The sequence below is a fragment of the Mesorhizobium sp. BR115XR7A genome (assembly GCF_020165315.1).
Lineage (GTDB): Bacteria > Pseudomonadota > Alphaproteobacteria > Rhizobiales > Rhizobiaceae > Mesorhizobium > Mesorhizobium australicum.
This window is the reverse complement of sequence record NZ_JAIUHW010000013.1, coordinates 56,438-171,780: the sequence shown is the minus strand read 5'-3', so window position 1 is coordinate 171,780 and position 115,343 is coordinate 56,438. Positions and strand designations below refer to the sequence as shown.

At 61.1% G+C, this 115,343-nt stretch carries 97 protein-coding genes, 1 tRNA gene and 3 pseudogenes (1 of these 101 cut by a window edge); 57 read left to right on the top strand and 44 right to left on the bottom strand.

Going from position 1 to position 115,343, the window contains the following annotated elements; all coding sequences use genetic code 11:
- The 21 genes from LB557_RS25475 to rfbD all read left to right on the top strand — a co-directional run.
- Positions 1–1,261 carry the 3' portion of a nucleotide sugar dehydrogenase gene (locus LB557_RS25475; RefSeq protein ID WP_224643868.1) on the top strand. It extends 14 nt beyond the left edge of the window, so the window shows 1,261 of its 1,275 coding nt (coding positions 15–1,275); the start codon falls outside the window, past its left edge; it ends in the stop codon at positions 1,259–1,261.
- A complete protein-coding gene (locus LB557_RS25470) occupies positions 1,261–2,286 on the top strand; it encodes an NAD-dependent epimerase (RefSeq protein WP_224713121.1) in 1,026 nt (341 codons plus the stop codon). Before LB557_RS25475 ends, LB557_RS25470 begins: the two co-directional genes overlap by 1 nt.
- Before the next feature lie 83 nt (positions 2,287–2,369).
- Entirely contained in the window at positions 2,370–3,065 is a 696-nt protein-coding gene (locus LB557_RS25465) for a class I SAM-dependent methyltransferase (protein ID WP_224713120.1), read from the top strand.
- Positions 3,066–3,177: 112 nt separating this feature from the next.
- Complete coding sequence (locus tag LB557_RS25460) at positions 3,178–4,347, top strand: glycosyltransferase (RefSeq protein WP_224643577.1); 1,170 nt, start codon at positions 3,178–3,180, stop codon at positions 4,345–4,347.
- On the top strand, positions 4,280–5,479 hold the full coding sequence (locus tag LB557_RS25455; protein ID WP_318013369.1) for a glycosyltransferase: 1,200 nt from the start codon (positions 4,280–4,282) through the stop codon (positions 5,477–5,479). Before LB557_RS25460 ends, LB557_RS25455 begins: the two co-directional genes overlap by 68 nt.
- A gap of 73 nt (positions 5,480–5,552) precedes the next feature.
- The gene (locus LB557_RS25450; protein ID WP_140663246.1) at positions 5,553–6,365 is read left to right on the top strand and encodes a class I SAM-dependent methyltransferase; all 813 of its coding nucleotides are present in this window, start codon (positions 5,553–5,555) and stop codon (positions 6,363–6,365) included.
- A gap of 129 nt (positions 6,366–6,494) precedes the next feature.
- A complete protein-coding gene (locus LB557_RS25445) occupies positions 6,495–7,739 on the top strand; it encodes a hypothetical protein (protein WP_224643576.1) in 1,245 nt (414 codons plus the stop codon).
- Entirely contained in the window at positions 7,663–9,078 is a 1,416-nt protein-coding gene (locus LB557_RS25440) for a lipopolysaccharide biosynthesis protein (protein WP_318013368.1), read from the top strand. Before LB557_RS25445 ends, LB557_RS25440 begins: the two co-directional genes overlap by 77 nt.
- Before the next feature lie 47 nt (positions 9,079–9,125).
- Positions 9,126–10,205, top strand: a complete 1,080-nt coding sequence (locus LB557_RS25435) for a glycosyltransferase family 4 protein (RefSeq protein WP_224643575.1) — start codon at positions 9,126–9,128, stop codon at positions 10,203–10,205.
- Positions 10,206–10,239: 34 nt separating this feature from the next.
- The gene (locus LB557_RS31780; RefSeq protein WP_224643574.1) at positions 10,240–11,367 is read left to right on the top strand and encodes a glycosyltransferase family 4 protein; all 1,128 of its coding nucleotides are present in this window, start codon (positions 10,240–10,242) and stop codon (positions 11,365–11,367) included.
- A gap of 426 nt (positions 11,368–11,793) precedes the next feature.
- Positions 11,794–12,282, top strand: a complete 489-nt coding sequence (locus LB557_RS25425; RefSeq protein WP_015318732.1) for a hypothetical protein — start codon at positions 11,794–11,796, stop codon at positions 12,280–12,282.
- 196 nt (positions 12,283–12,478) lie between these two features.
- Complete coding sequence (locus LB557_RS25420; RefSeq protein ID WP_224683664.1) at positions 12,479–12,913, top strand: hypothetical protein; 435 nt, start codon at positions 12,479–12,481, stop codon at positions 12,911–12,913.
- A gap of 125 nt (positions 12,914–13,038) precedes the next feature.
- Positions 13,039–13,851, top strand: coding sequence for a tyrosine-protein phosphatase (locus tag LB557_RS25415; RefSeq protein ID WP_224643572.1), 813 nt, complete (start codon positions 13,039–13,041; stop codon positions 13,849–13,851).
- On the top strand, positions 13,848–14,621 hold the full coding sequence (locus tag LB557_RS25410) for a polysaccharide biosynthesis/export family protein (protein WP_140618675.1): 774 nt from the start codon (positions 13,848–13,850) through the stop codon (positions 14,619–14,621). Before LB557_RS25415 ends, LB557_RS25410 begins: the two co-directional genes overlap by 4 nt.
- A gap of 44 nt (positions 14,622–14,665) precedes the next feature.
- On the top strand, positions 14,666–17,041 hold the full coding sequence (locus LB557_RS25405; protein WP_224643571.1) for a GumC family protein: 2,376 nt from the start codon (positions 14,666–14,668) through the stop codon (positions 17,039–17,041).
- A complete protein-coding gene (locus tag LB557_RS25400) occupies positions 16,929–18,188 on the top strand; it encodes a hypothetical protein (protein WP_224643570.1) in 1,260 nt (419 codons plus the stop codon). Before LB557_RS25405 ends, LB557_RS25400 begins: the two co-directional genes overlap by 113 nt.
- Before the next feature lie 65 nt (positions 18,189–18,253).
- A complete protein-coding gene (locus LB557_RS25395; protein ID WP_224713119.1) occupies positions 18,254–19,525 on the top strand; it encodes an O-antigen ligase family protein in 1,272 nt (423 codons plus the stop codon).
- 152 nt (positions 19,526–19,677) lie between these two features.
- Positions 19,678–20,559, top strand: a complete 882-nt coding sequence (gene rfbA / locus LB557_RS25390; RefSeq protein WP_015318725.1) for a glucose-1-phosphate thymidylyltransferase RfbA — start codon at positions 19,678–19,680, stop codon at positions 20,557–20,559.
- Positions 20,560–21,114, top strand: coding sequence for a dTDP-4-dehydrorhamnose 3,5-epimerase (rfbC, locus tag LB557_RS25385; protein WP_015318724.1), 555 nt, complete (start codon positions 20,560–20,562; stop codon positions 21,112–21,114).
- A 25-nt stretch (positions 21,115–21,139) separates the two neighbouring features.
- Entirely contained in the window at positions 21,140–22,210 is a 1,071-nt protein-coding gene (rfbB, locus tag LB557_RS25380; protein ID WP_140717770.1) for a dTDP-glucose 4,6-dehydratase, read from the top strand.
- Entirely contained in the window at positions 22,207–23,106 is a 900-nt protein-coding gene (gene rfbD, locus LB557_RS25375; RefSeq protein ID WP_224643568.1) for a dTDP-4-dehydrorhamnose reductase, read from the top strand. The genes rfbB and rfbD overlap by 4 nt, the downstream gene beginning before the upstream one ends.
- A gap of 51 nt (positions 23,107–23,157) precedes the next feature.
- Here rfbD and LB557_RS25370 read toward each other — a convergent pair whose 3' ends face one another.
- The 13 genes from LB557_RS25370 to LB557_RS25310 all read right to left on the bottom strand — a co-directional run bounded on the left by LB557_RS25370 (position 23,158) and on the right by LB557_RS25310 (position 40,090).
- Positions 23,158–24,276, bottom strand: a complete 1,119-nt coding sequence (locus LB557_RS25370; protein WP_224643567.1) for a glycosyltransferase — start codon at positions 24,274–24,276, stop codon at positions 23,158–23,160.
- 125 nt (positions 24,277–24,401) lie between these two features.
- The gene (locus LB557_RS25365; protein ID WP_224643566.1) at positions 24,402–25,175 is read right to left on the bottom strand and encodes a class I SAM-dependent methyltransferase; all 774 of its coding nucleotides are present in this window, start codon (positions 25,173–25,175) and stop codon (positions 24,402–24,404) included.
- A gap of 190 nt (positions 25,176–25,365) precedes the next feature.
- Positions 25,366–26,115 carry a glycosyltransferase family 2 protein gene (locus tag LB557_RS25360; protein ID WP_224643565.1) on the bottom strand — a complete coding sequence of 250 codons (750 nt, stop codon included), beginning with the start codon at positions 26,113–26,115 and terminating at the stop codon, positions 25,366–25,368.
- Positions 26,115–27,050, bottom strand: a complete 936-nt coding sequence (locus tag LB557_RS25355; protein ID WP_224643564.1) for a GDP-L-fucose synthase family protein — start codon at positions 27,048–27,050, stop codon at positions 26,115–26,117. Before LB557_RS25355 ends, LB557_RS25360 begins: the two co-directional genes overlap by 1 nt.
- Before the next feature lie 16 nt (positions 27,051–27,066).
- Positions 27,067–28,149, bottom strand: coding sequence for a GDP-mannose 4,6-dehydratase (gene gmd, locus LB557_RS25350; protein WP_224643563.1), 1,083 nt, complete (start codon positions 28,147–28,149; stop codon positions 27,067–27,069).
- Positions 28,146–29,081, bottom strand: coding sequence for a glycosyltransferase family 2 protein (locus LB557_RS25345; protein WP_224643562.1), 936 nt, complete (start codon positions 29,079–29,081; stop codon positions 28,146–28,148). Before LB557_RS25345 ends, gmd begins: the two co-directional genes overlap by 4 nt.
- A complete protein-coding gene (locus tag LB557_RS25340; RefSeq protein ID WP_224643561.1) occupies positions 29,078–30,325 on the bottom strand; it encodes an ABC transporter ATP-binding protein in 1,248 nt (415 codons plus the stop codon). The genes LB557_RS25345 and LB557_RS25340 overlap by 4 nt, the downstream gene beginning before the upstream one ends.
- Complete coding sequence (locus tag LB557_RS25335) at positions 30,325–31,143, bottom strand: ABC transporter permease (protein ID WP_224643560.1); 819 nt, start codon at positions 31,141–31,143, stop codon at positions 30,325–30,327. The genes LB557_RS25340 and LB557_RS25335 overlap by 1 nt, the downstream gene beginning before the upstream one ends.
- A 104-nt stretch (positions 31,144–31,247) precedes the next feature.
- Complete coding sequence (locus LB557_RS25330; protein WP_224643559.1) at positions 31,248–32,255, bottom strand: GDP-mannose 4,6-dehydratase; 1,008 nt, start codon at positions 32,253–32,255, stop codon at positions 31,248–31,250.
- Positions 32,255–35,536 (bottom strand): glycosyltransferase, encoded by a 3,282-nt coding sequence (locus tag LB557_RS25325; protein ID WP_224643558.1) that lies wholly within the window; start codon positions 35,534–35,536, stop codon positions 32,255–32,257. Before LB557_RS25325 ends, LB557_RS25330 begins: the two co-directional genes overlap by 1 nt.
- On the bottom strand, positions 35,533–37,095 hold the full coding sequence (locus tag LB557_RS25320; protein WP_224643557.1) for a sulfotransferase family protein: 1,563 nt from the start codon (positions 37,093–37,095) through the stop codon (positions 35,533–35,535). Before LB557_RS25320 ends, LB557_RS25325 begins: the two co-directional genes overlap by 4 nt.
- A 149-nt stretch (positions 37,096–37,244) precedes the next feature.
- Positions 37,245–38,660 carry a mannose-1-phosphate guanylyltransferase/mannose-6-phosphate isomerase gene (locus LB557_RS25315; protein ID WP_224643556.1) on the bottom strand — a complete coding sequence of 472 codons (1,416 nt, stop codon included), beginning with the start codon at positions 38,658–38,660 and terminating at the stop codon, positions 37,245–37,247.
- Positions 38,660–40,090, bottom strand: a complete 1,431-nt coding sequence (locus tag LB557_RS25310; protein ID WP_224643555.1) for a phosphomannomutase — start codon at positions 40,088–40,090, stop codon at positions 38,660–38,662. Before LB557_RS25310 ends, LB557_RS25315 begins: the two co-directional genes overlap by 1 nt.
- A gap of 462 nt (positions 40,091–40,552) precedes the next feature.
- Here LB557_RS25310 and LB557_RS25305 point away from each other — a divergent pair, with 462 nt between their 5' ends.
- The 3 genes from LB557_RS25305 to LB557_RS25295 all read left to right on the top strand — a co-directional run bounded on the left by LB557_RS25305 (position 40,553) and on the right by LB557_RS25295 (position 43,509).
- The gene (locus LB557_RS25305; RefSeq protein WP_041163495.1) at positions 40,553–42,541 is read left to right on the top strand and encodes a UDP-N-acetylglucosamine 4,6-dehydratase; all 1,989 of its coding nucleotides are present in this window, start codon (positions 40,553–40,555) and stop codon (positions 42,539–42,541) included.
- A 22-nt stretch (positions 42,542–42,563) separates the two neighbouring features.
- Positions 42,564–42,851, top strand: coding sequence for a hypothetical protein (locus tag LB557_RS25300; RefSeq protein ID WP_023771497.1), 288 nt, complete (start codon positions 42,564–42,566; stop codon positions 42,849–42,851).
- A 118-nt stretch (positions 42,852–42,969) separates the two neighbouring features.
- The gene (locus LB557_RS25295) at positions 42,970–43,509 is read left to right on the top strand and encodes a sugar transferase (protein ID WP_015318705.1); all 540 of its coding nucleotides are present in this window, start codon (positions 42,970–42,972) and stop codon (positions 43,507–43,509) included.
- A 41-nt stretch (positions 43,510–43,550) separates the two neighbouring features.
- Here the strand turns inward: LB557_RS25295 and LB557_RS25290 are convergent, their stop codons facing one another.
- Both LB557_RS25290 and LB557_RS25285 read right to left on the bottom strand, forming a co-directional pair.
- On the bottom strand, positions 43,551–44,498 hold the full coding sequence (locus LB557_RS25290; RefSeq protein WP_015318704.1) for an NAD-dependent epimerase/dehydratase family protein: 948 nt from the start codon (positions 44,496–44,498) through the stop codon (positions 43,551–43,553).
- Positions 44,499–44,515: 17 nt separating this feature from the next.
- Positions 44,516–45,883, bottom strand: coding sequence for an O-antigen ligase family protein (locus tag LB557_RS25285; protein WP_224644330.1), 1,368 nt, complete (start codon positions 45,881–45,883; stop codon positions 44,516–44,518).
- Between the two features lie 468 nt (positions 45,884–46,351).
- Between LB557_RS25285 and cysD the strand changes: the two genes are divergently transcribed.
- Genes cysD through LB557_RS25265 form a run of 4 tightly spaced genes read left to right on the top strand, consistent with a single transcriptional unit; the run spans position 46,352 to position 51,328 of the window.
- Positions 46,352–47,257: a sulfate adenylyltransferase subunit CysD gene (cysD, locus tag LB557_RS25280; RefSeq protein WP_015318702.1), complete on the top strand. Its 906-nt coding sequence runs from the start codon at positions 46,352–46,354 to the stop codon at positions 47,255–47,257.
- Positions 47,258–47,259: 2 nt separating this feature from the next.
- The gene (gene cysN, locus LB557_RS25275; protein ID WP_224644274.1) at positions 47,260–49,197 is read left to right on the top strand and encodes a sulfate adenylyltransferase subunit CysN; all 1,938 of its coding nucleotides are present in this window, start codon (positions 47,260–47,262) and stop codon (positions 49,195–49,197) included.
- 10 nt (positions 49,198–49,207) lie between these two features.
- Positions 49,208–50,011 (top strand): 3'(2'),5'-bisphosphate nucleotidase CysQ, encoded by an 804-nt coding sequence (gene cysQ / locus LB557_RS25270; RefSeq protein ID WP_224644279.1) that lies wholly within the window; start codon positions 49,208–49,210, stop codon positions 50,009–50,011.
- Positions 50,012–50,065: 54 nt separating this feature from the next.
- A complete protein-coding gene (locus LB557_RS25265) occupies positions 50,066–51,328 on the top strand; it encodes an O-antigen ligase family protein (RefSeq protein WP_224644275.1) in 1,263 nt (420 codons plus the stop codon).
- Between the two features lie 74 nt (positions 51,329–51,402).
- Here LB557_RS25265 and LB557_RS25260 read toward each other — a convergent pair whose 3' ends face one another.
- The 4 genes from LB557_RS25260 to LB557_RS25245 form a co-directional block, all read right to left on the bottom strand.
- Positions 51,403–52,545, bottom strand: a complete 1,143-nt coding sequence (locus LB557_RS25260) for a DegT/DnrJ/EryC1/StrS family aminotransferase (protein ID WP_224644276.1) — start codon at positions 52,543–52,545, stop codon at positions 51,403–51,405.
- A 231-nt stretch (positions 52,546–52,776) separates the two neighbouring features.
- Positions 52,777–53,700, bottom strand: a complete 924-nt coding sequence (locus LB557_RS25255) for a carbohydrate kinase family protein (protein ID WP_015318697.1) — start codon at positions 53,698–53,700, stop codon at positions 52,777–52,779.
- Complete coding sequence (locus tag LB557_RS25250) at positions 53,697–54,143, bottom strand: RbsD/FucU family protein (protein WP_015318696.1); 447 nt, start codon at positions 54,141–54,143, stop codon at positions 53,697–53,699. The genes LB557_RS25255 and LB557_RS25250 overlap by 4 nt, the downstream gene beginning before the upstream one ends.
- A gap of 1 nt (position 54,144) precedes the next feature.
- Positions 54,145–55,371 carry an ROK family protein gene (locus LB557_RS25245; protein WP_224644277.1) on the bottom strand — a complete coding sequence of 409 codons (1,227 nt, stop codon included), beginning with the start codon at positions 55,369–55,371 and terminating at the stop codon, positions 54,145–54,147.
- A 267-nt stretch (positions 55,372–55,638) separates the two neighbouring features.
- On the opposite strand from LB557_RS25245, the gene LB557_RS25240 reads away from it, so the two are divergent.
- The 10 genes from LB557_RS25240 to LB557_RS25195 all read left to right on the top strand — a co-directional run bounded on the left by LB557_RS25240 (position 55,639) and on the right by LB557_RS25195 (position 71,641).
- Positions 55,639–56,616: a sugar ABC transporter substrate-binding protein gene (locus LB557_RS25240; protein ID WP_411969383.1), complete on the top strand. Its 978-nt coding sequence runs from the start codon at positions 55,639–55,641 to the stop codon at positions 56,614–56,616.
- Positions 56,617–56,774: 158 nt separating this feature from the next.
- Positions 56,775–57,836: an ABC transporter permease gene (locus tag LB557_RS25235; protein ID WP_015318693.1), complete on the top strand. Its 1,062-nt coding sequence runs from the start codon at positions 56,775–56,777 to the stop codon at positions 57,834–57,836.
- Positions 57,833–58,615 carry an ATP-binding cassette domain-containing protein gene (locus LB557_RS25230; protein WP_015318692.1) on the top strand — a complete coding sequence of 261 codons (783 nt, stop codon included), beginning with the start codon at positions 57,833–57,835 and terminating at the stop codon, positions 58,613–58,615. The genes LB557_RS25235 and LB557_RS25230 overlap by 4 nt, the downstream gene beginning before the upstream one ends.
- 133 nt (positions 58,616–58,748) lie before the next feature.
- Positions 58,749–61,211 (top strand): glycogen/starch/alpha-glucan phosphorylase, encoded by a 2,463-nt coding sequence (locus tag LB557_RS25225; protein ID WP_224641822.1) that lies wholly within the window; start codon positions 58,749–58,751, stop codon positions 61,209–61,211.
- Between the two features lie 71 nt (positions 61,212–61,282).
- Entirely contained in the window at positions 61,283–63,496 is a 2,214-nt protein-coding gene (gene glgB, locus LB557_RS25220; RefSeq protein WP_224641823.1) for a 1,4-alpha-glucan branching protein GlgB, read from the top strand.
- Positions 63,497–63,547: 51 nt separating this feature from the next.
- Positions 63,548–64,813, top strand: coding sequence for a glucose-1-phosphate adenylyltransferase (glgC, locus tag LB557_RS25215; RefSeq protein ID WP_015318689.1), 1,266 nt, complete (start codon positions 63,548–63,550; stop codon positions 64,811–64,813).
- Between the two features lie 102 nt (positions 64,814–64,915).
- On the top strand, positions 64,916–66,361 hold the full coding sequence (gene glgA / locus LB557_RS25210) for a glycogen synthase GlgA (protein WP_140726612.1): 1,446 nt from the start codon (positions 64,916–64,918) through the stop codon (positions 66,359–66,361).
- A gap of 3 nt (positions 66,362–66,364) precedes the next feature.
- Positions 66,365–67,993, top strand: a complete 1,629-nt coding sequence (locus LB557_RS25205) for an alpha-D-glucose phosphate-specific phosphoglucomutase (RefSeq protein WP_224587686.1) — start codon at positions 66,365–66,367, stop codon at positions 67,991–67,993.
- A gap of 16 nt (positions 67,994–68,009) precedes the next feature.
- Positions 68,010–70,007, top strand: coding sequence for a glycogen debranching protein GlgX (gene glgX, locus LB557_RS25200; protein ID WP_224641824.1), 1,998 nt, complete (start codon positions 68,010–68,012; stop codon positions 70,005–70,007).
- Positions 70,007–71,641 (top strand): alpha-glucosidase family protein, encoded by a 1,635-nt coding sequence (locus tag LB557_RS25195; RefSeq protein WP_224641825.1) that lies wholly within the window; start codon positions 70,007–70,009, stop codon positions 71,639–71,641. Before glgX ends, LB557_RS25195 begins: the two co-directional genes overlap by 1 nt.
- 28 nt (positions 71,642–71,669) lie before the next feature.
- Here the strand turns inward: LB557_RS25195 and LB557_RS25190 are convergent, their stop codons facing one another.
- Entirely contained in the window at positions 71,670–73,424 is a 1,755-nt protein-coding gene (locus LB557_RS25190; protein ID WP_224587690.1) for a TadG family pilus assembly protein, read from the bottom strand.
- On the bottom strand, positions 73,425–73,871 hold the full coding sequence (locus LB557_RS25185; protein ID WP_140618623.1) for a TadE/TadG family type IV pilus assembly protein: 447 nt from the start codon (positions 73,869–73,871) through the stop codon (positions 73,425–73,427).
- Positions 73,872–73,979: 108 nt separating this feature from the next.
- Here LB557_RS25185 and LB557_RS25180 point away from each other — a divergent pair.
- The 4 genes and pseudogenes from LB557_RS25180 to LB557_RS25165 all read left to right on the top strand — a co-directional run.
- Positions 73,980–75,494: pseudogene (locus LB557_RS25180) on the top strand (peptide ABC transporter substrate-binding protein); the annotation flags it as partial.
- A 418-nt stretch (positions 75,495–75,912) separates the two neighbouring features.
- Positions 75,913–76,836, top strand: coding sequence for an ABC transporter permease subunit (locus LB557_RS25175; protein WP_015318681.1), 924 nt, complete (start codon positions 75,913–75,915; stop codon positions 76,834–76,836).
- Complete coding sequence (locus tag LB557_RS25170) at positions 76,829–77,950, top strand: ABC transporter permease (RefSeq protein ID WP_140717821.1); 1,122 nt, start codon at positions 76,829–76,831, stop codon at positions 77,948–77,950. Before LB557_RS25175 ends, LB557_RS25170 begins: the two co-directional genes overlap by 8 nt.
- A gap of 17 nt (positions 77,951–77,967) precedes the next feature.
- Positions 77,968–79,587, top strand: coding sequence for an ABC transporter ATP-binding protein (locus LB557_RS25165; RefSeq protein WP_224525909.1), 1,620 nt, complete (start codon positions 77,968–77,970; stop codon positions 79,585–79,587).
- A gap of 39 nt (positions 79,588–79,626) precedes the next feature.
- Here the strand turns inward: LB557_RS25165 and LB557_RS25160 are convergent, their stop codons facing one another.
- From LB557_RS25160 to LB557_RS25140, 5 genes are all read right to left on the bottom strand, one after another.
- Positions 79,627–79,962, bottom strand: a complete 336-nt coding sequence (locus LB557_RS25160; RefSeq protein ID WP_224641827.1) for a hypothetical protein — start codon at positions 79,960–79,962, stop codon at positions 79,627–79,629.
- A gap of 145 nt (positions 79,963–80,107) precedes the next feature.
- Positions 80,108–80,545 (bottom strand): hypothetical protein, encoded by a 438-nt coding sequence (locus tag LB557_RS25155; protein ID WP_224641828.1) that lies wholly within the window; start codon positions 80,543–80,545, stop codon positions 80,108–80,110.
- 2 nt (positions 80,546–80,547) lie between these two features.
- Positions 80,548–80,763 (bottom strand): hypothetical protein, encoded by a 216-nt coding sequence (locus LB557_RS25150; protein ID WP_015318676.1) that lies wholly within the window; start codon positions 80,761–80,763, stop codon positions 80,548–80,550.
- A 568-nt stretch (positions 80,764–81,331) separates the two neighbouring features.
- Positions 81,332–81,616: a hypothetical protein gene (locus LB557_RS25145; protein ID WP_140618613.1), complete on the bottom strand. Its 285-nt coding sequence runs from the start codon at positions 81,614–81,616 to the stop codon at positions 81,332–81,334.
- A 640-nt stretch (positions 81,617–82,256) separates the two neighbouring features.
- Positions 82,257–82,333 (bottom strand) — tRNA-Pro (locus LB557_RS25140).
- A gap of 199 nt (positions 82,334–82,532) precedes the next feature.
- On the opposite strand from LB557_RS25140, the pseudogene LB557_RS25135 reads away from it, so the two are divergent.
- Both LB557_RS25135 and LB557_RS25130 read left to right on the top strand, forming a co-directional pair.
- Positions 82,533–82,865: pseudogene (locus tag LB557_RS25135) on the top strand (phosphomannomutase/phosphoglucomutase); the annotation flags it as partial.
- A gap of 32 nt (positions 82,866–82,897) precedes the next feature.
- Positions 82,898–83,329, top strand: a pseudogene (locus tag LB557_RS25130) (AGE family epimerase/isomerase); the annotation flags it as partial.
- 6 nt (positions 83,330–83,335) lie between these two features.
- Here the strand turns inward: LB557_RS25130 and betB are convergent.
- The 5 genes from betB to betI all read right to left on the bottom strand — a co-directional run bounded on the left by betB (position 83,336) and on the right by betI (position 89,643).
- The gene (gene betB, locus LB557_RS25125; protein WP_224641830.1) at positions 83,336–84,799 is read right to left on the bottom strand and encodes a betaine-aldehyde dehydrogenase; all 1,464 of its coding nucleotides are present in this window, start codon (positions 84,797–84,799) and stop codon (positions 83,336–83,338) included.
- 81 nt (positions 84,800–84,880) lie between these two features.
- Entirely contained in the window at positions 84,881–86,533 is a 1,653-nt protein-coding gene (gene betA, locus LB557_RS25120; RefSeq protein WP_224641832.1) for a choline dehydrogenase, read from the bottom strand.
- Positions 86,526–87,530: a threonine/serine dehydratase gene (locus LB557_RS25115; protein ID WP_224641834.1), complete on the bottom strand. Its 1,005-nt coding sequence runs from the start codon at positions 87,528–87,530 to the stop codon at positions 86,526–86,528. The genes betA and LB557_RS25115 overlap by 8 nt, the downstream gene beginning before the upstream one ends.
- Positions 87,527–89,056, bottom strand: a complete 1,530-nt coding sequence (gene betC, locus LB557_RS25110; protein ID WP_224641836.1) for a choline-sulfatase — start codon at positions 89,054–89,056, stop codon at positions 87,527–87,529. Before betC ends, LB557_RS25115 begins: the two co-directional genes overlap by 4 nt.
- Complete coding sequence (betI, locus tag LB557_RS25105; RefSeq protein ID WP_015318667.1) at positions 89,053–89,643, bottom strand: choline-responsive transcriptional repressor BetI; 591 nt, start codon at positions 89,641–89,643, stop codon at positions 89,053–89,055. Before betI ends, betC begins: the two co-directional genes overlap by 4 nt.
- A gap of 194 nt (positions 89,644–89,837) precedes the next feature.
- Between betI and LB557_RS25100 the strand changes: the two genes are divergently transcribed.
- Together LB557_RS25100 and LB557_RS25095 are read left to right on the top strand one after the other, a co-directional pair.
- The gene (locus LB557_RS25100) at positions 89,838–91,004 is read left to right on the top strand and encodes an acetyl-CoA acetyltransferase (protein ID WP_224641838.1); all 1,167 of its coding nucleotides are present in this window, start codon (positions 89,838–89,840) and stop codon (positions 91,002–91,004) included.
- A 27-nt stretch (positions 91,005–91,031) separates the two neighbouring features.
- Positions 91,032–92,036: an asparaginase gene (locus LB557_RS25095; RefSeq protein WP_224641840.1), complete on the top strand. Its 1,005-nt coding sequence runs from the start codon at positions 91,032–91,034 to the stop codon at positions 92,034–92,036.
- 9 nt (positions 92,037–92,045) lie between these two features.
- Here LB557_RS25095 and LB557_RS25090 read toward each other — a convergent pair whose 3' ends face one another.
- Positions 92,046–93,422 carry a TIGR03808 family TAT-translocated repetitive protein gene (locus LB557_RS25090; protein WP_224641842.1) on the bottom strand — a complete coding sequence of 459 codons (1,377 nt, stop codon included), beginning with the start codon at positions 93,420–93,422 and terminating at the stop codon, positions 92,046–92,048.
- A gap of 117 nt (positions 93,423–93,539) precedes the next feature.
- Between LB557_RS25090 and greA the strand changes: the two genes are divergently transcribed.
- Positions 93,540–94,013, top strand: coding sequence for a transcription elongation factor GreA (gene greA, locus LB557_RS25085; protein WP_015318663.1), 474 nt, complete (start codon positions 93,540–93,542; stop codon positions 94,011–94,013).
- On the opposite strand, the gene LB557_RS25080 is transcribed toward greA, so the two are convergent.
- From LB557_RS25080 to LB557_RS25065, 4 genes are all read right to left on the bottom strand, one after another.
- Positions 94,010–94,396 carry a type II toxin-antitoxin system death-on-curing family toxin gene (locus tag LB557_RS25080; protein WP_015318662.1) on the bottom strand — a complete coding sequence of 129 codons (387 nt, stop codon included), beginning with the start codon at positions 94,394–94,396 and terminating at the stop codon, positions 94,010–94,012. The two genes, greA and LB557_RS25080, sit on opposite strands and share 4 nt — an antisense overlap.
- On the bottom strand, positions 94,393–94,623 hold the full coding sequence (locus tag LB557_RS25075) for an AbrB/MazE/SpoVT family DNA-binding domain-containing protein (protein WP_015318661.1): 231 nt from the start codon (positions 94,621–94,623) through the stop codon (positions 94,393–94,395). The genes LB557_RS25080 and LB557_RS25075 overlap by 4 nt, the downstream gene beginning before the upstream one ends.
- A gap of 74 nt (positions 94,624–94,697) precedes the next feature.
- Positions 94,698–96,818, bottom strand: a complete 2,121-nt coding sequence (scpA, locus tag LB557_RS25070) for a methylmalonyl-CoA mutase (RefSeq protein WP_041163493.1) — start codon at positions 96,816–96,818, stop codon at positions 94,698–94,700.
- The gene (locus LB557_RS25065; protein WP_015318659.1) at positions 96,815–98,257 is read right to left on the bottom strand and encodes a methylmalonyl-CoA mutase subunit beta; all 1,443 of its coding nucleotides are present in this window, start codon (positions 98,255–98,257) and stop codon (positions 96,815–96,817) included. The genes scpA and LB557_RS25065 overlap by 4 nt, the downstream gene beginning before the upstream one ends.
- Positions 98,258–98,598: 341 nt before the next feature.
- On the opposite strand from LB557_RS25065, the gene LB557_RS25060 reads away from it, so the two are divergent.
- Positions 98,599–100,146 (top strand): helicase HerA-like C-terminal domain-containing protein, encoded by a 1,548-nt coding sequence (locus tag LB557_RS25060; RefSeq protein WP_224641843.1) that lies wholly within the window; start codon positions 98,599–98,601, stop codon positions 100,144–100,146.
- Between the two features lie 70 nt (positions 100,147–100,216).
- On the opposite strand, the gene LB557_RS25055 is transcribed toward LB557_RS25060, so the two are convergent.
- Both LB557_RS25055 and LB557_RS25050 read right to left on the bottom strand, forming a co-directional pair.
- Positions 100,217–101,044, bottom strand: coding sequence for a L,D-transpeptidase (locus tag LB557_RS25055; protein WP_015318657.1), 828 nt, complete (start codon positions 101,042–101,044; stop codon positions 100,217–100,219).
- Positions 101,045–101,216: 172 nt separating this feature from the next.
- Positions 101,217–101,879 carry a haloacid dehalogenase type II gene (locus tag LB557_RS25050; protein WP_140618589.1) on the bottom strand — a complete coding sequence of 221 codons (663 nt, stop codon included), beginning with the start codon at positions 101,877–101,879 and terminating at the stop codon, positions 101,217–101,219.
- 155 nt (positions 101,880–102,034) lie between these two features.
- Here LB557_RS25050 and LB557_RS25045 point away from each other — a divergent pair, with 155 nt between their 5' ends.
- The 4 genes from LB557_RS25045 (at position 102,035) to LB557_RS25030 (ending at position 105,226) form a co-directional block, all read left to right on the top strand.
- On the top strand, positions 102,035–102,901 hold the full coding sequence (locus LB557_RS25045; protein ID WP_224641845.1) for a branched-chain amino acid aminotransferase: 867 nt from the start codon (positions 102,035–102,037) through the stop codon (positions 102,899–102,901).
- 167 nt (positions 102,902–103,068) lie between these two features.
- Complete coding sequence (locus LB557_RS25040) at positions 103,069–103,671, top strand: superoxide dismutase (RefSeq protein WP_015318654.1); 603 nt, start codon at positions 103,069–103,071, stop codon at positions 103,669–103,671.
- Positions 103,672–103,828: 157 nt separating this feature from the next.
- Complete coding sequence (locus LB557_RS25035) at positions 103,829–104,266, top strand: c-type cytochrome (RefSeq protein WP_015318653.1); 438 nt, start codon at positions 103,829–103,831, stop codon at positions 104,264–104,266.
- A 9-nt stretch (positions 104,267–104,275) separates the two neighbouring features.
- Entirely contained in the window at positions 104,276–105,226 is a 951-nt protein-coding gene (locus LB557_RS25030) for a cytochrome c (protein ID WP_140618581.1), read from the top strand.
- Here LB557_RS25030 and LB557_RS25025 read toward each other — a convergent pair.
- From LB557_RS25025 to LB557_RS25015, 3 genes are all read right to left on the bottom strand, one after another.
- Positions 105,223–105,624: an SET domain-containing protein gene (locus LB557_RS25025; protein ID WP_015318651.1), complete on the bottom strand. Its 402-nt coding sequence runs from the start codon at positions 105,622–105,624 to the stop codon at positions 105,223–105,225. The genes LB557_RS25030 and LB557_RS25025 overlap by 4 nt on opposite strands.
- Before the next feature lie 150 nt (positions 105,625–105,774).
- Complete coding sequence (locus tag LB557_RS25020) at positions 105,775–106,401, bottom strand: LysE family translocator (RefSeq protein ID WP_140618579.1); 627 nt, start codon at positions 106,399–106,401, stop codon at positions 105,775–105,777.
- A 19-nt stretch (positions 106,402–106,420) separates the two neighbouring features.
- Positions 106,421–108,520 carry a S9 family peptidase gene (locus tag LB557_RS25015; RefSeq protein WP_224641847.1) on the bottom strand — a complete coding sequence of 700 codons (2,100 nt, stop codon included), beginning with the start codon at positions 108,518–108,520 and terminating at the stop codon, positions 106,421–106,423.
- 113 nt (positions 108,521–108,633) lie between these two features.
- Here LB557_RS25015 and LB557_RS25010 point away from each other — a divergent pair, with 113 nt between their 5' ends.
- Positions 108,634–109,002, top strand: coding sequence for an SH3 domain-containing protein (locus tag LB557_RS25010; protein WP_140717854.1), 369 nt, complete (start codon positions 108,634–108,636; stop codon positions 109,000–109,002).
- Between the two features lie 450 nt (positions 109,003–109,452).
- The gene (locus LB557_RS25005; protein WP_015318648.1) at positions 109,453–109,881 is read left to right on the top strand and encodes a MucR family transcriptional regulator; all 429 of its coding nucleotides are present in this window, start codon (positions 109,453–109,455) and stop codon (positions 109,879–109,881) included.
- An 86-nt stretch (positions 109,882–109,967) separates the two neighbouring features.
- Here LB557_RS25005 and LB557_RS25000 read toward each other — a convergent pair whose 3' ends face one another.
- Positions 109,968–110,396, bottom strand: coding sequence for a SufE family protein (locus LB557_RS25000; protein ID WP_015318647.1), 429 nt, complete (start codon positions 110,394–110,396; stop codon positions 109,968–109,970).
- Positions 110,397–110,496: 100 nt separating this feature from the next.
- On the bottom strand, positions 110,497–110,844 hold the full coding sequence (locus LB557_RS24995; RefSeq protein WP_015318646.1) for a DUF5330 domain-containing protein: 348 nt from the start codon (positions 110,842–110,844) through the stop codon (positions 110,497–110,499).
- A 533-nt stretch (positions 110,845–111,377) separates the two neighbouring features.
- On the opposite strand from LB557_RS24995, the gene LB557_RS24990 reads away from it, so the two are divergent.
- From LB557_RS24990 to LB557_RS24980, 3 genes are all read left to right on the top strand, one after another.
- Positions 111,378–113,129 (top strand): sensor histidine kinase, encoded by a 1,752-nt coding sequence (locus LB557_RS24990; protein WP_140726664.1) that lies wholly within the window; start codon positions 111,378–111,380, stop codon positions 113,127–113,129.
- Positions 113,104–113,886, top strand: a complete 783-nt coding sequence (locus LB557_RS24985) for a peptidoglycan-binding protein (RefSeq protein ID WP_140788184.1) — start codon at positions 113,104–113,106, stop codon at positions 113,884–113,886. Before LB557_RS24990 ends, LB557_RS24985 begins: the two co-directional genes overlap by 26 nt.
- 71 nt (positions 113,887–113,957) lie before the next feature.
- Positions 113,958–114,305 (top strand): DUF1491 family protein, encoded by a 348-nt coding sequence (locus LB557_RS24980; RefSeq protein WP_224525857.1) that lies wholly within the window; start codon positions 113,958–113,960, stop codon positions 114,303–114,305.
- Here the strand turns inward: LB557_RS24980 and LB557_RS24975 are convergent.
- Positions 114,283–115,308, bottom strand: a complete 1,026-nt coding sequence (locus tag LB557_RS24975) for a hypothetical protein (RefSeq protein ID WP_224641850.1) — start codon at positions 115,306–115,308, stop codon at positions 114,283–114,285. The two genes, LB557_RS24980 and LB557_RS24975, sit on opposite strands and share 23 nt — an antisense overlap.
- Positions 115,309–115,343 lie beyond the last annotated feature (35 nt).

Sequence of the window (115,343 nt, the reverse complement as noted above, 5' to 3'; positions counted from 1 at the left end):
AAGGAAAATAGCTGTCATCGGACTTGGCTATGTCGGTCTGCCGCTGGCTGTGGCCTTCGGGGCGACCAGGGATGTGATCGGCTTCGACATCAACCCGTCGCGCGTGGAGGCACTGAAGCGCGGCGAGGACCATACGTTAGAAGTCAGCGAGGAGGAAATCGCCGCCGCCAGAGGGCTGAAGTTCACCAGCGAGAAAGCCGATCTGCACGACTGCGGAATTTTCATCGTTACCGTGCCCACGCCGATCGACCGGGCCAACAGGCCGGACCTGAAGCCTCTCGTCATGGCGTCGACGACGGTCGGCGAGGTCATATCCCCGGGCGCGGTGGTGATCTTTGAATCCACCGTCTATCCCGGCTGCACGCAGGAAGTCTGCGCACCGCTGATCGAGAAACATTCCGGGCTGCGTTACAACAGCGATTTCTTCCTCGGCTACAGTCCAGAGCGCATCAACCCCGGCGATCGCGAGCACCGGCTGCAGACGATCGTCAAGGTCACCAGCGGTTCCACGCCAGAGGCGGCGGAGGCCATCGACGCGCTCTATGCCTCGATCGTGCCGGCGGGTACGCATCGTGCCTCCAGCATTGCCGTGGCCGAGGCCGCCAAGGTCATCGAGAACACGCAGCGCGACTTGAACATCGCCCTGATGAACGAGCTGTCGCTGATCTTCGGCAAGCTGGGCATCGACACGTCGGAGGTGCTGGAGGCGGCCGGCAGCAAATGGAATTTCCTGCGCTTCACGCCGGGCCTCGTCGGCGGGCACTGCATCGGCGTCGATCCTTATTATCTCACCCACAAGGCCCAGGAACTCGGCTATCATCCCGAGGTGATTCTTGCCGGGCGCCGCATCAATGACGGCATGGGCCAGCATGCGGCGGACCAGACGGCCCGCCTGATGATGCGCAAGGGCATACCTGTCGTTGGCAGCCGGATTCTGGTCATGGGTGCGGCCTTCAAGGAAAACTGTCCGGACTTGCGGAATTCCAAGGTCGTCGACGTCGTCGCGCAACTGAGGCAGTACAATGCCGGCATCGATATCTGGGACCCTTGGGTCGACGCGCAGGAATGCGCACGCGCTTTCGGCACGGCGAGCGTGAAGGAGATGCCCGCCGCGCGCTATGACGGCGTCATCGTCGCTGTCGGACACGCGCAGTTCCGCAGCTTGGGCGTTGCGGGGCTGAAGTCGCTTTGCAAGGACCCCAGTGTAATCTACGACATCAAGGGGCTGTTCCCTAGGGACGTTACGGACGGGCGCTTCTGATGAAGGTATTGGTCACCGGCGCTGCCGGCTTCATAGGCTATCATGTCGCCAGGCGGCTCCTGGAGCGCGGTGACGAGGTTATCGGCATTGACAGCATCAACGATTACTACGACCCGCAAATCAAGCAGGCGCGGCTGCGGCTCCTGGACGAGGCGAGCCGCAAGACCAATGCCGGCTATCATTTCATCCATGGCGATCTCGCCGACAGGGGCGTGGTCGACGGCTGCTTTGCCGACCATGCCTTCGACCGGGTGATCCATCTCGCCGCCCAGGCCGGCGTGCGCTACAGCCTGGAAAATCCGCGCGCCTATGTCGAGAGCAACATCATCGCCTACACCAACATGCTCGAGGCCTGCCGCGGCAGCCGTGTCGGGCACCTGACCTATGCCAGCACCTCGAGCGTCTACGGTGCCAACACCGACATGCCGTTTTCCGAGCATCGGCCGGCCGACCATCCGCTGCAGTTCTACGCCGCCACCAAGCGCGCCAACGAACTGATGGCGCACAGCTACAGCCACCTGTTTGGCCTGCCGACCACGGGGCTGCGCTTCTTCACCGTGTACGGCCCCTGGGGACGCCCTGACATGGCGCTGTTCCTGTTCACCAGGAGCATCCTGGCCGGTGAACCGATCAAGCTGTTCAACAACGGCAACCACACGCGCGACTTCACCTATGTCGAGGACATCGCCGAGGGCGTGATCCGTGCCAGCGACAGCCCCGCCGCGGCCAACCCGGCCTGGGATTCCGGCCGTCCGGATCCGGCGACCAGCAGCGCGCCCTGGCGCATCTTCAACATCGGCAACAACAATCCGGTGAAGCTGACCGCCTATGTCGAGGCGCTGGAAAACGCGCTCGGCCGCAAGGCGGTGATCGAGCTGCTGCCGCTGCAGGCCGGCGACGTGCCCGACACCTTCGCCGACACTTCGGCGCTGCAGGCGGCGGTCGGCTATCGTCCCCGCACCTCCGTCACCGAGGGGGTGGGGCGGTTCGTCGAGTGGTACCAGGATTATTTTGGGCGGGGATAGCGCGAACCGATAAGGAGGCAGTGTCGTTGCTGAGGGGGTTTGTACGCGCGAACGTGGCGGTCTCTGAATATCTTGACAGGGCTTTGCCGCCACGCCTTCGCGCGGACGGCAATAGCACGTTTGCGACCGAAATCGCGCCGGCGCTGCTGTCTCCGGACACATTGGTCTACGATCTGGGTGGAGGCGCAAGACCGCTCGTCAGCCTGCCGCAGAAGCGGTGCCTCGGGCTCGTCGTGGTCGGGCTTGATCTCGCTGCCGAGGAACTGTCCAAGGCCCCCGATGGACTCTATGACGAGCAGATCGAGGCGGACCTTACCGTGTTCAAGGGAAGGCAGGACGCTGATCTGGTCATATGCCAGGCGACCCTGGAACATGTTTACGACGGAGAGGGCGCGCTTCGCGGCATCGCCAGTTGCGTCAAGCCGGGCGGTTTGGTTGCCATTTTCTCGCCGTCACGCAATGCCGTTTTCGCCAGGTTGAACCTGATTTTGCCAGAGAGGATCAAGCGGCGGCTGCTGTTTGCCATCTATCCCGACAAAGGCAGGGGTCATGACGGATTTCCGGCTTTCTATGACAAATGCCTGCCAAGCGAAGTGGAAAGGATCGCGGCGCAAAATGGGCTGGAGCTTGTCCAGCGGCGCCTGTTCTGGAGAAGTTCATACTTCTATTCCTTCGTGCCGGCTTTCCTAGCCTGGCGCCTCTGGCTTGGCATCGCCGCTCTCTTGCTCGGCAAGGATGCGGCGGAGACCTATGCCTATGTCTTTCGGCGAAAACAGTGATCCGTCGAAGATATTCTCCGCCGGTCCTGGCCCGTTTCCGGTTGCGCCTGCTTTCCAACGGGAGAGCTAGAGCCGAACGAGGCGGTATGGCGGCGACCGGGCTTCGAACCGGATGAAGCGAACGAGGAAAGATAGAAAGTCGCCGGGCGGTCCGGATGCCCGGATCGCCGTCTTCATCCCCTCGCTGCGGGCAGGTGGCACCGAGCGCGCGATGCTTACCCTGGCCCGGGAATTCGATCGGCGTGGGCTGGTAACGGATCTCGTACTTGGATGTGCGATAGGTGAATATCTTCCCCTGGTTCCCGACACGATAAGGATAGTGGATCTGCAGGCGTCTCGCATGCTGTTTTCCCTGTCCGGCCTTATTCGCTACGTCAAGGCGGAGCAGCCGCGGGTGATGCTGGCGGCGCTGCCTCACGCGAACATCCTGGCAATAGTGTCGTCCTTCCTGTCACGGCAAGGGGTGCGTACGGTCATATCCGAGAGAAGCAACCTGTCCAGGACCCTTGCGGATACGAAACTGATCCGTGAGAGATTTCTGCCGTTCCTCATGCGAATGACATACGGTTATGCTGACAGGATAATAGCCGTCTCACATGGCGTTGCGGACGATCTGATCAGGCGCATCGGGCTCGACCCGAATTCTGTCGAAGCGATCCACAACCCGTTGGATATAGAACACATTCAGGCACAGGCCAGCGCGCCCATCGATCATCCGTTCGCGGACGAGGACGGCAGGTCCCTGCTGGTCGCCGTCGGTCGCCTCGATTTCGCAAAGGACCATGCCACTCTGATTAGCAGCTTTTCACAGGTCGTAAGGAAACGACCCGTCAAACTGGCGATTGTGGGGGAAGGGCCGCTGCGCGCGTCGCTGCAGACGATGATCGATGAACTCGAGTTGCGTTCCTCGGTCGCCCTGGTCGGCTTTTCGAAAAATCCGTATCCGTGGATGCACCGCGCCGCGCTGTTTCTCCATTCGTCGCGAAGGGAGGGCTTTCCCAATACGATTATCGAAGCCATGGCCTGCGGAGCCAGGGTGGTGAGCACGAATTGCGAAAGCGGCCCAGCGGAAATCCTGGAGGACGGCAAATGGGGGCGGCTTGTCGCGGTGGGCGACGTGCAAGCCTTCGCGGCCGCGATATTGGCCGGCCTCGATGACATCAGCCCACCCGATGTCAGACGTCGAGCCCAGGATTTCAGTGTCGAAAAAGTAGCTGACGCGTATCTGCTCGCGATGGGTATGGGCCTGGCGAGCGCCACCCGAAAGGAGCTCCCGGATTAAAGTCCTGCATGTCATCACCGGGCTGCACAATGGCGGTGCTGAGGCGGCTTTGTTCCGTCTCTGCATGGCCGAGCACACTCATTCGCACGCAGTGGTCTCGCTTTCAGACGAAGGAAAATATGGCCCGCTGCTTCGGGAGGCGGGGGTGCCCCTGACCTGTCTGTCGATGCCGAAGGGAAGGCTAAGCCTCGGCGGGCTCGCGGCATTTCGGCGTGTCTTGTCAGCCCATCCGCCTGATATCGTCCAGTGCTGGATGTACCACGCAAATCTGGTTGGAGGCGTCCTGTCTCGGCTTGCGGGTATCCGGCTGGTGGTTTGGGGAATGCACAATTCCGGTCTGGATCCGCTTGTCGCCCCCTTGGCCACGCGGATGGCGGACCGGGCCTGCGCGCTGATATCCCGGGTGGTCCCGACCCAGATCGTGAGCTGTTCGCAACAGGCGTCACGGCGCCATATGAGTGCGGGTTACTCGGCTTCGAACTGGACGATAATTCCGAACGGTTATGATCTGGCTGTCTTCGAGCCGGATGAGAGGGCGCGCAGTCGGCTGCGTCGGGCCTGGTCGATAGATGAAGGCCAATTCGTCATCGGAAGCGTCGCCCGCTGGCATCCCGACAAGGATCACAGGAATCTCGCCGCTGCCTTGGCCAAGCTGTCCGCGCGCGCCGAGTTCCCTTTCAAATGTATTCTCGCCGGCCCCGGAATCTCTCCTGAAAATACCGACCTTGCCGGACTGCTGGACCGTTACGGCGTTCGCGACAAGGTGATGCTGCTTGGTCCGAGCGACGGTGTTGCCGCTCTCATGAGTGCGTTCGACATCCATGTCCTTGCCTCGAGGCGCGAGGCATTCCCTAACGTTGTCGCCGAAGCCATGGCGTGCGGTACGCCTTGCGTAGCGACGGATGTCGGCGATATCGGCATGATTGTCGGCAACACCGGATGTGTTGTTCCGAGCCAGGATCCCGACGCGCTTTCTCGCGCCATTACAAACATGGCTCTGGAAAACCGTGACTCGCCATCCTGGGAGACAAGACAGCAGGCATGCCGCAACCGCGTCGCGTCCGATTTTTCAGTTGAGCGGATGGCAAGGGCATACAGCGCGCTATGGGAAAGATTGTCTGCCAAGGGCTAGCGCACGGAAACGACCAGGAACAGACAATTATATGTTAAGCTCGCGAGTCATCAGGCAGACGGTGGGGATTGTCATGTTGGAAACCGACAAGCTGTTCGCGGGCTCAATTCCGGAAAACTACGACCGCTACATGGTGCCTTTGATCTTTGAGCCGTTCGCTGCGGATATCGCGCGGCGAGCAGCGGCCCTATCGCCCGGCGCGGTCCTGGAAATCGCCGCGGGCACCGGGGTCGTCACCCGCGCATTGGCGCCAAGACTGTCGCCCGACGCAAGCTATGTCGTGACCGACCTAAACCAGCCGATGCTCGACTACGCTGCTTCGCGACAAACTCCTGATAGCCGCATCGAGTGGCGCCAAGCGGATGCGATGGCGCTGCCATTTGAAGATGCGGCCTTCGATCTTGTCTGTTGTCAGTTCGGTGCGATGTTCTTTCCGAACCGCACGTCTGCTTATCGCGAAGCCAGGCGGGTCCTGAAGCCCGGCGGACGGTTTTTGTTCAATGTATGGGATCGCATCGAGGAGAATGTGTTCGCCGATGACGTGACCAACGCTCTGGCACGGATCTTTCCCGACGATCCCCCGCGCTTCCTGGCACGCACGCCGCACGGCTATCACGACAAGGTGCTGATCCGTCGCGACCTAGAGGATGCAGGCTTCTCTCGAGTGGTGATCGAGACGAGAGCCGAACAGAGCCGCGCATCCTCGCCACGCCTTCCGGCCGTTGCCTACTGTCAAGGCACTGTTCTTCGCACCGAAATCGAGGCCAGGGAAGCTGGAAAACTGGACGCTGCAACCGATTACGCGGCATCCGCCATCGCAGACCGACACGGCAGCGGTGAAGTCGCCGCCAAAATTCAGGCCCATGTAATCATGGCCGAGGTCTAGGTGTCGGCAGGCCCGTTCCGCACGACATGTCGCCCGCCGTACCGCACTCGGATGGCATTCGGAGGGCCGCAGACACCAGCCGGATTTGTGAGCCGCCGGGCGTGAGGATATTGGGAGCTAGGCAATAGGGTGAAGGCGCGGGACGTCAGAAGAGATTACCTGGTTTCACCCTTTGCGCTTACGCCGCAAATGCTTTTGCTTATATCGAGCCTACTTTATTTTGTTCCATTTCTTGCCGGCGGCTTTCAGTACGTTGACGTTGGCGGAAGGAAGTATGATTTTACATATGATTTGGGCACGGGGTATGCCATCGCCGTTTCCATGGTTTGCATCGCCGCGGCGATGGTTGGCTTCGTTCCGAGACGCCAGAGTTTCGAAATTGAGGGAGATAGCCAAGGAGAGTCGTTGATAATAATCGCGATGGTCATTATTTTCGGCGGAATTTCGATTGCGAACCCGGCACTTTTCTCCGCGTCTAAGGCGGATGTTTTATCGTCAACTGGTCGGTTTCAGTATATATTTTACAACGCCTGTATCATCGGCGTGGTCTTTGGGGCTCTGGCCGGGTGGAGGAAATCCAAGCTTGTTATGGCCCTGAGCTGCCTAGGATTAATTTTAACGCTCTATATTGGGCATAGATCCTCGGTTGCGATAACTATCCTATCTTTACTGTATCTAAGATACAGGAATGTTCCGTTGATGATGATAAGAAAACGGTATGTCATCGGCGGATTTTCAGCGTTCTTTTTTCTGGCAGTGTACAAGTCTGTCTACTCCGCGGTGAAGGCGGGGAATTTCGAGCTTGTCGGCCAAAAAATAAAATTCGACCAGTTGTCAGATTCCACCCTTGTCGGGTTGGAGCAGTTCGTGACATTGGCTCATTTGGACCTTATCGTAAAATATAACTACACCTTGCCTTGTTCCAATCTCTGGTTGGTGCCACTTTCTTTCATTCCATTTTCGGATGCGGTCTTCGGCAAGGATGGCTGTACTTACAACGAGCAGGTCCAGCCGCTGCTTTTTCCGGGCTACAGTGGCGGTGTGGCGGCAAATATCTGGGCGGAGTTCTATGCAAATTTCGGATACGCCGGATTTCCGCTGCTCGTCATTATTCTTTCCCTGGTCTGTGTCGCCATCGAGGCAATAATCCGCAACGTGCGCAGCGCGACGCTCAAGTCTGGTCTGATCGTGGCGATCATCCACCTCACATTCTACATCCAGCGCAAGGAACTGCTCGGCGCGTTCATCTCCGCCAAGCGGGTCATCCTTGTGTCGCTTTTCATATTCGGGCTGGTGTATGTCCATCGAAAGTGCTTCCCGCAAGCGCCTGCGATGGAAGCGGGAGTGCGGGGCCTGCGCCGGGACCATGGCTGAGGACATGACGGCGATAGCCAAACCTTCTGGATGGATACGCGCGCGCAGGGTCGCTCGGGACGTCACCATGACCACATCCTCAAGTGGAGTGGCGGCTTTGTGTTCCGTCATCGCGTTGGCGCTCAATGCACGCTCGCTCGGCCCCGGAGATTTTGGCACCCTCGCCGTAATCCAGGCCTATGTCACGTTCATCTCCGGCCTCGCTACGTTTGAGAGTTGGCAGCCTGTCATCAGGCTGTCCGCCAGGTCCCGCTCGCGCCTTGGCCGGGCAGCTTCATGCGGGATCGCGCTCGACGTTTCGGCGGCCGTTGTCGCCACTGCGGTGGCGGTTGGTGGGGTCCTGCTGTTTGGGGAGTCGATCGGCGTATCCCACCAGGATCGGCTTCTGGCGCTGATCTATAGTCTCACCTTGCTGGCCAGCCTCGCGGGCACCCCCAAAGGCGTGCTTCGCCTGAATGGGCGGTACGACGTCATTGCCGGCAATCAACTCGCCCAGGGGGCTGCCGTGGTTGTTGCCTCGCTCGTCCTTTGGGCCATCGAAGCGCCTCTGATCGCCTATGTGGCTGTGTTGGCGGCGATCGGTGCGCTCTACAATCTGGCGCTGTTCGTCCGGCTGCTTGTCTATGCCCGACGCGAGAACATCAAACTATTCAATCCGCTTCGTTCCCGTTCCAGGCGGCGTTTCTTTTGGACATTCCTTGTCATGGCCACCGGGACCAGTGTGCTGTCGACCCTGGTGAGTGCTAGACGACATGTAGCCTTGTTCCTTGTCGCCGGTCTTTTAGGAGATGTTGCCGCCGGCGCCTATTCCGTGGCGTCGCGTCTGGCGACGATGATGTCCCGGCTGACTGGGCCCTTGAACCAGGTGATCTTTCCCGAACTCGCGAGACTGTCCAACGAAGAATCTCCGTCCCGCCTAAACAGGCTGAACGCCCGCATCACGATGGTCTCGGCATGTGTCGCCGCGGGCATGGCGGCGGGCGGTGTCGTGCTGCAAAAATTCATCGTGGTTCTGGCCGCCGGTTCGGCCTATGCCGATGCCTCGCTGCTTTTCGCTATCTTGTTCGCGGCCGAGTGTCTCGGCCTGGCCGGAATGCATTTCAATCCTTTGATCCAGGTTCTGGCCGGAACAAAACCGCTTCTCAAGATCATGGCGTCGGCATTCATCGTCTACCTGCCGCTTTCGTTCGTCCTGTCGGGCTGGATCGGAATTCCGGGTATCGCCTGGGCCGGTCTGATCGCATCGGCGCTGGTCTACACGGCAATGATGGTGGTTTCGCAATTATTGCTGAAAAAGCAGATCCGAATCACGGAAAATATCCCAGGTCTGACAGCTTGAGATACTTGTTTTGCCTACCAAGATACCACACCAATGTTGTGCCTTGGGTGCGCATACTGACCTCGGCCGGGCATCATGTTGCAATCGACGTCGTCGAAACAGGGGCAACGGAGAATTACACACTTGTTTCTCCCAATGTAGTGGCACCATCGGCGCTGTCACGAAGAGTTATGCACATGGGTCCGAGCGATATCCCAAACTCACCCTTTTCCTTTCCCGGTCTTGTTTCCTACTGGAGACATCTTCGGGTCGAGAATCCCGATGTGGTGATCGTGCGCGGCGTGACGCGATGGTTCTGCAGGGTCGCCGCGTTGTGTGCGATTTTGCAAGGCCGCAAGCTGGTTATCTACGATCAGGAGGATGTCAGGCCTCAGGCATGGAGCGGCACATGGATCCGCAGAGCTGTCTTTCGGCAACTCGGGATTGCGCACTTCACGTCACGGCTCCCGTCGAATCCTGGCTCCGTCGGTGCGGGAGGCGCCATGCCCCTGCCATTCGGAAATCCCTTCGAGCCGATCCGGATCGGAGCGCTGCGAGGCAGGCCGTTGCATTCGCCGCCCCGAATCCTGATGGTGGCAAAATACCGGGAGCGAAAGGGGCACAGTTTGCTTCTGAGGGCACTGGCGGTGATCTCGGCGTCCACACCATTCTCCATAACGTTGTGCGGCGAGGAGGCGACGCATTCCGACGCGGCTTTTTGTGAGGCCTTGCGGCAAGAGGCCCAAGCGCTTGGACTGGCGGACAGACTTCGGTTTCAAAACAACATAGCTCATGACAGGATGATCTCGATCTATGCCAGCCATGATCTCTTGATATTGCCCTCGCGTACGGAACCTGCCGCGGTATCTCCCGTCGAGGCCGCCTGGGCGGGATGTGCCGTATTGATGTCGCGCGACAGCGGCACGAGGCATTACCTCCCTGCGGGGTCCGGGTTCGACTTTGACCCAGACGACCCGCAAGACATCGCTCGCGCGGTTGCCGGGCTTATTGCCCGGCCCGAGGACCTGCGGCTTGCAAGGGATGCATGTTTCATGCGCATTTCTTCAGTTGCCGATGATGACGTGATCTTGCGGTTGTTCGAGACTTTTGGGACTGGAACCGTGCGGACGCGCGCGTCGATGAGCTGAAGGACATCCGGAGGGGCGGGGAGTGGGGTCCGAGGTGGGAAGGAAGATTGTCATCTCGATCAACACGTCCTGGAACGTGGTCAATTTCCGCAAGGGCCTGATCGAGGCGTTGCGGCGGCGCGGCTATGATGTCGTCGTCGTCGCGCCGAGGGACGAGTATTCATCCTTGATCCCAGGGATGGGTTGCCGCCACGTCGACATCGAAATCGACAATTCCGGCACCTCGCCTGCTCGCGACCTTGCGCTTCTGTGGCGCTACTGGCTTATCCTGCGCCGCGAGAAGCCGCTGGCGTTCGTAGGCTTCACCATCAAGCCCAACGTGTTCGGCTCGATGGCTGCAAACCTGAATGGCATTCCGGTCATAAACAATGTTTCAGGGCTCGGCACTGTCTTCCTCCAGGGCGGCCTTCTCCAGGGAATCGCCAAAGCCCTTTATCGCCTGGCGCTGGCCCGTTCGAAGGTGGTCTTCTTTCAGAACGACGACGACCGGATGCTGTTCGTCGGCGCGCGCATCGTGCGCAAGGAACGGACCGCGCTGCTGCCCGGCTCAGGCGTCGATCTCGCGCGCTTCTCGCCGTCGCCGCGCCAGCGCGCGCCGTCCGGTGCCATCGTATTTCTGCTGGTGGCTAGGCTGCTATGGGACAAGGGTGTCGGTGAGTTCATCGAGGCTGCCCGCCTCGTCCGTCGCCAAGCGCCTGCGGTGCGCTTCCAACTCCTTGGCTTTCTCGATGTCGAGAACCGAACCGCGGTCAGCCGCGCCGAAATCGAGCAATGGGTCGACGAGGGTTTGGTCGAGTATCTCGGTGCCACCGACGACGTTCGCCCTTTCCTGGACGCTGCCGATTGTGTCGTCCTGCCTTCCTACAGGGAGGGTACCCCACGCTCACTGCTCGAGGCGGCCGCGATGGGCAAACCTCTGATCGCCACGGACGTGCCCGGTTGCAAGGAGGTGGTGGACCATGCCGTCAACGGTTTCCTTTGCAAGGTCAGGGATGCCAGCGACCTGTCGGCACGGATGATCGATTTCGTGACGATGGACGGCCACTCCAGGGACGCGATGGGGAACGAGAGCCGGAAAAAGGTTGAACGGCAGTTTTCGGAAACGATCGTCGTCGAGAGCTACATGCATCAGATAGAGAAGCTTACGGCTGCCGCAACGTGATGAGCGGCCATCGCCGGCCGTGAGCCGGCTGACACCGGATCTATTTCCGTCTTAGCGGCCGATCGCCGGGGCTTCATGAGCCGCTGCCAGTCCACGATTGTCCGACCAGGCGCAAGCTGCCGTGGCTGCATCGGTGATGGTGAACCACCTTCCCGTTCGCCAAGTCTGATCAGGAGCGCTCGCGCGCAGTCACGGGGCAAAGGATATCTCAATTGTTTTTCGGGTAATCTGAAATTCGCCGGCGATAATCAGAACTTTTCATGCGCTATTTCTAAAATGGTGAGCTCCCAAAGGCACGAGGCAAGTCAAAATTCTAGCGCCGGCGCGAAACAGGTTGGAATTGTGGCAAAAAACTGTTACGCGCTGATGTCATGAACTTTTGATTTGCAAGTTCCAAGGAGCGGCTTCGAGAGAAGGGCAAAACGAATGAATCTCATCGTCAGAACCGTGGTGGTTGGATTTGTTGTTTCCGTCGGTTTCGGTTCCGCTTCCGCATTTGCTCAGAAAGCATCTTGCAGTTGCGCGACTGCCTATCATGGTGCGTCAAATCCGGTTGGATCCATTGTTTCCGTCAATGGCGATGTGATGGTGTCGCAGGCCGCCGGCTACGGCCCGGCCAAGGCAGGAAATATGCTTGATTCCGGCAGTCGTGTGGTGGTCGGGGCCAAGGGGTCGGCGTCCGTGGCCGTTGGCGGCTGCAACCTGGATGTGCCGGCGAGTTCGAGCCTGGATGTCTCTCGCGTCGAGGGCAACATCTGCCTCAAGCTGGTTGGCTCCGAGCAGACCGCCGCCATCCAGCAGTCTGGCGGAGCGGTCGGCGGTTTCGGTCCGCCCGAGGGAATTTTTTCTGGTGCGCTTCTTGCGACCGGCGTGCTTGCGGCTACGCAGGACGACGACAGCGCTGTCAGCCGTTGAAGGCTGTGGCCCATTGCCGTGATTGGCCGCGGCGCGCCGATAGTGTCTTTAGATGGGTTCGTTAACTATATTGCATTAGTAGTTGTTGAAATAGTGTGGGCGATCCTGGCGGGGAATAGCTGGTTTCGATGGGGCGGAAATGACGGGTCGAGTTGGAGTTGTTATTGCTTTTGTAGCGCTCGCAGCGGGAAATGTATTGTTTGCCGGGTCCGCGGCTTTCGCACAGGCAGCGCAGTGTTCCTGCCTTGCGGCCATACCGGTTTCGGGAAGTGTGGTCGGCCAGTTGACCAACGTCCAGGGTGACGTGCGGATGTCACAGGCTGGCGGTTATACCGGTGTGAATGGCGAGGCGCCGGTCTATTCGGGCGCACGCATCATGACGGGGGCGCAGGCTTCGGCTTCCCTGGTTGTGGGCACCAATTGCGCGTTCAACGTTCCGGCGAATGTGACCGTCCAGATCGACCCTGCCGAGGGCGGTATGTGCGTGTCGTTCGATGCACCGCAAGCCGCTGTCGTGCCGGCCGGTTCCGAGCCCGGCGTTTTGCCGGTTCTCCTCGGTGCCGGTGCGATTGGCGGTGGCGCGGCCCTTCTTCTCGGCCTGCAGGATGACGATGACGCCGTCAGCCGCTAGTCGGTCCCCAGCGTTCCTGTTCTGCGTAAGCTTGTGAAATGCGTCATTCGCCGCCATGCGGGTGATGCGTTTGTATTTTGTCGAGGCAGCGGCATCGCTTTGCCTCCATGCAGACAGAAACGCCAATGATTGACCTGCATTCCCATATTCTGCCTGGTCTCGACGATGGCTCTTCCAGTCTGGCTGAATCGCTCGAAATGGCGCGGCTGGCAGCGGCTGATGGGACAACGCATATGGTGTGCACCCCGCACGTCATGCCCGGCGTCTATGAGAACGGCACGACAAATATTGCCCAGGCAGTCGAGGCGCTGGTCAGGGAACTTGCTTGCGCCAGCATCCCGCTTGTCCTCTACGTCGGCGCCGACGTTCATGTTTCGCCTGATCTTCCCGACCGGCTGAAGCTCGGCAAAGTGCCGACGTTGAACGGATCGCGCTATTTCCTCTTTGAGCCACCGCATCACATCTTGCCGCCGCGGCTCGAGGATCTCGCTTCCCGCCTCGTTGGCGCGGGCTATATTCCGATCCTGACCCATCCTGAACGGTTGACCTGGATCAAATCGAACTATGACGTAGTCGAGCGATTGAACGCATTGGGCTGCCTTATCCAGCTCACGGCGGATTCGGTCGTAGGAGCCTTTGGCCGGACCGCTCTCTACTACTCGGAAAAGCTGCTCGACGAAGGCAGGGTGGACATCATCGCATCCGATGCGCACGGCCCGTCGAGGCGTCGGCCGGGGCTTTCCCAGGCGGTGGTCGCCATCGCAAATCGGTGCGGCGAAGATGAAGCCTACAATATGGCGGTGAAACGCCCGGGCGCGATATTGCAGAATCAGCCGCTCGCGCCCATTGGAAAAGTGAGCACCAAGAAATTGTATGCCGGCAGCGCGAGCCGTTTCGGCGGATTGGGTCGGCTGTTCAAGAGCGGGTCTCTGGGATGAACATTTTCGATCTTGCCAGAAACAATGCAGGTATGCCGACGCTGGCCGCGTTGCTTGCACTCTCTGCTTGCGCGAGCTCTTCTTCGACATCATCGACGGCCTCCGTCGAAGCGTTGCAACCGACATCGTCTTCGACGGCCCTTGCCGGCGGTGGTGCGCTGCAGGTGGTGAAAGACCTGCCAGCGCCGCAAAACACGCAAAATGGCAGCGAGCAGCCGCTGTCAGCCAACGACGTGCTCGAAGTCAGCGTCTTCCAGGTCGATAATTTGAACAGGACCGTTCAGGTCGATGCCAGCGGCCAGATTTCCCTTCCGCTCATTGGCGCGATGACCGCGGCCGGCAAGACCGTTCGTCAGCTCGAGAAGGAAATCGAGACCGCGTACGGCGCAAAATATCTGCAATCGCCCGACGTGACGATTTTCGTGAAGGAATCGGTAGGCCAGCGCATTACGGTCGACGGCGAAGTCAACAGGGCAGGCATCTATCCGGTGTCCAGCAGCGCTTCCCTGCTGGATGCGATCGCACTCGCCGGAGGATTCAATGCTGTCGGCGACGCCGGCAAGGTCTTCGTCTATCGCAATTTTGGCCAGAGCAGGCTGGTCGCCAACTACAATGTCGAGGAAATTCGCGCAGGCAAGAATCGCAACCCGCGCATCTACGGCGGCGACGTGATCGTCGTTTTCGCTTCGAAGTCGAAAATCGCGATGAACAATCTCAAGGACGCGTTGGGTCTCGCCTCGAGCGCGGCCCGCATTGCGGTCATTCCATAAGACAGGCACGGCCGGCCACGGACAAACCAGGATGACTTTGCGCCATGCTCGATCGCAACAGGCAGCCCCAAATTGCCGGCCCCGGATATGGCCAAGCCCTGTCCGCGGATCTTTATTACGATGGGGCGCAGAATTATAGCCCGTATGGTCGTGACTATGCCGCCCAGGACGAGGGCTTCAATCCGCTCCGTTTGCTGTTCTATGTCATCCAGTATCGCTGGCTGATCGTCATGATGGCCGTCGCGGGCCTCGTCGCCGGTGTCATTGTGACGATGATGCAGACACCCAAATATCAAGCGACGACGCAGCTGGAGGTTCTGGTCCCTTCGGCAAAGGTCTTCCAGGACATTGAGGTGGTTTCCGAAAACAGTGACGTCCGGGCGTTTCTGACCGCCCGGGAGAAATTGAAGAGCAGGGCCTTGGCGCAGCGCGTGGTCTTTCAACTGGGCCTAGCCGAAAAGCCGGACTTCCTGTTTCCGACTCCGAGTTTTTCAATAGGCAACATCTTCTACCGCGCCTTCGGAATTTCCAAATCGCTCTCGATCCAGGAAAAGACGCCCGAAGAGCGGGAAGGCATGGCGATCAAGCGCGTCCTCGATGACCTCACGGTCAATCTGGTGACGAACACCAGCCTGCTGTCGATCACCTTCGTCGACCAGAAGCCGAAATATGCGAGCGATGTCGCCAATCAGGTCGCCCAGAGCTTCATCGATCAACGTCTCGACCAGACCAGCGAGACGTCGGATCTGGCAAGGCAGTTCATTCAGGAGCAGGTCCTGCAGGTCAAACAGAAGCTGCAGAAGTCCGAGGAGGAACTGGTCGCCTATGCCAAGGATGCCGGCATTACCGTCACCGGCGACAAATCGCTGATCGGGTCAAACATCGAGGCCCTCAACACGGCACTCGCGACCGCAATCCAGGAGCGTCTCGATGCCGGGCGGATGGTGGATCAGGTGGACAAGGGGCGTGGCGCCAGTCTCGGTCCGGTTCTGGAGAGCGAAGGCCTGCAGAAGCTCAGTGAAAAGCTCGCGGACCTCACAAGCCAATACCAGCAGAAATTAGGCATCCTGAAACCTGGCTTTCCAGAAATGCAGCAGTTGCAGTCGCAGATCAAGGAACTGCAGCGGCTCTACAACAATGGCGTACTGGCGATAACGGACTCGCTACGGTTGAAATTTCAGGAAGCGCAGAACAAGGAAGCCGACCTCAAGGCCAAGCTCACGGAGCTGGAAAAGCAGCAGATCGTCTTCAACGACAAGAACATCAAATACACCATCCTCAAGCGCGAGGTCGATTCCAACCGGTCGCAGTATGACGGCCTGATCGCCAAGCTGAACGAAGTCGGCGTGAGTTCTGAGCTCAAGACGCAAAGCGCTGCCGTTGTCGATTTCGCGACCCGGCCCTTGAGCCCTTATTCTCCTCGCCTCAGCATCAATCTTGCAATAGCCCTGGCGCTGTTCATGGCCTTGAGTGCGTCGATCATCTACATCGTCGAATTGCTCAACAACACCTTCACAAATCCGGAGCAGATCGAAAAAGAACTCGGATTGGCCATGCTCGGCATCTTGCCGCTCGTCGATGACCGGGAACTCATAGCCAGCATAGCCGATCAGAAGTCGGGGCTTTCGGAGGCCTATCGTTCGTTGCGGACGTCGCTGCAATTCTCAGGAGCGGAAGGGGCGCCGCGTTCGCTGCTGGTGACCAGCTCCGAACCGTCGGAGGGTAAATCGACCACATCGTTCAAGCTTGGCCAGGATTTTGCCGCTCTCGGCGCAAAGGTTCTGCTTGTCGACGGTGATTTGCGCAAACCCAATCTGCATCGGCTGTTCGGCCTCGACAACGCGATCGGCTTGAGCAATCTCCTGACAAACACCGTTCGCAAGGAAGATCTGGCCGGTATCTTCAGAGCGACGAAATATCCCAATGTGACTGTTCTGACGTCGGGGACGATACCGCCGAACCCGGCGGACCTGCTCTCTTCGCCCAAAATGGCGCTGATCATCACCAATCTCGGCAAGCGCTTCGATCTGGTCATCATAGATGCGCCGCCCGTCGTTGGCCTTTCGGATGCGCCGATCCTCGGCCGGCTTGCCGAAGGCACGCTGATGGTGATTTCCACCAACCAGGTAACCCGCAAATCCGCCAAAACGGCTCTGAAGCGTCTACGAGCAGCCGGAGCGAATGTCATCGGGGCAGCGATGTCGAAATTCCAGGTGAACAAGTTCGACTACAACTACGCCTACAAATACATGAATTCCCAGTATTACGAATACGGCACGAATACCCCGAAAATCGAGGGCAAAGTCGATGGTGGAGCAGGCCAGCCCGCGCATGCAAAGTCTCCTGCGTTCAGGCGTTTGGTTCGTCGCCTCCGTTCTGGTGTTGATGGCTTCGTCGAACGGGCTAAGTCGTCTTCTTGAGACGGGAACGCCGAGCGTCTCTCTCGCGCTGGATCCGTTGAACGTAGATGCTTTGATAGGCGAGATCGCCGGCGAACTGAACCAGACGAACGACGGTGCCGATCTCGATGGGTTGGCCGCAAAGGCCCGAAATGCGCTTCGCTTCAACGTCGCGGATGCACGCCTCTATAGCCTGATCGGTGAGATCAAGTATCGCCAGGGCGAGAAGGACCAGGCGTTCGAACTCTTTGATCGGGCTCGAATGCTGTCCAAGACCGAAATACACGCATTGCAGAGATCCATCGATCGCTCCGTCGAGACGGGCAACCTGGTAAGGGCTGTAGCCGAGATCGATATCTTGCTGCGTCGGTGGCCTGATCAATTTTCAACCGTGGCCGCCGGTTGGCCGGCCATTCTCGCCAATCCCGAAGGGTACGGGGCCGTGCTCGCCGCCATCCGGGCGGAGGCGCCATGGCGGGGCAAGCTTTTTTCGACCCTTGGCCAGAACCCCCAGGGTTTGGCAGCCGCAAACCAACTGTTGCTCGATCTCGCGGGGTCCCCGACGTCTCCAACGTCCAACGAATTGTCGGCCGTGATCGATGGCTACATCAAGCAAAGGCAATATGACCCGGCCTATCGGCTGTTTCTCTTCAGCCTGTCCGACGAGGAACGGAAACTGGGCGGCTACATTTTCAACGGCGGCTTCGAACCGGTCCACAGCGGCAAACCATTCGACTGGGTGATACACGACCGGTCGGGTATGGAGATCACCTTCGCCGGATCGCGGGATGCAGGTGAAAGCGACAGCGGAGCGACGATTCGATTTCTGAACACGCCCGTCAAGAACGCGGCGCTTCAGCAATTTATCGAACTTCCTCCTGGCTCCTACAGGATTTCCCTGAACGCTTCGGCCACGAATCTCAAACTGCCGAAGGAATTGTTCTGGTCTCTCAGATGCGTCGCTCCCTCACACGAGATCGCGCGCTTCAACATACCGGAAGGCACCTTCAACAGGCGAAGCCTGAGCCTGGACTTCACGGTTGGGCCGGCGGCGTGCCCGATGCAGTTGCTGAGACTGGAAACGGCCGCGATCGCACAGAGTTGGCGGTTTCGGTATGTCGGGACGTTGGTCATGCACAAATTGAGCATCGAAAGTGTATCGTCGTGAGAGAACGGTCGCGACAGCCCACGCAGTGGGATAAATATCTTCTTGGCTCGGTGCTCTTTCTATCGATGCTGATTGGTGGCGGCACCGCGAGCGGTCTGTACACCGAGACGCTGATCGAGATTGCGGCGGTCATCTCCGCCGCGGCGATCCTCTCGAGGCCGTCGCAACAGGCAATTCCCCGCGCCGTGTTGTGGTTGCTTGCTCTCGTGGTTGCGGTGTTCTGTTTTCAGGTCGTGCCGCTGCCCGGCGCCCTGCTCGAGGGGGTGCGGCCCGCGGTGCTGCTTGCGGATCCATGGCTGGATGGCGCAAGCCGGTTGCGCTTCGTCAGCGTCGGAGTGGGGCGCACCATCGAGTGCATGCTCTATTTTGTCGCGGCCGCGGCGTTCTTCCTCGCCGTCCTGCGCCTGCGCGCTGAGCAGGTCCACGGTCTTCTGCCGTTCTTTTTCATGGGGGTGATCTGCAATGGCCTGGCGGCGGCGATCCAGTATTCGCTCTCCGATACCGTTGCCATCGAGGGACTGCTGCCGTTTACCATCAATGCGGGTCTCTTTGCCAACCAGAACCACTTCTCGGCCTTGCTCTTCGTCTCGATCCCCTTCGTGGTTTATTATGGCTTGTTCCGCGGCCACCTTCTTTCAGGAGCGCTCGGTCTAGTAACCCTCCTGCTGCTGCTTCTGGCCGCCGGTTCGCGGGCCGGCATTTTGATCGGGCTGGCGATCACCGCCACCTCCGTTGTCTTCCTGTCCGCGCGCTCGATGGTTGGTGGTTATGGCATCCTCGCGGTTTTCATCGGTCTTTCGATCTACACGATCGGCGCGTGGGCAAAGATCGATGCCAAAGTGGTCGACCCGGCCTTTGGACGAGCCGAATTCGCACGGACCACGATTGAGGGAATTGAACAGAATTGGACCACCGGTGTCGGATTTGGTGCTTTTCAGAAGGTTTACCAGATCCATGAAAAAGGCAGCATGATCTTCAAGTCTTATGTCAATCACGCGCACAACGATTATCTGGAATTGGCGTTGGAGGGCGGTTTGCCGGCTATCCTGCTGATGGTTGCCTATGCGGTGCTGCTGTCCGCATCGTCAGCTAGAATTCGCGGAGAACCGTTGCAGAAGGCGGCCTTTCTGTCGCTGGCTTTTCTGCTCGTTCATTCCCTCGTCGATTATCCCTTGCGAACCGCCGCCCTTGCGATGACGTTTGCCTGTTTGAACGGTATTGTCTTTCACCGCGGTTTTGCCGATCGGCTCGACCAGAGGGATGAACCGGGCAAGGCCAGCCGCCGTGACGAGGACAATCTGCTTGTCCCGGCCAAGGCATCGGCCTTGCCAAGGTAGAACCAGGTGGGTTCGGCCGAAGCGGGAGGCGCCGGTAGACCGGTATCGAACCCAGCCGATGCGTTTGTTGCTTGCCGCGATTGACAAGCCAATGCATGAAACCTAAGCACAGGCCCTGAGGGGAGGGACTTAGGCATGGCAAGGAGAGCTTCTTGAAAGGAATCATCCTTGCTGGAGGCAGCGGAACGCGTCTTTATCCGTTGACCTTGGCAGTCTCTAAGCAAATACTCCCAATATACGACAAGCCCATGATCTATTATCCGCTGAGCGTTTTGATGCTCGCCGGAATCCGCGAGATTTTGGTCATTTCCACGCCACGGGATCTGCCGGTTTTCCGCGATCTGCTAGGCAACGGATCGGAATTTGGGCTTGAGCTGACCTATGCCGAGCAGCCGCATCCCAATGGTCTGGCGGAAGCCTTCATCATCGGCCGTGATTTCATTGGTGCGGATAGCGTATCGATGATCCTGGGCGACAACATTTATTTTGGCGATGGGTTGTCGAAGCTTTGCCGCACGGCGGCATCGCGTGAAAGCGGCGCTTCGGTGTTCGCCTATCATGTCGAGGATCCCGAGCGCTATGGCGTGGTGTCTTTCGACAAGGCGACCGGAACCGCGCTGACGATCGAGGAAAAGCCACAAAAGCCGAAGTCCAACTGGGCCGTCACGGGTCTCTATTTCTACGACAACGATGTTGTTGAAATCGCCTCGACGATCCGGCCCTCGGCGAGAGGCGAGCTCGAAATCACGGCGGTCAACAATGCCTATCTCGAGCGTGGCCAGTTGCAGGTGCATCGGCTGGGACGCGGTTATGCCTGGCTCGACACAGGCACCCATGACAGCCTGGATGACGCTTCTTCGTTCGTGCGCACAATCGAACGCCGCCAAGGCATCAAGGTTGCCTGTCCGGAGGAAATCGCCTTCGAACAAGGGTGGCTGAGCGCTGACGAGGTGTTGCAGCGTGCAGCTCGCCTGGGAAGGAACGAATACGCCGCCTATCTACGCCGACGTGTCGTCGAGCTGTCGGAGGGCTAAATGCTCGAGGTGAGATCCCTTGGCATCGAAGGTCTGCTGGAAATCATTCCCAAACGCCATGGGGACGCGCGCGGTTTCTTCATGGAAACCTACAATGCCGAGCGTTTTTCGCAGGCCGGCATCGACCTGGTTTTCGTGCAGGACAACCACTCCTATTCCGCCGCCGCGGGCGTGCTGCGCGGGCTCCATTACCAGCTAGCGCCGCGTGCCCAGGACAAGCTGCTGCGGGTGATCCGCGGCAGCATTCTCGATGTCGCCGTCGACATCCGCCGCGCCTCGAAGACCTTCGGAAAATGGGTCCCCCTCGAAGTGTCGGCGCAAAAAGGCAACCAGATCCTGGTGCCCAGGGGCTTCGCGCACGGCTTCGTCACGCTCGTGCCCGACACCGAGGTGCTGTACAAGGTGACCGACACCTATTCGCCCGAGCACGACCGGTCGATCCGTTTCGACGATCCTGCCATCGATATCGAGTGGCCGTCGCTGGCCGGCGGCTTCCAGCTTTCGGACAAGGACCTCAAGGCGCCGCTGCTCGCCGTCGCCGAGGTATTCGCCTGATGGGTGTTTGCGTGAGGACTGCGGTATGAATTTTCTGGTGACGGGCGGTGCCGGCTTCATCGGCTCGGCGGTGTGCCGGCATTTGTGCGCCAACCCGGCCTACCGGGTGACCAATCTCGACAAGCTGACCTATGCGGGCAACCTGGCCTCGCTGCGGCCGATCGAGAACGCCCATAATTACAGCTTCGCCCAGGCCGACATCTGTGACGAGAGGGCGGTGCTCGACCTTCTGCGCCGGCACGACATCGACATCGTCATGAACCTGGCCGCCGAGAGCCATGTCGACCGCTCGATCGACGGACCGGGCGCCTTCATCGAGACCAACATCGTCGGCACCTACAAGATCCTCAACGCCGCGCTGGAATACTGGCGTGGCCTGTCCGACGACAGGAAAAGCCGCTTCCGCTTCCATCACGTCTCCACCGACGAGGTGTTCGGCGACCTGCCTTTCGACAGCGGCATGTTCGTCGAGGAGACGCCCTACGCGCCGTCCTCGCCCTATTCCGCCTCGAAGGCGGCCTCGGACCATCTGGTGCGCGCCTGGCACGAGACCTACGGCCTGCCGGTCGTGCTTTCCAACTGTTCAAACAATTACGGCCCCTATCATTTTCCCGAGAAGCTGATCCCGCTCGTCATCCTCAACGCGCTCGACGAAAAGCCGCTGCCGGTCTATGGCGCCGGCGCCAATGTGCGCGACTGGCTGTTCGTCGAGGATCACGCGCGCGCCCTGGAACTCGTCGCCACGAAAGGGCAGCCGGGCGAGAGCTACAATGTCGGCGGCAATTCGGAACGCACCAACCTTGCCGTCGTCGAGACGATCTGCGACCTGCTCGACACCAGGCGTCCGCGCGCCGGCGGCAGGCGCTATCGCGAGCTGATCTCCTTCGTCACCGACCGTCCCGGCCACGACCGCCGCTACGCCATCGACGCCACCAAGATAAGCCGCGAGCTCGGCTGGACGCCCAGGGAGAATTTCGACAGCGGCCTTGCCAGGACCGTGGACTGGTTCCTCGACAACGAATGGTGGTGGGGGCCGATCCGCGAACAGCGCTATGCCGGCGAAAGACTGGGCGAAGCCCGCAAGGTGGGCGCGTGAGGCTGCTTGTCACCGGACGCGACGGCCAGGTCGCGGCAAGCCTGCTCGCGGCCGGCCAGGCGCGCGCGGGCGTGGAGGTCGTCGCCATCGGTCGCCCGGAGCTTGACCTGGCATGGCCCGACACCATCATCGACGCCATCGCGGGTGCCAAGCCTGATATCGTCGTATCCGCTGCCGCCTACACCGCCGTCGACCAGGCCGAGGACGAGCCCGATCTGGCCTTTGCGGTTAACGCGACCGGTGCCGGCAAGGTGGCGGAGGCCGCGGCGAGGCTGGGCGTGCCGGTCATCCATCTTTCGACCGACTATGTCTTCGATGGAACCAAGGCCGATGCCTATATCGAAACCGACCCGACGGCGCCGCTCGGTGTCTACGGCGCCTCCAAGCTAGCCGGCGAGCAGGCGGTGGCATCAGCCAATCCGCGCCACCTGATCCTGCGCACCGCCTGGGTCTACAGTCCGTTTGGCAAGAATTTCGTGAAAACCATGCTGCGGCTCGCCGCCGACCGCGATGAGATTTCGGTGGTATCAGATCAGTGGGGAAATCCCACATCCGCGCTTGATGTCGCCGACGCGATCCTGCATGCGGCCACCATGCTGCATGGCGACAAGAGCTTCGCCGCGTTCGGCACCTGTCATCTGGCCGGCACGGGCGAGACCAACTGGAGCGGCTTTGCCCGTCATATCCTCGACACAAGCCTGAAGTTTGGTGGTCCCTGGGCGCGGGTACGGGATATCACGACGATGGACTACCCAACCAAGGCGCGCCGCCCTGTCAACTCGCGGCTATCGAGCGCGAAATTTGGCGCGGCATTCGGATGGACGGCGCCGGACTGGCAGAAGTCGGCCCGAGAAGTGGTCCATCGTCTCGTAAGCGGGGGCTCCAACGGTCCCTAACTGCATGACCAAGCAGCGGCCGGTGGAGGGTTGTCGCGGCGCAAAGCCGCTTCAGCGGCGGCCACTATCGAGCTGGCGGTAGAGATCGGCATAAGCCTTTCCCATCCTGTCGGCTGTAAAGAGCCTGATGTAGCGATCACGGGCAGCTTGCCCCCAATTCGCTGCTTCGACGGGCGAATCGACGATCTGGTTGATGGCTTCGGCCAGGCGTGCTGGATTTGAAGGCGGAACGACTAGCCCCGTCTCGCCGGCTTTGTTCACATAACTTGTTCCCGTTCCAATTTCGCACGAAATCATCGGTTTGCCGCACATGGCAGCCTCCACCAGTGAAAGCCCGTAGGCTTCCGACCTCTGGTTAGACGGAAAAACGAAGCCGAGGCAGTTGCGCAGCAGAGCCATCTTATGCTGCTCCGTGACCTCGCCGAGAAACATCACATTGTTGCGGCGCAACGTCTTGGCCTGAAGCTTGAGGCTCTCCTCGATAGGCCCCGACCCGGCAATAACGATCTTGCACCTGATCCTGTCGGCTGCCTCAATCAGCACGTCCAGCCCCTTGTAATAGCGCAAGACGCCGACGAATAGCACGAAAGGCTCCGCCACAGCCGCTTGGCACCAGCTGTTGTCGGCTTCGGTCGGCGTGGGATAAGCCGTTTCATCTATGCCGATGGGAATGATCGTCGATTTGCCCCCCAAGGCTCTGAGAACGGGGCTCGATTTCAAATAGTCCGGAGACGTCGCGACGATAGCGTCGACGTCCTTCAGGAAGCGCAGCATCAGCGGTCGATAAAGAGGTAGGATGAGTTTCTGTTTGACGATATCGGAATGGTAGGTGACGACCGTCGGTTTGCCGTGACGGGCGTGAAAATGCACGATGTCCATGAACGGCCATGGAAAATGGTAATGTATCAGGTCGGCATTTTTGGCGAGCGCTCTGAATTCCCAAAAGACCTCGCGTGAAAAACCGGTCGATGCCAGCTCGAAATCCAGTTTGGCCTTGCGGGCCATATGCCCACCGAAAGCCTGTGTGTTCTCTCCAGGGCTTCGGCTCAACGAAAGCACTTCGGTTTCGATGCCGTGGCGCGCCGTGCTTTGCGCGATGGCATGGATCGTCCGCTCCACGCCGCCAAACGTATCCGGCCAGTAGGTCTTGAAGAAGTGCAGGACTTTCAAACGCGGGTCTTCCGTCTTTAGCGTGATCCTCCCACGTGAAGCGTACTGCATTTAGGATGCCGACATGATATTAAACGCACTGCGCTGGCCTAATTAGCCAGCGGGCTGCGAGCGTGGACCGCCCTCTACCTGCGGTCGAAGATCAGCGTTGTGATATCGATGTCTCGAGGGGTTAGACCCATCACATTGCAGGTAAACGCACCGACAGTCTTTGACCGCAGACGAAACCCCATGATCTGCATCAATTCTATGTAGAGGCCGGTGGAATGGTGCCAGAAACTAAAGTCGTCAGATGGATTGTCGGCACGCCCAAGAAACGTGGAGATAGGCGCATCATTGTCGATCATACCTTCGGCGATGATCATGGTCTTGGAGCAACGGCGGGCAATGGACGAAAGCGCACCAAGCATATCGCGTAGATGCACCAGGATCTGGCCAACGATCACCGTATCGAACATTCCGAGTTCGGCGGGGATATCGTACACGTTGCCGTACGCGATCTTGTTTTTCGAGCGAAATTCGCGGTGCGCAAGCCAGCACGAGCGCTTCCATTTTGTCAGGTAGTCATTCGCCCCGGCCACCCAAATTCTCCTCTCTTCAGCCGCATTATGTTTCGGGAAGGGTATACGATCCCAAACGGCTGCCGATTCCGCATCGAATGACACAACTTCCGCGCCGCCTTTCTCTGCCTCAAATGACAGAAATCCGCTGGCGGTCCCAACATCAAGCACTCTTTTACCGTCGAGACTCTCTCCGTTGATGTAGTCATCGAAACGGCCCCGGAGATCCCAGTGGCCACGAACATAGCCGCTCTCGGGCAAATCGTAACTGTGATAAAAGATGCACTCATCTACGCTGTTCACATCGAGAGGACGGGCATATTCAAAACTGGATTGCATTGCGGGTCTCCGATCACGCCGGTTGGGTAGCATGGCGCTAAATGACGGGCAACGTTGGTTAGCACCTAAAGTTGTATTTCACACAGAACCCGCAATCCTGCCTTGGCTCACCGCCAACAAAATCGAAGCCACGCTATCGGAACATAAGTCTTTTCCTTACTTTCCGGGTCAGCGAGAGCGATAAGCGATCTTAAGCGCCATTGGTCAGGGCTTTCCACCAGACCGCATAAGGTTGATACATTCGCCATTTTAGCGGCAGCGATCCGTTATGGCGGCGGACGACATTCATAGCCTCCCTGTAGTGCGCGGAACGAAATTTGTTCGTCTTTGTAGCCCCGTGGTTCCGGTTCACGGCAACAAACTCATCGACAAAAATGAAGTCGCCGAAGGACTGATAGAGTTTCCACCAGAGATCATAGTCCATTGCCATATGCAGCGTCTCATCGAGCCCGCCGACAGCATCCCACGCGCTGCGGCGAACGAGCGTGCCAGGCTGAGAGACTATGCACCGCAGAGCCAAGGCGCGGCGTGCGAACGGTTGAACCCAGACCGGTCGCTGCCGGCCTGTTGCTTCATCCAAGTTCCACACCCGACCATAGGCCGCAGGCGCTTTCGGCTGCCGCTCCAGTGCAGCAACGAGCTTGACGAGGCTACCGCCAAGCAAAAGATCGTCGCTGTTCAACCAACAGACGTACGGTGCGGTCGCTTGCGCCACGCCCTCGTTGATGGCAGCCGATTGGCCTGCGTCGCGGTGAGAACGTGCACCGGCAAGACGAGGGCGCCAGGTCTGGATCACTGCCATCGAATTGTCGGTCGAGCCTCCATCCTGGACGAAGACCTCCAAGGGCAAGTCCTGCTGGAAGATCGACTGCAGGGCCGCACCAAGGAACCTTCCTTGGTTGAACGATGGTACGATCACTGAGACGATCGGCAACCTCATTAGGCAACGCCCAACTTGCGCCTCATATCAGGAATGACGCTGGCGATCCCCTGCTCGAGCTTGATCGAGGCCGTCCATCCCAACTTCGCCAGGCGCGAGACATCGAGAAGTTTGCGAGGTGTGCCGTCGGGTTTGCTGGCGTCGAAGCGAAGGGCGCCGGAGAAGCCGACGATGCGCCCGATCATCTCTGCGAGTTCGCGTATGGTCACATCGGAGCCGGTGCCTACATTATAGAGTCCGCCGGTAACGCCACTTTCGAGCATAAAGATACAGGCATCAGCCATGTCGTCGACGTGCATGAACTCGCGCCGAGGCGACCCGCTGCCCCATACGACCACTTCTGGAGCGCCCGCCCGGTGCGCGTCAAAGGTCTTGCGCAGCAGAGCTGGCAGCACGTGGCTGGTGTCAAGATCATAGTTATCGTTGGGGCCGTAGAGGTTAGTCGGCATCAGCGACACAAATTTGGAACCGTACTGGCTATTATAGGCCTCGCACATTTTGATCCCCGCGATCTTGGCTATGGCATACGGCTCGTTCGTGTATTCAAGCGGTCCGGTCAGTAGATAATCTTCACGGATAGGCTGGGGACAATCTCGGGGATAGATGCAGCTCGATCCCAGGAAGAAGGCTCGGTCGACGCCAGCGCGATAGCAAGCATCGATGACGTTGGCCTCGATCATGAGATTGTTGTAGATAAACTCACCACGATACGTGTTGTTGGCTTGGATTCCCCCTACCTTGGCGGCCGCCATGAACACGAACTGTGGGCGTTCAGCGAACATCAGGTCAGCCACGGCCCGCTTGTCCATCAAATCAAGTTCAGCATGGCTGCGCGTGAAAATATTACTATAACCCCGGTCTGCCAAGCGCCTGACGATGGCCGAGCCCACCATGCCGCGATGCCCGGCGACGAAGATCTTGGCTGAGGTGTTCATCGACTGTGTCATCGGCTTACTCGTGGTAGTCATGGGCGATATAGCCGGCCTGACGCACGATCTGATCGCGAGTCGCGCTGGATAAGTCCTCGCGCACCATTTCCTCGACCAGTTCTTCGAAGGTGATCTTAGGCGTCCATCCCAGCTTCTCCCGAGCCTTGCTCGCGTCGCCGAGCAGGGTATCGACCTCGGCGGGACGGAAGTACCGCTCGTCGACGGCTATCACCATATTGCCATTTTCATCGTAACCGCGCTCCTCCACCCCCTTGCCCTCCCAGCGAATGGGCATGCCCAGATGCCGGGCTGCGATCTCCACGAACTCACGGACACTGTACTGCACACCAGTCGCTATGACGAAATCCTCCGCCTGGTGCTGTTGCAGCATCAGCCATTGCATTTCGACATAGTCCTTTGCGTGACCCCAATCCCGCAGCGAATCGAGATTGCCGAGATAGAGCGTCCTCTGCACCCCGAGTTTGATGCGGGCCAGCGCGCGTGTAATCTTCCTAGTGACGAAAGTTTCGCCGCGCCGCGGGGACTCATGGTTGAACAGGATGCCGTTGCACGCATATATGCCGTAGGCTTCCCGATAGTTCACCGTAATCCAGTAGGCATACAACTTGGCGACGGCATAAGGACTCCGTGGATAGAACGGTGTGCGCTCGGTCTGAGGCGTTTCTTGGACGAGACCGTAAAGCTCCGACGTCGAGGCCTGATAGAACCGGGTTTTGTCCTGCATTCGGAGATTTCGGATAGCCTCCAGTATGCGTAGAGTGCCCAGACCATCCGAATTGGCAGTGTACTCCGGTTGTTCAAATGACACGGCCACATGGCTCTGGGCAGCGAGATTGTAGATCTCGTCGGGCGCCACCGACTCAATAACGCGAACCAGTGAGCTGGCGTCAGTGAGGTCGCCGTGATGCAACATAAACTTGCGGTCAGTAACCTCAGGCCCTTCGTACAGATGATCGATGCGGTCAGTGTTGAACAGTGAGGTCCTGCGCTTGAGCCCATGAACCTCGTAGCCTTTGCTGATTAGAAGTTCGGTGAGGTACGAGCCGTCCTGACCGGTCACACCTGTGATCAAAGCTTTCTTCACTGGGACATTCTCCTTGTTTGATCACTGTTTGTTACGTGATCCAGATCGCGTCGCCACACCGTGTCTAGGAAAAAGCCCTTCCCGGGGGGAAGTCCTCCTATGCGGCGCCGCAGGCGATTGTAGATGCCCGACTGCAGGCGAACCAGCAGCGAGAGCAACTTGCCTCCTCCCGGCATGGTCCGGAGGCCATATTTGCTACGAACCCTGGCGATTTCCTGTCTGCCGATCGTTGCCATCTGTCTTGTCGTCTTGGCGTCCTCGTGGACGCGAAACGCTGCCAAGAACCTATTAACCCGCTTGAAGCGGCCGCGTCGCATGTAACGAACGAACAGGTCATAGTCCATTGCAAAGGCGAAAGACGGGTCAAGATTCCCCGCGTCCTCGAAGAGCGCTCGACGCCAGAAGCAGGTCTCCTGTGGAATAAAATCCCAACGTTCCATCAAATAGTTCGAATGACTCGGCAATATCCAGTGACCGATAACCCGGTCGTTGGCGTCGATGATGCAACGGTGGCTGTAGATGCAGGCGACGTCGGGATTTTCGGTGAAGAACTGCGCGACAAAGGAAAGGGTCCCGGGCAGCAGAACATCGTCGCTATTGAGATAGGCCATCAGGTCGCCTGTTGCATGGTCCAAGCCGGCGGCGACAGCTGCGCTTTGCCCCCCGTCCGGCCTGCTCTCGAAATGCGCAAAGTGATTGCGGTACGGCTCGAGGCGTTCAAGGGTGCCGTCGGTAGAGCCGCCGTCCATGACTATGTACTCGAGGCAGGGATAGCCCTGCTCGAGCACGGACCTGACAGTGCGCTCCACGAAGGCGCCCTGGTTGAATGAAGGCGTGACGATCGAAACGCGCGGCAGAGCAATGCTCGCCGATGAGCCCGCCGCCCCGGCACACGACAGAGCCGTGGTATGCTGCGTGGCCGCCGGGGTCATGTGATGTTCAGGTCGGCGCGCAAGTTGACCATGCCGTAATAGGCGGGAGACACGTTGGCGGACACGCGCAAGAAACCGACATCAGTGCGCCTGTGCAGGAAATGATCCTCGCCTTCCACCCGTTCGCTCACGCCAGCGGAAAAGAAATAGTCGCCCGGCGGCAGAGCCTCAGTCGGGATAGAGAAACACGCGGTTCGCCGAGATCTGGCGGTAACCTTGAAAGTCGACTTGTCGAGAATGAGTGAGTTGGTCGCATATATGACCTGTCCCTCGACGTTTACCATTCGCATCCCAAACACGATCCGGTCCGCGTCGGCATTGAAATCGACTGTGTAGCACCAGCGGAAAGGATCTGGTGGATTGACACTTTCTACCCGCTCGCCCCCGGGGGTCTCAATCCAGGTTTCGACAACAGTGGCCTTGCGGTTGCCGTAATCATTAAACCTTTCGATGGTAGACTTGAGTGTCTGGTCGCCCGTCGTCAACAGACGGTTGCTGATGTCCAAATCGTGCTCGTATGCAGCAATGACTTCCGGAGGGCGTCCCGCCAGGCGCACCACACCCTCCTTGAGGTAGTACGCCCTGCTGCAGATTCGCCGCACCGTCTCAAGGGAATGGGACACAAACAGCAACGTCCCGCCGCGTTCTATGTACTGCTCGATACGCGCGTAGCACTTGCGCTGGAACAGCGCATCGCCCACAGCCAGGGCCTCATCAACGATCAGGATCTCCGGCTCGAGACACGCGGAGACGGCAAAAGCCAGGCGCATGATCATGCCGGAAGAATAGTTCTTGACGGGTTGCTCGATGAAATCGCCTATTTCGGCGAAGGCCGCTATTTCGGCGAAACGAGCTTCGATCTCCTGCCTGGAGAAGCCCAGGATGGCGCCGTTGAGGAAGACGTTCTCGCGACCAGTGAAATCAGGATTGAAACCGCTGCCAAGCTGCAACAGGGCGGCGATTTTGCCGCGGACGGTGACGGTGCCAGATGTGGGCGCCATCGTGCCGGTGATGATCTGTAGCAAAGTGCTCTTGCCAGCACCGTTGCGCCCTATGATTCCTACCGCCTCGCCGCGGCTAATCTGCATCGAAACACCCTGTAGGGCCCAGAACTCTTTGTGATACTGCCGGCGGTGCCTGGTCAAAGTCTCCATCAGCCGGTCCTGCGGACGGTCGTAATAACGGTGGCATTTTCCAATGTTGCGAATATCCACCAGCACGTCTGACACACCTACAGAATTCATCACAACACGTCCGAGAAGCCGGACCGCGTCTTCTGGAACCAGGCGTAACCGAGGGAGAACGTCACCAAAGCGCTCGTAAAGTAGAGGGCGTATGAACCACCGTCAGGGAACACACCCTGCACGAGTGTCGCCCGCAGTGTCTCAACCACATAAGTGAGTGGGTTGATGATCATGAATGCGCGCATGGGTTCTGGGACGGAGGTGGCGGGGTAGAAAATGGGAGCCAGGAACATTAACCCCATGCTCAAGAAGCCTACGATTTGACCGACGTCCCGCAGGTAGACGGTTGTGGAGGAGAGGAACCAGCCGGCACCCAGGGCTATCAGGCAAAGAGGCAGCAGGATGAAGGGGATGGATATGGCCGAGACGGGAATGCTGCCATGAGTGGCCCACCAGATTGCCAGCAAAATCGCAAGGCTGATTACAGCGTGAAAGGCCGCTGAGCCGAGTGCAACTATGGGAAGTATCTCAAGCGGAAATACAACCTGTTTGACGTAGCTCGGATTGGTGAGGATCAGAGACGGCGCCCGGGTAATGCACTCCGCAAAAAGTTGATGCAGTATGAGTCCGGCGAACAGGATTAGCGAGAAGTCGAACGTCGTCTCCTGATGCAGGCCCCAGCGAGCTTTGAACACTACGCCAAACACGAATGTGTACATCGCCAGCAGGAGAAGCGGATTGATGAAGGACCACAATAGGCCCACGATCGAGCCGCGATAGCGGCCGCTAACTTCGCGCCAGATCAACTGTCGGACTAGATAGCCATGCCGGATAGCAGACTGGATTGCTGACACCGGCGTTGCCTGAAAGCTCTGCATATCGTTCCTGTCGTTTGAGAAGCACGTTATCGCGCTGTCTGCTGATCGCTACCGGGTTAGAGCAGGCGAAGCTTCATTGGTGTCACGCGCCTGAAAGGATGGTTTCAAAGCGTAGCGTCCCGAGTTGCGCTGGCAGTTTGCAGGCTGGCGATCTGGGCTTCCACCATTTGCCGCACGAGTTCCTCGAACGAAGTGCGCGGCCGCCAGTTGAGCTCGGCGCGGGCGCGTGACGAATCGGCGATGGTGCGCCTGGAATCGACCGCGCGCACCAAATCAGGCGCGACAGCGACATGGGTCTTCCAGTCGAGACCGACCAGTGCGAAGGCCACCTCGCAGAACTCTCGGATTGAATGGCTCTCGCCTGTGCCGATCACATAGTCGCGCGGCTCGGATTGTTGCAGCATAAGCCACATAGCCTCCACATAGTCGCCGGCGAATCCGAAATCTCGGTGCACATCCATGTTGCCAAGATAAAGCATTCCATTTTTGACAATGGGCGATCCGCGTTCGTCGACGGCCTCCGAGGTATGGATTCCCAAGCGCAGACAAGCTGCGGCATAGGCGATCTTCTGCGAGACGAAGCCGAGCGGCCTTCTTGGGCTCTCGTGATTGAACAGAATGCCGCTGCACACGTAGAGTCCATAGTGCTGTCTATAGGCCCCGGTCATCTGGTGAGCATAGAGCTTGGCAATGCCATAAGGCGTCTGCGGCATCGGCACCGTGCTTTCAGATTGCGGGTATTCAGTGGCGTCGCCGAATATCTCAGAGGAGGTCGCTTGGAACACGCGGCATTCTGGCAACCGCTGACGTATGCGATCGAACAGATGGTGGGGCATGAGGGCATTTACCAGACCGGATTCGAGCGGCTTATCCCAAGACATCTGTGGCCGCGATAGCGAGCACAGATTATAAATCTCGTCGGGTCGGGCTGCATCAATGATGTCGTCCAGAAGGTGATGATCAGACAGATCGCCCTCATATACCGCGGCCGCATCAGGCAAATCGAGCCCGCGACGGCTATGGCCGTGAACCGCGTAGCCTTTGCTAGCCAGCAGCTTGGCCAGATACCAGCCATCCTGGCCAGAACAACCGGTGACCAGCGCTCTCCGCATCAGACTTCGATCCTTTCCTGCTGACGGGCAGCAGAAGAAAGGCTCTCGCTCGCGGGTTCTCCGGTCTTTGCTTTCGGCATTTGGGCAATGTCCTCGAGCCACGGGCGCAGTTTGTTCAGGGCCACACTCCAAGCATACTTTGATTCGACCAGAGCGCGACCATTGAGAGCAAGCTGAGCCGCCTGCTGCTCATCCCGGAGGAGGGTGACAATGTGGCAGGCAAGTCCGGCATCGTCGTCAGCGATTTTGACATGAACGTCAGCTTCGATGTCCAGTCCTTCGACCGCAATGCTCGTGCAAACGCTCGGTATGCCGGCTGACAGAGCTTCGAGTACCTTATACTTGGTACCGCTACCCGTTGTCAGGGGTGCGCACATGGCCTGCGCGTTGCGCAGATAAGCCCGCACGCTTTCCACCGCGCCGGTTACGAAGACCCGCGTGCCGTCGGAACGAGCAATTAGCTCGGGCCGAGGGTTTTGTCCGACGAGCCAAGCCTGCGCATTGGGTAATTCCTTCCAAACCAGCGGCATGACTCTGTCGATGAGGCGCATAGCAGCCAAGTGATTTGGTTCATAGCCCATGCTGGCGACGAAAGTAATGGCGGGGAGTTCTGTCGGCACGCGTTTTTCGAATGCGAAATAGCCGGTATCGACCCCATTTTGAACCACCGCCACGCGCCGCGCATCCAGGCCATAGCGCTCAATGAAGATAGATCGGTCAAGCTCACTGACGGCCAGCACACCGTCATAGAGCGCGAGATTACGCCGCTCGAAGTTCCGCGCGCGCTTAGCTTCTACGTTGCCGGTGAGTCGCCGATGGCCAGTGGCCGCCATCGCTAACCGCTCCATCCGTACCGATTCCACGTCGTAGCTCGCCATGATGGTGCGCGTCTCGCCCAAATCCTTCTCTAGCAACAAAGCAATGCCGTTTGATTGCGGGCTGACGACCAAGAATCTCGGACGGTGCACAAGCAGGAAGCGGCGAACGAAATTGACAACGTAGGCTTGCGACAACTGGAGTTGGGAGTTCGCGTCGAAATGGTACCGAGGAGTTCGCGCCGTCAAGCTGAGCCTGTTTAAGGCGCGGCTCAAGGTGAATGCGTGCGAGCGCAGGCCTTTGATCATGGTCAAGTCCGGTAACTCGGTCCCTTCTTTGATCAGCGAAAAATCAAAATATTTGTCTAGCGCCGGCCGGAGAACGTCGCCGACACTTTGGTTTGCTTGGGGAGACGTTGCGGCGAAGCTGAGTGCGCTATGCTTCTGCAACTCCTCGATAATGTGGAAGTCTCGGATCTCACCGCCGGAGAACCCCGGATAACGCGGCAGGAAATGAGAGCAAAACAGAATCGAGCCCAGGGGCGCCGACGGATCAGTTGCCGGCACTTGCTTGTGATAGGCAAGATCGGGCTGGGCCAGCCTAGGCTTGTGAAGCTTGTGTGTTGTGGCTGCCTTGGGAGCTTTGAGGGCCAGCCGCTGCGCCAATTTTTCCACATTGACGTAGCGGGTCGCCGCGAGCAGTGCCACGCCTGCCGCTACGGTCTTGAACTTCCAGCCCCGAGGACGGCCGCCCCAGGCCCGGTTTAAGAAGGCGACCGTGAAGGATCTTAGAGTTGACTTGAATCCCGGGTCCCTCCAGCGCGGCCACCAGGCCCGGCTGAACCGGTAGAGTTCCACCAAAAACTTGTTCCAATCGCTGGTCTTGGCAGCACTGTGAATGCGGTATAACGACAGCGTTTTCTCAACTTTCATGGTCTTGCCGCTGGAGACCATACGGAAGAATAGCTCAAAGTCGAAGATGAAATGGTAGCTTTCGTTGAGAGGCCCGACGCGGTCCAGCAAGCTCTTGGTGAAGAAGGTCGAAGGCTGCGGGATGCTGTGCACATAGGACCAGTAGGCAGGCACCCGCTCGCGCGGCTGGACGACGCCATAATATAGCGCGGTCTTGTACTCCCCGTGATCCATGATCTTGGGATTGTCCTCCTCGTCCACGTAGAGGGCATTGCCGACCACCAAAGACAGATCGGGATTGGCCGCGAATAGCTGGCCAATGGTGCGGAGCGTATTCACGGCATACATGTCGTCGCTGGCGAGCCAGGTCAGCACTTCTCCCGTCGCGCGAGCGAGCCCCTTATTGATGGCGTGGGCGGGGCCACGATCCTTTTCCGATTTCCAATGGGCGATGTTCTTGTTGTAGCGCTTGAGAATATCAACCGATCCGTCGGTCGAACCACCGTCCATGACAATGACTTCGAGCTTTGGGTAGTTCTGAGCGAAAATACTGGCGAGCGTCCGTTCTAAAAACTCTGCCTGATTGAACGAAGGAATAACAACAGATATCCGCGGCCATTGTCGGATCGGAACTGCCACCGGCACAACCATTTTTGTCCGGGCAACCTGTACATATGTGCCGTCGCCCGCATCGCCCTGTACGGGAAATCCATCTCGCGAGTCTGCCCTTGATTGTAGATCCTCGGCGCGCATCTGCTCGTGCAGCCGCCATATTTGTTGCAGGGTACCTTCGCTCAATTCCTCCCGCATACCAGGCTGCAGTAAGGATTCGAGGAAATAGAGAACACCCCCGACAGTGAAAGGTTTGCCACTATGCTTGCCGGTCATGGCGATGATCTCGGCCGCCCGTAGCATTCCCCCGCTGGCCGTCTTGGTTTCTTCGTATTCGCGACTGATCGACAGAAACTCGTTGATCGCTAAAGCTGGGTAGCGTTCCGCAATCCGGATCAGAATATCCCAGTCCATGCTGAAACGCAGGGCTGGATCTAGCCCGCCTACTGCCTTCCACGCTTCCCGAGAGAAAAACACCGAAGGCTGCAGGATGTAGTCTAGGCCTTCTTTGAGCGCCCGACGATTGAGGGCAATATGGTGCCGAGTGAATGGCGTTTTGGTTCCCGTGCGTTCGTCCAGCCGCAGCCCGTTGCCGATATAAAGGCCATACTTTGGATGGCGCTCCACACCGTCAGCCACCATATGCAGGGTATCAGGCATGTAGAGGTCGTCTGAATTCAGCCAGGCGACAACGTCGCCGGTTGCCCGCGCAACACCCGCGTTGATGGCGGCTGACTGGCCGCCGTCGGGTTGGCTCTGCCAGTAGTTGATCTGCGCCTCAAATTCGCGGATGACAGACACGCTCTCGTCAGTCGAGCCGCCATCCATGACAATAAGCTCAAGATTATTGTACTTCTGCCCGACGATACTTTCTAGGCACTCCCCTAGGAACCGACCCTGATTGTAACTGGGAACGATGATACTGATACGCGGCAGGATCATATGCCTCCCCCTCGGAACAGCCGCACCAAAGGTGACTTTCGAAGGGCCTTCAGTTCGGACTTGAGCCTGTGGACCTCCTGCGCGGCTTGAGAGATTCTGCCTTCCAGTTCGTCCCTTAACTTTTGGGCATCGTCCAGGCGACCCGACAAGACCTCTGCGTTACTTCGCGCTTCGTCTTTTTCGCGTTCAAGTTCAGCGGCTGCGGCGGTCTGCAAGGCATTGCTCTCACGCATCTCGGCGTTCAGATGCTCCAGGCGGGTGATCTTCTCGTATAGGTCGAACTGGCTGGTTAGATTGCCGAGGTTCGTCAAAGCGGCTGTGACGCCTTCTACCTTGGTGGTGAGATCGGCAATCCCGTGCATCATGGTCGCACGGGATGCCACCACCTCGCCTTGTAGTTCCTGCCTCAGTGCAGCTAGATCAAGTCGTAGGAGGTCAATGTCCGGGGCACCTGGGGACGTCAGTCGTTTCTCCACTGCTTCCTGCAATTGTGCGATCCTTGATTGCAGCATATCTCCCAACTCGGCAAACTCCCGCCGCAACGGCGCAACGTCCTGGTCTGGACCGCCATTGGCGAGCGAGTGAGACGCTGCGGATGCGGCTTGGCGCCTTCGCGATAAGTGGTATTCCGCGGCCAATTGCCTCTGCCTCTGCCAATATCGGTACGGACGCAAGGAAAGCCCTTGTCTCTGAGCCTCAAGTTCCAAGGCCTTCTGTCGGTTGCGTTCGGGCAGAACCTGAGCATGGGGAATAGAACCGGCGTCATGCATGTCGTATAGTTCGGGATAGCCTAAGTCCGCAAGCACTTCGCGACCTAGATAGGCACACAGCAGGCGAGTGTCTTCCACGCTCAGCGTCTCGAGATAGCGGCCCACCGAATTGGGATGAACGCTATGGGTTTGGACGATCTTCATGTCGCCGAAGGCACTACCCTGGAGTTGTTTCAATCCGCCCCTGATGTCGCTGTCGAGATCGATGACTTCGAGACCCAGATGGCCGAAGACACCCGACATAACGGAAGCAGGATCTCTCACCAGTTCCTCATAACGAACTAGGTGAACATCGTTTTCGCGCGCAAAGTCGATGAGCCGGCGGAAGCCAAGAGCGAAATCGAATAGAATGGGATGGTCGATCCCGTCTCTCAACGCGGCCAAAACGTCGTTAGCCCAAGTGGATTTGTACGATGCTGCCACGTCCAGTGGATTGCGGATCATCCAGAAGTAGCGCGCTTCCGGCATGGCCTTGCGGATGAAATCGAGGCAATGATGATACCGGGGTGTCTTGTCAACGAGCCACAGCGCTGGGCTTTCCACAAGCATCCGCCGATAGATGTTCATTGCGATCTCGCCTCGCAGGCGCATATCAGCGAGGTAAGGCTCGGTGGCGTTGCGAATCAGTTCCATGTCTGCCGCATGTGGCGCTGGGACCAGGCCCAGTGAGGCTACGGCCAGCATTGTCCAGGGCTCTGAGGGGCAGTGGATTTGCGGATGCTGGTTCAGCAGAGCCGAAAACAGCGTCGTTCCGGACCGAGGTATTCCCAAGAGGTAAGCGACTTGCATGTGCGCTACCTAGATCAATTGGCAAGCAGGAGTTCCGCCAGATAGGCGCCGTCCTGCCCGGTAATGCCGGTAATCAAGGCTTTCTTTGTCATCGATGCTCTCGGTTGTGTCTGATAGTTGCTCGCCAAGCACAGCGAGCCAACCGGTTGTCAGCTGCGACCGTATATGTCGTCGAAGCGCACGATGTCATCCTCGCCGAGATAATCGCCGCTTTGTACTTCAATGATCACCAGGTCGATTCTTCCCGGGTTTTCCAGCCGATGTTTGTGGCCGCAAGGGATGTAGGTCGATTCATTGGTCGCCAGAAACAGCTCCTGGTCGCCATTGACTATTTTCGCGGAGCCGCTGACCACGACCCAATGCTCGGAACGATGGTAGTGCATTTGCAGGCTCAAACGTCTACCAGGCTTCACCTCGATGCGTTTGATCTTGAAGCGCTCGCCTTCCTCCAGAACCGTATAGGTACCCCACGGGCGGTGCACCGTGCTGTGAAGCAGGTGCGCTTCATGTCCAGAAGCCTTGAGGTCGTCAAACAGCTTCTTGACGTCCTGAACACGGTCGCGGGATGCGACAAGCAACGCATCCGGGGAATCCACGATCACCAGGTCGCTGACGCCGACCGTGCCGATGACGCGCTTATCGGAGCTCACATAGCTACCGGTTGTGTCGATCATGTGAACATCGCCGCGTATCCTGTTCCCGCTTGCATCGGGAGCGATCAGGTCGGCCATTGCGTTCCACGACCCGATGTCGTTCCAATCCATGTCGCAGGGAACCACGGCAAGATTGTTTGTCTTCTCCATGACCGCGTGATCAAGCGAGACTCGCGGGGCGGAGCCAAAGTGCTCGGGCGCGAGTTCGATCTTGGCAAAGCCTTCGCCTTGGCTGAAGTGGCCGTTCTCATAGCTGTCGGAGACAGCCTGGATCACCGCGGGACAATGCAAAGCCATTTCGTCGAGCATGGTTTGTGCGCTGAAGCAGAAGATGCCGCCGTTCCAGAAGAAGCGCTTGGATGCGACATAGGCCTTGGCCGTCTCGAGATCAGGTTTTTCAACGAAACGGACGACTTTCTCACCATCCGCTTCGATATAACCGAATGCAGTGTCCGGTCTGGTCGGGCTGATGCCCAATGTGGCGATCCGCCCCAGCTGCGCGTGTTCGATGGCCCGGCCCATCACGGCCAGAAAAGCAGGCAGGTTGCCAATCATGTGATCCGCCGGGAAGACACACAGAATCACCTCAGGACCCTGCGTTGCCTTGGCATGGATAGCGGCCGCCGCCACCGCGGCGGCCGTATCGCGGCCTTCCGGTTCGAGCAGAAATGTGCGCGGCAACATCACGGAATCCAGTTCGTCGAAATCGTCTTTCGTCAGGAACAGGTGTTCTCCGGACGTTACCACGACGAGTTCCACGACATGCTCTATCGAAGCTGCGCGCAACACTGTGTGCTGAATAAGAGAATGTCCGTCAGCCACTTTGAGGAAAGGTTTGGGGTGCGATTGCCTCGAGGCGGGCCATAGTCGCGATCCGGCTCCACCGCTGATGATGACGGGAACCACTTTCATTACGCGACCTCTGCTTCGTTTGTGGATGTGATTGCCCGCGCTCTTTCGAGCGTCAGCGCCACGATCGCTGTCGCTCTGCTTGGGTCCATAGCCTCTGAATAACAGCGAAGCTCCGGCGCGTTGCCGGACGGCCGCAGATGGATGATCTCGCCGGTTTCCATTTTTGTCCTTAGCCCGTCAGTCTCGTCGACGTCGGCAACGGTCCCGAACGGCGCCAGAAATCGCTGCAGTGCATCCCGGTCCGCAAGCCGGCGCATCAAGCTGCGGGAACTCTCCACCGGAAAATTTTCGAGACGTTCGCTTGCGCAGGCGGGAAGATTCCACAGTTCGCGCAAACGCGACAGGGATTTTCCTGTCGACGCGACCATACCGAGGACGGCGAGGATGGGGAGCAGGGAATCTCGTGTCGGCAATGCCGTCAACGTTTTTCCGTGAAGTGAACAGTCCGACCCCAGGAGAACGCCACCATTGGCCTCGAAGCCAATGACGATTTTTTCGGGATGACAGGAGGCTTCCATGGCTTCGACGACAAATGGAGATCCCACCTTTGTTCTCAGAACCGTAAAACCGAAGGCTTCCGAAATGCCTGAATTGGAGGTCACCGGCGTCACTATGATATCAGCCCGCAAGAACAAGGCCGTGGCGAGGCCGATCAGGTCGCCACGAAACAGATCGCCATTCTCGTCGGCGATAAGTGGTCGATCGGCATCGGCGTCGGCCGACACGATGGCGTCGAGCTTGAATTCTCGAGCCCAACCCTTGAACTTTGCAATTGTGGTCGGGTCAACGGCTTCGGTGTCGACAGGTACGAAGGTATCGGATTTCCCGACAGGTATCACATGGGCGCCAAAAGATTGGAGAACCTTCACGAGAAGGTCCGCCGCGACCGAACTGTGCTGATAGACGCCGAGCCTCATGCCTGAAAGGGATCCAGGCTCCAGGATGTCGTCAGCGCGCGCGCGATAGGCGGTAATCGCCTGGTCATGATGTCCTGGCAAAGCCGTTCCTATTGCCGGCGGGGCGTTATAAGCGTCTGACCTTTCCGCGGCATAGCGTGCTATAGCGGCTTCATCGGCCTTGCTGATCTCACCCTGCGGGTTATAGAATTTGATGCCATTGCGGTCAGCGGGTATATGCGAACCGGTCACCATAAGCGCCGCTGCGCCATGCTGCCGAGCATACAACGCCAAAGCTGGTGTTGGAATGGCACCGCAATCGATCGGTTGAAATCCACCAACCACCAAGGCAGCCATGCAGTTGGCTGCAATGGTCGGGCTACTATCGCGCAAGTCGCGACCTATGAACACCTTGGCCTTCGGCTGGAGCCCGCCTGCTGCTAGGCGCCAAGCGAAGGCTTCAGTATAAAGTCCACTCGGTTTGCCGACCAGTTCCGAAGCCAAGCCTCGAAGGCCACTCGATCCAAATTTCATTACTTCACTTTGGCTAGTGTGGGGGAAGGCCGTCATATTGCAGTGCGCCCATCTGTCAACCGGAAATCGTTTGGCCAGCCGTCCAGTGTTCCTCGGGCTCTCCAAATAGTGCGTCGGTAATGGCTTGGGCGAGACTTCGTGAGTAGTTGACCAGAAAGGCGGCGTCAAATCCGCCGAAATTTCCAATCTTTCGGCCGGTCTTGTGATCCACCTGAGTCGCGCGACAGTGTTTATAAGCGGAAGCTACTTTTCCAGTCGCTGTTACATGATATCTTCATCAACGCGCTCGTTCATGAGACGCCGGTGAAAAAATCCCTGGCGATGGCTTCAAGTCCACGCTATGCGATAAAGGCGGCGGGGGCCGAGAAATTTGCGCTAACATAGGTGGCCGGTGGCGAATGGTATTCGACCTGGCGCGGCATTGGTGTTGAAGTTCTCACGTCCGGAGTTCAGTACTGCCCAATGGTATCCTATATAGAAGCTGTGTTCGGGCTCAGGCCTCAGATGCGGCGCGCCTTCATCATGGTCCAGGACGTGGTCATGGTCCTGGTCGCCGTGGCGCTCAGCCTCGTCCTGTCGCGGTCGGATCTTTCCTTTGGGGCGCTCTCCACGGAGGGCCTTGTCACCTGGGCCGGCATCGTGGTCATCAGCCATCTGCTGTTCAGATATTGCGGCCTCTACACCACGGTCTGGCGCTTCGCTTCGACGCCTGATTTCTTCAACATCCTGAAGAGCTGCGCGATACTGACATTCGTCCTCTACGCCGTTTCGCTGTTCGTGCGTTCCTTTCAGCCTGTCGCGGGGCTCAACGAGCGCCAGTTCATCGTCTTCCTGCTCGTCTCCTTCACCGTCATCTCGGCGCCCCGGCTGTTCTACCGCTTCCTGCGTGACGGCGCGAGCTGGGGTGTCCTCAGCGGCAAAGCCGACACGGCGCGCACCAAGCAGGCCCTGTTCGTCGGGCGGCTCGGCGAGGCCGACCTGATCATTCGTTTCACGCGCACGGCGCAACCCCCCGATCATACCATAGCCGGCATCATGGCCACCGAGCATGGCGCGCCGCTCGGCACGCGCATTCAAGGGGTCCCGGTGGTGGCGACCCGGCCGCGCCTAATCGATGTCCTGGAGGACTATGCGAGCGGCACCAAAAGCCTCGATCTGCTGATCTTCGGCAGCGGCGCCGAGCATGAGATCGAGGAATACTCGGAGCTGGTCCGTGTCGCGCGTCACGCCGACATAGCGGTCGTGCAGTTCGCAGGCCTTTCGCAGCTGGGCCAGGAGGGAAAGCTCGTTCTCGATGCCGTCGAGATGGAAACGATCCTGCGCCGCCCGACTGTGCCATCCGACATCGAGCGCATCGGCGCCTTCGTCGGCGGCAAGCGCGTCCTGGTCACGGGAGGCGCCGGCTCCATCGGGCGAATGCTGGTCAAGCGGTCGCTGGAGCTTGGAGCCGAGGCCGTGCTGGTCGCCGACAATTCCGAATTCGGCATCTTCCAGTTGAGCCAGTATATCGACGAGAAGCATCATGATCGCCTCAAGGTCCGCATCGTCGATGTCGCGGACCGGCGCCAGATGACGCGCGTCGTCACGGAATTCAAACCTGACATCATCTTCCATGCAGCGGCGTTGAAGCATGTTCCGCTGCTGGAGGAGAATTGGGAATCGGCCATCCAGACCAACGTCTTCGGCACGCTTGTCTGCGCCGAGGTCGCGGCCAAATGCGGAGTGGCGCAATTCGTAATGGTCTCGAGCGACAAGGCCGTCGATCCGACCTCCGTGCTCGGCATGACCAAGCGGGCCGCCGAACAGATCGTCAGCGCCCTGCACGGCACGCCGGCCGGCGAACCGGGCGGGCGTCGCGCCTCCACCAAGTTCATCGCCGTGCGCTTCGGCAACGTCTTCGGCAGCAATGGCTCGGTGGCGACCATATTCCAGGCGCAGATCGAGGCCGGCGGGCCGGTCACCATAACCGACCGGCGCATGACGCGCTATTTCATGACTGTCGCCGAAGCCGTCGATCTCGTCATCATGTCGGCGGCCGATGCCGCCTCGCGGCCGGCCGGCCAGGATTACGCCGTCTACATGCTCGACATGGGCAAGCCCGTGCCGATCGTCGAAGTGGCCGAAACGATGATCCGCATGGCGGGAAAAAGCCCCTATACGGACATTCCAATCCGCTTCACAGGCATCCGCCCGGGCGAAAAGCTCCACGAGACCCTGCACGGCGAGGACGAGGAACTGGTGGAACTCAGCATTGCCAAGATCTTCGGCCTGAGCACCGATGTCGCGCAGTGGTCGGATGTCCAGACAGCACTTGCGGCGCTTCAGCAGGAGATGAAGAGCCAGAACAAGGCAGCTTCGCTTGCCGCGCTTGCCGGTCTTGACCGCGCCAAGAAGGCGAGGGGGGCCACGCCTCAAGAGGTGATCCCGAAAACGGCTGGGCAGGCGACTTAGGCTGTGCAGAAAATAATCTTGAGTGCTTGATCTGGTCGGCGCCAATGCATCGTGGCAGGCGCGGATCTCCCGGCTGGGTCGCCTGTTCAAGGGCCAGTTCGCGGACTGGACCGATCTCAATCTTGCCGGCCTTGCCGTCAATCGCGATCTCCTTACGAAGGATGCGGTGGCGTGCCTCGACCTGTTCGCGAACGGTCGGCGAGGTTCCCTTTTCCAACGCCTGGGCGCCCTGCGCAAAAGCGGCGTCTATCGACAGACTTTTGCCGGCACCCTTGGACTCTATCTCGCCTTTGTCCTGGGTCGTATCTGAAATCGAGGACCGCGCGGCGCGCTTGGTTGGGAAGGCGACCTCGTGCTACGCCGGCCGGATTGACGGGCATCGCTGGCGGTTATCGCGTAGAGCCCTGGCACGGAGCCCTATCGGCCACATGAAGACAGCCAAGAAAATCTTCGATCTCGCCGGTGCGGCTGTGCTGCTGGTGGCAACCTCTCCCATTCTATTGCTGGCCATTGTCGCCGTCCGGGTATCCTCGCCCGGTCCGGTGATTTTTTCACAAACGCGGATTGGCCGCGAAGGTGTGCTTTTTCGCTGCCACAAGTTGCGGACGATGTACCAGGGAACGCCATCCTTGCCCTCGCATGAAACCCCGGTGAGCGCCGTGACATCGGTTGGAAGGGGCTTGCGGAAATTCAAGCTCGACGAGTTGCCGCAGCTGTGGAATGTCCTGCGCGGCGAAATGAGCCTGGTCGGGCCGCGTCCTTGCCTGCCGACCCAGACGGAACTGATCGAATGCCGCAGGCGGCTGGGCGTTTTGCAGGCTTTGCCCGGGATGACAGGCTTGGCCCAGATCAGGGGCATCGACATGTCGAACCCGCAACTTCTGGCCGAAACCGATGCCACCTATCTCAGGAGCGCGTCGTTCTGGCTCGACCTTCGGATCCTGTTTGGAACACTTTATCGCGGCTGAGCAGCCCCGCTCCAGAAGCGGAACCGGTCTTTGGGCCGGGATCAAACAGGACGTCGGGGGTTTCGGAGCCGCGCTATCTCGGTCAGCCGCTCCAGCGTGCTGGGTTCCGGCGCCCAGCCTTCCGAGACAAGCAGCGACGGGTCGCATATTTGCGTCGCCGTCAGGCTGTCCCAGAACATCCGCTTGCCAAGCAGTGTGGCGGCTGTCCGCATCGGTCCAGCCGGCACGGTCATCAGGCGCGTCGGCCTCCGCAAGCCGCGGCGAAAGGCACCGATGACGGCAGCGACGGACACCGGCGGCTCGTCGCTGGCGAGATAGATCGGACGAAGTGGCTCGGAATGGCAAAGCAGATGCCACACCGCCCGTGCCGCGGATTGCGATGATAGCAGCGAACGGTTCGCCGTCAATGCGCCCGTTGGCATCGGCAGAGCCGTATCGGCGAGCCGCATCAGCGTCGCCAGGTTTCCTTTCATCCCGATCCCGTAGACTGGAGGCAGCCGCAATATGGCCGCGTCGGCACGGCCATGCGAGGCATAGGCGCCCAACACGGCGATTTCTGCTTCACGTTTCGAGCGCCCGTAGGCGTCTTGTGGGTCGGGGATCGTGTTTTCGTCGATGGTTGCGCTGGCACGCGCGCCGATCACGGCCCGGATCGAGGAAAGATGAATGAACCGTCCGCTTGCCTGCGTGGCGGCGGCATGCGCCAGACGTGCGCTCAATTGCGCATTGGCTGCCCGAAAATCAGCTTCGGCGGCATTGCCCTGATCATTGTTCAGACCCGCGCAATGGACGACATCCGTAACATCCCTGGTCAGCGCCAGGAAAGCCTCGGCAGGTGCATCGTACCCCGGCATCTGCATCGTGTCGGGCCCGGCATCAAGTCTCTCCGGCTGACGGGAGGCAAGGCGAAGTTCGACACCGGCCTCACGAAGCCGATGGACCACCTGGCGGCCGATGAAACCCGTCGCGCCCGTAACCAGGACTTTCATTGTCTTGCCAGGACCGGCTATCGGGCGGCTGGCGGAGGTGCCAGGTCTGATGGAATGGCTTCCGTCACCAGTGGAACGGTTTGGCTTTTCGGTGGTGACGTCGCCTGGGCTCCCACCACTGGTGGAAGGGCTTGCCTTTCCACCAACGCGGCCTGGCGGCCACAGGCAAGATATGTTCCCGACACCAGGAAGACCATAAAGACCGAGTCAAGAATGTCATGGCCGATCAGGATGCCCGTCATGCCGGCAGTCAGGTAGGTGATCACGACGGCGACGATCATGGTGGCGCCGAACCGTTCGATCGGATCGGTGCTGTCACGGAGGACCAGGGCTGCATTTCTGACGGCAGCCACAAAGATCGCCGCCAGCGTCACCGCACCCAAGATTCCCGCTTGTACCAAGGCGGTCAGGAAGCCGTTGTGGAAATGACTGAAACCTGCATCCATCCCGAACTGATCCTGAAAGCCCTGCTTGATCAAGAGCCGGGTGGCACCCACCCCATGTCCAAACAATGGCATCTCATGAAATGCCTTCAGGCCGATATCCCAAAGCGCGACGCGTAGTCCCAAAGCAGTCGTGTGGTCACCATGGGCCGCCAGCGCATCCCAGTCGGAGTGCAGAAATGCGACGCGACTCGCTATCGTCTGGAACCCGAAAAACGCGATAGCGACCGCAATCGCGGCCAGCAGCAAAAGCACGCGAACGGCATCTCTCCCTCTTAGCTTCTGCTGGTTGATCAACAGAACGGCGACACCGACAATCAGCAGTGCCAGCCAGACGATGCGCGTACCGGAGTAGATGATGGCGATCGTTCCGCCGAGTGCGGCGCAGGCGAGGGCGATCCTGTATTTCTCTATACCGGATAGGGCAGCGGCCACGCAGATCACCACCGCAAGGCAGAGGACCTCAGCAAAAACGATCGCATTCCCCGCCCCACCCTCGGCGCGCATACCAAGTCGATATTGCTGATAAACCGCCAGCAGCAGCGCTCCGAAACAAGCCGCCATGCTGGCCAACACAATGATGCGGACGAGCGTTGTTTTTTGCGTAGTGCTCCAGGTCGAATAGGAAATGGGAAAAAACAGAAAGGTGATCAGCGGGACGAGATGCCGTGCGTCCTTGACGATCGCGTGGTTGACGATGGACGCCAGGACATTGCTTGCGCAATAGGCGTAGATCGCGATCGTCAGCGCCATCATCGCCCGGTCGACATTGAAGTGCCTTCTCTTCAAGGCGATTAACAGGACGGACCATAGTCCGCCGCCATTGAACACGAAGCTGACCGCCGATCCCAGGACCGGGGGAGAAAAGAAGCAGAGAATGGAGAAGTAGACATTGATCCGCGAAGGCGTGATTTGCTGTCTTATGAATGAAAGCCGGTTCAATTTTCGGACCCGCTATTCTCGAGAAAATTTATGCGGCACATCGTGTTCGGTGAAACCCAACATGCTCACCTCGAAATTGCCCATTGATAATGCATCTTGCCCTTCTAAGCGTATAGCGGCTGGGCCGCTGTTTCGATAGTACGCCGTGATCGATTGCCGCTGAAACTCCCGGTCGGCACCGGTTGACCCTGCAGCATCCCCGGCCTTCTCACAGGCAATATTTTTCCAGCCTTTTCACGGCTGGAAGCTCTCCAAGCAGAAATTTCCGGGTTTTGTCGCAACCGTGGAAAATTCATTCCCGAACGAATGGCTGTCGGGCTCGTCTTGCATTGTTCTGGGCCGCGACGATCTGCTAGAACGCCCGCACGAAACACTTGTCCAGAAGCGAAGCTTTGAACCGGGCGCAAAAGGCTCGATGATTTGACGCAGGATCTTCTGTTGCAAGGCATGAGAGAACGCTCACGGTCCATGATACCAGCGCTTACGCATCTGCAGCGGCTTGAAGCCGAGTCCATTCACATATTCCGCGAGGTCGCGGCAGCCTTCACCAAGCCGGTCATGCTCTATTCCGTCGGCAAGGATTCGTCGGTGCTGATGCATCTGGCGATGAAGGCGTTCTATCCGGCCAAGCCGCCATTCCCGTTTCTTCACGTCGACACCACCTGGAAATTTCGCGAGATGATCGCATTTCGCGATCAGATGGCGAAGAAGCTGGGTTTCGATCTTCTGGTTCATGTCAACGAAGATGGCGTGCGCGACAACATCAATCCGTTCGATCACGGCTCGAACACCCACACTCATGTGATGAAAACCGTGGCGCTGCGCCAGGCGCTCGACAAATACGGCTTCGACGCTGCCTTTGGCGGCGCCCGCCGCGACGAGGAAAAGTCGCGAGCCAAGGAGCGCATCTTCTCTTTCCGCAACGCCCAGCATGTGTGGGATCCGAAGAACCAGCGGCCCGAAATGTGGAAGATCTTCAACACACGTATCGCGCAGGGTGAATCGATCCGCGTCTTCCCGCTGTCGAACTGGACCGAGCTCGACATCTGGCAGTACATTCTGCAGGAAAACATCCCGATCGTGCCGCTCTATTTCGCCAAGCGGCGGCCGGTTGTCGAACGCGATGGCATGCTGATCCTCAAGGATGATGATCGCATGAAGCTACTGCCCGGCGAGGTCGTGGAGGACAGGTTGGTGCGATTCCGTACGCTCGGCTGCTATCCGCTGACCGGCGCCATCGAATCCGACGCCGACACACTTGAAGCCATCGTTGGCGAGATGCTGACGGCACGCACCTCCGAACGGCAGGGTCGGTTGATCGACCGCGATGAAGCCGGTTCGATGGAAAAGAAGAAGCGCGAGGGGTACTTCTGACCATGCGCCACATCATGGCAAAGAGCCTCGCTCCAACGGACGGCGTCCGCGATTATCTGGCCGCGCAGGAGAAGAAGTCGCTGCTGCGCTTCCTGACCTGCGGTTCGGTGGATGATGGCAAGTCGACGTTGATCGGACGCCTGCTCTCCGACACCAAGCAGATTTTCGAGGACCAGCTCGCCGCGCTCGAACGCGATTCGCGCAAGCACGGCACGACGGGCGACGACGTCGACTTCGCGCTGTTGGTCGACGGCCTCGAGGCGGAGCGCGAGCAAGGCATTACCATCGACGTCGCCTACCGCTTCTTTGCCACGCCGAAGCGCAAGTTCATCGTCGCCGACACGCCCGGCCACGAGCAATATACCCGCAACATGGCGACAGGCGCTTCGACCGCCGACTTGGCGATCGTGCTGATCGATGCCCGGCAGGGGGTGCTGCGCCAGACGCGGCGCCATTCGATCATCGCCTCGCTGCTCGGCATCCGCCACATCGTGCTGGCGGTCAACAAGATCGATCTCGTCGGCTTTGATCAGGCGGTCTTCAACAGGATCGTCGAGGACTACCGGCAGTTCTCACGCGATCTCGGCTTCCAGACCATCGCGCCGATTCCGATGTCGGCCCGCTACGGCGACAATGTCAGCGGCCGCTCCGAAAACACGCATTGGTATTCCGGCCCGACATTGATCGAGCATCTCGAAACCGTCTCCGTCGAGGAAGCCACGGCCGAGCTGCCGTTCCGCTTTCCGGTTCAGTACGTCAATCGTCCCAATCTCGATTTTCGCGGTTTTGCCGGCACCATCGCGTCCGGCATTGTTGCGCAAGGCGACGAGGTCGTGGTCGCCAAATCGGGCAAGTCCTCGCATGTCAAACGCATCGTCGCCTATGGCGGCGATCTCAAACAGGCGGTGGCCGGCCAGGCCATCACGCTCGTTCTCGACGACGAGGTCGAGGTTTCCAGGGGCAACATGCTGGTTTCGCCGTCCGCACGGCCGCAGGTCGCCGACCAGTTCGCCGCCAACATCGTCTGGTTCGACGAGAACGCGCTGCTGCCCGGCCGTTCCTATATCCTGCGCACCGAGACCGACCAGACCAGCGCCACCGTCACCGACTTGAAGTACCGCATCAATGTCAACGACTTTGCGCATGAGGCGGCCAAGTCGCTTGAAATGAATGAAGTCGGTATCTGCAACATTTCGACCCGGGCGCCGATCGCCTTCGATCCGTTTGGCGAGAACCGGACCACTGGCGCCTTTATCCTGATCGATCGCATCAGCAACGCCACGGTTGGCGCAGGCATGATCGTACACTCCCTGCGCCGCGCCGAAAACATCCATTGGCAATCGCTCGATGTCGGCAAGCGCGTGCGTGCCGACATGAAGAACCAGCGGCCCGCCGTGTTCTGGTTCACGGGGCTTTCGGGCTCCGGCAAGTCGACCATCGCCAACCTGTTCGAGAAGAAGCTTTTCGCCACTGGGCGTCATACCTACATTCTCGATGGCGACAATGTCCGCCACGGTCTCAACCGCGACCTTGGATTCACCGATGCCGATCGCGTCGAGAACATTCGCCGCGTCGCCGAAGTGGCCAAGCTGATGGCCGACGCCGGGCTGATCGTCATTGTCTCCTTCATTTCCCCGTTCAGCGCCGAGCGGCGGATGGCCAGGGAATTGATGGCCGATGGCGAGTTCATCGAGGTGTTTGTCGATACGCCTTTCGAGGAATGCGCCAGGCGTGATCCGAAGGGCCTCTATGCCCGCGCGCTGAATGGCGAGATCAAGAATTTCACCGGCGTCGATTCGCCTTACGAAGCACCGGAGAAACCGGAGATCCATCTGAAGACGCTCGGCAGATCGGCTGAAGAGATGGTAGATGCCCTGGAACACTGGCTGAACGAGCGTGACATTGCCGAAGACCAATATGACAATGGCGGCGGTATCTGACGACACGTCGATGCTTGAAATCTTCGAGCGGCTGGCGCTAGCGGCCGGGCGCGAGGTGATGCGCGTATTCCACGCCGGGTGCGCGGTCGACCGCAAGTCGGACGCCTCGCCGGTCACCGAGGCGGACCGCGAGAGCGAGAAGATCATTCTTGCAGGCCTGCGCGCCGCATTCCCCGATATTCCCTGCGTGGCCGAGGAGGAAGCGGCGGCCGGCGTCATGCCGGGCGAACTTGGCGAGGCCTTCTTCCTCATTGATCCGCTTGATGGCACCAAGGAATTCGTCAACCGGCGCACCGACTTCACCGTCAACATCGCGCTTGTCCGCCATGGCGTGCCGGAAGTCGGCGTTGTCTTCGCACCCTGCAGCGGCCGGTTTTTTTCCGGCCGGCCGGGCAGGGCGGAAGCCCTCGAAGTCGATAAGGACTACCGGATCGTTTCCCGCCGGCCGATTTCGGTGAGAACGGCCGCGACGCCGCTGGCCGTGGTTGCCAGCCGCTCGCACAACACGCCGGAAACCGAAGCCTATATTCGCGACCTTGGTGCCGCCGAGATCGTCTCGGTCGGTTCGTCACTGAAATTCTGCCTCCTCGCCAATGCCGAGGCGGATGTTTATCCGCGGTTCGGTCGCACCATGGAATGGGACACCGCTGCGGGTGACGCGGTGCTGCGTGCCGCCGGCGGCACGACGCGGACGCTGGACGGCAAGCCCTTGACCTATGGCAAGCGCAACCAGGCCGATGACGCGGACTTCGCCAATCCGCATTTCATCGCCAGCGGCGAGGCTGCAATCCAGGGACGTATCGAACGTACGTGAAAAGCCCTCGTCGATGGCCTATCCTTTGTCGACGTCCCCTGAGTCGGTAAGTGAATGTCCTTGTTTCAGAAATGCCATGCCGTCATTTTGGGCGGCTTTCCCGCATGGACCAGCAATCGTGATGAAATAGTCTTCAGGATGTTGCTGGGCCTCTACGCCCTTTCTCCCGCCCTTTTCGCCTTCGTCGAAATGTCCCCAACGGTCTTAACGCTTGTCGGGGCACTCATGGGCGCTCTCGCCCTTTTGACGAAGCGTGCGCGTTTTGGCAGAGGCACGACAGGCCTTGCAATTGCTCTCGCTCTCTTGTCAGGCTTTGTCCTTGCGAGCGCCCTGTGGTCGGTCGATGCGAGCCGCTCTCTCATGGCGGCGAGGGACGTGTTTGGCTACTCGATCGCCGCTATCCTGCTGTTCCAGGGCATTTTCGCGCTTGCGAGCGCTCAACGCGAGCGGCTCGCGTGGGTGTCATTGGCCGGCATGCTGATCGGCGTCGTATCGGTGATGGGCTGGGAACTGTATTTTGCGTTTCTGACCGAAGATCCACGCTTTGTGGAGAACGTTTTCACCCTTCACAAGATCACGGTGTACGGAGCTTTTTTTGCCGTCATATTTCTTGCCCAGCCGAGGCTGGTCTGGAAAGGGCTTGCGGCTCTCTTTGCCGTTCTGACATTGCTCTACGGCCGATCGACCGGCGTCAATCTGGCGATTGTCCTCGTGGCGGTGATGTTTGTCATGCCCGCGAAATACCGCCAGCACGTTTTGGTTGGATTTTTCGCCATCTATTTGTCTCTTGCCCTGATTGCCCCCTTCGTCGTCGCGCCGCTGTTCGCCTACCTCAAAACAACGGGATGGCTGGCTTTCTATCCAGGAACCTTCGCAGCGCGGCTTGATCTATGGCAGATGATTTCGCCCCGCATCGCGGACCAGCCGATCCTCGGCCATGGCGCCAATACGATCAGAAACGCGGCCGGGGTTGTCGTGAGTCCGACATATTATGCGCAGGCGGATCTCCCAAGCGCACATAATATCGTATTCGATTTGTGGTACGAACTGGGAGCGCTGGGCATCATCGTGTATGGGGTGCTCCTGGCGGCGATCATAAGAATGATCGGTGGTTTGAGCGGCCCCTGCCATTTCATAGCCAGCTCCTACCTGATCATAGCTGTCGTCGAACTCTCGGTCGACCATCGGATCTGGTTGTCATGGGTGCTGGGCATTTTGGTCTTCGCCGCGGGGATCTGCATAGTGCAGTGCCGTTCCATGACCCGATCGGGAATGGAAGACGGGACCACAAGACACGCGGCGGCCTTCTCAAAATAACGGGCGAAGCGCACGGCCTGCGCCGTCGTCGCTCTATGCCAAGGAAGTGTCGGTCGGGTGTCCGTGCCCAACGCCTATTCGGCCGCGGCCTGCGCCGAGTTCGAGCCGATATAATTGCGGATCGTTTCGATGATCCGGTCCTGGTCGGCCTCGCTGAGATAGGGGTGCATCGGCAGGCACAGGATGCGTTTCGGCAGGTCCTCCGAAACGGCAAGACCGGTCGGCGTGCGCGGGTAGTCGCGATAGGCGATCTGCTCATGCAGCGGCTTGACGTAGTAGATGACGGACGGAATGCCCTTTTCGCTCAAATGCGCTTTAAGCCCGTCGCGTTTCGGCGTTTCGATCGCATATTGCGCCCAGGCCGAGCGGCTGCCACCCAGGTTGCGGGCTGCGGTGACGATGTCACCAAGGCCTTCAGCGTAGCGTTGGGCCACCACCTGCCGCGCCACCATTTCTTCCTCGAGGATGGCGAGCTTCTCGAGCAGGATCGCCGCCTGCAGCGTGTCGAGCCGTGAATTGATGCCGACGCGGATGTTGTCGTACTGCGTCTCGCCCTTGCCATGGAAGGCGAAGGATCTGAGCGCGTCGGCCAGCGCGTCATCATTGGTGAACATCGCACCGCCGTCGCCATAGCAGCCGAGCGGCTTGGCCGGATAGAAGCTGGTCGAGCCGACATGGCCGAACGCGCCGCACATCCTGCCTTCGAGCGAGCCCCCCATGGACTGGGCTGCGTCCTCGATCACCAATAAGCCTTCGCGATTGGCAATAGTCATGAGCGCCTCATAGTCGGCGGCAAGACCGAACAGGTCGACAGGGATGATCGCCTTCGGCTTCAGTCGACCTTCCTTCTTGACGGCCGCGATCGCCGCCTCGAGGCTGGCGATGTCGATGTTGTAGGTTGTCGGATCGACATCGACGAAAACCGGCTCGGCCTTGGCCAGCGCCACCACTTCCGCCGTGGCGGCGAAGGTGAAGCTCGGCACGAACACCGCGTCACCCGGGCCGATGCCGGCGGCGAACAGCGGCAAAAGCAGTGCGTCGGTGCCGTTGGCGCAGGCAATCACATGCTTGACGCCGACATAGGCGGCGAGCTTCTTCTCGAATTCGGCGACCTGCGGGCCAAGGATGTAGCGGCCATCCTCGACCACGTGGTCGATCGCGGCTTTCAGCCGATCGCGGATTCGTTCGCGCTGCGCGCCAAGATCGATGAATTGCATGTCGGCCTCAATATACCTGCCAATAACCGGCCCGCTGGTACCAGACTTGGCGCGGCTGAAAAAGCCAGCTGCGGATCGGGGACTTGGTGCAAGTGTCGCAGCCCGTTACCACGTTTTGCCGGCATATTGTCCCACAAAGCCGGGAATCCGGGCTTGGCGGTGCAATTCAGCCCGTTCTTATCGAGGTTTTCCGGCGCCTGGAAACATAAAGTGATCGCGCTGGAGAGCCGATCAGCCGATCTCGTGCCGCCACGGGGGATTGGCGCCGGCTCGTGATACCGTCACTGCCGCCGCCTTGGCGCCGAGCGCCAATGCTTTGCGGATGGCGTCTTCGGACAGGCTGGAAATCGCCGCCTTCGTCAACAGGCCTTGCTCATGCAGGGAGGCAAGGATGCCGGCGTTGAACGTGTCTCCGGCGCCGACGGTGTCCACCACCTTCACTGTCTCCGGCATGACGGTGACACGATGCTGTTTGCTATAGCCAACGGCACCCTCGCTGCCATGCGTGACGACGATCAGCTTCGGGCCGCGGTCGAGCCAATTGCGCACGACATCCTCGTGCGAGCCGGCTTCGCCGAACCAGTGGAGATCTTCGTCCGACAGTTTGACGATGTCGGCCATCGCCATCATCTCCCGGATGCGCCTGAGGTGCTTGGCCTTGTCGGGAATGAAGTTCGGCCGGATGTTGGGATCGAGCATCATTACGCGAGCCTCATGCTCGCGCTGCATGAATTCCTCATAGGCCGACCCAGCCGGCTCCGAGATCAGGCTGATGGCGCCGAACAGCATCGCCTCGATCTCGCTGCCGAGTTGCGGCAGGTCTTCGATGGTCAGCATGCGCCCGGCCGTGTTCTCGTCATAGAAGGTGTAGGTGGCCTGGCCATTGTTCAGCCGCACGAAGGCCAGGGTCGTCGGTCGGGGCGAGGTGTGCGCGTAGGTGGAACTGACCTTGCTCGCCCCCAACGCGTCCCTGAACTGACCGCCGAACAGGTCCGACGACAGGCCCGAGAAGAAGCCGGCCGGCGCGCCCAAGCGGCCGAGCGCGATCGCTGTGTTGAAGACAGCGCCGCCGACATAGGGGGCAAAAGCCGGCTCATTCTCCGTAGTGGTGCGCGGCAGCATGTCGATCAGGGCTTCGCCGCAGCAGAGGATCATGGCTTCTCGGTCTCCGGCGGATAGATCACGCCCTTGCGGATGATGATATTGGCGTAAAGCCGCGGCTCGCTTGTCGCGACGATGGCATGCGCCGATTTGACCCGTGCATAGAAGTCGGCGCCGGCCAGTGCAACCACCTTGCGGCCCGGCGCGCGTTTGGCGCAGATCGCCTCCATTTCACGATGGACGGGGTCGGCAAGCGACGGATCGCCTTTCACCGAGGCGCGAAACAGCGCCTCCGGCACGACATCGTCGACCGGAAGCAGCGTCAGTATCGCGTCGAGTACGGGCATGAGGGCGTGGCCATCGGTCCTGATGAGGCGCCTTGCCTGCTCCTGTGCCGGATAGTTCCCGTCGACCACGGCAATCTCGTCACCATGGCCCATGGCGCGCAACGTCGCCAGAAGCTCTGGACCAAGCAGCGCCGGAATCCCGATCAGCATTTCACGCGCCCCTGGAGATCGTCGTCGAACCGATCAGGAAGCGTTCGGAAAGCGGCACGCTGGCGCCGCCGAGCGCCCGGGCATGGATACCCACGCTTCCCTCGCGGACGGCCGGAAGTTTCAGCCCTTCGCCGTCGATCGCGCCGATTGCCGTCACGACCGCCTCGACCAGCCTCTGGCGCACGGCCTTCGGCATCCAGCCGTCGATCACCGCGGCTTCGAAATCGATGACCGAGGACGCTGCCACGATGGCGTAGGCGAGCGCCTGCGAGGCGCTGGCGATCCACTCGTCCAGCGCGGCGCCGATCTCCCCCCAATCCTCGGGTGAGGTCCACAGATACGAGGCCTCGACGCCACGCGCGTTGAGTGTTTTTTCGAGCATGGCGATCGAGGCCACGTCGATCAGCTGGGTCGGTTTTCCATCCGGCCCCGGCACAGGCATTGAGCCGAGCGCGCCGGCATTGCCGGTCGGCCCGCCAAACAGCCGGCCGTTGAGCACGATGCCGCCGCCAGCAAAGGCGCCGATGTAGAAATAGACGAAATCCCGCGCCGCGCCCGTCTGGCCGAAGACCAGTTCGGCGCCGCAGGCGGAGGTGGCATCGTTCTGCAGATAGACCGGAAAATCGCATTGCGCCTGGATGTCGGTCCTGATGTCACGATGGCGCCATTCGTCCATCACGTCGCGCGGCGCGCCGGCGCTGTCGGCCCAGTTCCAGAGCTCGAAAGGCATGGCGATGCCAAGTCCGGCGATGCGCTTGTCCTGTGCCGGCGTCAGCTCGCCGCGCATCGCCTTCATGCCTGACGTGACGAACTCGACCGTCTCGCGTGGGGCAGGGTAGCGGTAGGAATGCTGCAGCATCGCGCGCACCTGTCCGAGGAAATCGATCAGCACGAGTTCGGCGCTGCGGCGGCCGATCTTGAGGCCGATGAAGAAGGCGCCTTCGGGGTTGAGTGCCATGGGGATCGAGGGCTGGCCGATCTTGCCGCGCAACGGCGCCTGGCGCACGAGCAGGCTTTCTTCCTCCAGTTCGCGCATGATGACCGAGACCGTCTGCGCCGAAAGTCCGGTCATGCGGGCAATGTCGGACTTCGCCAGACTGCCGTGCTGGCGCACCAGCGAAAGCACCAGGCGCTCGTTGTGGTCGCGCATGCCACTCTGGTTGGTGCCGCGGTGAATGAGGCTCTCGTTCGCTTCGGGCGAACCATGCCTCGCAGTGGCCGTCTCCACCCTGTTCCTCCCGTCGTTTCCCCACAATGCTTTTGGGTCAGAATGAGTGAACGACGCAAGACTGTCAATAATAAATAAGAGTGATTTAATTATTGACAGATGCGCTGGCGTGGTGTTCCTTGAGGGAGCATCCGCGCTGGGAGAAGTCGCCTGGATGCCGTGCGGGTGCCGGTTGGCCGGCATTCGAAAATGTTCCACTGGGAGGAAATCGTGACCAATACAAAATTGTTGAAGTCCACCGTTTTCGCGGCGGCCGCGCTGGGTCTGATGGCGTTCGCTTCGTCTGCGTCCGCGGCCGGCGTCGGCGCCTGCCTGATCACCAAGACCGACACCAATCCGTTCTTCGTCAAGATGAAGGAGGGCGCGACCGCCAAGGCCAAGGAACTTGGTGTCGATCTCAAGACCTATGCGGGCAAGATCGACGGTGACAGCGAGAGCCAGGTGGCGGCGATCGAAAGCTGCATCGCCGACGGCGCCAAGGGCATTTTGATCACCGCGTCCGACACCAAGGGCATCGTACCGACGGTGAAGAAGGCGCGCGATGCGGGCCTGCTGGTGATTGCGCTGGACACGCCGCTCGATCCGATCGACGCCGCCGACGCGACCTTCGCCACCGACAATCTGGAGGCCGGCAAGCTGATCGGCGCCTGGGCCGCCGCCACGCTCGGTGACAAGGCCAAGGACGCCAAGATCGGCTTCCTCGACCTGACACCCTCGCAGCCGACCGTGGACGTTCTGCGCGACCAGGGCTTCATGATGGGCTACGGCATCGACGTGAAGGACCCCAACAAGATCGGCGATGAGACCGATCCGCGCATCGTTGGCCATGATGTGACGAACGGTAACGAGGAAGGCGGCCGCAAGGCGATGGAAAACCTTCTGCAGAAGGACAACACCATCACCGTCATCCACACCATCAATGAGCCGGCCGCGGTCGGTGCCTACCAGGCGCTCAAGGCTGTCGGCCTCGAAAGCCAGGTGCTGATCGTCTCGGTCGACGGCGGTTGCCCCGGCGTGAAGTCGGTCGCCGAAGGCGTCATCGGCGCCACCTCGCAGCAATATCCGCTGCAGATGGCCGCACTCGGCATCGAGGCGATCGCCGCTTTCGCCAAGGACGGCACCAAGCCGAAGCCGACCGAGGGCAAGAACTTCTTCGACACCGGCGTCAACCTCGTCACCGACAAGCCGGCGACGGGCGTCAAGTCCATCGACACCAAGGAAGGCCTCGCCAAGTGCTGGGGCTGATACTGGCCTGACCGGCAACGGAACCGATGCGGCCGGGGGACTTGATCCCCGGCCGCATCGGGTGGACGATGCATCACTGTAAACGCGAATAATCCCGGCGACAGACCGGAAGGCGTGGACGGCGTCAGCGCGTGGCTGAAGCCCTACGGGGAGGAAACATGGCTCAAGCTCAGGAATTCGAGAAGGTTCTCTCGGCCAGCGATACAAGTGTAGCCGCTTTTGACGAGCACAAATCAGCCGTCAAGCGCATCCAGCATTTTCTGCATTCGACGCCGGCGGCGGTGCCGCTGATCGTGCTGCTTCTGTCGATCGTCATCTTCGGCATCACGATCGGAGGGCGGTTCTTCTCGTCCTACACGCTGACGCTGATCCTGCAGCAGATTGCCATCGTTGGCATTCTCGGGGCCGCGCAGACACTGGTCATCCTGACCGCCGGCATCGACCTGTCGATCGGGGTGATCATGGTGATATCGGCCGTGATCATGGGCAATTGCGCGGTCAGCTACGGCATGCCGAGCGTGCTCGCCGTGGCGATCGGGCTTGCCGCCGGTGCGGCTTGCGGGCTGCTGAACGGGCTGCTGGTCGCCTATATGAAGCTGCCGCCCTTCATCGTGACGCTTGGCACCTGGAACATCGTCATGGCCACGAACTTCATCTATTCGGCCAATGAGACGATCCGCGACACCGATGTCGACAACCAGGCACCGCTGCTGCACCTGTTTGCCCTGAGCTTCAAGGTAGGCACGGCGGTGCTGACGCTCGGCGTCATCGCCACGGTCGTGCTCGTGCTGGTTCTTTGGTACGTGCTCAACCACACCGCATGGGGCCGTCATGTCTACGCCGTCGGCGACGACCAGGAGGCGGCGAAGCTGTCGGGTATCCAGACCAAGAAGGTGCTGATGACGGTCTACACCCTTGCCGGGCTGATCGCCGCTTTCGCGGCCTGGGTCTCCATCGGCCGCAACGGCTCGATCTCGCCGTCCGCCGCTGTTACCGACTACAATCTGCAGGCGATCACCGCGACCGTGATCGGCGGTATTTCTCTCTTCGGCGGCCGCGGTTCCATCCTCGGCACGCTGTTCGGCGCGATGATCGTCGGCGTCGTCTCGATGGGCCTCAACATGCTCGGCGCCGATCCGCAATGGAAAGTGCTGCTTACCGGCGTGCTGATCATCGGCGCCGTCGCCATCGACCAATGGATCAGAAAGGTTTCGGCATGACCCAGGAACCCATCCTCACCGCGCGCGGTCTGGTCAAGCGCTATGGCCGCGTCACCGCTCTCGACAATGCCGATTTCGACCTTTACCCCGGCGAAATCCTTGCCGTCATCGGCGACAACGGCGCCGGCAAGTCGTCACTCATCAAGGCGATTTCCGGCGCGGCCGTGCCGGACGAAGGCGAAATCCGGCTTGAAGGCAAACCCGTCTCCTTCAAGTCGCCGATGGAAGCCCGTGAAGCCGGCATCGAAACCGTCTACCAGAACCTGGCCTTGTCGCCGGCGCTTTCGATCGCCGACAACATGTTCCTCGGCCGCGAGATCCGCAAACCCGGCTTCGTCGGCCAGTGGCTTCGCATGCTGGACCGTCCGGCAATGGAAAAGCGTGCCCGCGACAAGCTCACCGAACTAGGCTTGATGACCATCCAGAACATCAGCCAGGCGGTGGAGACCCTGTCGGGCGGCCAACGCCAGGGCGTGGCGGTGGCCCGGGCCGCCGCCTTCGGGTCGAAGATGGTCATCATGGACGAGCCGACGGCGGCGCTCGGCGTCAAGGAGAGCCGCCGCGTGCTCGAACTGATCCTCGACGTGAAGAAGCGCGGCCTGCCGATTGTGCTCATCTCGCACAACATGCCGCACGTCTTCGAGGTGGCGGACCGTATCCACATCCACCGTCTGGGCCGTCGACTGTGCGTCATCGACCCCAAGCAATATACGATGTCCGACGCCGTTGCCTTCATGACCGGGGCAAAAACACCCCCGGAGGCGGCATTGGCGGCCTGACTGCCAACTTGCCGCAGGGTAAGTAGATGACGGCGTTCTCTAAATCGATTGAAAAGATGTTGCAATGCACTAGGGTGGGCTGGGAGAAACGGTGAAAGCCGGTATGATCAGGCCAAACCGAACGAGAGGCGATATGACATCCGCCATGACGATCGAAGCCCCCGCTCTCGACAATCCCGATCCCAAGACGCTTGCTGAAGAAGTCTTGATGTCGCTCAAGTACCGGGTCGGCAAGGACACCACCGTCGCGACCCAGTACGACTGGCTGACCGCCACGATCAAGGTCGTGCGCGACCGCGTCGTCGACCATTGGATGCAGGCGACCAAGGAAGCCTACGACCAACAGGAAAAGCGCGTTTATTACCTGTCGCTCGAATTCCTGATTGGGCGTCTGATGCGCGACGCCTTTTCCAACCTCGGCCTGATGGAGAACATGCGTGAGGCGCTGTCGTCGCTCGGCGTCGATCTCGACCTGATCGCCGCGCTGGAACCGGACGCGGCCCTCGGCAATGGCGGCCTTGGCCGGCTCGCCGCCTGCTTCATGGAAAGCATGGCCACCGTCGACATCCCCGCGCATGGCTACGGCATCCGCTATGCCAACGGCATGTTCCGCCAGGAAATCCACGATGGCTGGCAGGTCGAGTTGCCCGAGACCTGGCTTGACCACGGCAACCCCTGGGAATTCGAGCGGCGCGAGCGCTCCTTCGAAGTCGGTTTCGGTGGTTCGGTCGAATCGATCACCTCGAAGGACGGCCGCCTCGAACGCCACGTCTGGAAGCCGAGGGAGCATGTGCTTGCGGTCGCCTATGACACGCCCGTGGCTGGCTGGCGGGCCAAGCGCGTCAACACGCTGCGCCTTTGGTCCGGCATGCCGATCGACCCGATCCGGCTCGACAAGTTCAACGCCGGCGACCACATCGGGGCGCTGGCCGAAAGCAACAAGGCCGATGCACTGTCGCGGGTGCTCTATCCAGCCGATTCCCACATGGCCGGCCAGGAACTCAGGCTTCGCCAGGAATACTTCTTCTCCACCGCTTCGCTGCAGGACATCCTGCAGCGCCATCTCAGCCAATATGGCGATCTCAAGTCTCTGCCCGACAAGGCGGCGATCCACCTCAACGACACCCATCCGGCGATCGCCGTGCCCGAGCTGATGCGGCTCTTGATGGATGTCCATGGCATGGATTTCGATCTCGCCTGGGATGTCACCAAGCGCACCTTCGGCTACACCAACCACACGCTGTTGCCAGAGGCACTGGAAAGCTGGCCTGTGCCGCTGTTCGAGAGGCTTTTGCCCCGCCACATGCAGATCGTCTACGCCATCAACGCGCAGGTGCTGCTCGAAGCCCGCGCCACCGATCAGTTCTCGGACGAGCAGATCAGCCGTATCTCGCTTATCCAGGAGAATGGCGACCGCAGGGTGCGCATGGGCAATTTGGCCTTTGTCGGCTCGCATTCGATCAACGGCGTGTCGGCGCTGCACACCGAGTTGATGAAGGAGACGGTCTTCGCCGACCTCCACAAACTTTATCCCGATCGCATCAACAACAAGACCAACGGCATCACGCCGCGGCGCTGGCTCATCCAGTGCAATCCAGGCCTCACCGCGCTTGCCCGCGAGGCGACCGGCGACCGCTTCATGGATGACATCGAAGCGATCAAAGGGCTCGATCCCTTAGCCGACGACACCGCCTTTCGCGAAAAATTCGCCGCGGTGAAACGCCAGAACAAGGTGAGGCTTGCCAATCTGGTCGCCGATCGCCTTGGCATCAAGCTCGACCCTTCGGCGCTCTTCGACATTCAGGTCAAGCGTATCCACGAATACAAGCGCCAGCTGCTCAACATCCTCGAAGCGATCGCGCTCTATGACCAGATCCGTTCGCATCCCGAACGCGACTGGATGCCACGCGTGAAATTCTTCGGCGGCAAGGCCGCGCCCAGCTACCATAACGCCAAGCTGATCATCAAACTGGCCAACGACGTCGCCAGGGTGATCAACAGCGACCCTTCGGTGCGCGGCCTGCTGAAGGTCGTGTTCGTGCCGAACTACAATGTCAGCCTGGCCGAGGTGCTGATGCCAGCCGCCGATCTTTCCGAGCAGATTTCGACCGCCGGCATGGAAGCCTCCGGCACGGGCAACATGAAGTTCGCGCTGAACGGCGCGCTGACCATCGGCACGCTCGACGGCGCCAATGTCGAGATCAAGGAGCATGTCGGCGACGACAATATCTTCATCTTCGGCCTCACCACCGAAGAAGTCGCCGAGCGGCGCAACAATGGCTACAATCCGCGCGGCGTCATCGAGGCATCGCCCGAACTGGCGCAGGCGGTTGCGGCCGTTTCGTCGGGCGTCTTCTCGCCCGATGATCCCAATCGCTACCGCGACCTCATCAATGGCCTCTATGACAGCGACTGGTTCATGGTCGCGGCGGATTTCGACGCCTATGCCGCTTGTCAGCGCGAGGTGGACGCTGTCTGGCGCAACAGCCCGGACTGGTACGCGCGCGCCATCCGCAACGTCGCGCGCGTCGGCTGGTTCTCCTCCGATCGCACGATCCGTCAATATGCGAAAGAAATCTGGAACGTACCCGTCTGATATGATTGCATAAGGCCACGAACGATGGCCGCAAAAACAAACACTTGGTGCCCGGGGAGGGCGACCGCCTGATGAGGAAGCCGCGCGCGACCGCTGCGACAAGCGGGCCGGACGGACTGGCGCCAGCCAGCGATGTCGAGGCGATTGTCGCCGGTACGCACGGCAATCCCTTTGCGGTTCTCGGTGTCCAGGAGGCCGGCAAGAGCCTGTTCGCACGCTGCTTCGTTCCGCACGCGGAGTCGGTTACGGCCTACACCCTGACCGGCGTCGAGGTCGGCGAATTGACCAGGCGCGACGATGCCGGTTTCTTCGAAGGCAAGCTGTCGATCAAGAAGCGCCAGCCGCTGCGCTACCACGCCCGCAATGCCGACGGCGACTGGTGGCTGACCGACCCCTATTCGTTCGGTCCGGTACTCGGTCCGATGGACGATTACTACATCGCCGAGGGTTCGCACCTCAGGCTGTTCGACAAGCTCGGCGCGCATGTCATCGAGCACGAAGGCGCGTCCGGCGTGCATTTCGCTGTATGGGCCCCAAATGCCAGGCGCGTTTCGGTGGTCGGTGACTTCAACGACTGGGACGGCCGCCAGCATACGATGCGCGACCGTCGCGACACCGGCATCTGGGAGCTGTTCATCCCCGATATTGGTGCTGGCCGGCCCTATAAATATGAAATCATCGGTCCCGATGGCGTGAGGTTGCCGCTGAAGGCCGATCCGTTCGCCTTCAAATCAGAGCTGCGCCCGGCAACCGCCTCGGTGACCGCGATGCCGCCGGCGCATGCATGGGGTGACGAGGCGCATCGCAATTTCTGGCGCAACGCCGACCCTCGCCGCGAGGCCATCTCGATCTACGAGGTCCACGCCGGGTCCTGGCAGCTTGGCGATGACGGCTCCTTCCTGTCATGGGATGAACTGGCCGACCGGCTGATCCCCTATGTGATCGAGACCGGTTTCACCCATATTGAATTCCTGCCGATCTCCGAGCATCCCTATGACCCCTCCTGGGGTTACCAGACAACCGGCCTCTACGCGCCATCGGCCCGCTTCGGCGATCCGGACGGCTTTGCCCGCTTTGTCGACGGCGCCCACCGTGCCGGCGTCGGCGTCATCCTCGACTGGGTGCCGGCGCATTTTCCTGTCGACGAGCACGGTCTGGTCCATTTCGACGGCACCGCGCTCTACGAGCATGCCGACCCACGCAAGGGCTTCCATCCGGACTGGAACACCGCGATCTACAATTTCGGCCGCCGCGAGGTAGTGTCGTTCCTGGTCAACAACGCGCTGTTCTGGGCCGAAAAATACCATGTCGACGGTCTTCGCGTCGACGCGGTCGCCTCGATGCTCTACCTCGACTATTCGCGCAAGGCCGGCGAATGGATCCCCAATGAGAAGGGTGGGCGCGAAAACCTCGAGGCGGTCAGCTTCCTGCAGAAGATGAACAAGGAGGTGTACGGCCACCATCCGGGCGTCATGACCATCGCCGAGGAATCGACCTCATGGCCAAAGGTCTCGGCGCCTGTCCATGAAGGCGGGCTGGGCTTCGGCTTCAAATGGAACATGGGCTTCATGCACGACACGCTGGAGTATTTTTCCAAGGAGCCGATTTTCCGCAAGCATCACCACAACGAGCTGACCTTCGGCCTGACCTACGCCTTCTCGGAGAATTTCGTGCTGCCGCTCTCGCATGACGAGGTCGTGCACGGCAAAGGCACGCTGCTGGGCAAGATGGCCGGCGACGACTGGCAGAAATTCGCGACCTTGCGTGCCTATTACGGCTTCATGTGGGGTTATCCCGGCAAGAAGCTGCTGTTCATGGGCCAGGAATTCGCGCAGCGCCGCGAATGGAGCGAAGCGCGCGCGCTTGATTGGGACCTGCTCGATTTCCGCCCGCATCGCGGGGTCTGGCAGACGGTGCGCGACCTCAACTATCTCTATCGTTCACGCCCGGCCCTGCATGGCCGCGACTGCGAGCCGGAAGGGTTTTCCTGGCTGATCGTCGACGACAGCCAGAATTCGGTTTTCGCCTGGGTGCGCAGCGCTCCCGGCGGCGATCCGGTCGCCGTCATCTCCAATTTCACACCGGTGCCGCGCGACAATTATCGTGTGCCGCTGCCGAAGGCCGGCAAGTGGCGCGAGATCATCAACACCGACGCTTCCGAATATGGCGGTTCCGGCATGGGCAATGGCGGCATGGTCGAGGCAAGGGCGGAGGGCAAGGGCATCTCGGCAACGATGCTCCTGCCTCCGCTGTCGACGATCATGCTTGAACTCGCTGCCGACTGAACTCGTTAAGGCTGGTTAGCGCATCGATACGAGTAACTTGGGAGGGTATAAATGGCAGACTTGAAGAGAACGCAGCCGCTGGCCCGCGACGCCATGGCCTACGTGTTGGCCGGCGGGCGCGGCAGCCGCCTCAAGGAACTGACCGACCGGCGCGCCAAGCCCGCGGTCTATTTCGGCGGCAAGACACGCATCATCGATTTCGCGCTCTCCAATGCGCTCAACTCCGGCATCCGCCGCCTCGGCGTCGCCACCCAATACAAGGCGCATTCGCTGATCCGCCACCTGCAGCGCGGCTGGAACTTCCTGCGGCCCGAACGAAACGAGAGTTTTGACATCCTGCCGGCCAGCCAGCGTGTGTCGGAAACGCAGTGGTATGAGGGCACGGCGGACGCCGTCTACCAGAACATCGATATCATCGAGGCCTATGGCCCGGAATACATGGTAATCCTGGCCGGCGATCACATCTACAAGATGGACTACGAGATGATGCTGCGCCAGCATGTCGATGCCGGCGCCGATGTCACGGTCGGCTGCCTCGAAGTGCCGCGCATGGAGGCGACCGGCTTCGGCGTCATGCATGTCGATGCCAAGGACAACATCATCGCCTTCGTCGAAAAGCCCGCTGACCCGCCCGGCATTCCGGGTAACCCGGAATTCGCCTTGGCCTCGATGGGCATCTACGTCTTCAAGACCAAGTTCCTGATGGAGCAACTGCGCCGCGATGCCGCCGAGCCGGGCTCCAGCCGCGACTTCGGCAAGGACATCATCCCCTATATCGTCACGCACGGTAAGGCGATCGCGCACCGCTTCACCAAGTCCTGCGTGCGTTCGACCGCCGAAAACGAGGCCTACTGGCGCGATGTCGGCACGGTTGATGCTTATTGGGAGGCCAACATCGACCTGACCGACGTGACGCCCGAACTCGACCTCTACGACCGCGATTGGCCGATCTGGACCTATGCCGAACTGAAGCCGCCGGCAAAGTTCGTGCATGACGAGGACGGCAGGCGCGGTTCCGCCATTTCGTCACTGGTGTCGGGCGATTGCATCGTCTCGGGCGCTTCGCTGAAGAAAAGCCTGATCTTCACCGGCGCGCGCATCAATTCCTATTCGACGCTGGAAGAGGTTGTCATGCTGCCCGACGTTCATGTCGGCCGGAACGCAAAGTTGAAGCGCGTCGTCATCGACCACGGCGTAAGGATACCCGAAGGGCTGGTGGTCGGCGAGGATCCCGTCCTCGACGCCAAGCGCTTCCGGGTTTCGGAAAAGGGTATCTGCCTGATCACACAGGACATGATCAACAAGTTGTCAACCTGAACAGGTGATCAACAGGCTGTCACTTTAGGGTGTTTTGTGCATGTCGTGGTCCAAACCGCACACGGTTTGGGCGGCATGGATGGGAAGCGGATCGTTAAGCGCATGCAGGTTCTGTCGGTCACGCCCGAAATCTTCCCGCTGATCAAGACAGGCGGGCTTGCCGACGTGACTGGGGCGCTGCCCATCGCGCTCGCGGCCAAGGGCGTGGCCATGCGTACGCTCGTTCCGGGCTTTCCTGTGGTGATGAGCGCCTTCAAGAAAAAGAAGGCCGTCTATCAGTATCCCTTGCTGCAAGGCGGCAAGGCCGCGGTCCATGCTGTCCAAGTCGCCGGGCTCGATTTGTTCGTGCTCGACGCGCCGCATCTGTTCGATCGCCCCGGCGGCCCCTATGGCAACGCCTCGGGCGCGGACTGGCCGGACAATTGGCGGCGCTTCGCGGCGCTGAGCCAGGCCGGCGCCGATATCGCCGGGGGCGCCATCTCGGGCTACCTCCCCGACATCGTCCATGCCCATGACTGGCAGTCGGCGATGACGCTGGCCTATATGCGCTATGGCAAGGCGGTCGGCACGCCATCGATGATGACCGTCCACAATCTCGCCTTCCAGGGCCAGTTCGGGGCCGGTATCTTCGGCGAGCTCGGCCTGCCTGCCGCGGCGATGGCGCTTGACGGCGTCGAATATTATGGCGGCGTCGGCTTCCTTAAGGCTGGCCTGCAGGCCGCCTGGGCGATCACCACGGTGAGCCCGACCTATGCGCAGGAGATACGTTCGCCGGAATTCGGCATGGGCCTCGACGGCCTTATCAACATGCGTTCCAGCGATCTCCATGGCATCGTCAACGGCATCGACACCGCCATCTGGGATCCGGCAACCGACAAGCATCTGGTATCTACCTATACGGCCGAAACGTTGAAGGCCCGCGCGCCGAACAGGGCCGCGGTCGAGGACCGTTTCGGCCTCGACCGCGACGGCAGTCCGATTGTCTGCGTCGTCAGCCGCCTGACCTGGCAGAAGGGCATGGACATATTGGCGACGGTGGTCGACGGCATCGTCGCGACAGGCGCAAGGCTGGCCATCCTCGGCTCGGGCGACGCCGGCCTCGAAGGCGCGCTGCTGGCCGCGGCCGCACGCCATCGTGGCCGCATCGGCGTGGTCGTCGGCTATGACGAGGGGCTGTCGCACACCATGCAGGGCGGCTGCGACGCCATCGTCATCCCGTCGCGCTTCGAGCCTTGCGGGCTGACGCAGCTTTACGGCCTGCGCTATGGCTGCGTGCCGGTCGTCGCCCGCACCGGCGGCCTGGCGGACACCATCATCGATGCCAATGAAGCAGCGTTTGCCGCCGGCGTGGCGACCGGCTTCCAGTTTGCCCCCAACAATGGCGGCGCGCTGCTGCACGCGATCCGACGCCTGGCCGACGCCCACGCCAGTCCCGCAATCTTCGAAACCATCCAGCGCCAGGGCATGAAGACCGATGTGTCGTGGGATCGAAGCGCCGAAAAATACGTCGAACTCTATCGCCTGCTGCTTTCGAAAAGGGTTGCCTGAAGCATGATACGCACCGTTTCCACCAAGCCCTATTCCGACCAGAAGCCCGGCACGTCGGGCCTGCGCAAGAAGGTGCCAGTGTTCCAGCAGGAGCACTATGCCGAGAACTTCATCCAGTCGATTTTCGATGCACTCGACGGGTTCAAGGGCAAGACCCTGGTGATCGGTGGCGACGGCCGTTTCTATAACCGGGAGGTCATCCAGAAGGCCATCGCGATGGCCGCCGCCAATGGCTTCGGCAAGGTGATGGTCGGGCAGGGCGGCATCCTGTCGACGCCAGCGGCCTCGCATGTCATCCGCAAATACAAGACCTTCGGCGGCATCATCCTCTCGGCCAGCCACAATCCCGGCGGCCCGCACGAGGACTTCGGCATCAAGTACAATGCCGGCAATGGCGGCCCGGCGCCGGAAAAGCTGACCGACGCCATCTTTGCCAAGACCAAGACGATTTCGAGCTTCAAGATCGCCGACATCGACCCGATTGACATCGATACGGTCGCGACAGTCGAGGCTGCCGGCATGACCGTCGAGATCATCGATCCGGTTACCGACTATGCCGAGTTGATGGAGAGCCTGTTCGATTTCGATGCGCTGCGCAAACTGTTCAAGTCGGGCTTCCGCATGCGTTTCGACGCCATGCATGCGGTGACCGGGCCCTACGCCAAGGAAATCCTCGAACACCGCCTCGGCGCACCGAACGGCACCTGCCGCAATTTCAAGCCGCTGCCCGATTTCGGCGGTCATCACCCGGACCCCAACCTGGTCCATGCCAAGCACCTTTATGATGAGATGATGGGACCGGACGCGCCCGATTTCGGCGCCGCCTCCGATGGCGATGGAGACCGCAACCTGATCATCGGCAAGGGCATTTTCGTCACCCCTTCGGATTCGGTCGCCATGCTCGCCGCCAATGCCCGCCTGGCGCCGGGCTACAAGGATGGGCTGAAAGGCATCGCCCGTTCGATGCCGACCAGTGGCGCGGCCGACCGCGTCGCTCACAAGCTAGGTGTCGGGATTTACGAGACGCCGACCGGCTGGAAGTTCTTCGGCAATCTGCTCGACGCCGGCATGGCGACGATCTGCGGCGAGGAAAGTGCCGGCACCGGTTCCAACCATGTCCGCGAAAAGGACGGTCTGTGGGCGGTCCTCTTGTGGCTCAACATCCTCGCCGCGCGCGGCGAAAGCTGCAAGCAGATCGTCACCGAGCATTGGGAGACCTATGGCCGCAACTACTACTCGCGCCATGATTATGAGGAGGTTGAGAGCGACCGCGCCAATGCGCTGGTCGACGAACTCAGGGCCAAGCTCGGCTCGCTACCGGGCACCAGCGTGCGCGGCTTGAAGATCGCCAATGCCGATGATTTTGCCTATCACGATCCGGTCGACGGCTCGACCAGCGAGCACCAGGGCATAAGAGTGCTGTTCGAAGGCGGCTCGCGCGTCGTCTTCCGGCTCTCCGGCACCGGAACCTCCGGGGCGACCTTGCGCGTTTATATCGAGCGCTATGAGCCGGACAAGTCGAGGCACGACCTCGACACCCAGGAGGCGCTCGCCGACCTGATTTCGGCGGCCGACGACATTGCCGGGATCAAGAGCCACACCGGGCGCAACAAGCCGAGCGTCATTACTTGAGGGCGGTGGAGCGCTCTTGACCCAGCTCGGCCCCACCATCACCAGCGAAGGCATCCGCTTCGCCGCATGGTCCTCGTCGGCAAGACGGCTCTGGGTTTCGATCTTTGACGAGCAGGGAAACCGCGAACTCGATCGTCTCGAGCTGGCGTCGGAAGGCAACGGCGTCCATTCACTCTTTGTCTCCGGCCTGGCCGCGGGCGCGCGCTATGGCCTGCGCGCCGATGGCGACTATGCGCCCGAGCGGGGGCTGTGGTTCGACCCCGACAAGTTGCTCACCGATCCCTACGCCGTCGAAATCGACCGGGCCTACGCCTATCACTGGCGGCTCGCCGCGCGGCGCAATGAGGGCGCCGACACCGCGTCGCTGATGCCCAAGGCCGTGACCAAGGCCTCGCCCACGGCTCCACCGATCCTGCCGCCCCTGTTTCGCCCGGGCGGCCTGATCTACGAACTGAACGTCCGCGCTTTCACCAAGCTGCATCCGGATGTACCGCAAGAAAAGCGCGGCACGATCGCCGCTCTTGCCCATCCGGCCATCATCGAGCATCTGCAAAGGCTCGGCGTCTCCGCCGTGGAACTGATGCCGATCACGGCCTCCATCGACGAGCGGCATCTGCCGCCGCTCGGCCTGAGCAACGCCTGGGGCTACAATCCCGTCACCTTCATGGCGCTCGACCCGCGCCTCGCGCCCGGCGGCCTGACGGAATTGCAGGACACGGTCGCCGCGTTGCGCCGGGCCGGCATCGGCACCATTCTCGACCTGGTCTTCAACCACACCGGCGAAAGCGACAGGCTGGGGCCGACGCTCTCGCTGCGCGGCCTCGACAATAAGGCCTACTATCGGCACCGGCCGGATGGCGGGCTGGTTAATGACACGGGCACCGGCAACACGATCGCTTGCGACCATCCGGTGATGCGGGAAATGGTGCTCGACACACTTCGTCACTTCGTTCGCCAGGCCGGTGTCGACGGCTTCCGTTTCGATCTGGCCCCGGTGCTGGGCCGGGTCGATGGTGCCTTCGATCCGGAAGCGCCGCTGCTCCAGGCCATCACCCATGATCCGGTGCTTTACGACCGCGTGCTGATCGCCGAGCCTTGGGACATCGGGGCAAACGGCTATCAACTCGGCAATTTCCGGCCGCCTTTCCTTGAATGGAACGACCGCTATCGCGACGATGTCAGACGCTTCTGGCGCGGCGATGCCGGCATGGTCGGTGCTCTCGCAACGCGCCTTGCTGGTTCGTCCGACGTGTTTAACAGGGCAGGGGAGCCGGCAAGCCGCGGCGTGAATTTTATCGCCGCCCATGACGGCATGACGCTGGCTGATATCGTCGCCTATGAGCGCAAGCACAACGCGGCCAATGGCGAGCAGGACCGCGACGGCCATAACGAGAACCTGTCCTGGAACAATGGCGTCGAAGGCGAGACGGACGACGCGGCAATCGTCAAGGCCCGTTTCGACGACCAGCGCGCTCTGCTCGCCACGCTCTTCGCCTCGCGCGGCACTATCATGCTGACCGCGGGCGATGAATTCGGTCGCACCCAGAAGGGCAACAACAACGCCTACGCACAAGACAACCCCACCACCTGGCTTGACTGGGCAGGCCGCGATCAAGCGTTGGAGCATTACGCATGGACGCTCGGAGCCCTTCGCCAGGCGGTGCCCGCATTGTCGGACACGCGTTTCCTGACCGGAGAACCGATTGCGGCATCAGGCGTTCCCGACGTCGCTTGGCTGACCGAGACCGGTGAGCTGCTCGACGCGACCGACTGGAACGATACCAGCCGGCATCGCCTCGTCATGCTGCTTGGCGGCGAGGAAGGCAGGCTTGCCGTTCTGATCAATGGCGACCGCCGCCAATGCGTCTTCACCTTGCCGGCGCGGGAAGGTTTTCGATGGCATCCGGCGATCGAAACGCACGTGACTGACCTTGCGCGCCCGCTGCCGGGGCGCAGCGTCAATTTCATGATCGAGAGCCGAACCGGAAACGGCGGCGTCAGGAAGGGTTCGTGATGACCGGTGAGAGTTTGGGGCAGGGAGCCGAATGGTGGCGCGGCTGCGTCATCTACCAGGTCTATCCGCGCTCTTTTCAGGACACGACCGGTGATGGCAGCGGCGATCTCGGCGGCATTACGTCAAGGCTCGCTTATATCGCCTCGCTCGGCGTCGACGCTGTCTGGCTGTCGCCCTTCTTCAAGTCGCCGATGGCCGACATGGGCTATGATGTATCGGATTATCGCGACGTCGACCCGATGTTCGGCACATTGGCCGATTTTGATGCGCTGGTCGCCGAAGCCCACCGGCTCGGCCTGAAGATCATCATCGACCAGGTGCTGTCGCATTCATCCGACAAGCATGAATGGTTCATCGAAAGCCGGGCCAGCCGCGATAATGCCAAGGCCGACTGGTACGTCTGGGCCGATGCGAAGCCTGACGGCGGCGCGCCCAACAACTGGCTGTCGGTCTTCGGGGGGCCGTCCTGGGAATGGGACGCGACCCGCCGCCAATATTACATGCATAATTTCCTTGCCTCGCAGCCAGACCTCAATTTCCACAACCCGGAAGTCCAGGATGCGTTGCTTGACACGGTGCGGTTCTGGCTCGATCGCGGTGTCGACGGCTTCCGGCTCGACACGGTCAATTACTATGTCCACGACCGCTGGCTGCGCGGCAATCCGCCCTTGGCCTCAAGCGTCGCCGGCACCAACACAGAGACCAATACCTATCTCTATCAGGAGCATCTGTTCGACAAGACGCAGCCCGAAAACCTGGCGTTCCTGCGGCGCTTCCGCGCGTTGCTCGACGAATATGGCGACCGCGCAGCCGTCGGCGAAATCGGCGACGAGGGCCGCTCGCTGCAGACGCTCGCCGCCTACACCTCCGGTGGCGACAAGCTTCAGATGAGCTACACTTTCGACCTGCTGGGTTCGCAATTTTCGGCGGCGCATGTGCGTGGCTGCGTCGAGGCCTTCGAAAGCGCGGTGGCCGACGGCTGGGTTTGTTGGGCGTTTTCCAACCATGACGTGGTGCGCCATGTCAGCCGCTGGATGCGGCCTGGTGGCGATCCCGATCTTGTGGCCAAATTCTCGATCATGCTGCTCGCTTGCTTGCGCGGCTCGATCTGCCTCTATCAGGGCGAGGAACTCGGCCTTGAGGAGGCGGAGCTTGCCTACGAGGATCTGCGCGATCCGGTCGGCATCCGCTTCTGGCCCGGCGTGAAGGGCAGGGATGGTTGCCGCACGCCGATGGTCTGGGAGGCCGACGCCGACAATGCGGGTTTTTCCACTGCAAAACCCTGGCTGCCTGTGCCGGCAAGCCATCGCGCCCGCGCTGTCGATGCGCAGATCGGCGACGAGCAATCGGTGCTGTTGGCCTACCGCTCGGCGCTTGCCTTGCGCAAACAGCATCCGGCGCTGGTCGGCGGCTCGATCCGCTTTCTCGATACCGAGGGCGACGTGCTCGCCTTCATCCGCGAAGGTGGCGGGGAGAGGTTGATCTGTGTCTTCAATTTCGCTGAGGAGCCGGCGACCTTGCCGTTGGTGGGTGATATCGGACCCGTCACGGCTATCTTCGGCGGGACCGCTTCTGTCGAGGAAAACACCCTCTCGCTGCCAACTCTCGGCTGCTTTCTCGGTCGGCTCGACTGATTGGCACTTCGGTTGTGGCTAGGCGGTCCTACTGAACGAGCACCGCCCGGCCGCAGGTCGCGCCGGTGACGCGCACGTCGGCCTGGCCGACACGCACACCAAGGGCTCCGAGCAAATTGTAAACCAACTCGTCGACCGGCGCCGCCACGCCGTTCAAGAGCGCAACCACTGCCGGCCGCACGGTGGAAAGCAAGGTATTCAGATTCAGCAGCGGCAAGCCCAGCAAATTGGTCGTCAGCGACAGATCAGTGATCAGGGAGGTCGTCAAAGACTGTGTCAGGTTTTGCGTGGAGACTGTCTTTATCGTTTTGGCGTCGATGTCGGCCTTGTTGAAGGTCAATGCGGTCGGCGCGTTGTTGGCCATTTCAAATGCCGCTGAGCCCGTCACTGAAAGTAGATTGATCAGAAGACTGACCTTTGCGATTTCAGTGTCGGAGAACGATTCCGGTTTGGTGAAATCGGCAAAGCCGGAGCTACTGCTGTCGGCCAAATGCGCTTCCACAACACCGGGGCGGGCAGAAACGGTGACCTTGATGCTGTCGGGACCCGTAGGACAGCTTATGTCGGTGAGTTTGGCTTCGGCGTAGGCGACTTCCACATGCAGTGGCAGGTTGACCGACACCAGAGTAATGCCGCCACCGACATTGCCGCCTGCGCCGCCGACTGTCGCGGCTACTTTGATGCGCGTCTGGGCGGTCCGCACGACAGTGCCGATACCATCGATCGCCAGCCAGGGCGAGGACTGCATCGGCTCGCCGATGGCGATGCTGAGTTTGGTGGAGAGCAGCCCCGGGATGGTGGCGCCGAGATCGATCGCGGCCTGGTTGGTACCGTTGGCGAGCACGGCGGCTGCCGTCAGCATGCCCATGGCGCTTGCGTCTACCCCAAGCCCGGACGGCTGTTGGCCGAGGCCCAGGCTGCCGACCGAACCAAGGTCGACAAGGCTGCTGAGCGGGATCTTGACGGTGCTGGTCGATTTGGAGGCGATGGTCTGCAGGGCGACCTTGGCCGTATTGCCGAGGCCGGGAACATTGGCCATGGCGGTAGCGATCTGGCCGACCGTCGCCTTCGATGCCAGAACGTCGGAATAGGTACCGGCCGTGATGTTCAGTTGCGTAGCGAGCGCACTGATGAAGGAAAGCACGCTCACATCCGCCGAGATCAGCCCGTTGTAGTCCATGACGCTGAGCGAGATGTTGCCGCCGAGAAGTCCGCTCAAAAGTGCGTTGAGGATGCCGCCATTGACGCTGAGCAACCGCGATCCGACCGAGAACGTCGCCAGCGGCGTCATGCTGGCCGTGGCCTGGGTGCCGATGACGGGAGTGGGGATCAGCGAACTTGCGAAATAGCGGTTCGGAATCTTTGCCAAAGTGACGCGGACGGCATTGTAAGGCGTCACACCCGCCTGGAAGCGCTGGCTGACATTGGCGGTCGATGAGGCGTATCGGCCCTGCGTGACCGTCACCACCGTTTTGCCGGTGGCCGGGGCAATGGTCTGGCCCGAAGCTTGAACGACGACGCCCGGCATGCCGTTGTCGGTCAGTGTGGCGACGACCGCGGTGTTGACGTTGTTGATGTTCGAGGCGGCGGTAATCGCCGCCAGGTCGACCATCGCCTGGGCTTCCCGGCGCTCGGTATAGATGGAGGCTTCGTCAATGGCCACCGCTGCCAGCGCCAATGCAACCGGCGCGCTCAATGCGGTCATGACGGCGAAGTTCGCCTTCCTGTCTCCCATCATCGACCGTGCAAGCCGACCCATACCCTTGCCCGCCCGCCGCAGCATTCAGATACCCCCGACCCTGATCGTTGACTGACGCTTGATGGTCGTCCCTGGCATGGCTATGCCGGGGAACAGGTTCCAGATCGGCAGGTTGCGGGCATCGTAGGAGATGGACACCACGAACTGGCTTCCGTCGGCGATGCTGTCGTTGGCCTGGTAGGTCAGTTTGCTGGCGTCCACGAAGGGGTAGCCGCCGGCATTGTTGGTGAGATAGCTGGCCACGAGCGTCTGCCGCTCGGTCTGGTTCACCCCAGCGATGGCTGTTCGGGCAGCGTCGGCTGCAATTTGCTGGATCGAATTGGCGGCGCCAAAATAGATGCCGTATGCAACCATTCCGAGTAGAAGAAGAATGAAAAGCGGTGACAGCAAAGCGAACTCGACGGCTGAAGTTCCCGAGTTGTCTGATCGGAAACGGCGACTTCGGGCCTCGAAAATGGGGTGGTGAACCATGGCACCAGCATGCCCAAATTCGCATGCAGAAAGCGAAAACTCTGGGTGCAACCAAAGGGTGTGGTCGATTGAAAACGAATCTCTAATTTAGCCGTTGCTTTCTCGACAATGGGGATTGACTTAGGGTCAATCAGTACTCGGTTGAAAAGAGCTTACCTCCTGTCTAGTCTCCTGCCACCAGCCGCCGGAGGGAACCGGGGGCGCGCTCAAAGGAGCCAGTCATCGGCTTCGGGGCGTCAACACGTAAGGCGCGCCGATGGCAGCGCCGACAGGGAGAACTTCATGCTGAAAAACATGCTGAAGGCGACGGTATTCGCCACCACCATGGCCGTAACCGCCGGCGCATTCTACACGCCGGCTTTCGCGGAGAGTGTCTATAACAGGGGCACCGCCGCTGAATCGGAGTCGGTCGATCCGCACAAGACCTCGACGGTCTATGAAGCCAATGTGCTGCGTGACCTGTTCCAGGGATTGGTCATGCAGGACCAGAAGGCGAATCTCATTCCGGGCGCGGCCGAAAGTTGGACGGTATCGGATGACGGCACCGTCTACACCTTCAAGCTGCGCAAGGACGGCATGTGGTCTGACGGCAGCCCGGTGACGGCGGACGACTTCGTCTATGCCTTCCACCGGCTGGAAGATCCGGCGACCGGCGCCGAATACGCCTCGATGCTGTATCCGGTGAAGGGCGCGGAGGACGTCAACACCAAGAAAGGCAAGCCCGAGGACATGGGTGTCAAGGCGATCGACGCCGGCACCCTGGAGGTGACGCTGAAGGCGCCGACGCCGTACTTCCTGGAGATGCTGACCCATCAGGCGACCTATCCGGTCAGCAAGGCCTCGATTGAAAAGCTTGGCGCCGACTGGATCAAGCCCGGCAATCTGGTTTCGAACGGCGCCTATACGCTGGCCGAATGGGTTCCCAACGACCACATGAAACTGGTCAAGAATCCCAAATTCTGGGACGCCGCGACCGTCAAGTTCGACGTGGTCAACTACATTCCGACCGAGGATCGCTCGTCGGCGATGAAGCGCTTCGAGGCCGGCGAACTCGACAGCTATGACGATCTGCCGACCGAACAGCTCGCCGACCTCAAGACCAAGTTCGGCGACCAGATCCATGTCGGGCCGTATCTCGGCACCTACTATTATGCCATCAAGACCGATAAGGCGCCGTGGAACAACCCCGAACTGCGTAACGCCATCTCGATGGCGATCGACCGTGATTTCATCGCCGAGAAGGTCTGGCAGAATTCGATGCTGCCCGGCTATTCGATGGTGCCCCCCGGCATCGAGGGCTACACGCCCGCAATGGCCAAATACGCCGACATGCCGCAGATCGACCGCGAGGACGCGGCCAAGAAGATCCTCGAGAAGCTTGGCTACACCCCCGAACATCCGCTGAAGATGGAAATCCGCTACAACACCTCGGAAAACCACAAGAACACGGCAGTGGCGATCCAGGAACAATTGAAGCCGCTTGGCGTCGACGTCACGCTGCTCAACACCGACACCAAGACCCACTACTCCTTCCTCGAGCAGAAGGGCGACTATGACGTGGCGCGTGCCGCCTGGATTGCCGACTATAAGGATCCAGAGACCTTCCTCGGTATCACGCGCAAGGCCAGCGGCAACAACTATTCCAACTACAACAGCCCGCAATACGAAGCGGCAATGGACAAGGCGGCGGCCGCGGGCGGCAAGCCCGAAGAGCGCATGAAGGACCTCTCCGCGGCCGAGCGCATCCTCATCGACGACGTCGGCCAGATCCCGCTTCTCTACTACAGCTACCACGACATCGTTTCCTCGAAGCTGCATGGCTTCGTCGACAATGTGATGGACGTGCATCCGTCGCGCTTCGTCAGCAAGGATTGATCCCTGGCCAAGCCGCCGCGCTCTAAAGAGCGCGGCGGTGCTGGTTTGCCATCGCATCGGCCCGGGAAGCGGAAATCGATTTTCGGAAGAATCCGGTGTGAAGATTTGAAGGCTGGAGCGCAATCGTCCGAGTGGAAGGGCGTGCTCTGGATCAAGTGGGGCACCGATGCTGCGATACGTATTCCGGCGGCTTTTGACCGCCATCCCGACGCTGTTCGTCATCGTGACGATGGCGTTCTTCCTGATGCGCGTCGCGCCAGGCGGTCCATTCAACCAGGAGCGGGGGCTGAGCCCAGAGATCAAGGCCAACTTGGAAGCCCAGTTCGGCCTCAACGATCCGCTCTGGCTGCAGTATGTCCATTATCTCGGCAATCTGCTGCGCGGCAATTTCGGCCCGAGCTACAACATGCCGGATTTCACCGTCACCGAACTGTTTGCCAAGGGCCTGCCCATTTCCGTGCAGCTCGGAGCCTCGGCGCTGATCCTGGCGCTGCTGCTCGGCAGCGTGCTCGGCACCATCGCCGCGCTCAACCAGAACAAGCTTGGCGACTATACGGTGATTGCCCTGGCGACCGCCGGCAGCACCATCCCGACCTTCGTCATCGCGCCGGTGATCCAGCTTGTCTTCGGGCTGACCTGGAGGCTGCTGCCGATCGGCGGCTGGGGTGACGGCGCCTTCATCAACAAGGTCGGCCCGGTGCTGACACTTGCCTTGCCGCAAATCGCCATCGTTGCCCGGCTGATGCGCGGCTCGATGATCGAATCGCTGCGATCCCATCATATCCGAACGGCGCGCGCGCTCGGCCTTTCCGACTGGTCGGTGGTGGTCAAGCACGCGTTGCGCGGCGCCATCCTGCCGATCGTCTCCTTCACCGGCCCGGCGGCGGCGGCACTGCTGACCGGCTCGGTCATCGTCGAGACGATCTTCTCCATTCCCGGCGTCGGCCGCTATTTCGTCGATGCCGCGCTCAACCGCGATTATACGCTGGTGATGGGAACGGTGGTGGTGATCGCCATTTTTACTATCGTCTTCAACCTGATCGTCGACGTCATGTACGCGGTCGTCGACCCGAGGGTGCGCTATGACTGACATCGCAGCCACGGCCCCCGCAATCGTTGGTCGCTCGCTTTGGGGCGATGCCTGGGCGCGCCTCAAGGCCAATCGCGCCGCCATGTTCAGCCTCTACTACCTCGTTCTGATTGGGATCATCAGCGTCTTTGGCCCGTGGTTCGTGCCCCATCAATACACGACCATCTACGCCGACTACGTGCGCATGCCGCCAAGCCTCTCGGCCTATCCGAAACCCGATATGATCGAGACCGCGCTCACTGAAGCGATCAAGCGCATGCGGGTCGACATCAAGGAGTGGCATCAGGAGGGGAGCCAGGTCTTCGTCACGGTCAAGTCGACCAAGCCGATCGACGACCGCAACATCCGCTACCTCGACCGGTCCGATGCCTTCGACGACACCAAGATCGAAAACAAGTCGCCCGACGGCCTCGAAGTGACGATGAGCGCATCGGTCAAGCAGCAGTATTTCCTGTTCGGCACCGACAATACCGGCCGCGATCTTCTCTCCCGCACGCTGATGGCCGGGCGCATATCGCTGGCCATCGGTCTGCTGGCCGGTGTCGTGGCGGTGGTGATCGGCGTGATCTACGGCGCCGCCGCCGGCTTTTCCGGAGGGAAGGTCGATGAAGTGATGATGCGCATCGTCGACGTGCTCTATTCCTTGCCGTTCATCTTCTTCGTCATCATGCTGGTGGTGTTCTTCGGCCGCAACTTCGTGCTGATGTTCCTGGCGGTCGGTGCCGTGCTGTGGCTCGACATGGCGCGCATCGTGCGCGGCCAGGCGCTGTCGATTCGCCGGCAGGAATATGTCCAGGCGGCGGAAGCCATGGGCATTGGCCAGCGTGGCATCCTGATCCGCCATGTCATCCCGAACCTGCTTGGCCCAGTGGTGATCTACATGACACTGCTGGTGCCGCAGGTCATCATCCTGGAGAGCTTCCTGTCGTTCCTCGGGCTTGGTATCCAGGAGCCGATGACCAGCTGGGGCGTGCTGATCTCGGTCGGCGCCAAGAACATCGGCACCGCCAACTGGCTGCTCCTGTTTCCCGCCTTCTTTCTGGTCTCGACGCTGTTCGCCTTGAATTTCGTCGGCGACGGCCTGCGCGACGCGCTCGACCCACGGGATCGATAAAGATGGGGACCGCTGAAATGGCTGCTTCCGAAACGATCCTCAGCGTCAAGGACCTTCGCGTCCGCTTCCGCACGCTCGACGGTACGGTCGAAGCGGTCAAGGGAATCAACATCCACGTCAACGCGGGCGAAACGGTTGCCGTGGTCGGCGAGTCCGGTTCCGGCAAGAGCCAGACGATGATGGCGGCGATGAGCCTGCTGGCCTCCAATGGCGAAGCGTCAGGCCATGTCGACTATCGCGGCCGCAACCTGCTGACCCTGAGCAAGTCCGAGCTGAACAAGGTCCGCGGCCGCAAGATCAGCATGATCTTCCAGGAACCGATGACTTCGCTCGATCCGCTCTATTCGATCGGCAACCAGCTGATCGAGCCGATCCGCCGCCATCGCGGCCTGAGCGCCGCCGCAGCGCATGAAGAGGCGCTCAAGCTGCTGCGGCTCGTGCATATTCCCGATCCGGAACGGCGGATGAAATCCTATCCGCACGAAATGTCCGGCGGCCAGCGCCAGCGCGTGATGATCGCGATGGCGCTCGCTAATGACCCCGACATCCTGATCGCCGACGAGCCGACGACGGCGCTTGACGTCACCATCCAGGCGCAGATCCTGATGCTTTTGGCCGAACTGCAGCGCAAACTCGGCATGGCGATCGTCTTCATCACCCATGACCTCGGTATCGTCCGGCGCTTTGCCGACCGTGTCTATGTCATGCGCCAGGGCGAGGTGGTCGAGGAAGGCGAGGCGGAAGCCATTTTTGCCAATCCACGGCACGCCTACACCAAAATGCTGCTGGCGGCCGAGCCGACGGGAACCAAGGCGCCGCCGCCAGCCGATGCGCCGGTGGTGCTCGAAGGTCGGAATGTCGAAGTCACATTCAGGATCGGCGGTGGGTTTCTGGCCGGCGAACCGCTGATGCTGCGGGCCGTCGATCACATCTCGATCCGGCTGCAGCGCAACCAGACCATCGGCATTGTCGGCGAATCCGGCTCGGGCAAGTCGACGCTCGGCCGCGCCTTGCTTCGGTTGCTGCCGAGCGATGGGCTCATTCGGTTCGGCGATCGCGATATCTCCACTGCCGACCGGCAGCAGATGCGGCCGCTGCGGCGCCAGATGCAACTTGTCTTCCAGGATCCGTTCGGCTCGCTGTCGCCGCGCATGACCGTCGGTCAGGTCGTCACCGAAGGGCTGCTGGTGCATGAGCCCAACCTTTCAGGAAAGCAGCGCGACCAGCGCGCGGTCGAGGCCCTGCGCGAGGTCGGCCTCGACCCCAATGCCCGCAACCGCTACCCGCACGAATTTTCCGGCGGACAACGGCAGCGCATCGCCATTGCCCGCGCCATGATTCTGAAGCCGAAGATGGTCGTGCTGGACGAGCCGACATCGGCGCTTGACCGCTCGGTGCAGAAACAGATCGTCGAACTGCTGCGCAAGCTGCAGGCCGACCACGAACTGTCCTACCTCTTCATCAGCCACGATCTGTCGGTCGTGCGCGCCATGGCCGACTACATCATCGTCATGAAGCAAGGCAAGATCGTCGAAGAGGGGCCGACGGAAGAGATCTTCAGCAATCCACGAGCGCCTTATACGCAGACGCTGATGAACGCCGCGATCGACGTCACACGGTTTCGACTGAGCGCGTAAGGCGCCGGCAGGGGCAATTGTCGTGGCGTCGTCTGTCGCTCAGCTCGCGCACTTGCGTGCGCGCACAGCGACAATGGCATCCTGCTGTCGCTTCAGCCGGTCGATCCTGGCCGTTTCACGGTTGGCGACCGCGGTCTTGACGCGCGATCCGCCCAGCAGCCAGCGCGGCACGCTGGTGTTGGCGACCTTGCCGCGGGTGATCGCCGTCTGCGAGATGTCGCGCGCGCTGCTTCCCAGCGCACTGTTGAGGTCGCCACAGCTCATGCTCTCGTATTTGGCCGGATCGGCCGTCCTGCCGATTGATGAGCATCCGGCAGCCATGAAGGCCGCAGCCAGAAGAGCGGGTGCCGACCTTGTCCTTGAAATCAAACTCATGCGCGCGTCCGGCCCGGCCGTTTTTGCCGCCTCCCTGATCTTCATCGATCAACCTAGCGCTGATAGCCAATTCGTCAAAGTTTCACCGGCCGGCCAGTGCTCGCGTTCTGCACTGGCTATCGGCCAATTATCGCTGTCGGAATTTTTACGCTGCTTGGGCGGCCAATTCGGTCATGGAGTCACAACCGCCGAGCATCATCTGGGCAATGTCGGTCGCATTGTCGTCGACATGCGCCGTCACCAGCACAATCCCCCCGCCAATACTTGGCCGCTCGGGTCTTCTGGCGGCCGCGACAATGGCTTCGAGCAATCCGCCAAGGCCGCCGCAGAACACGCTGGCCAAGGCTATTGCCGATAGGCCGGTCGGGAAAAGGTTGATGTCGTAAGCAGCAACGGCGCCGAGGCACGCCAACAGCCCGGCGGCAGCGCCCAGCATGACACCCGGAGACCTCAGGACATCGATTTCGTCACGATAGGGCCCGATAATGGCGACCTGTACGCGCGGAACCCCGGCCGCCAACAGGTCGCCGGCAATCCGCGCCGCTTCGGCATGGGATTCGAAAAGCTTACTGATTGTTGGCATGGTTACTCGGACATCGCGTCCGTCAGCGTGTCGGTAACGAAGGATGCGGCGATCAGATCGTCGCCGTCGATGCGGCCTCGCCCGCCTTCAATCACGGCCGCTACCTTTTGGAAGGTCTTCATTTCACCCTCGGTGATCTGAGCGTGTTGCATTCTGGTTTTGAGGCTATCTATGCGCATCCCCAACACATGGGATGTTACAGTCTCATGGTTCGACATGGTGGTGCTCATCCGTTCCCGCTTCGCTTGGTTTTCCCGCGCCCGATCTCGAACTTGGGCCGAGCGGAAACGTTCCCAGGGCAGGGCTTCGGTCGGGCGGAGGTCGGACCTAAGTCTGGGCCTGGAACGCATTGGTCTTGCCAAGCGGGCCGGCCGGAACAGTCGCTCTTCGTCACCGTTGTCTGCTGCAAATACCGGAGGAATTTGATGGAGAAGAGTGTTGGTCAGGCGCGCTGGTTGCTCGCACCGATTTTCGCGGTTGCCATCACCTTCATGGTGGCTGGAATAGTCCTCAGCTAATCTCTTGGCACATTAGCGCAGCCCAGTTCTTTCCCAGGCGAACCCTGAAGTCTTGGCCAGGCCAGCTCAAATGACCTAGTCACCGAGCAGAATTCCCGCGACTTGCTTCCGAGCGGTATGGGAGATTCGAAGTTGAAACGATCGCTTCGCATGGCTGCATTTCAGCCGCGGGCGAGAACTCGAAGCTATTCGCATGAAACGCGCGCGAGCGTGCTAGGCAAAGTCACCTGGTGGCCGGGCTCGCGAGAGCCGGGCCACCAGTTGGGCATCAGTAACCGCCGTTTTCCATTACCACCGGATGATGGTGACGGTGGTGGGTGGAAACGGAGCCGGTGACGACGACTGCATTCCGATCGTGATGCCGCCGGCCATGGTCATAGAACGCCACCGTCCCGTGGTGTCGGTGATGCAGGCGCTGGCCTTCCTCATTGATGATCCTGACGTTGTGGTGGTGCCGATGGTGGGTCCTGATGACGACGTCGGCCTCGGCTGCCGAAGCCAAAGCGGGCAATCCCATTGAAAGCGCCAAAGCGCACATGATCATTGTTTTCATTGCAAGTTCTCCAACTGCTTTGATTAGCCCTTCGTTGGTTACAACTGCTGCTGATCCCTTTGGTTCCGGTTCCCCGGGGGACAGCCGCACGCAAGCGAAGGGCTGGCTATCGCGTCGCCACGATTGGCAAAGAGGAGGCTTGCTTCCGGCCATCTGCCCAGGCGGCGGCAAACGTCACCCGCGTTCTGTCACTGCCAGGGAGGAACGCTCTGCCGCAATTGTTAAGACAGTTCGCCCACCTGTCGCCAGATCCCCGTCAGGCGACGGAACATTAGGCCGGCCTAACAGTTCTTCCCGCAGCGGACATCACGGTTTGGTGTTCGCTGAAGATCAGCAGGCAAAGGCTGATCGGCCCGCGTCCTCCGCCAGAGGCGCGGGCTTCACCAGGCAACAGGAGTGAGATTATGAACAACATCATTTGGCTTGTGGGAGCGGTGGTCGTCGTCATAGCGGTATTGAGCTTTTTCGGCCTCCGTTAAACGCCTGCATATGGGGGCAGGGACTTCGTGGCCCATGCCCCCAAAGAGGAACGAATCTCGTGTCCGTTCCCTAAGAACAGGCATCATCTTGGACAAGGCTCTATCTCTGGTGAATCTCGGGTGGGCGCCAAAGTCGGGATGCGCTAACACATTGTTTTTTCTGGTCGGAGTGGCAGGATTTGAACCTGCGACCCCCTCGTCCCGAACGAGGTGCGCTACCAGGCTGCGCTACACTCCGTGACCAGATCGCGGGCTTATAGCCGCCACACATCGTTCCTGCAAGCGGCAATGGCAGCCCTTCTGTCGCATTTCGTCCGCTTTCTGCGGGCATTGCCGGAAGGCCCGAATTTCCGTCCGGGATAAACGCGGCTTAAAGCCTTGTGTGCTAAGCCGCTGCCTTGATGGATCGTATTTCTGCCGCTTGGAGCCCTGCCGTCTTGCCCCTAAATATTGTCGGCGAAGCGTGGCCAAACAGCTTCGAATTCGAAACCGCGGCGCTGATCAAGGCATCCGGTTTTCGTGAATATGATGCGCGCTGGTGGGTCGGCCATCCCGGTTCGGCAGTGCCGCCTGAACTCAATCTGATCGGCGTCCAGGCGCTTGGCATGGGGCTCGGCACGGTGATCCGGCGGCTCGGCGCTGGGCCTGACATCGTCACCGGGCATGATTTCAGATCCTATTCGCTCGGCATCAAACTGGCGTTGGTTTCTGGACTGATGGCGGCTGGCGCACAGGTGAAGGATATCGGTCTGGCGCTGTCGCCGATGGCCTAGTTCGCGCAGTTCGCGCTGGAGACGCAGTCGGTCACTTCGAATGGGCATCGCTGCTGGTCGATTTCGCCGGCCGCAGCGGTCAGGCCGAACTGAGCGTCTTCGCCCGAAAACTCTACGCCTCGGCAATCGCAAATGGCCTCAACCGGGCCACTGGCCTTGCCTATGGTGCAGTCTCGCGGCAAGGACTGCCGCTCGACCTGATATCGCGCAGCTGGCCGCAGGCCGAGGCGCTCAAGGCGGCGATCGCCCTGGATGGCTCGGGCGGCCCCGATCTGAAGCCGGAGATCGAGGCGAGGGTCGGCCGGCTGTTCCGCTGGCACGTCGACCCGGCGCCGCTCGGCCTGTGGATCGATCGCATCGACGAGCGCGGCCGCTCGCTGGCATCTGACGTGCCGGCGAGCATCTTCTACCATCTGGTCTGTGCGCTGACGCAGTATCTGGATGGAACGGCGGAGAAGTAGGCGGGATCAATACGGACTGGCGACGTCCCCGGTCTCGACATAGATCGACTTCAGCTGCGAATAGAGCGCCAGCGCCGCCAGCGAATTCTCCCGCCCGATGCCGGACTGCTTGACGCCGCCGAAGGGGATTTCCACCGGGGTCAGATTGTACGCGTTGATCCAGCAGGTTCCGGCCTGCAACTCGGCGATGACGCGATGGGCGCGCGGCAGGTCGCGCGTGAAAACACCGGCGGCAAGACCGAACTCGGTGTCGTTGGCGCGGTCGATCACCTCGTCCTCGCTGTTGAATTTCAGAACGCTCATGACCGGGCCGAAAATCTCCTCGCGGGCGATCCGCATCGTGTCGGTGACAGCGGTGAATACGGCCGGCTCGACGAAGAAGCCGCCCTGGAAGCCCTGCAGCGACGGCACATTGCCGCCACAGGCCAGCGTCGCCCCATCCTGCTTGCCGGCCTCGATATAGCCGACGACCTTGTCTTGCTGTGCCTTGGAGACCAGCGGCCCCATCTGCGTTTCCGGGTCGAGCGGATCGCCGATGCGGATTTTCTTGGTCCGTTCGATCAGCCGCTCGACAAAGCGGTCGTGAATGCCACTCTGGACGAAAACGCGCGTGCCGTTGGAACAGATCTGGCCGGTCGAATAGAAGTTGCCGAGCATGGCGCCGCCAATCGCATTTTCGAGATCGGCATCGTCGAAGACGATCAGCGGCGACTTGCCGCCGAGTTCCATCGTCGCGTGCTTCATCCTGGAGCCCGCTAGCGACAGCACCTTGCGCCCGGTCGGCACCGAGCCGGTCACCGAGACCTTGGCCACGACATCATGGCCGACAAGGCCGGCGCCGACGTCGCCATAGCCTTGCACGACGTTGAACAGCCCGTCGGGCAGGCCGGCTTCCGAGTAGATCTCGGCCAGCGCCAGCGCCGAAAGCGGCGTGTTTTCCGATGGCTTGAACACCATGGCATTGCCCATGGCGAGTGCGGGTGCGGATTTCCAGCCGGCGATCTGGATCGGATAGTTCCATGCGCCGATGCCGACACAGACGCCGAGCGCCTCGCGGCGCGTATAGGCGAACGGCCCGCCGAGGTCGACCGCTTCGCCGTTGAAGACAGCGACCGCGCCGGCGAAATATTCAAGGCAGTCCGCGGCGGAAGGTGCATCCGCCACCAGTGTCTCCTGGATCGCCTTCCCGGTGTCGAGCGTCTCGATGCGGGCAAGATCGGCGTTGCGGGCGCGCAAAATGTCGGCGGCTCGGCGCAGGATGCGGCCGCGCTCGACCGGCTTAAGCCGCGCCCAGGCCGGCTGTGCGGCGCGGGCGGCCTCGACCGCCAGTTCCAGCACGTTCGGCGTCGCCGATCGCAGCATGGCGATGGTCTCGCCCGTGGCTGGATAGATCACCGGCAGCGGCGCGCCGCCTTCGTCCTCGATATAGCGTCCGTTGACATAGTGCGAAGCCGTGGGCTGGGCGCGCATGGGAGGTCTCCAATCGTTGTGCCCAAGACGGCTATTGGGCGGGCGCCTGTCGGGCAGCTCACTCTATCGGCGGATCATGGCCTATCTGTCGGAAGCCTGCCAGCGCGGATTGATCCATGGTTCCTGGTTGGACGGCGCGAGCGGCGTGCGGCCAAGGATGTGATCGGACGCTTTTTCGCCGGTCATGATCGATGGCGCGTTGAGGTTGCCGTTGGTCACGCGCGGGAAGATCGAGGAGTCGGCGACCCGCAATCCGTCGACGCCGATGACCCGGCATTCCGGATCGACCACGCTCGATTGATCATCGACGCGGCCCATTCGGCAGGTGCCGCAGGGGTGGTAGGCGCTTTCGGCATGGTCGCGGATGAACAAGTCGAGATCGTCGTCCGACTGGACATGGCTGCCCGGCGAGAGTTCCTGTCCGCGATAGGCATCGAAGGCCGACTGGCCGAAGATCTCGCGGGTCAGGCGGATGCAGTGGCGGAACTCCGCCCAGTCGTCCGGATGCGACATGTAGTTGAAGCGGATGACCGGCTTCGCTTTCGGATCCGGCGAGCGCAGCGTCACCGAGCCGCGCGACTTCGAGCGCATCGGTCCGACATGCGCCTGGAAGCCGTGCGACTTCGCCGCCGCCTTGCCGTCGTAACGCACCGCCGCCGGGATGAAGTGGTACTGGATGTCGGGATAGTCGACGCCTGCCTGCGAGCGCACGAAGGCGGCCGCCTCGAAATGATTGGTGGCGCCAAGGCCCGATTTGAAGAACAGCCACTGCGCCCCGATCATCGCCTTGGAGAACGGGTTCAGCACTGAATTCAGCGTGATCGGTTTGGTCGATTCCTGCTGGATGTAGAGCTCCAGATGGTCCTGCAGGTTGCCGCCGACGCCAGGCCGGTCGGCCACGATGGCAATGCCGTTTTCGTGCAAATGCCCGGCCGGGCCGATACCGGACAGCATCAGGATCTTTGGCGAGTTGATCGACGACGCCGCGACGATCACTTCACGTCGCGCCTTAACGACCTGAATCTGTTTGTGAGCTTCGATCTCGACGCCGATGGCGCGTTGATTCTCGATGATCACCCGGCGCGCAAAGCCTTTGACCAGTCTGACGTTTTTGCGCCGGAGCGCCGGCTTCAGATAGGCTGATGCCGCCGACCAGCGGCGGCCGCCCAGAATGGTCTGCTCCATCGGGCCGAAGCCTTCCTGCTTGGCGCCATTGTAGTCGTCGGTCAGTTCAAACCCTGCCTGGCGGCCCGCTTCGACGAAAGCGCCATAGAGCGGATTGCGCCGGGAGCCGCGCTGCACATGCAGCGGGCCGCCGTGCCCGCGCCAGCCATCGTCGCCGCCATCTGAATCCTCCATGCGTTTGAAGTAGGGCAGCACGTCGGCGAAGCCCCAGCCGGCCGCGCCCTGTTCGGCCCAATGGTCGAAGTCGCGGGCGTGGCCGCGCACATAGACCATGCCGTTGATCGAGGACGAGCCGCCGATCACCTTGCCGCGCGGCGTCGCCAGCACGCGGCCACCCAGATGCGGTTCCGGTTCACTGGCGAATCCCCAGTCGTAGAGGCTCATGTTGAGCGGTATCGACAGCGCCGAAGGCATCTGGATCAGCGGCCCGATATCAGTGCCGCCGAATTCGATGACGATGACCGAATGCTTGCCGTCTTCCGACAGGCGATAGGCCATGGCCGAGCCGGCGGAGCCGGAACCGATGATGACGAAATCCGCTTCAAGCATGGTTCATATGCGCCATAAAATCGGCGAGCGAAACGTTGCCGCCGGTAGCCACCACTAGGACGGTTTTTCCCGCCACATCCACCTTGCCACCGAGCAATGCCGCCAGCGACGCCGCACCTGACGGTTCGAGCACCAGCTTCATCCGCTCGAAAGCGATCCGCATCGAGCGCCGCACCGACCGATCGTCGACGGTGATGCCGCGCACGCCAGCGGTCTTGACGGCGGCGAACGGCGCGTCGCCGGGCCGGCGCGACATCAGTCCGTCGCAGATCGATTTCGGACCGATCGGCATGGTCTCGATGCTGCCATGCGCCAGTGAAGAGCCCATGCCGTCGAACCCTTCAGGCTCTACGCCGATGATCTCGGTCGCCGGCGACAGATAGTGGAAGGCGAGCGAAACGCCGCCGATCAGCCCACCGCCGCCGACCGAGCAGAACAAGAGATCGGCGCTGGCATCCTTAGCCGACAGCTGGTCGAGCGCTTCGAGGCCGGCACCCGCCTGACCGGCGACGATCTCGGGATCGTCGAATGGATGCAGGAGCGCTAGCCCTTCTGTTTCAGCGATTTCGCGCGCCTTGGCCGCCGCGACCTCTTCACGCGCGCGATCGCCATGGTCGGTCAGCACAACGCGCGCACCATAACCCGCGGTAGCATCGCGCTTGGCGGCCGGCGCGTCGATCGGCATGACGATGGTCACGGGAATGCCGAGCGCCTGACCGGCCGCGGCCAGCCCTTGCGCGAAATTGCCCGAGGAATAGGCAACGACGCCCTTCTTCGCCTCGTCGGGCGAAAGCCGCCTCAGCCGCCAATAAGCGCCGCGAACCTTGAAGGATCCGGCCCATTGCAGCGATTCCGGCTTGATGAAGACCCGGGCCGCGCCGGTTTCTCTGGCGAGCGCCGCCGATTCCAGCAGCGGCGTGACCTGTGTCGCCCGTGACGTTACCGCATAGGCCTGCCTGAGATGGTCGAGAGTGGGAACGAGAAGGTCTGCCATCATTCGCCTCGCGGATACCTTTTGCTCTCTTCGAGATTGTCGAGGTTCATGTGATTGCGCATGTACCGCTCTGACGCTTTCTGCAACGGCTGGAAATCCCAAGGGTAATAGGCGCCGTTGCGGAGCGCCGGATAGACGACCCAGCGGCGTGCCTGGTTTTCGCGCACGGCGGCATCGAAGCCGGCCATGTCCCAACGCGTCCGGACCTTTTCCAGGAATGCCGCCACAAGACTCGCATTGGCGGGGTCGGCGGCCAGATTGTCCCGCTCGAGCGGATCGGCTTCGAGATCGAACAATTGCGGCGGATCGAGTTCGCAATGGACGAATTTGTACCTGCCTTCGCGGATTGCCACCAAGGGCGCATAGGAGCCCTCCGCCGCGTACTCGATCAGCACCGGTGCCGTGCGCTGCCCGCCCTTGGTGAGCGGCAGCAGCGACTGGCCGTCGGTCCACGGCGCGATCGCCCCGATGTCGATGCCGGCAAGGTCGCAAAGTGTTGGTGCTACGTCGAGATTGGAGACCGGCGCCTCGATCAGCCCGGCACGAATGCCCTTGCCGGCAATCATCAACGGCACTCGCGCCGAGCCTTCGAAGAAGCTCATCTTGAACCACAGGCCTCGCTCGCCGAGCATGTCGCCGTGATCCGAGCAGAACAGGATGATCGTGTCGTCGAGCATGCGCGTCCGCGTGAGAACGTCGAGGAGCTCGCCGACCTTGTCGTCGACATAGGAGATGTTCGCGAAATAGCCGCGCCGCGAACGACGCACCTCTTCAGGCGTGATCTCGAAAGAGGGATAGTCGCTGGCATGGTACAGCCGCCGAGAATGCGGATCCTGCTCGTCTTCAGCGATGTACCCGGTTTCCGGATCCAGCACCTGGCAATGCTCATAGAGATCCCAATACTGCTTGCGCGCGACATAGGGATCGTGCGGATGCGACAGCGAGACGGTGAGGCACCAGGGCCGATGGCTCGCATCGTCCTGTTCGCGCGAAAGCTGATAGAGCTTCTGAGACGCGAGGAACACGACCTCGTCGTCATACTCCATCTGGTTGGTTGTTTCCGCAACGCCGGCGCCGGTCACCGAACCCAGATTATGATACCACCACTCGATGCGCTCACCGGGTTTGCGGTAGTCCGGCGTCCAGCCGAAATCCGCCGGATAGATATCGGTGGTCAGCCGTTCCTCGAAACCGTGCAGCTGATCAGGTCCGACGAAATGCATCTTGCCCGACAGGCAGGTGTAGTAGCCGGCCGCACGCAAATGATGAGCGAAGGTCGGGATCGACGAGGCGAACTCGGCGGCATTGTCATAGACCCCGGTGCGCGACGGCAACTGGCCGCTCATGAACGAGGCACGGCCCGGCGCGCAGAGTGGCGAGGCGGTGTAGTTGTTGGCAAAGCGCGCCGAACGCGCCGCCAGTGCCTTCAGATGCGGTGTGTGCAGAAATTCCGCCGGCCCATCCGGGAACAAGGTCCCGTTGAGCTGGTCGACCATGACGATCAGGAAATTGGGTCGCTTCGCTGTCACTGCTTGTGCCGTCCGCCAAGTTTGGTTTCGAGATAATCTTCGACCAGCGCGATCGCGGTCGCGGCGTCAGGCACGCCATCCTTCAGCGCGCGCCTGATGTAGAGCCCGTCGATCATCGCCGCCGTCGCTTCCGCGGCGCGGTCGGCTTCGGTCCTCGGCAGGATGCCGGTCAATCCACTCATCAGGTTGGAATGCAGCCGCCGGGCATAGATTCTGAGCAGCCGGCGCAGCGAAGACGATTGCTGCGCCTCGACATAGAAAGCGAGCCATGCGGCAATGGTTTCGGCCTGGAACTGGACATCGGAGAAGTTGACGGCGACCACGGCCGAGACGCGCTCGCGCGCGGTGCCGGCGCACTGCAGGGCGCGGCGCATATCGATGGTCAGTTCGGCCAGGATGTGCCGCATCGTCGCGAACAGCAGCTCGTCCTTAGCGCCGAAATAGTGGTGGGCGAGCGCCGAAGACACACCGGCGCGTCCGGCGATCTCGGACATGGTCACGTCAAGCGAGCCACGCTCGCCGATTGCCGAGATCGTCGCGTCGATGAGCGCCCTGCGGCGCAATGGCTCCATTCCGACTTTTGGCATGCCGTTTCCGATTTTTGCGGGAGATTATTTTTTATTGACGCGTCAATCAATAAAAAATCGACCTCGACGCGACCTGTACCAAGCGATTGTTGCGTTGCGGCCCTTCACGGCCCGGGCGAGAATGTTTATATTTGAACAATAAAGGCGAAGTGCGTCACGAGCCATGGGCGCTGGCGCCAAGGATGGAGACCGCCATGACCGCATGCATCGTTGGCTGGGCGCATTCGCGCTTCGGCAAGCTTGAGGGCGAGACGCTCGAAAACCTGATCGTCAAGGTCGCGACGGACGCGCTCGACCATGCCGGCATCGGCCCGGACGAGGTCGACGAGATCGTGCTCGGCCATTTCAATGCCGGGTTTTCGGCGCAGGATTTCACGGCAAGCCTGGTTCTCCAGGCGGACGACCGGCTGCGCTTCAAGCCGGCGACACGCGTCGAGAACGCTTGCGCCACCGGTTCGGCGGCGGTCGGGCAAGGTATCCGCGCCATCGATGCAAACGCCGCCCGCATCGTGCTGGTGGTTGGCGCCGAGCAGATGACGACGACGCCCGGGCCCGAAATCGGCAAGAATTTGCTGAAAGCTTCCTATCTGCCCGAGGACGGCGACACGCCAGCCGGCTTCGCCGGCGTCTTCGGCAAGATCGCGCAGGCCTATTTCCAGCGCTATGGCGACCAGTCGGATGCGCTCGCCATGATCGCTGCCAAGAACCACAAGAATGGCGTCGACAATCCCTATGCGCAGATGCGCAAGGATTTCGGCTATGACTTCTGCCGGCAGGAGAGCGAGAAAAACCCGTTCGTCGCTGGGCCCTTGAAGCGCACCGACTGCTCGCTGGTCTCCGACGGCGCTGCTGCCCTTGTCCTTGCCGACACGGCAACGGCGCTGAAGATGCGCCGCGCGGTCGCCTTCCGCGCCAACGAGCATGTGCAGGATTTCCTGCCGATGTCGAAGCGCGACATCCTGACCTTCGAAGGCTGCGAACAGGCCTGGACCCGCGCGCTGAAGAACGCCGGCGTAACGCTCGACGATCTCTCCTTCGTCGAAACGCATGACTGCTTCACCATCGCCGAATTGATCGAGTATGAAGCGATGGGACTGGCCAAGCCGGGTGAGGGCGCCAAACTGGCGCTGGATGGCACAACGGCAAAAGACGGCCGTCTGCCGGTCAATCCCTCCGGCGGACTGAAGGCCAAGGGCCATCCGATCGGCGCCACCGGCGTCTCCATGCATGTCTTGACCGCCATGCAGCTTGTCGGCGAAGCCGGCGGCATCCAGGTGCCGGGCGCGAAACTCGGCGGCATCTTCAACATGGGCGGTGCGGCGGTCGCCAACTACGTTTCCATTCTCGACCGGATCAGGTAAACCGCCCCGGCATTCGCGGGAGGTAGCATGGCAAATCCGGTTCTGATCGAAGTTTTGCGCGGCGCCATTGTCGAGAGCGCCCATCGCGGCGCCGTTGCCGTCTTCGATGCCGACGGCAAGCCGGTGCTGGAGATCGGCGATACGTCGAAGCCGGTCTTTCCGCGTTCCGCCGTAAAGGCGATCCAGGCCCTGCCGCTTGTTGAAACGGGTGCCGCGGATGCCTATGGCTTCGGCAATCGCGAACTGGCGCTGGCCTGTGCCTCCCACTCCGGCGAGCCGGCGCATGTCGAACTGGCGCGGTCCATGCTGGCCAGGGCCGGGCTGGACGGGTCGGCGCTCGAATGCGGGGTTCACTGGCCCTCGAACCATGACGCCGAGATTGCGCTCGCGCGTGCCGATGGTTTGCCGAATGCGCTGCACAACAATTGTTCCGGCAAGCACTCCGGTTTCCTCTGTACCTGCGTCCATTCGGGCATCGCGCATCGCGGCTATGTCAGGCCGGATCACGCCCTGCAGGAAATGGTGCGCGACGCCATGCAGGCAGTCACCGGCGCTGTGCACGGCCCCGCCGAACGCGCGGTCGACGGCTGCTCGATCCCGACCTACGCGGTGCCGCTCAGGAGTTTCGCCCTCGGCTTTGCCCGCATGGCCACGGCCCATGGCTTTGGCCCGGAGCGGGCGAAGGCCGCGAAGCGGCTGCTTTCGGCCTGTATGGCGGAGCCGTTCTTCGTCGCCGGCACCGGCCGCGCGGACCTGTTGCTGATGGAAGCCGCTCCAGGGCGAATTTTCGCGAAAGGCGGGGCCGAGGGCGTCCATTGTGCCGCAATTCCGGAACTCGGCCTCGGCATCGCGGTCAAATGCGATGACGGTGCCGGGCGCGCCGGCGATGCAATCGCCGCCGCGGTCCTCGCCAGGCTGCTGCGGGCGGACGAGGCCTTGGCGGCGAAGCTGCTCGAACTGGCGAATGCGCCTATCGAAAGCCGGATTGGCGCCAAGGTCGGGGCGCTGAGGCCGACGCCGGCCCTGAATTGAAGGCGGTAATCAGCTGACGCGGTTGCGCTCGACGGTTAAGTGCGCATAGCCGCTGCTGCTGGTCTGGGTGAGGTCTGATGTCACCGGCTCGGCCCAGCGCTGGCCGACAACCGCTCCGTTCGACGCGCCATCGATGACGTTGTCGGAGATGACGGCCGTGCCGGCACCTTCGACCACACTGACGACGATGCCGGTGCCTGCCTTGCGAATGATGTTGCCGGTGGCCACGACGTTGCGCAGATACGGCCCCCAGCCGATCGACATGCCGTAGAGCGGCGCGTTCTCGATGACGTTGTTGGAAGCGACGGTGTCGGCCTCGACGGCGATCCCAACGCCGAAGCCGGGTGGATCCGCGGTATAGGGGCCTGATGTCGACAGATTGCGCACGATGTTGCCGGAGCAGATACCCATGCGGCCGCCTTCGTTGAAGTTGACGATCGAGATGCCGTTGGCCGCGCCGTCGACGATGTTGTTGGAAATGACGGCGCCTTCGAACGAGAACTCGGAATAGACCGCGGTCTCGCCCGAGCGCGAGCAGGTGTTGCCCGATATCTGCAAATTGCTGGAACTGTTGGCCCGGATCGCCGAGAAGGCGCAGTCGGAGACCACATTGCCCGAGATGACGACATTGCCGGCGCGGAAGGCATTGATGCCGTTGCCGTTCTGGCCGGTGCCGCCGCTGCGCGCGCCAATGCGTTCGACGCGGTTGCCGGTGACCATGGTGCCGTCTTCCGCAGCTTGCCAGCGGTGCACCAGGATGCCGCCATTGGCGCAATCGGAGACGGTGTTGCCTGATATCGCCAGTCCTGCGGCCTCCACCGAATAGATGCCGGCGTCCGCCGCCCCCGATATGTCCGAACGCTCGATCCGGCCCGCGGCGTGTTCCAGTGCCAGCCCGTTCTTGCCGCTGCCCGTGATCTGGCAGTTGTCAACCACGAGATGCGCCACCCGGCGCAGATCGAGCAGTCCTTGCGCGTAGTCGCCCATAGAGCGATTCGCGCCGTCGAAAACCAGTCCGCTGAGTTCGATATGGTTGGCGTGTTCGGCCATAAACAAATGGCCGTCGCCGCCATAGACGATCCGCGTCGCGCCCGGCACGCCGGAAAGACGCACGCGACCAGGCAGCGAGAGATTGGACACCACATAGGTGCCGGGCGGCAGGAAGATCGGCATGTCACGGCCATTCGCGTCGCGCAGCAGCTTGGCGAAGGCCTTGCTCTGGTCGTCAAACGTACCGGGCTGGACGCCAAGTTCGGTGGCGTTGATCGAGCCGCGCATCGAGGCTTTCTCGATGCCGGTCAGGCTGGCGGCCGCCGCCTTGCCGAGCGCGAGGCCCATGACGGCAAAGCAGGTGGTCTGCGTCAGCAGGGTTCGTCTGTTCAACATCGGCACAGAATCCCAGTGTTCCGCCCCGACACCGCAGGAATCATGCCAGACGTTCAACGCGCCTCTTCTCGGCGGCAATGACTTGTCGGGCGGCCACTCGGCGCCTAAGTTCAGGGGATGAGCAGAGCTTTTACCCGCGAAGAAGACAGCGAAAACGCGATCGCCGGTGTTGGCGAGCGGCCGATCAGCACGCACCGGAACCTGGTGACGGAGCGCGGCCTGGCGCAGATCGACGACAATCTGGCCGATCTGCGCGATATCATGGCGAAAGCGGAGCGGAAAGCCGACCGCGAGCGCATCGCGGTCGTGTCGCGCGATCTGCGCTACTGGACCGCGCGACGCGAGAGTGCCGAGCTTTCCGTGCCGGAGCCCGGCAGCGATGTCGTCCGCTTCGGCATGGGTGTCACGCTGCAAAGTGACGACGGCAGGAAGGTGCACTGGAAGATTGTCGGCGAGGATGAAGCCGATCCGGCCAAGGGCAGCATCTCGCACGTCTCGCCTATGGCGGTCGCGCTGTTCGGCAAGAAGGTTGGCGACGTGGCCAGCGTCAACGGCAAGGAGTGGGAGATCGTCAAGCTCTCGGAGAGTTAGTCTTCAAGCTTGACCACATGGTCGCGGAAGAATGCGGCCGCACCCGCTTCGTCTATCTCGCTGGCAGCGACCATCATCACCAGTTGGATGACCTCCTCCTGTTCGGCTTCGATGCTTAATCCGTTGAAATAGAGAAACAAGTCGGCCGCAGCGAAAGCCGTGCGCTTGTTCCCATCGACGAACGGATGGTTCTTTGCGATGCCGAAGAGATAGGCGGCAGCGAGTTCGCTCAGATCCGGCTCGCCATATGCTTCTTTCTGTTGCGGACGTGCGAGCGCCGATTCCAACAGGCCTTCATCGCGGATGCCCGACGCGCCGCCGTGAAGACGCAACTGCTCGGCATGCATCGCCTCCACGAACTCTCGCGAATGATGTGCCGTCATTTTGCGAGCGCGCGGTAGGCAACCTCGTATTTCCTCATCCGCTCGCGCGCTACCTTCATCTTGCGCTCGAATTCTTCGGCAGAATCTTCCAATCGGCGCAAGCGAAGCTCTTGACCTTCCTGGACGACGACCACGTTGTCGCCTGTCTTGAGATTCAATCGATCGAGAAGCTCTTTCGGCAGAATCACGCCGTCCGAATTACCGATCTTGCGAATTGTGGTGTTCATGATGAAACATCCTGTTGCAACGCTAATTATAACGCGGTGCGCCGGGTGTTGCAACAGATATTATAACAGATTCGTCACGAGGATAGCAGCCGATCCAGCAGCCGCTCCGCCGCTTCCGGAATGACCGTGCCCGGCGGGAAGATTTCCGCCGCGCCGGCTTGCAGCACCGCATCATAGTCCTGCGGCGGGATGACGCCGCCGGCCACGATCAGCATGTCGCCGCGGCCGAGCTTCTTCAGCGTGTCGCGCAATTCTGGGATCAGCGTCAGGTGACCCGCTGCCAGCGATGAGGCGCCGATGATGTGGACGTCATTCTGGACAGCCAGTTTCGCGATCTCTTCCGGCGTTTGGAACATGGCGCCGACGGTAACGTCGAAGCCGAGATCGGCGAAGGCCGTGGCGATCACCTTCTGCCCGCGGTCGTGGCCGTCCTGTCCCATCTTGGCCACGAGGATGCGCGGCTTGCCGCCGTTTTTCTTTTCGAAGGCACCGAGCTTGTCCTGCAGGCGGTCGATCACCGGACTGTCGCCAAGCGCCTTGCGGTAGACACCGGAAATGGTCTGCACCGTGGCCACATGGCGGCCATAAGCTCTTTCCAGGGCGAACGAGATTTCGCCGACAGTGGCATTGGCGCGCGCGGCGCGGATGGCGAACTCCAGGAGGTTGTCCTCGCTCTGTGCGGCACGGGTCAGCGCATCGAGCGCGCTTTCGACGGCCGCGACGTCACGCGTGCCCTTCAGCCGTTGCAGCTTCGAGAGTTGCCGGGCCCTGACCTCGGCATTGTCTATCTTCAGCACGTCGACCTCGATATCGGCTCCGGGGCGATGCGCATTGACGCCGACCAGCATCTGCTCGCCGGAATCGATGCGCGCCTGCGTGCGGGCGGCGGCTTCCTCGATGCGCAGCTTGGGTATGCCCTTTTCGATCGCAGCCGCCATGCCGCCGAGAGCCTCGACCTCCTCGATATGGGCGAGCGCACGCGCCGCCAGATCGTGTGTCAGCCGTTCGAGATAGGCCGAACCACCCCACGGATCGATAATGCGCGTGGTGCCGGATTCCTTCTGCAGGACGAGTTGCGTGTTGCGGGCGATGCGCGCCGAATGGTCGGTCGGCAGCGCCATTGCCTCGTCGAACGAGTTGGTGTGCAGCGACTGGGTATGCCCCTGGGTCGCGGCCATCGCCTCGATCATGGTGCGGATGATGTTGTTGTAGGGATCCTGCGCCGTCAGCGACCAGCCGGAGGTCTGGCAATGGGTGCGCAGGGACAGCGACCGCTCGTCCTTTGGCGCGAAGTTCTTTTTCATCAGCGTCGCCCACAACAGGCGTGCGGCCCTGAGCTTGGCCACTTCCATGAAGAAATTCATGCCGATCGCCCAGAAGAACGACAGGCGCGGCGCGAAACGGTCGATGTCGAGCCCCGCCGCGACGCCGGCGCGGGCATATTCGATCCCGTCGGCGATCGTATAGGCGAGCTCCAGGTCGGCGGTCGCGCCGGCCTCCTGCATGTGATAGCCGGAGATCGAAATCGAATTGAACTTCGGCATGTTCTTCGAGGTGTAGGAGAAGATGTCCGAGACGATCCGCATCGAGGGCTTCGGCGGATAGATATAGGTGTTGCGGACCATGAACTCCTTCAGAATGTCGTTCTGAATGGTCCCGGCCAAATCCTTCTGCGCGACGCCTTGCTCTTCCGCCGCCACGATGTAGAGCGCCATGATCGGCAGCACCGCGCCGTTCATCGTCATCGACACGGTCATCTCGCCGAGCGGAATGCCGTCGAACAATTGCCGCATGTCGAGGATGGAATCGATAGCCACACCCGCCATGCCGACATCGCCGGCGACGCGCGGATGGTCCGAATCATAGCCGCGGTGCGTGGCGAGATCGAAGGCAACCGAAAGGCCTTTCTGGCCGGCGGCAAGGTTGCGCCGGTAGAAGGCGTTGGATTCTTCGGCGGTCGAAAAACCGGCATATTGCCGGATGGTCCAGGGTTGCTGGACATACATGGTCGGGTAGGGGCCGCGCACGAAGGGCGGCAGGCCCGGATAGGTGTCGAGATGCGACAATCCCTTGAGGTCGCCCTGACTGTACAGCTGCTTGACGACAAGGCCTTCCGGCGTTGTTCGCTGTCCCTTGACCTCGACAGGCGCGCGGCGCGGCGGCACCCAGCCGATCTGACTGAAATCCGGAATCAAGAAGCGGCCCCGATGGATTGATCGATGCGGACCGGAGACAACGCTTCGCACAGGACGACGCCCTCGGTGAAGGCAGGTCGCTTCTCTGCGTCCAGCGTCTCGACCGGGCGCTCGCTTTTCAACGGATAAAGCGTGGCGCCGACAATGGCCCGCTCGTCTGACTTGAAGGCTATGGCGCGATGGGCGGCGGCGTTGCGGACGCGCTGCTGGATATGTCCGTCCCGAAGGCTGGACAGCACGCCACCCTCAGCCTCGATGGCCTGTAATTCCGCCCACGCGGCTTCGCAAAGGTCTGAGGTGAGCGCTTCGACGGCGCCGGAGCCATGGGCGGGATCGGCGACATGATCGACATGGCTTTCATTGGCCATGATCAGCTGCGCGTTGCGCGCGACGCGGCGGGCAAAGGCCGCCGGCAGGCCGTGCGCGATCGTATGCGGCAGGATTGAGATCGAATCGGCGCCTCCCGCCGCCGCGGCGAAGCAGCCGATCGTCGTGCGCAGGATGTTGGTTTCGGAATCCAATGCCGTCATCATGCGAAATGATGTCTCGGCATGGATGTTGGCCGTGGAATTGGGGATCGAGCAGGCCTCCTGCACCCGTGCCCACAGCCTGCGCAGGGCTCGCACCTTGGCCATCGACAGGAACTGGTCCTGGTCGACGCTGAGCGCGAAGCCGATATGAGGCGCGGCATAGACGAGCGGCTGCCGCGCCTTCTCGAACATTCGCAGATACGAGACCGCCGAGGCCAGCATGATGCCGAGTTCCTGCGCTTCCGTGGCGCCGGCATTGTGGAAGACGCGACCGTCCGCCTCCAGAAGCACACCCGGAACGCCCATCGAGAAGAAATGCGCCAGCGATTGCGGCATGGATTCCTGCAGCGCCTCGATCGACATGCGCAGCCGGCCGGTGCCGGCGAGGATAGCAGCCGGATCGATGCCGAAAGACAGGTTGAGCTTTGCCGGATCGGAGCGGCGCTTGCTCAGGAACGCCACCAGCCAGTCGGCCATGGGGCGGCTCCAGGGGTGGGTGTCGATACGGATCTGGACCCGGTTGAGGGGCACGCCCTCCAGCACCGTCTCGAGCGCCTGCGCCGTCCTCGGCAGGCCGTAGCCAAACGCGTTCGGGGCGCCCTCGAAGACGAGCGACAATCCCGTCGCGCCCTGGGCGACATCTTCCAGGACCTGCCTCTTGGCGCGTTCGACATCGGGGTCGTCGACGCGCTGGCTGACGATCCACGGCGATTGAGGATTGGCGCGCACGATCGGTTCCGTTCCGGTCGCGCGTTCATAGAGCGGCTCGACGCGGATGTTGTCGTCGGTATGCGAGACCAGCTTTTTCTCGAAGGAGGCGCCAGCCAACGCTTTTTCCGCCAGGGTCAGCCATCGCTGACGCTCCGCATTCGTTGGCTCAACATCCCTGGTCAAGGCTCCGGCGCCCATTCATCGTCCTCGTTCTATGTGGCCGCACCAGCCCGGGCAGCCTAATCTACGGTCCCCGGTCAGTTATCGCAATGCACGCCCAGGGCTTGAATTCGACCACCTGATATTCGATCCACCTGATATAGGTCGCTTGCGTGGACGGACCATGGACGATTGCCAAACACCGTCGAAATCCGCAAGTTCCAAAATCCGATTTTGGCGATTGGTCCGATTTGGACGATAGCCCTGATTGAACGATTGGTCCTGCCTTGGACAATTGTCATTGTCGCTGTGCGGCAGCCTCACTATACCATCGGGCAAAGGCTGGCTTTAGACACATCAGTTTTGCGGAGACCCGAGCTATGGCTGACGACACCAGTATTTTTATCGGCGCCAGCCGCAAGCCCGACGACAGCTATCAGCGCGCCGAAAACCTGCTGCTGCAATACGGAAATCGCCATGGCCTGGTGACCGGCGCCACCGGTACGGGCAAGACCGTCACCTTGCAGATCCTGGCCGAGGGATTTTCCAACGCCGGCGTTCCGGTCTTCTGCGCCGACATCAAGGGCGACCTTTCCGGTATCGCCATGATAGGCACCGCCCAGGATTTCCTGGTCAAGCGGGCAGAACAGGTCAAGCTCGACCCTTACGACTTCCAGGAATTTCCCGTCGTCTTCTGGGATCTGTTCGGCGAGCAGGGCCACCCCATCCGCGCCACCATTTCGGAAATGGGCCCGCTGCTCCTGTCGCGGCTGATGAACCTGACCGACGCGCAGGAAGGCATCATGAACATTGCCTTCCGCATTGCCGATGAAGAGGGCCTTCTTCTCCTCGACCTCAAGGACCTGCAGGCGCTGCTCGCCAACATCGCGGAGCGCGCCGAGGAAATCAGCGCCCGTTATGGCAACGTCACCAAGCCGTCGGTGGGGGCGATTCAGCGCACGCTGCTGGTACTTGAGCAGCAGGGCGCGGCGAACTTCTTCGGCGAGCCGGCTTTGCGCATTGCCGACATCATGCGCACCACCCGCGATGGTCGCGGCGCCATCAGCGTGCTGGCCGCCGACAAGCTGATGATGAATCCGCGCCTCTACGCGACGTTCCTGCTCTGGCTGATGTCGGAGCTGTTCGAGGAACTGCCGGAGGTTGGCGACCCCGACAAGCCGAAGCTGGTGTTCTTCTTCGACGAGGCGCACCTCTTGTTCGACGAGGCGCCGAAGGTGCTGATCGACCGGGTCGAGCAGGTGGTCCGCCTGATCCGCTCGAAAGGCGTCGGCGTCTATTTCGTCACGCAAAACCCCTTGGATATCCCCGAAAAGGTCCTGGCCCAGCTCGGCAACCGCGTGCAGCACGCGCTGCGCGCCTACACGCCCCGCGAGCAGCAGGCGGTGAGGACGGCGGCCGAAACCTTCCGGCCCAATCCGGATTTCGACTGCGCCACCGCCATCACCCAGCTCGCCACCGGCGAGGCCCTGGTCTCTACCCTGGAGGCCAAGGGCATTCCGTCCATGGTCCAGCGCACGTTGATCCGTTCGCCGTCATCGCGGCTTGGACCCATCACCCCTGCCGAGCGGCAGAAGCTGATCGGGGAAAGCCCGGTCACCGGCCAGTATGACCAGGTTGTCGATCGCGAATCGGCCTTCGAAATGCTGCAGAAGAAGGCAAAGCAGGCGCAGGACGCCGAGGCGCAAGCGCAGCAGACCGGCACCGGCGGCTCGCGCTGGACCATTCCAGGCTTCGGCAATGACGATCCCGCGCCGCAGTCCGGTGGCCGGCGCGCGCCTGCGCCGCGCCCCTCCAATCGCCAGACGGTGGCCGAGGCCGCGATCAAGTCGGTGGTGCGCTCGGTCGGCTCGTCGGTCGGACGTGCCATTGTGCGCGGGATTCTGGGTAGTTTGTCGCGGGGACGGTAGATCAGGGCAGCGGCAACGCTGCTGCCCCCTGAACTCAGAAGCCCCCTGAAACTCAGAAGCCCCGTGAAACTCAGAAGATCGCGTTCGTGACCGCTTTGACTGGGCCGAGCAGCACCGATCCATCCGGCACGCCGGCATCGATCGGGATCGCCTTGTGGTTGGCCGTCGCCACCATCGGCTGGCGAGCGTCGCTGGTCACGATGACCGGCGTCTTCGAGGGCACGCGGTCATAAAGGTCGATAATGTCCTGGTTCATCAGGCGCACGCAGCCCGACGACACCGATTTGCCGATCGAGCGCCATTCCGGCGAGCCGTGCAGGCGATAGAGCGTGTCCACATTGCCCTGGAAGAGATAGAGCGCACGTGCGCCGAGCGGGTTCTTTAGGCCGCCGGGCATGCCGCCATTGTCGGCGCTGTACTGCTTCAATTCCGGCTGGCGGGCGATCATCTCATCCGGCGGCGTCCACTTCGGCCATTTCTGCTTCCACTGGACGACGGCGTCGCCCGACCATTCGAAGCCGGCGCGGCCAAGGCCGACACCATAGCGAATGGCCTGGCCGCCCGGGCGAACCAGATAGAGGAAGTGGCCTGTCGTATCGACGACGATGGTCCCCGGCTTCTGCCCGGTCGGGTCGGGTACGATCTGGCGCAGGAACTGCGGATCGATCCTGTCGACGGGGATGGCCGGCAGATCGAAACCGCCATCGTTGACCGCAGCGTACATCGACGCATAGTCGGCGAGCGGAGGCTCGACATACGTTGGTGGCGGCGGCGGCTCGACTGGTCCCGGTCCGGTGGTGGCGCATGCGGAAACCGCGATCGAGGCGGCGCCCAGGGCTGCGGCGTTGAGGAAGCCGCGACGGCTCAGGCGATAGGATTCGATTTCGGTTATGGACATGGCTGCCTTCTTTAAGACCTCAAATCGCAACAAAGCGTCAACACGCCGACGTTCGCTGCGGGTGCCTGACAACACCTGAGGCGATAGGCGGTTCCGATTCTGGCTCGAACGTGGACAAACAAAGGCGAAGCTGTGACTGCGCCGCCACTGTGGCGTTGGGGCCACAGGTCAGTTAGGCGCCGGATACGAGTGCCTCCAACGATGGCAGGATCAGGGCCGGTGGCAAGTCCTGGTATTCCTCCGGCTGGTTGGAGCGGTTGATCCAGACCGTGCGGAAGCCGAATTTGGTGGCGCCCGCAATGTCCCAGCGATTGGAGGACTGGAAGGAGACCGCGCCGGGATAGAGGCGCCATCCCGTGGCGACCATGTCGTAGACAACAGGATCGGTCTTGAAGCGACGCACCGCATCGACCGAATAGATGTCGTCCAGGACCTGGTCGAGTGCCGCCGACTTGACCGCTGCCTGCAGCATTTCGGGCGAACCGTTGGAGAGGATCGCCAGCCTGGCGCCCGAAGCCTTGAGCGCTTTCAGCACGGCCGGCACTTCGGGATAACAGTCCAGCCGCCAGTAGGCTTCCAGAAGTTTCGCCTTGAGGCTCGGATCGGCCGAAGGGACCTTGCGCAAGGCGAAGTCCAGCGCCTGTTCGGTCAGCTGCCAGAAATCGGCATAGGCGCCCATCAGCGTGCGAACCCAGGAATACTCGAGCTGTTTGGCGCGCCAGATTTCGGACAGGAGTTGGCCGTCCGGGCCGATCGCGTCCGCATGGCGGCGCACGGCGGCGTGCACGTCGAACAGCGTGCCATAGGCGTCGAACACGTAGGCGGCGTATTGCATGGCAACAGTTTTGAGGCGAGGCGGGACAAGGTGCAAGCCTTGATTGCAGCGCACCCGTCGCTGGCCTCAACAAAACTCTCCGATGCTGGTTGACGGCGGCGGTCAAAGCATCATCCAATGTTGTCACACAAGATTGACCGGAACGGGAAAACGCGATGACACTGGCGGCGGCGGCGCAATCCGCGACATGGACTTTCGTCGATGGCGATTGGTACGAAGGCAATGTCGCCGTTCTGGGGCCGCGCAGCCATGCCATGTGGCTCGGCACCAGCGTGTTCGACGGCGCGCGGTGGTTCGAAGGCGTGGCGCCCGATCTCGAACTTCATGCCGCACGCGTCAATGCCTCGGCGATCGCGCTTGGGCTGGCGCCGAACATGACGCCCGAGCAGATCGTCGGGCTGACCTGGGACGGATTGAAGAAATTCGACGGCAAGACGGCGGTCTACATCAGGCCGATGTACTGGGCCGAGCATGGCGGCTACATGGGCGTGCCGGCCGATCCCGCCTCGACCCGTTTCTGCCTCTGCCTCTATGAATCGCCGATGATCTCACCGACCGGCTTTTCGGTGACCGTGTCGCCATTCCGGCGCCCGACCATCGAAACCATGCCGACCAACGCCAAGGCCGGCTGCCTCTATCCCAACAACGGCCGCGCCATCCTCGAGGCCAAGGCGCGCGGCTTCGACAACGCGCTTGTGCTCGACATGCTGGGCAATGTCGCGGAGACCGGAAGCTCGAACATCTTCCTGGTCAAGGACGGCCATGTGCTGACGCCGGCGCCGAACGGAACCTTCCTGTCCGGCATTACCCGCGCGCGCACGATGACGCTGCTTGGCGACTATGGGTTCACGACGACTGAAAAGACGCTGTCGGTGCGGGATTTCCTCGAAGCGGACGAAATCTTCTCGACCGGCAACCACTCCAAGGTGGTGCCGGTCACCCGCATGGAGGGCCGTGATCTGCAACCCGGCCCGGTGGCCAAGAAGGCACGTGAACTCTATTGGGAGTGGGCGCTGAGATAGCCGGCCTTTTTGTCTGCGCGCGGCTGGTCACAGGAAAAGCGTGTGACAGTTCCCGGGAACCCGCTTAGAAAGGGAACCGGCGCTTCACTTCCGGAGTTGCTCCAGCTCAATCCCGACCTATCTTACTCCGGTATCCACACCGGATTTTCCACGAGGGAGTACTACCCATGGCTTTCGAATTGCCCGCTCTGCCCTACGACTATGAGGCCCTGCAGCCCTATATGTCCAAAGAGACGCTGGAGTATCACCACGACAAGCATCACAAGGCCTATGTCGACAACGGCAACAAGCTCGCCGCCGAAGCCGGCCTTGGCGATCTTTCGGTCGAAGAGGTGGTCAAGCAATCGTTCGGCAAGAATGCCGGTCTCTTCAACAATGCTGCCCAGCACTACAATCACATCCATTTCTGGAAATGGATGAAGAAGGGCGGCGGCGGCAACAAGCTCCCTGGCGCGCTGCAGAAGGCTTTCGACAGCGATCTCGGCGGTTACGACAAGTTCAAGGCTGATTTCATTGCCGCCGGCACAACGCAGTTCGGTTCGGGCTGGGCCTGGGTTTCGGTCAAGGACGGCAAGCTGGCGATATCGAAGACGCCGAACGGCGAGAACCCGCTGGTTCATGGCGCATCGCCGATCCTCGGCGTCGACGTCTGGGAGCACTCCTACTACATCGATTATCGCAACGCCCGGCCGAAATACCTCGAGGCCTTCGTAGATAGCCTGATCAACTGGGATCACGTGCTTGAACTCTACGAAAAGGCGAATGCCTGATCAATCTTCCGAAAGGCCCGGCACCCCCGGGCCTTTTCTTTTCGTCTCGAACCCCACGACTAGGGTCATGCAATTTCATGCGGGAGAATGGGAATATTCCACCTCCCGCATCCGTTAACGTCCTGTCCTGAAATGCCTTCACCACGGAGCCAAATGAATGAGAAAGCTTGTCATCGCCATCTCCATGCTCGCACTCGCCGCATCGGCGGCCTTTGCCGATCCGATCCTCGATCGGCAGGCTCTGATGAAGGAACGCGGAAAGATCGTCGGCGGCCTGTCGAAAGTGGTCAAGGGCGAGGAGCCCTTTGATGCCGCCGCGGTGCTGACGCAGTTGCAGGCACTGCAGGCAAATGCCGAGAAGTTCGACGTAGAGGCCTTGTTCCCGAAGGGCACCGACACCGGCGACACCACGGCGGCGCCAAAAATCTGGGAAGACATGGCCGGCTTCAAGGCGACCGAGGACAAGTATCTCGCCGATGTCAAGGCTGCGGTCGCGGCGGCTCCGGCCGACGTCGATGCGCTGAAGACGCAGATCGGCACCATCGGCTCGGACTGTGGTACCTGCCACCAGGGCTACAGGGTCAAAAAGGGCTGATCGCCAGCCATGGCATGGCTGAAGAAGCTCGTCGGCGCGGCCCTCGTCCTGGGCGTCGCCGGCGCGTCGGCGGGGTGGCTGCTGTCGGCACCGGTCACGCTTGATGCGGCGACCCTGGCGCAACTCGGCCCAGGCGATGTTGCCCGGGGCAAGCGCATCTTCTATGCCGGCGGCTGCACCTCCTGCCATGCCAAGCCCGGGTCGCAGGGCGATGCACGGCTTCAGCTCATAGGCGGGCTCGAACTCAAGACGCCATTCGGCATCTTTGTTCCGCCCAATATTTCGCAAGATCCTAAGGACGGCATCGGCGCATGGTCGGCCGGGGATCTCGCTAACGCCATGCTGAAAGGTGTGTCGCCTTCGGGCGAGCATTTCTATCCGGCATTCCCCTATGCCTCCTATGCTCGCATGAAACCGTCAGATGTCGCCGACCTTTACGCTTTCTTGAAGACGCTTCCCGCCGTCGCCGGCAAGGCGCCCGGCAATTCGCTGGCGTTCCCATTCAGCATCCGGCGCGGCATTGGCCTGTGGAAGCGGCTCTATCTCAGTGACAAGCCTGTCGTGCCCCTGCCTGATGGCGCGCCAGACCCTGTGATGGCAGGCCGCTACCTGGTCGAAGGACCGGGCCATTGCGGCGAATGCCACACGCCGCGCGACCTCGCTGGAGGCACCAGGAAAAGCGAATGGCTGGCCGGTGCGGTGGCCGCCGAGGGCTCGGGCGTCGTGCCGAACATCACTTCGGGCGAGGGAGGTATCGGCAGCTGGTCCGCGTCCGACATCGCAAACTACCTCGAAACCGGATTCACGCCGGACTTCGATTCCGTCGGCGGCGCCATGGTCGACGTGCAGCGCAACATGGCCGAGCTGACGGCGGACGACCGTGCGGCGATTGCTGCCTATCTGAAGGCGGTGCCGCCGCATCCCAACGGCTATCCGGCGCGCAAGAAAAGTACGAACTAATCCTCGGACTGCAGGTGGCGATCGCCGAGGAAATCGAAGCCCGTTTCGAAGAAAAGGTTGTAGTTGCAGGTCATCTCCTCGCCAGGCGCGATGTCGCGCAAGGCGTAGGTCTCCTCGGGCGACGAGACATCGCAATTCGGCTCGTCGTCATGGTTCATGTAGCGGGCATCGTCGGCTTCGAAGACGATATAGGCGGGATCGCGACGGTCGGGGTAGGAATAGCGGTCGAGGTAGTTCTTCACCGGCCCGGTTTCGCTCTCATAGGTCTCGACGTCGATGATCCGATCGAACCGGGGGTCGAGCTTCCAGACCAGCGTGCCCTTGGCAATATGGTTCTTGGCAAACACACCGATGCCCTGGATCGGCGATTTGTCGAGATAGACGTCGACGAGCAGCATAATGGACCCTTGTGCAAGTGCGGACTTCGTGCCCGGGAAAACCGTGCCTTGGGTAGCGCGCGACCGTCGCAATTGCGAGCGGAAATGAGCCGCGCGGAATTCAAAAAGTGATGATCATCAGGCCTGCCAGCAGACGTGGGTCGCCTGGCCTCAGCGCTCTTGCAAGGCGAGGCGGACACCCAGGGCGCAGTAGATGCCGCCGACAACCTTGCCTTGCCATTTCAGCACTGTCGGATTTCGGCGCAGGAAACTGCCGAGCCGCCCTGCGCTCACGGCAAACACGACCGTGCTGAAAAGCCCCAGCATGACGAAGATGATCCCCAAGACGGCCAATTGAACCATCACTGATCCGTTTTCGGGCCGCACGAACTGAGGCAGGAACGCCAGGAAAAAAAGCGCGGTCTTGGGGTTGAGCACCTCGGTCAGGACAGCCTGTCGAAACGCCTTGCCGGCGGAGCTTGCAAGCGCGCCGGCGGTCGGATCGGTTGGCGCTTTCTCGATGATGGCCCGAATGCCGAGGTAAACGAGGTAGGCCGCGCCGATATACTTTACGATGCTGAACAGCGTCGCCGATGTGGCGATGATCGCCGAGATCCCAACCATCGCCATGGCGGTATGAAACACATCGCCGGCCGCGATCCCGCCGCCTGTGGCGATTCCGACTCTCGTCCCCGAACTCGTTGCGCGGGCGATCGTCAACAATGTGGCCGGGCCAGGAATGAAGACAAAGCCGAGCACAACCGCGATGTAAGCTATCGCTGTGGCCAGATCGATCATCGCGGCGTTCCTCCGTGAGCTATGCCTTGTCCGTCACCTTCAGCGTGAAGGCATAAGTATAGGCGATCTCCTCCAGGCGTGAAAACCGGCCGGAGGCACCGGCATGGCCGGAATCCATGTTGATCCTGAACAGTACCGGATTGTCGCCGCTCTTGCGGTCGCGCAGCCGCGCAACCCATTTGGCCGGCTCCCAATAGGTGACGCGCGGATCGGTGAGACCGGCGAGCGCCAGGATCGGCGGATAGTCGAGCGCGGCGACATTGTCGTATGGCGAATAGGCGGCGATCGTCAGGTAATCGTCGGCCGACGCGATCGGATTGCCCCATTCTGGCCATTCCGGCGGGGTCAGCGGCAGCGTTGCATCGAGCATGGTGGTGAGTACATCGACGAAGGGAACCTCGGCCACGATGCCGCCGAAGCAATCCGGCGCCATGTTGGCGATGGCGCCCATCAGCATACCGCCGGCCGAGCCGCCTTGCGCGACGATTCGGTCATGCGCGGTATAGCGCTCGGCAACGAGGTGGCGGGCGCAGGCGATGAAATCGGTGAAGGTGTTCATCTTGTGCGCCCGCTTGCCGTCGTCGTACCAGCCATATCCCTTGTCCTTGCCGCCGCGCACGTGGGCAATGGCAAACACGAACCCACGGTCCACCAGCGAGAACCAGTTGGTGTTGAAGGCGGCCGGCACGGTGATACCGTAGGAGCCGTAACCGTAGAGCAGGCATGGCGCGGAGCCATCCAGCGGCGTGTCGCGGTGATGCAGAAGCGAGATCGGCACCAGTTCGCCATCGGCCGCCGGCGCCATCAGCCGCCTCGTGACGTAGAGGTGCGGATCGTGGCCGGACGGCACTTCCTGGGTCTTGAGCAGCACACGCTCACGAGTGCGCATGTTGTAGTCGAACATCTGCGACGGTGTCGTCATCGAAGAGTAGGAAAAACGCATCATCTCGGTGTCGTATTCCAGAGACCCTGAAAGGCCGAGCGAGAAGGCTTCCTCGTCGAAGGAAATCAGATGCTCTTCGCCGCTGGCCCGATCCCGCACGACGATGCGCGGCAGGCCTTCCTTGCGCTCGAGCCGCACCATGTGGTCCTTGAAGCCGATCACCGACAGGATCAGCCGGCCGGGTTCATGCGGCACCAGTTCCTGCCAGTTGGCGCGGACCGGGTCGCTCGCCGGCGCCGTCATGATCTTGAAGTCCTTGGCACCGTCCGCGTTGGTCAGGACGAAGAAGATATCGCCGCCTTCCTCAAGTTCATATTGAAGGCCGGTCTCGCGCGCCGAAACCAGCTTCGGCTCGGCAAATGGATCGCTGGCGCTCAACAGGCGGTATTCCGAAGTCTCGTGATCGTTGATGCCGATCATGATCCATTGGTTGTTGCGGGTCCCGTCGACGTTCATGAAGAAGCCGGGGTCGGTTTCCTCGTAGATCAGCCGGTCGTTTTCAGGGGCCTGCCCCAGTGCGTGGAACAGCACCTTCGACGGCCGGTGGTTTGGGTCGAGACGCGTATAGAAGAACCCGTCATTGCCCGCGTCCCAGACCCCCGAACCGCCGGTGGCCTGTATCTGGTCCGCCAGTTCCTTGCCGTCGGCAAGGTCGCGCACACGCAGCGTGTAGAATTCCGAACCCTTGTCGTCGAACGCCCATAGCAACTTGCTATGATCGGCCGAATGATCGACGCCGCCAAGCCGGAAATAGGCCTTGCCCTCGGCCTCGGCGTCGCCGTCGAGCAGGATCTGCTCGGGTCCGCCGCCGCGCGGCGTTCGGAAATAGCGCGGCTGCTCGCCGCCGAGCTTGAAGGAAGAGCCGTAGGCATAAGGCCCGTCCTTCATAGGAACGGAAGAATCATCTTCCTTGATGCGGCCCTTCATTTCCTTGAAAAGCTGCTTTTGCAGATCTGACGTGTCGGCCATCAGCGTCGACTGATAGGCATTCTCGGCTTCGAGTTCGGCGCGGATCCCAGGATCGAGCAAGGAAGGATCCCTGAACATTTCTTGCCAGTTATCCGCTCGCAGCCAGGCATATTCATCGGTTCGCGTGATGCCGTGATGCGTGTCCGAGACGGGCCTTTTCTCGGGGGCAGGGGCGCTGGCGATTGGAAATCGGGAAGTCCTGGTCATTGCGTCTCGCTCTGGAAATATCTTGAATGACGAATGAACACGCCGATCAGGGCAGGTTCAAGAGCTGTGGCGTAGAGTTGGTGTCGGCCCATGCGACGGCCGGGGGAGAGAAGATGACTATTCGGTCTCGTATTGCTGCGGCTTTCGCCGTCGCTTCGCTAAGTCTGGTCTTTGCCGGCCAGTCTCATGCGACCGTATTTTCGGCTTGGCAAGTGGCCAATGTGCCGTTCGGCGACACGCTCAATGTGCGCAAATATCCGTCGGGAACATCCCAGAAGCAGGTCGCATACCCGAACGGGATCGTCCTGCAGATGACCGGACGATGCACCGGCGGCATAAACCTGCTCGATATCGCCAATCAACCGGCATGGAAACAGCAGCAGACGGTTCGCTATCGCTGGTGCGAAATCTGGCATGACCCGGCCAAGAACGGCACCTTCGTGACCGGCTGGGCCTATGGCAGATATATCATCCCGTATTGAACGACCATCGATTTTGGCCCCGACGGGTTCGGCCGGCGGGCATGTCGCCTGGTTGCCTGCCCGACAGAGAGGAGCGGCAACCTGTGGTTTTGAGGACAGATGCGAACAACCAAGTTTGCCGAAGCGACGGCAAAGCAAACGAGAGCATTGAAACCTGATTTGTGAGTTATCGCGAATGTAACGGTGAACTGACGTTACGTCAGGCTTTATCGGTTTGGCGGGCGAAATATCGAAAAATTACATGATGCACGAAAGATTGAAGCTGATCGCGGAATAGTTGATCAAGATTCATAGATATAATGCGCGCAACGAATTGACTTACTTGACCTGCGGCCGCATTGATGTCCCCGTGACACGAATCGCGGCAGCTCTATCTGCGCAAATTCGTGCAATGCCCTGCCTGTAAAAAGGGGCACAGACCGACGTAACTCTTGTTGGGGCCTGAAGACCATGGATATTGTCGAAACACCTTCCAGAAACAATGATGCGCTGATCGAGCTCACCGCCGACGTGGTGGCTGCCTATGTCAGCAACAATCCGGTGCCGGTCGGCGAACTGCCGAACCTGATATCCGATGTCCATGCCGCCCTCGGGCGTGTGGGCGGAACCGTCGAACAGGCGCCTGCCGACAAGCAGAAGCCGGCTGTCAACCCGAAGCGCTCGGTTCATGACGACTACATTGTCTGTCTCGAAGACGGCAAGAAGTTCAAGTCGCTCAAGCGTCACCTGATGACCCACTACGATCTGACGCCCGATCAGTATCGCGAAAAGTGGAACCTGGACCCAAGCTATCCGATGGTTGCCCCGAATTACGCGGCGGCCCGCTCGCAGCTTGCCAAGAAGATGGGCCTCGGCCGCAAGCGCAAGGCGGCGCGGTAGTCGCTGCTTGCCAGATTGGATTGAAATCAAACGGCGCCTTCGGGCGCCGTTTGATTTCAGGGGTGGGCGGAAGATCGACAGGTCGATCAGGCAGTCTGGGCGAGCGCCATCTCGGCATCGCGTTTGATGCGCTTGACCATCGAGCGAAGACCGTTGGCACGCTGGGGCGACAGGTGCTCGTCGAGGCCGAGTGCCTTCAGCGTCGCTTCCGCATCGATTTTCTGGATTTCGCTGGCCGTCTTTCCGGAAAACAGCGCCAGCATGATCGCAACCAGTCCGCGCACGATATGGGCGTCCGAATCGCCGGTGAAAGTGATGACGGGGTCGGCGCCCGGACCCCGTTCGGTGGTCAGCCAGACCTGGCTGACGCAACCTGGCACCTTGTTGGTGGCGTTGCGCTCCGCATCGGGAAAGGGCGGCAGCGCTTCGCCGAGTTCGATGACGTAACGATAACGATCCTCCCATTCGTCAAGGAACGAGAAGTCGTCGCGGATCGTCTGGATCGTGGTCGTCATGACCCGGATATAGTCACGCGGCGGCGCCGCGTCACGGAAAAAACAAGGACACCGCGGGCGTCGAGAGGGCAGACTGCCCGCGGTGCGCCGTCGAGACGGCTTAATTGTTTATCGGCAGGTTGACCGTTTCAGGCAGGACGACTTCCGGTACGCTGCCCGTCATTGTCGAGGTATCGGGGCCGGCGGACTTGTCGTCCAGCATGGCCGCCGCGATCTTGGCAGTTTCCTTGGCGCGTGCGGTGATGGTGTGCATCGCCGACTTGCCCGTCTCGCAGACATCGGGCTTGCGTTCGCAGATACCGGCGATGTCGCCGACGGCGTCTCGCGCCGCGAACAGGGCCTGGATCGGCCCGACGCTTTCCTGGCCCGTTTCATCGGACCCGACACCCAGCGGCAGCGCCAGCAGCACCAGTGAAAACCAGAAAGCCATTCTTATCAGGAAGAACATGCCTTGCCTCTCGTCGTGACCGGATCATGCATCATATGGCATGACCTCTTTTATGGGCAGGATGTTGACACACAGGCACAAAGGACGGCTTGCACGATCGCCGAGAATTTTCCTCAAATTTTAGGCAAATTCGAAACGAAGCGTTTTGCTGTCGATTTGTTTCATATCGGAACGATTCTTCTCACCATTCGATAACCATCTATCCCGTTGAATGAATTGTGTCTTCGAGGAAATAAAGCGGCTTCGACGACTTGGCCCGCGGTCCGACGACAGGGCCGCCAGGATAACCCTCCGTTTACTATGGCTGCATTTGACCGGGTTTTCGGCCGCCGTCATCCCGATATTTGCCGCAGGGCGGGCCTTGGTCGGCCCTGCCTTATCCATTCCTTAAACGCTGGATGCGAGTTTCAAAGCCAACCAAGACAATCTGCAAAAGCAGAGCTGTTCACGACGAGTGCGAGTGCGTTGAATTGATGCCGATCGAGGCCAGATACGCTGAATTGCCTGGTGCAATAGCGGCCGGTTGTGAGCGCATGGTTCATCCCAGCGTTCTCGAACGGAGCGACCGCGAGCGCCAGCGCCGTTTCATCGGCGTGATGCTGGCCGCGCCATTTTTTGCAGCGGGTGCCGCGGTCACGCTGGTTACATCGGGGATGGGCGCCGCGGTGACCATGGCCGCCATTTTCGCGGCCTTCGGCCTGTGCTGGTTCGTCGCCCTGCTGGTAGCCGCTACCGGCAAGATGGCTGCCGCGGGGCCGATCGCCCTGGCGATGGCGGCGCTTGCCCTTGCCGGTCTCATCGGTGCCGCCGGCGGATTGAGTTCACCTGTCGCCATGCTTACCCTGGCGCTGCCATTCGAAGCCTGGTGGATCGGCGCGTCACGGCGTGCGGCATTGTGGGGGGGCGCGACAGCCGTCATCGCCATCGCCCTTCAGTCCTTGTCGGCCGCCTTCCTTCCATTGGCGGATGCGCACATCGCCGCCTGGCATTGGCTGGTGCCATTGGCCTGGGCGCTGGCCCTCATCCCGCGGATATCGGCTTTTCGCGGCACCGCCGGCGCGGCCGATACGCTCGATGCCGGTGATCGACTGGAAGACATCATCGACGCGGTGGTCTTGCGGGTCGCCCGCCACGGCGAGGTCGTGGATGCATCCGCCAAGTCGCGTACGCTTCTGAAATTGCCGCCTGAGCTGTTGTCCGGAACGGGCCTCTTCGATCGGGTCCACCTGTCGGATCGTGTCTCCTATCTCAGCGCCCTGGCCGACATGCGTGACGGCGCACGGTCGCGCCGCCTCGAATTGCGCATCAGGCTGCCCCAGAGTGGCAACGGCGCCCACAACGGAAGTGGCTTTGTGGCCGACAATTACCAGCCATTCGCGCTCGAACTGGTGCGTGGCGAGAAACAAGGCGACGTCTTCACGCTTGTCCTGCGCCAGAATGACGAGACCGCGCGACTGCGCGAAGAACTGGCGCAAGCCAATGAGACGGCGGCCGCCGCCGAAGTGGCCAAGGGCCGGTTCCTGGCAGTCGTGAGCCATGAACTGCGCACGCCGTTGAACGCCATCATCGGCTTCTCCGACATGCTGCTGCACGAGATGTTCGGCACCTTCAAGGATCCGCGCCAGAAGGAATATGTCGGTCTGGTGCGGGACTCGGGCCAGCATCTGCTGGCAGTCGTGACATCCATACTCGACGTATCGAGGATCGAATCGGGCGTTTACGCCACCGAGCCGGAGCCGTTCCGGTTCGTGGAAGCCGCAGACATGTGCCAGTCGATGATGCGGCTGCAGGCGCAGGCCAAGAATATCGACCTGCAGACGCAGATCGCCCCTGACGCCGGCGATATCAATGCCGATCGCCGCGCCGTACAGCAGATGCTCATCAACCTCGTTTCCAACGCGATCAAGTTCACCCCCGACGGCGGCGATGTCGTCATCGGCGCCAAGCGGATCGGCTCACGTCTGCATTTCTGGGTGAGGGACACCGGTATCGGCATCGCCGAGGAGGATTTCGCCAATCTCGGCAAACCCTTCACGCAGATCCAGAACGACTATACCCGCCGCTTTGAGGGCACGGGTCTTGGCCTTTCCCTGGTGAAGGGGCTGGTGGCCTTGCATGAAGGGACCATGTCGATCGAAAGCATGCCGGGCGAGGGCACCACGGTCACCATCAGCCTGCCGGTCGGCGGGCCGAAGGGGCGCCCCGCCAACCCGACCGGAGTGCTGACAATGCCGGTGACGAGGGCGAAAGGGGACGGAAATGGCTCGCTCCGCAAAACAGGCTAAGGCGGTCAAACGCCGCGGCAATGCCTTTCAGGACGGCGCCATCGCCGTCGGCGGCATGATTTCGCGCAATCCCGTCCTGGTGGGAGGATCGACCGCATTCCTGGTGACGCTGTTCTATGTCTCGGCGAATGCGCTATGGTATCAGCCTTTCCCGCACGCCGGGGCGTTTTTCGCCACACGCAATTTCCAGGGCGTTCCGCACGCCGCCGCCGACGAGCCCGAGACGACAATCAACATCGTGCGGTCCAATGCCGCGCCCGCCCCGATCAAGGGTGACCCGGTGGTCGAGCAGGTGCAAGGCATATTGAAGGACCTTGATTTCTATTCCGGCACCGTCGACGGCATTTCCGGCCCCAACACGCGCAAGGCCATACAGGCCTATCAACAGAAGGTCGGGCTGAACGCCTCGGGCGAGATCGACGCACTGCTCCTGGATCAACTGGGTGCAACGCCGAAGACGGCTGCCGTGCCGAAACCGCAACCTCGTCCTGACATGCCGCCGGCCGCAGTTCCCGTGTCCTTGCAGACCAACGAGGCACAGGCGAATGCCGCTTTGCAGGGGCCTGACCCCCGCATCGTCAAGATCCAGGCCGGGCTGAAGGCCTTCGGCAATGACGACATGCAACTGGATGGCGTCGTCGGCGCACGCACCAAGGCGGCGATCAAGGAGTTCCAGTCACTGTTCGGCTTGCCGCAGACCGGCGAGCCCGACGAGATCGTCTACGTCAAGATGCGCGAGATCGGCCTCACCAACTGACGGCCGAAAACGACGGCTCGCCCTCCACGGGAAATTTCGGTAGAGAGCCCGCATGTCGTCGGGAGTCTTCCATGCGCGTAACCGCTGATCTGTGGGTCTCGGCCCTGTTGCGCCGGGTTTTCGGCGCCGGCGGATTTGCCGCTGTGGTCAATCGCGGCGCGACGGAGGCCGGGGCCGTGTTCATCCTGGCGCGGGGCAGGCTGGGTGAAACGGCTCTCTACGGGCCGGCACCGCAGACAAGCTACGATTCGGCCAAGCCCGAAGACCGTTTTTTCAGCCTTCTCGCCGCCGGCAATGATGCCGCCGTGCTGGATGCGAGACTGGAGCGCGAGAAAAAATTCGATCCCGACATCTGGGTGGTCGAGATCGAGGCCGGTAGCGTTCCCGTCGAGGAGCTTATTTCCGTGAAGACGCCCTGAGGCCGGGGGCGTCGGCTTCGTCGCTGTTGGAGGCCCTGCGGCTGTCGCCGTTTGCCGATGGCTTGCCGCGAACCGTCTTGGACAGGGTTTCGGCCTTCCACTCCCGCACCTTATCCAGGGCCGCGTCGCGATGCAGCAGGCGGTAGCGGTCGAGATAGGTGCGGATGGCCTGGGGATGCGGGAACAGGCCGGGATAGACGGCGACAGTGATCAGGAATGCCCGGTCCTCGCTGAAGTCGAGCGAACGCAGCGCCGCAAGCAGCGGCGCATAGTTCTGGTGGGCGGTCAGCGATTGCGCAATCGAAAAATCAATGTCGAGAGCGTCCGCCAGCGCGGTGTGGAAGAACGCGGCGTTTCCCGTCAGTGCCGTCTCGCGCAGTTTGACGAAGGTGTCCGCGCCCGGGAACGCGTCGATCTTCGCCGCCAAGGCTTGGTCGCCGGTGCGCATCATGGAGCGCAGCTTGCGCCGCGCGCTCTCGGCGGCAACGCCGGGTGTCTGCTGAGTTTCCGCGCTGTCCGCCGTCGCTTGCGCCTTCACGACAAGGCTCTGCGCCGGGGCTGCTTCCGGATCCCGCGTCCGCACCAGGGTCGGCCTTTCGAGCGCCCTGATCAGATCGGCGATGGTCGGGTTCAGGTCCTTGCGCCGCGCTATGGCGCGCGCATGCGGCAGCCCATGCCGGCCAATCAGCGCGATCAGGTCGATGTCGCTGACGGCGCGCGAGCGGATGAGCAGTGGAGCGGCAATGTCAACCGGTTCCTCGCAGAGGCGCCGCACCAGGGCCGCGGGTGCGTATTCGCATTCGGAAAGGGCGGCTGCCACGTAGCGCCGCGATTCGACGGATACATCATCGAACAGAGGCAGCGTCAGGTCTTCGAGTTGGCCGATCTCCCGGCGCGACGGTCGCGTCAGCGAGCAGAACGCGGAAACGGCGGCGCGGAACAGCCTTTCGGCTTTTCCCGATTGCGTCCTTATCGCGATTTGCCTGAAATCCGAAGATGACACGAAGGATACGCCTGACACCAGATACACACTCGACC

Bases quoted from the DNA above. Each gene is read 5' to 3' on its own strand.
- LB557_RS25470 (WP_224713121.1), top strand. From the start codon at position 1,261: ATGAAGGTATTGGTCACCGGCGCTGCCGGCTTCATAGGCTATCATGTC.
- LB557_RS25460 (WP_224643577.1), top strand. From the start codon at position 3,178: ATGAAGCGAACGAGGAAAGATAGAAAGTCGCCGGGCGGTCCGGATGCC.
- LB557_RS25450 (WP_140663246.1), top strand. From the start codon at position 5,553: ATGTTGGAAACCGACAAGCTGTTCGCGGGCTCAATTCCGGAAAACTAC.
- LB557_RS25440 (WP_318013368.1), top strand. From the start codon at position 7,663: ATGTCCATCGAAAGTGCTTCCCGCAAGCGCCTGCGATGGAAGCGGGAG.
- LB557_RS25425 (WP_015318732.1), top strand. From the start codon at position 11,794: ATGAATCTCATCGTCAGAACCGTGGTGGTTGGATTTGTTGTTTCCGTC.
- LB557_RS25415 (WP_224643572.1), top strand. From the start codon at position 13,039: ATGATTGACCTGCATTCCCATATTCTGCCTGGTCTCGACGATGGCTCT.
- LB557_RS25410 (WP_140618675.1), top strand. From the start codon at position 13,848: ATGAACATTTTCGATCTTGCCAGAAACAATGCAGGTATGCCGACGCTG.
- LB557_RS25405 (WP_224643571.1), top strand. From the start codon at position 14,666: ATGCTCGATCGCAACAGGCAGCCCCAAATTGCCGGCCCCGGATATGGC.
- LB557_RS25400 (WP_224643570.1), top strand. From the start codon at position 16,929: ATGGTGGAGCAGGCCAGCCCGCGCATGCAAAGTCTCCTGCGTTCAGGC.
- LB557_RS25395 (WP_224713119.1), top strand. From the start codon at position 18,254: ATGCTGATTGGTGGCGGCACCGCGAGCGGTCTGTACACCGAGACGCTG.
- rfbC (WP_015318724.1), top strand. From the start codon at position 20,560: ATGCTCGAGGTGAGATCCCTTGGCATCGAAGGTCTGCTGGAAATCATT.
- rfbB (WP_140717770.1), top strand. From the start codon at position 21,140: ATGAATTTTCTGGTGACGGGCGGTGCCGGCTTCATCGGCTCGGCGGTG.
- LB557_RS25365 (WP_224643566.1), bottom strand. From the start codon at position 25,175: ATGCAATCCAGTTTTGAATATGCCCGTCCTCTCGATGTGAACAGCGTA.
- LB557_RS25360 (WP_224643565.1), bottom strand. From the start codon at position 26,115: ATGAGGTTGCCGATCGTCTCAGTGATCGTACCATCGTTCAACCAAGGA.
- LB557_RS25355 (WP_224643564.1), bottom strand. From the start codon at position 27,050: ATGAACACCTCAGCCAAGATCTTCGTCGCCGGGCATCGCGGCATGGTG.
- LB557_RS25345 (WP_224643562.1), bottom strand. From the start codon at position 29,081: ATGACCCCGGCGGCCACGCAGCATACCACGGCTCTGTCGTGTGCCGGG.
- LB557_RS25340 (WP_224643561.1), bottom strand. From the start codon at position 30,325: ATGAATTCTGTAGGTGTGTCAGACGTGCTGGTGGATATTCGCAACATT.
- LB557_RS25335 (WP_224643560.1), bottom strand. From the start codon at position 31,143: ATGCAGAGCTTTCAGGCAACGCCGGTGTCAGCAATCCAGTCTGCTATC.
- LB557_RS25330 (WP_224643559.1), bottom strand. From the start codon at position 32,255: ATGCGGAGAGCGCTGGTCACCGGTTGTTCTGGCCAGGATGGCTGGTAT.
- LB557_RS25325 (WP_224643558.1), bottom strand. From the start codon at position 35,536: ATGATCCTGCCGCGTATCAGTATCATCGTTCCCAGTTACAATCAGGGT.
- LB557_RS25320 (WP_224643557.1), bottom strand. From the start codon at position 37,095: ATGCAAGTCGCTTACCTCTTGGGAATACCTCGGTCCGGAACGACGCTG.
- LB557_RS25315 (WP_224643556.1), bottom strand. From the start codon at position 38,660: ATGAAAGTGGTTCCCGTCATCATCAGCGGTGGAGCCGGATCGCGACTA.
- LB557_RS25310 (WP_224643555.1), bottom strand. From the start codon at position 40,090: ATGAAATTTGGATCGAGTGGCCTTCGAGGCTTGGCTTCGGAACTGGTC.
- LB557_RS25305 (WP_041163495.1), top strand. From the start codon at position 40,553: ATGGTATCCTATATAGAAGCTGTGTTCGGGCTCAGGCCTCAGATGCGG.
- LB557_RS25295 (WP_015318705.1), top strand. From the start codon at position 42,970: ATGAAGACAGCCAAGAAAATCTTCGATCTCGCCGGTGCGGCTGTGCTG.
- LB557_RS25290 (WP_015318704.1), bottom strand. From the start codon at position 44,498: ATGAAAGTCCTGGTTACGGGCGCGACGGGTTTCATCGGCCGCCAGGTG.
- cysD (WP_015318702.1), top strand. From the start codon at position 46,352: ATGATACCAGCGCTTACGCATCTGCAGCGGCTTGAAGCCGAGTCCATT.
- cysN (WP_224644274.1), top strand. From the start codon at position 47,260: ATGCGCCACATCATGGCAAAGAGCCTCGCTCCAACGGACGGCGTCCGC.
- cysQ (WP_224644279.1), top strand. From the start codon at position 49,208: ATGCTTGAAATCTTCGAGCGGCTGGCGCTAGCGGCCGGGCGCGAGGTG.
- LB557_RS25265 (WP_224644275.1), top strand. From the start codon at position 50,066: ATGTCCTTGTTTCAGAAATGCCATGCCGTCATTTTGGGCGGCTTTCCC.
- LB557_RS25260 (WP_224644276.1), bottom strand. From the start codon at position 52,545: ATGCAATTCATCGATCTTGGCGCGCAGCGCGAACGAATCCGCGATCGG.
- LB557_RS25255 (WP_015318697.1), bottom strand. From the start codon at position 53,700: ATGATCCTCTGCTGCGGCGAAGCCCTGATCGACATGCTGCCGCGCACC.
- LB557_RS25250 (WP_015318696.1), bottom strand. From the start codon at position 54,143: ATGCTGATCGGGATTCCGGCGCTGCTTGGTCCAGAGCTTCTGGCGACG.
- LB557_RS25240 (WP_411969383.1), top strand. From the start codon at position 55,639: ATGGCGTTCGCTTCGTCTGCGTCCGCGGCCGGCGTCGGCGCCTGCCTG.
- LB557_RS25235 (WP_015318693.1), top strand. From the start codon at position 56,775: ATGGCTCAAGCTCAGGAATTCGAGAAGGTTCTCTCGGCCAGCGATACA.
- LB557_RS25230 (WP_015318692.1), top strand. From the start codon at position 57,833: ATGACCCAGGAACCCATCCTCACCGCGCGCGGTCTGGTCAAGCGCTAT.
- LB557_RS25225 (WP_224641822.1), top strand. From the start codon at position 58,749: ATGACATCCGCCATGACGATCGAAGCCCCCGCTCTCGACAATCCCGAT.
- glgB (WP_224641823.1), top strand. From the start codon at position 61,283: ATGAGGAAGCCGCGCGCGACCGCTGCGACAAGCGGGCCGGACGGACTG.
- glgC (WP_015318689.1), top strand. From the start codon at position 63,548: ATGGCAGACTTGAAGAGAACGCAGCCGCTGGCCCGCGACGCCATGGCC.
- glgA (WP_140726612.1), top strand. From the start codon at position 64,916: ATGCAGGTTCTGTCGGTCACGCCCGAAATCTTCCCGCTGATCAAGACA.
- LB557_RS25205 (WP_224587686.1), top strand. From the start codon at position 66,365: ATGATACGCACCGTTTCCACCAAGCCCTATTCCGACCAGAAGCCCGGC.
- LB557_RS25195 (WP_224641825.1), top strand. From the start codon at position 70,007: ATGACCGGTGAGAGTTTGGGGCAGGGAGCCGAATGGTGGCGCGGCTGC.
- LB557_RS25190 (WP_224587690.1), bottom strand. From the start codon at position 73,424: ATGCTGCGGCGGGCGGGCAAGGGTATGGGTCGGCTTGCACGGTCGATG.
- LB557_RS25185 (WP_140618623.1), bottom strand. From the start codon at position 73,871: ATGGTTCACCACCCCATTTTCGAGGCCCGAAGTCGCCGTTTCCGATCA.
- LB557_RS25175 (WP_015318681.1), top strand. From the start codon at position 75,913: ATGCTGCGATACGTATTCCGGCGGCTTTTGACCGCCATCCCGACGCTG.
- LB557_RS25170 (WP_140717821.1), top strand. From the start codon at position 76,829: ATGACTGACATCGCAGCCACGGCCCCCGCAATCGTTGGTCGCTCGCTT.
- LB557_RS25165 (WP_224525909.1), top strand. From the start codon at position 77,968: ATGGCTGCTTCCGAAACGATCCTCAGCGTCAAGGACCTTCGCGTCCGC.
- LB557_RS25160 (WP_224641827.1), bottom strand. From the start codon at position 79,962: ATGAGTTTGATTTCAAGGACAAGGTCGGCACCCGCTCTTCTGGCTGCG.
- LB557_RS25155 (WP_224641828.1), bottom strand. From the start codon at position 80,545: ATGCCAACAATCAGTAAGCTTTTCGAATCCCATGCCGAAGCGGCGCGG.
- LB557_RS25150 (WP_015318676.1), bottom strand. From the start codon at position 80,763: ATGTCGAACCATGAGACTGTAACATCCCATGTGTTGGGGATGCGCATA.
- LB557_RS25145 (WP_140618613.1), bottom strand. From the start codon at position 81,616: ATGAAAACAATGATCATGTGCGCTTTGGCGCTTTCAATGGGATTGCCC.
- betB (WP_224641830.1), bottom strand. From the start codon at position 84,799: ATGCGCGCCCAGCCCACGGCTTCGCACTATGTCAACGGACGCTATATC.
- betA (WP_224641832.1), bottom strand. From the start codon at position 86,533: ATGCTTGAAGCGGATTTCGTCATCATCGGTTCCGGCTCCGCCGGCTCG.
- LB557_RS25115 (WP_224641834.1), bottom strand. From the start codon at position 87,530: ATGATGGCAGACCTTCTCGTTCCCACTCTCGACCATCTCAGGCAGGCC.
- betI (WP_015318667.1), bottom strand. From the start codon at position 89,643: ATGCCAAAAGTCGGAATGGAGCCATTGCGCCGCAGGGCGCTCATCGAC.
- LB557_RS25100 (WP_224641838.1), top strand. From the start codon at position 89,838: ATGACCGCATGCATCGTTGGCTGGGCGCATTCGCGCTTCGGCAAGCTT.
- LB557_RS25095 (WP_224641840.1), top strand. From the start codon at position 91,032: ATGGCAAATCCGGTTCTGATCGAAGTTTTGCGCGGCGCCATTGTCGAG.
- LB557_RS25090 (WP_224641842.1), bottom strand. From the start codon at position 93,422: ATGTTGAACAGACGAACCCTGCTGACGCAGACCACCTGCTTTGCCGTC.
- greA (WP_015318663.1), top strand. From the start codon at position 93,540: ATGAGCAGAGCTTTTACCCGCGAAGAAGACAGCGAAAACGCGATCGCC.
- LB557_RS25080 (WP_015318662.1), bottom strand. From the start codon at position 94,396: ATGACGGCACATCATTCGCGAGAGTTCGTGGAGGCGATGCATGCCGAG.
- LB557_RS25075 (WP_015318661.1), bottom strand. From the start codon at position 94,623: ATGAACACCACAATTCGCAAGATCGGTAATTCGGACGGCGTGATTCTG.
- LB557_RS25065 (WP_015318659.1), bottom strand. From the start codon at position 98,257: ATGGGCGCCGGAGCCTTGACCAGGGATGTTGAGCCAACGAATGCGGAG.
- LB557_RS25060 (WP_224641843.1), top strand. From the start codon at position 98,599: ATGGCTGACGACACCAGTATTTTTATCGGCGCCAGCCGCAAGCCCGAC.
- LB557_RS25055 (WP_015318657.1), bottom strand. From the start codon at position 101,044: ATGTCCATAACCGAAATCGAATCCTATCGCCTGAGCCGTCGCGGCTTC.
- LB557_RS25050 (WP_140618589.1), bottom strand. From the start codon at position 101,879: ATGCAATACGCCGCCTACGTGTTCGACGCCTATGGCACGCTGTTCGAC.
- LB557_RS25045 (WP_224641845.1), top strand. From the start codon at position 102,035: ATGACACTGGCGGCGGCGGCGCAATCCGCGACATGGACTTTCGTCGAT.
- LB557_RS25040 (WP_015318654.1), top strand. From the start codon at position 103,069: ATGGCTTTCGAATTGCCCGCTCTGCCCTACGACTATGAGGCCCTGCAG.
- LB557_RS25035 (WP_015318653.1), top strand. From the start codon at position 103,829: ATGAGAAAGCTTGTCATCGCCATCTCCATGCTCGCACTCGCCGCATCG.
- LB557_RS25030 (WP_140618581.1), top strand. From the start codon at position 104,276: ATGGCATGGCTGAAGAAGCTCGTCGGCGCGGCCCTCGTCCTGGGCGTC.
- LB557_RS25025 (WP_015318651.1), bottom strand. From the start codon at position 105,624: ATGCTGCTCGTCGACGTCTATCTCGACAAATCGCCGATCCAGGGCATC.
- LB557_RS25020 (WP_140618579.1), bottom strand. From the start codon at position 106,401: ATGATCGATCTGGCCACAGCGATAGCTTACATCGCGGTTGTGCTCGGC.
- LB557_RS25015 (WP_224641847.1), bottom strand. From the start codon at position 108,520: ATGACCAGGACTTCCCGATTTCCAATCGCCAGCGCCCCTGCCCCCGAG.
- LB557_RS25010 (WP_140717854.1), top strand. From the start codon at position 108,634: ATGACTATTCGGTCTCGTATTGCTGCGGCTTTCGCCGTCGCTTCGCTA.
- LB557_RS25005 (WP_015318648.1), top strand. From the start codon at position 109,453: ATGGATATTGTCGAAACACCTTCCAGAAACAATGATGCGCTGATCGAG.
- LB557_RS25000 (WP_015318647.1), bottom strand. From the start codon at position 110,396: ATGACGACCACGATCCAGACGATCCGCGACGACTTCTCGTTCCTTGAC.
- LB557_RS24995 (WP_015318646.1), bottom strand. From the start codon at position 110,844: ATGTTCTTCCTGATAAGAATGGCTTTCTGGTTTTCACTGGTGCTGCTG.
- LB557_RS24990 (WP_140726664.1), top strand. From the start codon at position 111,378: ATGGTTCATCCCAGCGTTCTCGAACGGAGCGACCGCGAGCGCCAGCGC.
- LB557_RS24985 (WP_140788184.1), top strand. From the start codon at position 113,104: ATGGCTCGCTCCGCAAAACAGGCTAAGGCGGTCAAACGCCGCGGCAAT.
- LB557_RS24980 (WP_224525857.1), top strand. From the start codon at position 113,958: ATGCGCGTAACCGCTGATCTGTGGGTCTCGGCCCTGTTGCGCCGGGTT.